The sequence below is a fragment of the Mycolicibacterium sarraceniae genome, from assembly GCF_010731875.1.
In the GTDB taxonomy this organism is placed as follows: domain Bacteria; phylum Actinomycetota; class Actinomycetes; order Mycobacteriales; family Mycobacteriaceae; genus Mycobacterium; species Mycobacterium sarraceniae.
Genome location: NZ_AP022595.1, coordinates 844285 through 955592, shown reverse-complemented (window position 1 = coordinate 955592; position 111308 = coordinate 844285). Strand labels below are relative to the sequence as shown.

The 111308-nt window shown below is 66.1% G+C and carries 116 protein-coding genes, 5 tRNA genes and 9 pseudogenes (2 of these 130 only partly in view); 70 read left to right on the top strand and 60 right to left on the bottom strand.

Going from position 1 to position 111308, the window contains the following annotated elements:
* On the top strand, positions 1–967 hold the 3' portion of the coding sequence (locus G6N13_RS05015; protein WP_163695055.1) for an ammonium transporter. The gene continues 335 nt to the left of window position 1, outside the view; 967 of the gene's 1302 nt are visible here — the last part of the coding sequence; the start codon falls outside the window, past its left edge; it ends in the stop codon at positions 965–967.
* 10 nt (positions 968–977) lie between these two features.
* Positions 978–1289, top strand: a complete 312-nt coding sequence (locus G6N13_RS24280) for a GAP family protein (protein WP_179965082.1) — start codon at positions 978–980, stop codon at positions 1287–1289.
* Between the two features lie 145 nt (positions 1290–1434).
* On the opposite strand, the gene G6N13_RS05005 is transcribed toward G6N13_RS24280, so the two are convergent.
* Positions 1435–2727, bottom strand: a complete 1293-nt coding sequence (locus G6N13_RS05005; protein WP_163695054.1) for a cadherin-like domain-containing protein — start codon at positions 2725–2727, stop codon at positions 1435–1437.
* On the opposite strand from G6N13_RS05005, the gene G6N13_RS05000 reads away from it, so the two are divergent.
* Entirely contained in the window at positions 2708–3220 is a 513-nt protein-coding gene (locus G6N13_RS05000; RefSeq protein ID WP_163695053.1) for a hypothetical protein, read from the top strand. The genes G6N13_RS05005 and G6N13_RS05000 overlap by 20 nt on opposite strands.
* A 505-nt stretch (positions 3221–3725) precedes the next feature.
* Here G6N13_RS05000 and G6N13_RS04995 read toward each other — a convergent pair.
* Positions 3726–3797: transfer RNA gene (locus G6N13_RS04995), tRNA-Thr, on the bottom strand.
* A gap of 45 nt (positions 3798–3842) precedes the next feature.
* On the bottom strand, positions 3843–4589 hold the full coding sequence (locus G6N13_RS04990) for a hypothetical protein (RefSeq protein ID WP_163695052.1): 747 nt from the start codon (positions 4587–4589) through the stop codon (positions 3843–3845).
* A gap of 128 nt (positions 4590–4717) precedes the next feature.
* Here G6N13_RS04990 and phoP point away from each other — a divergent pair, with 128 nt between their 5' ends.
* Together phoP and G6N13_RS04980 are read left to right on the top strand one after the other, a co-directional pair.
* Positions 4718–5437: a two-component system response regulator PhoP gene (gene phoP / locus G6N13_RS04985; RefSeq protein ID WP_163695051.1), complete on the top strand. Its 720-nt coding sequence runs from the start codon at positions 4718–4720 to the stop codon at positions 5435–5437.
* A gap of 38 nt (positions 5438–5475) precedes the next feature.
* The gene (locus G6N13_RS04980) at positions 5476–6912 is read left to right on the top strand and encodes a sensor histidine kinase (protein WP_163695050.1); all 1437 of its coding nucleotides are present in this window, start codon (positions 5476–5478) and stop codon (positions 6910–6912) included.
* On the opposite strand, the gene G6N13_RS04975 is transcribed toward G6N13_RS04980, so the two are convergent.
* Positions 6905–7309 (bottom strand): HIT family protein, encoded by a 405-nt coding sequence (locus G6N13_RS04975; RefSeq protein ID WP_163695049.1) that lies wholly within the window; start codon positions 7307–7309, stop codon positions 6905–6907. The two genes, G6N13_RS04980 and G6N13_RS04975, sit on opposite strands and share 8 nt — an antisense overlap.
* Positions 7310–7417: 108 nt before the next feature.
* Between G6N13_RS04975 and G6N13_RS04970 the strand changes: the two genes are divergently transcribed.
* Complete coding sequence (locus G6N13_RS04970) at positions 7418–8638, top strand: bifunctional glycosyltransferase family 2/GtrA family protein (RefSeq protein ID WP_163695048.1); 1221 nt, start codon at positions 7418–7420, stop codon at positions 8636–8638.
* Between the two features lie 4 nt (positions 8639–8642).
* Entirely contained in the window at positions 8643–10607 is a 1965-nt protein-coding gene (locus tag G6N13_RS04965; protein WP_163695047.1) for an ArnT family glycosyltransferase, read from the top strand.
* 1 nt (position 10608) lies between these two features.
* Here G6N13_RS04965 and G6N13_RS04960 read toward each other — a convergent pair whose 3' ends face one another.
* The 9 genes from G6N13_RS04960 to G6N13_RS04920 form a co-directional block, all read right to left on the bottom strand.
* Positions 10609–11478: an SDR family NAD(P)-dependent oxidoreductase gene (locus G6N13_RS04960; protein WP_163695046.1), complete on the bottom strand. Its 870-nt coding sequence runs from the start codon at positions 11476–11478 to the stop codon at positions 10609–10611.
* The gene (locus G6N13_RS04955) at positions 11471–11902 is read right to left on the bottom strand and encodes a nuclear transport factor 2 family protein (protein WP_163695045.1); all 432 of its coding nucleotides are present in this window, start codon (positions 11900–11902) and stop codon (positions 11471–11473) included. Before G6N13_RS04955 ends, G6N13_RS04960 begins: the two co-directional genes overlap by 8 nt.
* A gap of 331 nt (positions 11903–12233) precedes the next feature.
* Positions 12234–13361: an NDMA-dependent alcohol dehydrogenase gene (locus tag G6N13_RS04950; protein WP_163695044.1), complete on the bottom strand. Its 1128-nt coding sequence runs from the start codon at positions 13359–13361 to the stop codon at positions 12234–12236.
* 171 nt (positions 13362–13532) lie between these two features.
* Positions 13533–14072 carry a nuclear transport factor 2 family protein gene (locus G6N13_RS04945; protein WP_163695043.1) on the bottom strand — a complete coding sequence of 180 codons (540 nt, stop codon included), beginning with the start codon at positions 14070–14072 and terminating at the stop codon, positions 13533–13535.
* A gap of 20 nt (positions 14073–14092) precedes the next feature.
* Positions 14093–14296, bottom strand: coding sequence for a ferredoxin (locus G6N13_RS04940; RefSeq protein ID WP_163695042.1), 204 nt, complete (start codon positions 14294–14296; stop codon positions 14093–14095).
* Positions 14297–14301: 5 nt separating this feature from the next.
* Positions 14302–15669, bottom strand: coding sequence for a lanosterol 14-alpha demethylase (locus G6N13_RS04935; protein ID WP_163695041.1), 1368 nt, complete (start codon positions 15667–15669; stop codon positions 14302–14304).
* On the bottom strand, positions 15666–16490 hold the full coding sequence (locus G6N13_RS04930; RefSeq protein ID WP_163695040.1) for an SDR family oxidoreductase: 825 nt from the start codon (positions 16488–16490) through the stop codon (positions 15666–15668). The genes G6N13_RS04935 and G6N13_RS04930 overlap by 4 nt, the downstream gene beginning before the upstream one ends.
* A gap of 14 nt (positions 16491–16504) precedes the next feature.
* Positions 16505–17719, bottom strand: a complete 1215-nt coding sequence (locus G6N13_RS04925) for a cytochrome P450 (RefSeq protein WP_163695039.1) — start codon at positions 17717–17719, stop codon at positions 16505–16507.
* Positions 17716–18309 (bottom strand): TetR family transcriptional regulator, encoded by a 594-nt coding sequence (locus G6N13_RS04920; RefSeq protein WP_163695038.1) that lies wholly within the window; start codon positions 18307–18309, stop codon positions 17716–17718. The genes G6N13_RS04925 and G6N13_RS04920 overlap by 4 nt, the downstream gene beginning before the upstream one ends.
* Positions 18310–18484: 175 nt before the next feature.
* Here G6N13_RS04920 and G6N13_RS04915 point away from each other — a divergent pair, with 175 nt between their 5' ends.
* The 6 genes and pseudogenes from G6N13_RS04915 (at position 18485) to G6N13_RS04895 (ending at position 22967) form a co-directional block, all read left to right on the top strand.
* Positions 18485–19951 carry an aldehyde dehydrogenase gene (locus tag G6N13_RS04915; RefSeq protein ID WP_163701722.1) on the top strand — a complete coding sequence of 489 codons (1467 nt, stop codon included), beginning with the start codon at positions 18485–18487 and terminating at the stop codon, positions 19949–19951.
* Between the two features lie 33 nt (positions 19952–19984).
* The gene (locus G6N13_RS04910) at positions 19985–20737 is read left to right on the top strand and encodes an SDR family oxidoreductase (protein ID WP_163695037.1); all 753 of its coding nucleotides are present in this window, start codon (positions 19985–19987) and stop codon (positions 20735–20737) included.
* Entirely contained in the window at positions 20734–21582 is an 849-nt protein-coding gene (locus G6N13_RS04905) for an NAD(P)-dependent oxidoreductase (protein WP_163695036.1), read from the top strand. The genes G6N13_RS04910 and G6N13_RS04905 overlap by 4 nt, the downstream gene beginning before the upstream one ends.
* 2 nt (positions 21583–21584) lie before the next feature.
* A complete protein-coding gene (locus tag G6N13_RS04900) occupies positions 21585–22022 on the top strand; it encodes a carboxymuconolactone decarboxylase family protein (protein ID WP_163695035.1) in 438 nt (145 codons plus the stop codon).
* Between the two features lie 68 nt (positions 22023–22090).
* A pseudogene (locus G6N13_RS24880) lies at positions 22091–22256 on the top strand (IS701 family transposase); the annotation flags it as partial.
* A 426-nt stretch (positions 22257–22682) separates the two neighbouring features.
* Positions 22683–22967 carry a hypothetical protein gene (locus G6N13_RS04895; RefSeq protein ID WP_163695034.1) on the top strand — a complete coding sequence of 95 codons (285 nt, stop codon included), beginning with the start codon at positions 22683–22685 and terminating at the stop codon, positions 22965–22967.
* On the opposite strand, the gene G6N13_RS04890 is transcribed toward G6N13_RS04895, so the two are convergent.
* From G6N13_RS04890 to G6N13_RS04880, 3 genes are read right to left on the bottom strand one after another with little or no spacing between them, the layout of a single operon-like run.
* Entirely contained in the window at positions 22964–23587 is a 624-nt protein-coding gene (locus tag G6N13_RS04890; RefSeq protein WP_163695033.1) for a TetR/AcrR family transcriptional regulator, read from the bottom strand. The two genes, G6N13_RS04895 and G6N13_RS04890, sit on opposite strands and share 4 nt — an antisense overlap.
* A gap of 3 nt (positions 23588–23590) precedes the next feature.
* The gene (locus G6N13_RS04885; protein WP_163695032.1) at positions 23591–23944 is read right to left on the bottom strand and encodes a hypothetical protein; all 354 of its coding nucleotides are present in this window, start codon (positions 23942–23944) and stop codon (positions 23591–23593) included.
* A 28-nt stretch (positions 23945–23972) separates the two neighbouring features.
* Entirely contained in the window at positions 23973–25199 is a 1227-nt protein-coding gene (locus G6N13_RS04880; RefSeq protein ID WP_163701720.1) for a cytochrome P450, read from the bottom strand.
* 326 nt (positions 25200–25525) lie between these two features.
* On the opposite strand from G6N13_RS04880, the gene purD reads away from it, so the two are divergent.
* Positions 25526–26797, top strand: a complete 1272-nt coding sequence (purD, locus tag G6N13_RS04875; RefSeq protein ID WP_163695031.1) for a phosphoribosylamine--glycine ligase — start codon at positions 25526–25528, stop codon at positions 26795–26797.
* A 39-nt stretch (positions 26798–26836) separates the two neighbouring features.
* Here purD and G6N13_RS26085 read toward each other — a convergent pair.
* Both G6N13_RS26085 and G6N13_RS04870 read right to left on the bottom strand, forming a co-directional pair.
* A pseudogene (locus G6N13_RS26085) lies at positions 26837–26972 on the bottom strand (cytochrome P450); the annotation flags it as partial.
* 20 nt (positions 26973–26992) lie between these two features.
* On the bottom strand, positions 26993–27907 hold the full coding sequence (locus G6N13_RS04870) for an alpha/beta hydrolase (RefSeq protein WP_163695030.1): 915 nt from the start codon (positions 27905–27907) through the stop codon (positions 26993–26995).
* A gap of 90 nt (positions 27908–27997) precedes the next feature.
* On the opposite strand from G6N13_RS04870, the gene G6N13_RS04865 reads away from it, so the two are divergent.
* On the top strand, positions 27998–28627 hold the full coding sequence (locus G6N13_RS04865) for a TetR/AcrR family transcriptional regulator (RefSeq protein ID WP_163701716.1): 630 nt from the start codon (positions 27998–28000) through the stop codon (positions 28625–28627).
* Between the two features lie 18 nt (positions 28628–28645).
* Positions 28646–29644: an SDR family NAD(P)-dependent oxidoreductase gene (locus G6N13_RS04860; RefSeq protein ID WP_163695029.1), complete on the top strand. Its 999-nt coding sequence runs from the start codon at positions 28646–28648 to the stop codon at positions 29642–29644.
* Here the strand turns inward: G6N13_RS04860 and relZ are convergent.
* Positions 29641–31359: a bifunctional ribonuclease/(p)ppGpp synthase gene (gene relZ, locus G6N13_RS04855; RefSeq protein ID WP_163695028.1), complete on the bottom strand. Its 1719-nt coding sequence runs from the start codon at positions 31357–31359 to the stop codon at positions 29641–29643. The genes G6N13_RS04860 and relZ overlap by 4 nt on opposite strands.
* Positions 31360–31399: 40 nt before the next feature.
* Here relZ and purB point away from each other — a divergent pair, with 40 nt between their 5' ends.
* Positions 31400–32818 carry an adenylosuccinate lyase gene (gene purB, locus G6N13_RS04850; RefSeq protein WP_163695027.1) on the top strand — a complete coding sequence of 473 codons (1419 nt, stop codon included), beginning with the start codon at positions 31400–31402 and terminating at the stop codon, positions 32816–32818.
* Positions 32819–32824: 6 nt separating this feature from the next.
* Here purB and G6N13_RS04845 read toward each other — a convergent pair whose 3' ends face one another.
* Together G6N13_RS04845 and G6N13_RS04840 are read right to left on the bottom strand one after the other, a co-directional pair.
* Positions 32825–33646: a mycofactocin-coupled SDR family oxidoreductase gene (locus G6N13_RS04845; RefSeq protein ID WP_163701713.1), complete on the bottom strand. Its 822-nt coding sequence runs from the start codon at positions 33644–33646 to the stop codon at positions 32825–32827.
* A 349-nt stretch (positions 33647–33995) separates the two neighbouring features.
* A complete protein-coding gene (locus G6N13_RS04840; RefSeq protein WP_163695026.1) occupies positions 33996–34634 on the bottom strand; it encodes a hypothetical protein in 639 nt (212 codons plus the stop codon).
* A 51-nt stretch (positions 34635–34685) separates the two neighbouring features.
* Between G6N13_RS04840 and G6N13_RS04835 the strand changes: the two genes are divergently transcribed.
* The 4 genes from G6N13_RS04835 (at position 34686) to G6N13_RS04820 (ending at position 38936) form a co-directional block, all read left to right on the top strand.
* Positions 34686–35579 carry a phosphoribosylaminoimidazolesuccinocarboxamide synthase gene (locus G6N13_RS04835; RefSeq protein WP_163695025.1) on the top strand — a complete coding sequence of 298 codons (894 nt, stop codon included), beginning with the start codon at positions 34686–34688 and terminating at the stop codon, positions 35577–35579.
* On the top strand, positions 35576–37663 hold the full coding sequence (locus G6N13_RS04830) for a S9 family peptidase (RefSeq protein ID WP_235677936.1): 2088 nt from the start codon (positions 35576–35578) through the stop codon (positions 37661–37663). Before G6N13_RS04835 ends, G6N13_RS04830 begins: the two co-directional genes overlap by 4 nt.
* 10 nt (positions 37664–37673) lie before the next feature.
* Entirely contained in the window at positions 37674–38162 is a 489-nt protein-coding gene (locus G6N13_RS04825; protein WP_163695024.1) for a glutathione peroxidase, read from the top strand.
* 69 nt (positions 38163–38231) lie between these two features.
* Positions 38232–38936 (top strand): DUF2334 domain-containing protein, encoded by a 705-nt coding sequence (locus tag G6N13_RS04820; RefSeq protein WP_163695023.1) that lies wholly within the window; start codon positions 38232–38234, stop codon positions 38934–38936.
* A 14-nt stretch (positions 38937–38950) separates the two neighbouring features.
* Here G6N13_RS04820 and G6N13_RS04815 read toward each other — a convergent pair whose 3' ends face one another.
* Positions 38951–39751, bottom strand: coding sequence for an SDR family oxidoreductase (locus G6N13_RS04815; RefSeq protein WP_163695022.1), 801 nt, complete (start codon positions 39749–39751; stop codon positions 38951–38953).
* A 163-nt stretch (positions 39752–39914) separates the two neighbouring features.
* A complete protein-coding gene (locus G6N13_RS04810; protein ID WP_163695021.1) occupies positions 39915–40553 on the bottom strand; it encodes an MBL fold metallo-hydrolase in 639 nt (212 codons plus the stop codon).
* A gap of 36 nt (positions 40554–40589) precedes the next feature.
* Here G6N13_RS04810 and G6N13_RS04805 point away from each other — a divergent pair, with 36 nt between their 5' ends.
* From G6N13_RS04805 to purQ, 3 genes are read left to right on the top strand one after another with little or no spacing between them, the layout of a single operon-like run.
* Positions 40590–41243 (top strand): ATPase, encoded by a 654-nt coding sequence (locus G6N13_RS04805; protein ID WP_163695020.1) that lies wholly within the window; start codon positions 40590–40592, stop codon positions 41241–41243.
* Between the two features lie 52 nt (positions 41244–41295).
* Positions 41296–41535, top strand: coding sequence for a phosphoribosylformylglycinamidine synthase subunit PurS (gene purS, locus G6N13_RS04800; protein WP_163695019.1), 240 nt, complete (start codon positions 41296–41298; stop codon positions 41533–41535).
* Positions 41532–42212: a phosphoribosylformylglycinamidine synthase subunit PurQ gene (gene purQ, locus G6N13_RS04795; protein ID WP_163695018.1), complete on the top strand. Its 681-nt coding sequence runs from the start codon at positions 41532–41534 to the stop codon at positions 42210–42212. The genes purS and purQ overlap by 4 nt, the downstream gene beginning before the upstream one ends.
* Before the next feature lie 14 nt (positions 42213–42226).
* On the opposite strand, the gene G6N13_RS04790 is transcribed toward purQ, so the two are convergent.
* Together G6N13_RS04790 and G6N13_RS04785 are read right to left on the bottom strand one after the other, a co-directional pair.
* Positions 42227–43024: a family 1 encapsulin nanocompartment shell protein gene (locus G6N13_RS04790; protein ID WP_163695017.1), complete on the bottom strand. Its 798-nt coding sequence runs from the start codon at positions 43022–43024 to the stop codon at positions 42227–42229.
* Positions 43024–44046: a Dyp-type peroxidase gene (locus G6N13_RS04785; RefSeq protein WP_163695016.1), complete on the bottom strand. Its 1023-nt coding sequence runs from the start codon at positions 44044–44046 to the stop codon at positions 43024–43026. The genes G6N13_RS04790 and G6N13_RS04785 overlap by 1 nt, the downstream gene beginning before the upstream one ends.
* A 42-nt stretch (positions 44047–44088) precedes the next feature.
* On the opposite strand from G6N13_RS04785, the gene G6N13_RS04780 reads away from it, so the two are divergent.
* From G6N13_RS04780 to purF, 8 genes and pseudogenes are all read left to right on the top strand, one after another.
* On the top strand, positions 44089–45360 hold the full coding sequence (locus G6N13_RS04780) for a M18 family aminopeptidase (RefSeq protein WP_163695015.1): 1272 nt from the start codon (positions 44089–44091) through the stop codon (positions 45358–45360).
* Between the two features lie 341 nt (positions 45361–45701).
* Positions 45702–46007 (top strand): cytochrome P450, encoded by a 306-nt coding sequence (locus G6N13_RS24875; protein WP_235677935.1) that lies wholly within the window; start codon positions 45702–45704, stop codon positions 46005–46007.
* Between the two features lie 16 nt (positions 46008–46023).
* Positions 46024–47253: a cation:proton antiporter gene (locus tag G6N13_RS04770; protein WP_163695014.1), complete on the top strand. Its 1230-nt coding sequence runs from the start codon at positions 46024–46026 to the stop codon at positions 47251–47253.
* A gap of 10 nt (positions 47254–47263) precedes the next feature.
* Positions 47264–49573, top strand: coding sequence for a phosphoribosylformylglycinamidine synthase subunit PurL (gene purL, locus G6N13_RS04765; protein WP_163695013.1), 2310 nt, complete (start codon positions 47264–47266; stop codon positions 49571–49573).
* Positions 49574–49654: 81 nt separating this feature from the next.
* Positions 49655–49912 (top strand): annotated as a pseudogene (locus G6N13_RS04760) (alpha/beta-hydrolase family protein); the annotation flags it as partial.
* A gap of 26 nt (positions 49913–49938) precedes the next feature.
* Complete coding sequence (locus G6N13_RS04755) at positions 49939–50463, top strand: Rv0804 family intramembrane glutamic endopeptidase (protein WP_235677934.1); 525 nt, start codon at positions 49939–49941, stop codon at positions 50461–50463.
* Positions 50464–50681: 218 nt separating this feature from the next.
* Positions 50682–51074 carry a sterol carrier family protein gene (locus G6N13_RS04745; protein ID WP_163695011.1) on the top strand — a complete coding sequence of 131 codons (393 nt, stop codon included), beginning with the start codon at positions 50682–50684 and terminating at the stop codon, positions 51072–51074.
* A gap of 93 nt (positions 51075–51167) precedes the next feature.
* A complete protein-coding gene (gene purF / locus G6N13_RS04740) occupies positions 51168–52697 on the top strand; it encodes an amidophosphoribosyltransferase (protein WP_407663872.1) in 1530 nt (509 codons plus the stop codon).
* 27 nt (positions 52698–52724) lie between these two features.
* On the opposite strand, the pseudogene G6N13_RS04735 reads toward purF, so the two are convergent.
* Positions 52725–53705, bottom strand: a pseudogene (locus tag G6N13_RS04735) (NAD(P)H-binding protein); the annotation flags it as partial.
* Positions 53706–53722: 17 nt separating this feature from the next.
* Positions 53723–54157, bottom strand: a complete 435-nt coding sequence (locus tag G6N13_RS04730; protein WP_163695009.1) for a cupin domain-containing protein — start codon at positions 54155–54157, stop codon at positions 53723–53725.
* A gap of 29 nt (positions 54158–54186) precedes the next feature.
* Here G6N13_RS04730 and G6N13_RS04725 point away from each other — a divergent pair, with 29 nt between their 5' ends.
* Together G6N13_RS04725 and purM are read left to right on the top strand one after the other, a co-directional pair.
* Positions 54187–54435, top strand: coding sequence for a DUF2461 family protein (locus tag G6N13_RS04725; RefSeq protein ID WP_235677932.1), 249 nt, complete (start codon positions 54187–54189; stop codon positions 54433–54435).
* Positions 54436–54482: 47 nt separating this feature from the next.
* Positions 54483–55553, top strand: coding sequence for a phosphoribosylformylglycinamidine cyclo-ligase (gene purM / locus G6N13_RS04720; protein WP_163695007.1), 1071 nt, complete (start codon positions 54483–54485; stop codon positions 55551–55553).
* A gap of 15 nt (positions 55554–55568) precedes the next feature.
* Here the strand turns inward: purM and G6N13_RS04715 are convergent, their stop codons facing one another.
* Together G6N13_RS04715 and ygfZ are read right to left on the bottom strand one after the other, a co-directional pair.
* Positions 55569–55754, bottom strand: a complete 186-nt coding sequence (locus G6N13_RS04715) for a DUF3073 domain-containing protein (RefSeq protein ID WP_163695006.1) — start codon at positions 55752–55754, stop codon at positions 55569–55571.
* 138 nt (positions 55755–55892) lie between these two features.
* On the bottom strand, positions 55893–56984 hold the full coding sequence (ygfZ, locus tag G6N13_RS04710; RefSeq protein ID WP_163695005.1) for a CAF17-like 4Fe-4S cluster assembly/insertion protein YgfZ: 1092 nt from the start codon (positions 56982–56984) through the stop codon (positions 55893–55895).
* A gap of 40 nt (positions 56985–57024) precedes the next feature.
* Between ygfZ and G6N13_RS04705 the strand changes: the two genes are divergently transcribed.
* From G6N13_RS04705 to G6N13_RS24440, 3 genes are all read left to right on the top strand, one after another.
* Positions 57025–57903 carry an aminodeoxychorismate lyase gene (locus G6N13_RS04705; protein WP_163695004.1) on the top strand — a complete coding sequence of 293 codons (879 nt, stop codon included), beginning with the start codon at positions 57025–57027 and terminating at the stop codon, positions 57901–57903.
* Positions 57904–58099: 196 nt separating this feature from the next.
* Positions 58100–58270, top strand: coding sequence for a hypothetical protein (locus G6N13_RS04700; protein WP_197746825.1), 171 nt, complete (start codon positions 58100–58102; stop codon positions 58268–58270).
* Between the two features lie 159 nt (positions 58271–58429).
* Positions 58430–58678, top strand: coding sequence for an ABC transporter permease family protein (locus G6N13_RS24440; protein WP_197746824.1), 249 nt, complete (start codon positions 58430–58432; stop codon positions 58676–58678).
* A 274-nt stretch (positions 58679–58952) separates the two neighbouring features.
* Here the strand turns inward: G6N13_RS24440 and G6N13_RS04690 are convergent, their stop codons facing one another.
* From G6N13_RS04690 to lmeA, 8 genes are all read right to left on the bottom strand, one after another.
* The gene (locus G6N13_RS04690; protein ID WP_163695003.1) at positions 58953–59267 is read right to left on the bottom strand and encodes a hypothetical protein; all 315 of its coding nucleotides are present in this window, start codon (positions 59265–59267) and stop codon (positions 58953–58955) included.
* Positions 59267–59914: a heme-binding beta-barrel domain-containing protein gene (locus tag G6N13_RS04685; protein ID WP_163695002.1), complete on the bottom strand. Its 648-nt coding sequence runs from the start codon at positions 59912–59914 to the stop codon at positions 59267–59269. The genes G6N13_RS04690 and G6N13_RS04685 overlap by 1 nt, the downstream gene beginning before the upstream one ends.
* Before the next feature lie 153 nt (positions 59915–60067).
* Complete coding sequence (locus tag G6N13_RS04680) at positions 60068–60370, bottom strand: DUF1416 domain-containing protein (protein WP_163695001.1); 303 nt, start codon at positions 60368–60370, stop codon at positions 60068–60070.
* A gap of 2 nt (positions 60371–60372) precedes the next feature.
* Positions 60373–61206, bottom strand: coding sequence for a sulfurtransferase (locus G6N13_RS04675; protein ID WP_163695000.1), 834 nt, complete (start codon positions 61204–61206; stop codon positions 60373–60375).
* Between the two features lie 33 nt (positions 61207–61239).
* A complete protein-coding gene (locus tag G6N13_RS04670; RefSeq protein ID WP_163694999.1) occupies positions 61240–61713 on the bottom strand; it encodes a DUF4395 domain-containing protein in 474 nt (157 codons plus the stop codon).
* Between the two features lie 89 nt (positions 61714–61802).
* On the bottom strand, positions 61803–61904 hold the full coding sequence (locus G6N13_RS26080; protein WP_407663871.1) for an Ms5788A family Cys-rich leader peptide: 102 nt from the start codon (positions 61902–61904) through the stop codon (positions 61803–61805).
* 20 nt (positions 61905–61924) lie between these two features.
* A complete protein-coding gene (locus tag G6N13_RS04665) occupies positions 61925–62341 on the bottom strand; it encodes a thioredoxin family protein (protein ID WP_163694998.1) in 417 nt (138 codons plus the stop codon).
* Positions 62338–63168 carry a mannan chain length control protein LmeA gene (gene lmeA, locus G6N13_RS04660; RefSeq protein ID WP_163694997.1) on the bottom strand — a complete coding sequence of 277 codons (831 nt, stop codon included), beginning with the start codon at positions 63166–63168 and terminating at the stop codon, positions 62338–62340. Before lmeA ends, G6N13_RS04665 begins: the two co-directional genes overlap by 4 nt.
* 176 nt (positions 63169–63344) lie before the next feature.
* Here lmeA and G6N13_RS04655 point away from each other — a divergent pair, with 176 nt between their 5' ends.
* The 6 genes from G6N13_RS04655 (at position 63345) to pstB (ending at position 69204) form a co-directional block, all read left to right on the top strand.
* Positions 63345–64151 (top strand): winged helix-turn-helix transcriptional regulator, encoded by an 807-nt coding sequence (locus tag G6N13_RS04655; RefSeq protein WP_163701701.1) that lies wholly within the window; start codon positions 63345–63347, stop codon positions 64149–64151.
* Positions 64148–65116: a mycothiol synthase gene (gene mshD / locus G6N13_RS04650; RefSeq protein ID WP_163694996.1), complete on the top strand. Its 969-nt coding sequence runs from the start codon at positions 64148–64150 to the stop codon at positions 65114–65116. Before G6N13_RS04655 ends, mshD begins: the two co-directional genes overlap by 4 nt.
* Before the next feature lie 151 nt (positions 65117–65267).
* A complete protein-coding gene (gene pstS / locus G6N13_RS04645; protein ID WP_179965079.1) occupies positions 65268–66392 on the top strand; it encodes a phosphate ABC transporter substrate-binding protein PstS in 1125 nt (374 codons plus the stop codon).
* A gap of 33 nt (positions 66393–66425) precedes the next feature.
* The gene (gene pstC, locus G6N13_RS04640; protein ID WP_163694995.1) at positions 66426–67493 is read left to right on the top strand and encodes a phosphate ABC transporter permease subunit PstC; all 1068 of its coding nucleotides are present in this window, start codon (positions 66426–66428) and stop codon (positions 67491–67493) included.
* A complete protein-coding gene (pstA, locus tag G6N13_RS04635) occupies positions 67490–68404 on the top strand; it encodes a phosphate ABC transporter permease PstA (protein WP_163694994.1) in 915 nt (304 codons plus the stop codon). Before pstC ends, pstA begins: the two co-directional genes overlap by 4 nt.
* Before the next feature lie 23 nt (positions 68405–68427).
* Positions 68428–69204: a phosphate ABC transporter ATP-binding protein PstB gene (gene pstB / locus G6N13_RS04630; protein WP_163694993.1), complete on the top strand. Its 777-nt coding sequence runs from the start codon at positions 68428–68430 to the stop codon at positions 69202–69204.
* 75 nt (positions 69205–69279) lie between these two features.
* Here pstB and phoU read toward each other — a convergent pair whose 3' ends face one another.
* From phoU to G6N13_RS04610, 4 genes are all read right to left on the bottom strand, one after another.
* Positions 69280–69945 carry a phosphate signaling complex protein PhoU gene (gene phoU, locus G6N13_RS04625; RefSeq protein ID WP_163694992.1) on the bottom strand — a complete coding sequence of 222 codons (666 nt, stop codon included), beginning with the start codon at positions 69943–69945 and terminating at the stop codon, positions 69280–69282.
* 92 nt (positions 69946–70037) lie between these two features.
* Positions 70038–72056: an LCP family protein gene (locus G6N13_RS04620; RefSeq protein ID WP_163694991.1), complete on the bottom strand. Its 2019-nt coding sequence runs from the start codon at positions 72054–72056 to the stop codon at positions 70038–70040.
* Between the two features lie 218 nt (positions 72057–72274).
* A complete protein-coding gene (dusB, locus tag G6N13_RS04615; RefSeq protein ID WP_163701695.1) occupies positions 72275–73408 on the bottom strand; it encodes a tRNA dihydrouridine synthase DusB in 1134 nt (377 codons plus the stop codon).
* A 26-nt stretch (positions 73409–73434) separates the two neighbouring features.
* Positions 73435–74430: an acyl-ACP desaturase gene (locus G6N13_RS04610; protein WP_163694990.1), complete on the bottom strand. Its 996-nt coding sequence runs from the start codon at positions 74428–74430 to the stop codon at positions 73435–73437.
* Between the two features lie 543 nt (positions 74431–74973).
* On the opposite strand from G6N13_RS04610, the gene G6N13_RS24870 reads away from it, so the two are divergent.
* The gene (locus G6N13_RS24870) at positions 74974–75180 is read left to right on the top strand and encodes a hypothetical protein (protein WP_235677930.1); all 207 of its coding nucleotides are present in this window, start codon (positions 74974–74976) and stop codon (positions 75178–75180) included.
* Here G6N13_RS24870 and G6N13_RS04600 read toward each other — a convergent pair.
* On the bottom strand, positions 75162–75758 hold the full coding sequence (locus G6N13_RS04600; protein ID WP_163694989.1) for a TetR/AcrR family transcriptional regulator: 597 nt from the start codon (positions 75756–75758) through the stop codon (positions 75162–75164). The genes G6N13_RS24870 and G6N13_RS04600 overlap by 19 nt on opposite strands.
* A 70-nt stretch (positions 75759–75828) precedes the next feature.
* Here G6N13_RS04600 and G6N13_RS04595 point away from each other — a divergent pair, with 70 nt between their 5' ends.
* Positions 75829–76851, top strand: coding sequence for an oxygenase MpaB family protein (locus tag G6N13_RS04595; RefSeq protein WP_163694988.1), 1023 nt, complete (start codon positions 75829–75831; stop codon positions 76849–76851).
* Between the two features lie 345 nt (positions 76852–77196).
* Here G6N13_RS04595 and G6N13_RS04590 read toward each other — a convergent pair whose 3' ends face one another.
* From G6N13_RS04590 to G6N13_RS04580, 3 genes are all read right to left on the bottom strand, one after another.
* The gene (locus G6N13_RS04590; protein WP_163694987.1) at positions 77197–78690 is read right to left on the bottom strand and encodes a sugar transferase; all 1494 of its coding nucleotides are present in this window, start codon (positions 78688–78690) and stop codon (positions 77197–77199) included.
* Positions 78691–78790: 100 nt separating this feature from the next.
* Complete coding sequence (locus tag G6N13_RS04585; protein ID WP_163694986.1) at positions 78791–79438, bottom strand: GAF domain-containing protein; 648 nt, start codon at positions 79436–79438, stop codon at positions 78791–78793.
* 82 nt (positions 79439–79520) lie between these two features.
* Positions 79521–79593 (bottom strand) — tRNA-Lys (locus G6N13_RS04580).
* Between the two features lie 122 nt (positions 79594–79715).
* Between G6N13_RS04580 and G6N13_RS04575 the strand changes: the two genes are divergently transcribed.
* The 3 genes from G6N13_RS04575 to G6N13_RS04565 all read left to right on the top strand — a co-directional run bounded on the left by G6N13_RS04575 (position 79716) and on the right by G6N13_RS04565 (position 80026).
* Positions 79716–79788, top strand: a tRNA-Glu gene (locus tag G6N13_RS04575).
* 46 nt (positions 79789–79834) lie between these two features.
* Positions 79835–79911 (top strand) — tRNA-Asp (locus tag G6N13_RS04570).
* Positions 79912–79952: 41 nt separating this feature from the next.
* Positions 79953–80026 (top strand) — tRNA-Phe (locus G6N13_RS04565).
* Positions 80027–80302: 276 nt separating this feature from the next.
* Here G6N13_RS04565 and G6N13_RS04560 read toward each other — a convergent pair.
* The 5 genes from G6N13_RS04560 to G6N13_RS04540 form a co-directional block, all read right to left on the bottom strand.
* Complete coding sequence (locus G6N13_RS04560) at positions 80303–80470, bottom strand: hypothetical protein (RefSeq protein WP_235677929.1); 168 nt, start codon at positions 80468–80470, stop codon at positions 80303–80305.
* A 51-nt stretch (positions 80471–80521) separates the two neighbouring features.
* Complete coding sequence (locus G6N13_RS04555; protein WP_235677928.1) at positions 80522–82732, bottom strand: DEAD/DEAH box helicase; 2211 nt, start codon at positions 82730–82732, stop codon at positions 80522–80524.
* Between the two features lie 193 nt (positions 82733–82925).
* Positions 82926–83438 (bottom strand): GNAT family N-acetyltransferase, encoded by a 513-nt coding sequence (locus G6N13_RS04550; protein WP_163694984.1) that lies wholly within the window; start codon positions 83436–83438, stop codon positions 82926–82928.
* Between the two features lie 3 nt (positions 83439–83441).
* On the bottom strand, positions 83442–83663 hold the full coding sequence (locus G6N13_RS04545; RefSeq protein WP_235677927.1) for a type II toxin -antitoxin system TacA 1-like antitoxin: 222 nt from the start codon (positions 83661–83663) through the stop codon (positions 83442–83444).
* A gap of 202 nt (positions 83664–83865) precedes the next feature.
* The gene (locus G6N13_RS04540) at positions 83866–85077 is read right to left on the bottom strand and encodes a Fic family protein (protein ID WP_407663870.1); all 1212 of its coding nucleotides are present in this window, start codon (positions 85075–85077) and stop codon (positions 83866–83868) included.
* 320 nt (positions 85078–85397) lie between these two features.
* Between G6N13_RS04540 and G6N13_RS04535 the strand changes: the two genes are divergently transcribed.
* From G6N13_RS04535 to G6N13_RS04525, 3 genes are read left to right on the top strand one after another with little or no spacing between them, the layout of a single operon-like run.
* Positions 85398–85766, top strand: coding sequence for an SDR family NAD(P)-dependent oxidoreductase (locus G6N13_RS04535; protein ID WP_322789300.1), 369 nt, complete (start codon positions 85398–85400; stop codon positions 85764–85766).
* On the top strand, positions 85687–85959 hold the full coding sequence (locus tag G6N13_RS04530) for an SDR family oxidoreductase (RefSeq protein ID WP_163694274.1): 273 nt from the start codon (positions 85687–85689) through the stop codon (positions 85957–85959). Before G6N13_RS04535 ends, G6N13_RS04530 begins: the two co-directional genes overlap by 80 nt.
* Complete coding sequence (locus tag G6N13_RS04525; protein ID WP_163694982.1) at positions 85956–87029, top strand: phosphotransferase family protein; 1074 nt, start codon at positions 85956–85958, stop codon at positions 87027–87029. Before G6N13_RS04530 ends, G6N13_RS04525 begins: the two co-directional genes overlap by 4 nt.
* A 91-nt stretch (positions 87030–87120) precedes the next feature.
* Here the strand turns inward: G6N13_RS04525 and G6N13_RS04520 are convergent, their stop codons facing one another.
* Positions 87121–87942, bottom strand: coding sequence for a mycofactocin-coupled SDR family oxidoreductase (locus G6N13_RS04520; RefSeq protein WP_163694981.1), 822 nt, complete (start codon positions 87940–87942; stop codon positions 87121–87123).
* Entirely contained in the window at positions 87939–89102 is a 1164-nt protein-coding gene (locus tag G6N13_RS04515; protein ID WP_163701690.1) for an acyl-CoA dehydrogenase family protein, read from the bottom strand. The genes G6N13_RS04520 and G6N13_RS04515 overlap by 4 nt, the downstream gene beginning before the upstream one ends.
* A 106-nt stretch (positions 89103–89208) precedes the next feature.
* Here G6N13_RS04515 and fabG point away from each other — a divergent pair, with 106 nt between their 5' ends.
* Genes fabG through G6N13_RS04495 form a run of 4 tightly spaced genes read left to right on the top strand, consistent with a single transcriptional unit; the run spans position 89209 to position 93041 of the window.
* Entirely contained in the window at positions 89209–89949 is a 741-nt protein-coding gene (fabG, locus tag G6N13_RS04510) for a 3-oxoacyl-ACP reductase FabG (protein ID WP_163694980.1), read from the top strand.
* The gene (locus G6N13_RS04505) at positions 89946–91163 is read left to right on the top strand and encodes an acetyl-CoA C-acetyltransferase (RefSeq protein WP_163694979.1); all 1218 of its coding nucleotides are present in this window, start codon (positions 89946–89948) and stop codon (positions 91161–91163) included. Before fabG ends, G6N13_RS04505 begins: the two co-directional genes overlap by 4 nt.
* Positions 91160–92353 carry an acyl-CoA dehydrogenase family protein gene (locus G6N13_RS04500; protein WP_163694978.1) on the top strand — a complete coding sequence of 398 codons (1194 nt, stop codon included), beginning with the start codon at positions 91160–91162 and terminating at the stop codon, positions 92351–92353. Before G6N13_RS04505 ends, G6N13_RS04500 begins: the two co-directional genes overlap by 4 nt.
* Position 92354: 1 nt before the next feature.
* Entirely contained in the window at positions 92355–93041 is a 687-nt protein-coding gene (locus G6N13_RS04495; protein WP_163694977.1) for a GntR family transcriptional regulator, read from the top strand.
* Here G6N13_RS04495 and G6N13_RS04490 read toward each other — a convergent pair.
* Positions 93026–93643 carry a maleylpyruvate isomerase N-terminal domain-containing protein gene (locus tag G6N13_RS04490; protein WP_163694976.1) on the bottom strand — a complete coding sequence of 206 codons (618 nt, stop codon included), beginning with the start codon at positions 93641–93643 and terminating at the stop codon, positions 93026–93028. The two genes, G6N13_RS04495 and G6N13_RS04490, sit on opposite strands and share 16 nt — an antisense overlap.
* Positions 93644–93885: 242 nt before the next feature.
* Between G6N13_RS04490 and G6N13_RS04485 the strand changes: the two genes are divergently transcribed.
* On the top strand, positions 93886–95061 hold the full coding sequence (locus G6N13_RS04485; RefSeq protein WP_163694975.1) for a thiolase family protein: 1176 nt from the start codon (positions 93886–93888) through the stop codon (positions 95059–95061).
* 22 nt (positions 95062–95083) lie between these two features.
* Here G6N13_RS04485 and G6N13_RS04480 read toward each other — a convergent pair whose 3' ends face one another.
* Positions 95084–95821, bottom strand: coding sequence for a TetR/AcrR family transcriptional regulator (locus tag G6N13_RS04480; RefSeq protein ID WP_163694974.1), 738 nt, complete (start codon positions 95819–95821; stop codon positions 95084–95086).
* A gap of 160 nt (positions 95822–95981) precedes the next feature.
* Between G6N13_RS04480 and G6N13_RS24865 the strand changes: the two are divergent.
* Both G6N13_RS24865 and G6N13_RS04475 read left to right on the top strand, forming a co-directional pair.
* A pseudogene (locus tag G6N13_RS24865) lies at positions 95982–96146 on the top strand (crotonase/enoyl-CoA hydratase family protein); the annotation flags it as partial.
* Positions 96145–96303: pseudogene (locus G6N13_RS04475) on the top strand (alpha/beta hydrolase); the annotation flags it as partial. The pseudogenes G6N13_RS24865 and G6N13_RS04475, both read left to right, overlap by 2 nt.
* Here G6N13_RS04475 and G6N13_RS04470 read toward each other — a convergent pair.
* The gene (locus tag G6N13_RS04470; protein ID WP_170310434.1) at positions 96291–96899 is read right to left on the bottom strand and encodes a TetR/AcrR family transcriptional regulator; all 609 of its coding nucleotides are present in this window, start codon (positions 96897–96899) and stop codon (positions 96291–96293) included. The pseudogene G6N13_RS04475 and the gene G6N13_RS04470 sit on opposite strands and share 13 nt — an antisense overlap.
* Before the next feature lie 640 nt (positions 96900–97539).
* Here G6N13_RS04470 and G6N13_RS04460 point away from each other — a divergent pair.
* Positions 97540–97854: a nuclear transport factor 2 family protein gene (locus tag G6N13_RS04460; RefSeq protein ID WP_163694973.1), complete on the top strand. Its 315-nt coding sequence runs from the start codon at positions 97540–97542 to the stop codon at positions 97852–97854.
* Positions 97818–98906 (top strand): TIGR03857 family LLM class F420-dependent oxidoreductase, encoded by a 1089-nt coding sequence (locus G6N13_RS04455; RefSeq protein WP_407663906.1) that lies wholly within the window; start codon positions 97818–97820, stop codon positions 98904–98906. The genes G6N13_RS04460 and G6N13_RS04455 overlap by 37 nt, the downstream gene beginning before the upstream one ends.
* On the opposite strand, the pseudogene G6N13_RS04450 reads toward G6N13_RS04455, so the two are convergent.
* Positions 98896–100307: pseudogene (locus tag G6N13_RS04450) on the bottom strand (acyl-CoA carboxylase subunit beta). The gene G6N13_RS04455 and the pseudogene G6N13_RS04450 sit on opposite strands and share 11 nt — an antisense overlap.
* Positions 100308–100368: 61 nt before the next feature.
* Here G6N13_RS04450 and G6N13_RS04445 point away from each other — a divergent pair.
* Positions 100369–101397 carry an LLM class F420-dependent oxidoreductase gene (locus G6N13_RS04445; RefSeq protein WP_163694971.1) on the top strand — a complete coding sequence of 343 codons (1029 nt, stop codon included), beginning with the start codon at positions 100369–100371 and terminating at the stop codon, positions 101395–101397.
* 100 nt (positions 101398–101497) lie between these two features.
* Positions 101498–102737 (top strand): annotated as a pseudogene (locus G6N13_RS04440) (13E12 repeat family protein).
* 36 nt (positions 102738–102773) lie between these two features.
* Here the strand turns inward: G6N13_RS04440 and G6N13_RS24535 are convergent.
* Positions 102774–102977 (bottom strand): integrase core domain-containing protein, encoded by a 204-nt coding sequence (locus G6N13_RS24535; RefSeq protein ID WP_220096770.1) that lies wholly within the window; start codon positions 102975–102977, stop codon positions 102774–102776.
* A 93-nt stretch (positions 102978–103070) separates the two neighbouring features.
* Positions 103071–103559 carry a DUF2834 domain-containing protein gene (locus tag G6N13_RS04435; RefSeq protein ID WP_163694970.1) on the bottom strand — a complete coding sequence of 163 codons (489 nt, stop codon included), beginning with the start codon at positions 103557–103559 and terminating at the stop codon, positions 103071–103073.
* 74 nt (positions 103560–103633) lie between these two features.
* Between G6N13_RS04435 and G6N13_RS04430 the strand changes: the two genes are divergently transcribed.
* The 6 genes and pseudogenes from G6N13_RS04430 (at position 103634) to G6N13_RS04405 (ending at position 107381) form a co-directional block, all read left to right on the top strand.
* Positions 103634–104233, top strand: coding sequence for a TetR/AcrR family transcriptional regulator (locus tag G6N13_RS04430; protein WP_163694969.1), 600 nt, complete (start codon positions 103634–103636; stop codon positions 104231–104233).
* A 26-nt stretch (positions 104234–104259) separates the two neighbouring features.
* Entirely contained in the window at positions 104260–104652 is a 393-nt protein-coding gene (locus G6N13_RS04425) for a nuclear transport factor 2 family protein (protein WP_163694968.1), read from the top strand.
* 236 nt (positions 104653–104888) lie between these two features.
* Complete coding sequence (locus G6N13_RS04420) at positions 104889–105263, top strand: MlaD family protein (protein WP_235677925.1); 375 nt, start codon at positions 104889–104891, stop codon at positions 105261–105263.
* A gap of 76 nt (positions 105264–105339) precedes the next feature.
* Positions 105340–105797, top strand: a pseudogene (locus G6N13_RS04415) (MCE family protein); the annotation flags it as partial.
* 46 nt (positions 105798–105843) lie between these two features.
* Positions 105844–106287, top strand: a complete 444-nt coding sequence (locus G6N13_RS04410) for an SRPBCC family protein (RefSeq protein WP_163694967.1) — start codon at positions 105844–105846, stop codon at positions 106285–106287.
* A gap of 14 nt (positions 106288–106301) precedes the next feature.
* Complete coding sequence (locus G6N13_RS04405; protein WP_163694966.1) at positions 106302–107381, top strand: CaiB/BaiF CoA transferase family protein; 1080 nt, start codon at positions 106302–106304, stop codon at positions 107379–107381.
* 208 nt (positions 107382–107589) lie between these two features.
* On the opposite strand, the gene G6N13_RS04400 is transcribed toward G6N13_RS04405, so the two are convergent.
* Positions 107590–108777: a pyridoxal phosphate-dependent aminotransferase gene (locus tag G6N13_RS04400; protein ID WP_163694965.1), complete on the bottom strand. Its 1188-nt coding sequence runs from the start codon at positions 108775–108777 to the stop codon at positions 107590–107592.
* 89 nt (positions 108778–108866) lie between these two features.
* Positions 108867–109034 carry a hypothetical protein gene (locus tag G6N13_RS04395; protein WP_163694964.1) on the bottom strand — a complete coding sequence of 56 codons (168 nt, stop codon included), beginning with the start codon at positions 109032–109034 and terminating at the stop codon, positions 108867–108869.
* Positions 109035–109162: 128 nt separating this feature from the next.
* Here G6N13_RS04395 and G6N13_RS04390 point away from each other — a divergent pair, with 128 nt between their 5' ends.
* Both G6N13_RS04390 and G6N13_RS04385 read left to right on the top strand, forming a co-directional pair.
* Positions 109163–110374, top strand: a complete 1212-nt coding sequence (locus G6N13_RS04390) for an acetyl-CoA C-acetyltransferase (RefSeq protein WP_163694963.1) — start codon at positions 109163–109165, stop codon at positions 110372–110374.
* A 4-nt stretch (positions 110375–110378) separates the two neighbouring features.
* Positions 110379–111308 carry the start of a 3-hydroxyacyl-CoA dehydrogenase NAD-binding domain-containing protein gene (locus G6N13_RS04385; protein WP_163694962.1) on the top strand. 1215 nt of this gene lie beyond the right edge of the window, so the window shows 930 of its 2145 coding nt (coding positions 1–930); its start codon is at positions 110379–110381; its stop codon lies off the right edge, out of view.

Sequence of the window (111308 nt, the reverse complement as noted above, 5' to 3'; positions counted from 1 at the left end):
CGCCCTGATCAGCGGTGCGATCGCTGACCGGGCTAAGTTCGCCGCGTGGATGATCTTCGTGCCCATCTGGTCCATCGTGGTGTATGCCGTTGTGGCCCACTGGGTTTGGGCGCCAGGTGGCTGGTTGTTCAAGCTCGGCGTGCTGGACTATGCCGGGGGGCTGGTCGTTGAAATCGTGTCCGGGGCCTCCGCCCTGGCCCTGGCTCTGGTGCTGGGGCCGCGCATCGGATTCAAGGTCGACGCGATGCGTCCGCACAACCTGCCCTTCGTGTTACTGGGTGTCGGGCTGCTGTGGTTCGGCTGGTTCGGTTTCAACGCCGGATCCGCGCTGGCCGCCAACGGTACTGCGGCGGCCATCTTCCTCAACACGTTGGTGGCGGGCTGCCTGGGCATGCTGGGCTGGCTGTCCGTCGAGCAGATCCGCGACGGGCGTCCGACCACGTTCGGTGCTGCCTCCGGCGTGGTCGCCGGCCTGGTCGCCATCACCCCCTCTTGCGGCACGGTGAACACCCTCGGCGCCGCGGTGGTCGGGCTCGCCGCGGGCATTGTGTGTTCCTTCGCGATCGGGCTGAAGTTCCGGTTCGGCTATGACGATTCACTCGACGTGGTCGGGGTGCACTTCGTCGGCGGCGTGGTCGGCGTGCTGCTGATCGGTTTCCTGGCCACCGCGGTAATGACCGGCGGACCGGAGGGGCTGTTCTACGGCGGCGGGTTTGCTCAGCTGGGCAAGCAGGCCCTGGCGATGGTCGTGGTCGCGGCCTACGCCTTCATCATGTCGTTCGCTTTGGCCAAATTGATCGACCGCACGATCGGTTTCCGGCTCAGTCCGGAGGATGAGACCGCGGGGGTGGACTTCACCCAGCACGCCGAATCCGCATATGCCGAGGGAGTTCACGGGCACCAGCCGCTGCGACGGCCGTTGTTCGGTGATCAGCGCCCGCGGCCCGACACCTCCGACGAGGAGTGACTTGGCGTCGGTGTCCGCGGAGCTGATTCCACTGGCGCTGGTGGTCGCCCTCTCGCCGGTGTCGGTCTTGCCCGCGCTGTTGTTGGTGCTGTACTCCACACGGCCCCGAGTGGCCGGCGTGTCGTTCGCGGCCGGCTGGGTTGTCGGCCTGGCGGGGTCGATGACGGCGCTGCCGGTGCTCGCTCATGTCGTGGCGGCCAAGCGCCTTGACCACCTGCTGGACCGGTTGCGGTCCTGGATCCAGCGTCGCCAGGCTGAGATCAGTGCGGTGGCGTTGGTGGTCATCGGTGCGGTACTGATCCTGACCGCGGTTGGCGATTAGGGCGCCAGATATGCCACCGGCAATCGCTCGGTCCCGGTTTCTCGTCAGATCGCACTGACTGCCGGCTGTGCGGCAATTGTTGCCGCCGCGGGCCTTCAACCAGAACCAGAACGCCGCTGACGGCATCCTGCCCCAGCAGTAAGAACTAGCGGGCTACCGCCGCCTTCCGGCGGCGGTACAGCACCATCGCGATGAGTAGGACTGCGGCGCCGGTGGATTGCGACACCATGGTGTAGCCAAGATCCTTCATGATGGCGATCTCAATGGGGCTGAGTACCCGGACACCGCGGCCGGTGTCGGATGCGGCGTTCATCAGCTTTTCTATGGAGCCGGTGAAGAAATCGTCGTCCAGGTGTGACATCGAGCTGCCCGACTCCCACGGATTCGGGGTGTAGAGCGGCACCGGCTTGTTGTTGTTCGCCCCATACGCATACGAGCCCGGACCGCCGAAGTACAGTCCGCCGTTTCCGCCGGTCAGATTCGGGTTGTAGGCGGTGCTGAAGGTGGTGCCGTCGAACACCGAGGCACCGTCCTGGTTCACGATGTTCTTGTCGAACTTGGTCCAGGTCGGCACGGTGTTGTTGCCGGCGCTGTCGATGACGGAGATGAAGCCGAATGTGTGCATCAACTCGTGCAGGGCGGTGGACTGGAAGTCGTAACTCCCGCCGGGCACGGTTTCCCCGTAGCCCCAGCCGTAGCCGAAGTTCCAGTCGATCGTGCCGTCGGCGGCCGACCCGTTGGAGTCGACGCCGGTCAAGATCTTGTGCTGGACCACGGTGTCGTAGAAGTCGGCTCCATCGCCGGTCAGATCACTGCCGGCTGACGCCAGCGTCCCGCCCATCAGCGAGTACTGGCCGGTGACCTTATAGGTGATATCGACGTCGTGTGTCGGCTCGAAATAGCTCGACAGGTAGATGGCGGTTGCCGCCAGCTCGGCCCGCGCCGCGCTGGACCAGAACTGCGACCCATCGCCATAGGTGAAAGTGAACGTGATGTGCTTGGCGTCGCCCTCGGGGTCTTGATAGACCGCGCCGGCGCCGTAGCTGCTGGTCCCCCGGAACCAATTGAGCAGGTTGATATGCGGCCCGGTGTCGGTCGCCGAGACGACGAACGAATCGACGATGTCACCTTGTGTGTCGGCATCGGGCGTGTACGTGTACGTGCCGTTGGGGTTGAGGACGACCGTGCCGTAGTGCGCCTGCTGGGTGATCTTGTAGACCAGGTGGTCGCCCTCGGGATCAGTCGCCCCGATGTCGCCGGTGATCGGCCCCGTCGATTGCTCAGGAGTGATCTGCACCGGTTTGACCGTGGGGGCCTCGTTGAAGAACGTCCGCCGGACCAGGAGCGACGCCCCGGCGAAGGAATTCTGGATGGCGTTCAGCAGAGCGGTGACCGGATCGGCATTGGCGGAGGCGGACTTGCCAGCGGTCGCCTTCACCGCCGTGATCTGGGCTGTGTTGGTGGCCGCCACCGGGGTGCTGGTCGTGTTCTCGGTCGACGACTGTGTGGCCGTCTGCTCATCGGCGGGCGTGCTGTCGGCGGCCGCCTTGTTCGACGTGATCGTCGTGCCGGCAGTCCGTCGGGCACTCACCTCGGGCCGATGCGTCGAACCGAGGCTTGAGGCTGTTGACGATGCTGCGGCCGCTAGCGAGTCCGATGCCGTCGACGGCGCGACGGTCTTCTTCGAAGAGGTCGACTTGCTGGTGGTGCCGTCCGCCGCCGCTGTCGCCGCCGCCGAAGACGGGGCCTTCGGGCCACGAGCGGGGTTGCTCGTGGCCTTCTTCGACGATCCGGTGTTCGACGTTGCCGAACTACCCGAATTCGAGGACGAACTGTGGTCGGCGTCGTCGGCGCTGGCAACTGCGACGACCGGGCCGGCCAGTGACAATCCCAGTGCGAGCGCAGCGATACCTGCCCTTGCACCACGTTGAACGTTCGCCATTAACGCACCACCTTCGCGCAGTTCCGAATTGCCGGTGAAGTTGGCGAACTTCAGGCAAACTCCCCGCTCGAGGCGTCAAACCGGTGATGCGGCCGGACGCCCGTTTGCTGTCTCAGCGAATCTTAAGCTTATTCGGGCCTCAGAGGGAATGGTTACGGGCGAAGTGAGCGTGATAGTCACCCCGGGCAAGCAGATCGGGCAACCGGCTGTTCGGGCAGAGTAGTGGTCCCGGTGCGATTTCGGCCGCCTGACTTCGCCCGGTCGAGCGCCAGGGACGTCGGCGGGCTCACCGGCACGGTGACAGCCAGCTGCCGACATACAGGGCCAAGAATCGCCGAACTGGCCGCCACTACCGCAGGCAACGTCACGCCGACCGCTAATCCTGTTAAAGATTGTTTGCTGGAAAGACGGCCTAGACTGTGGTAACCCGGATGGCGTCAGGTGATTGGAGTCTTAAACTAGCCCTTTACCTGCGTGTATAGCCCAGAATAGCGAGCCCCCTATCGGGATTGAACCGATGGCCTACATATTACAAGTATGTTGCTCTACCACTGAGCTAAGGAGGCATTGGTCGGCACTGAAGGTCCGACACGTCTAACAGACTAGCGAAGTTATTGCTCGTCGTCGTCGATGACCAACCGGTCGCTGCGCACGCGTTCGGAGCTGACGGGACGTGGGGCGGTGTATCCGCGTCGGCGGCCCGGGATCGGAATCCGGTCAGCAATATTGCTCAGCGGGTTGACCACCAGGCTCAGCGTGGTGACGGCCTCGCGCAGGGTGTCGATCGTCGGCGCCAGCGCCTCCAGCCCCGGGGCCAGACGATTCAACGTGTCGGCGACATCGGCCAGCTGCTCCAGCGGGCCGTTGCGCGCGGTCAGCTTCTCGACCAGGCCACCCTCGGCCAGCAGTCGGTCGGCCAGCCCGTCCTCGCCCAGAATCCGCTCGATCAGCCCGCCCTCGTCGAGCAGCTGATCGACCAGCCCACCCGGCGCCAACGCACGTTCCAGGCCGCCACCTTCGGCGGTCAACCGGTCCAAAACCCCATCCGGGGCGGTCACCCGGTCGATCAGCCCGCCCGGGCGCATCAGCCGATCCAGCGGACCACCGGGAGTCAGTGCCCGTCCCAAGGGGGCGTCGTCGTCCAGCAACTGTGCCAGCTTGTTCGCCCGCGCAATGGTGTCTTCCAGGCCGAACATCTGGGCCACCGAGTTCGGCGACGCCGACATCCCAGTCTCGCCCAGGGTCCGTTTGGTCAGGTCAATGCCCGCTTTGGCGACATCGAGCCCCGCCTCGGCCGCGGCCAGTCCCATCCGTACCGGTGTGGTGGCCATCTCAACCAGGGTTTTCGCCAAATCCATCGCACAAGTGTAAGAGCGAGGGAAGTTTGTGACCGGTGGTATCGGTTATCTCGGACGAACGTCAACTCACAGCAATCTCACAGTGCTCCGGCAGCCTTGTTTCAACAATGTGAGAGGAAATTGTCAGCATGGCCGCACCAGTCACAACTGAAGCAAAACCAGAGGCACGGGTCCTCGTCGTGGACGACGAGACCAATATTGTCGAACTGTTGTCCGTGAGTCTGAAGTTTCAGGGATTCGAGGTACACACCGCCTCAAGTGGGCCAGCAGCCCTGGACCGGGCCCGTGAGGTGCGTCCCGACGCGGTGATCCTCGACGTGATGATGCCCGGTATGGACGGGTTCGGGGTGCTGCGCCGGCTGCGCGCCGACGGTATCGACGCGCCCGCGCTGTTCCTCACTGCCCGCGACAGCCTGCAGGACAAGATCGCCGGCCTCACCCTCGGCGGCGACGATTACGTCACCAAGCCCTTCAGCCTCGAAGAGGTCGTCGCCCGCCTGCGCGTCATCCTGCGCCGCGCAGGCAAGGGCGTCGAAGAGCCGCGCAACTCCCGCCTGAGCTTCGCCGACATCGAGCTCGACGAGGACACCCACGAGGTGTGGAAAGCCGGCGAACCAGTCTCGCTCTCGCCGACCGAATTCACCCTGCTGCGCTATTTCGTCATCAACGCCGGCACTGTGCTCAGCAAGCCCAAGATCCTCGACCACGTCTGGCGCTACGACTTCGGCGGCGACGTCAACGTCGTCGAGTCCTACGTTTCCTACCTGCGCCGCAAGATCGACACCGGCGAGAAGCGTCTCCTGCACACCCTGCGCGGTGTCGGATACGTGCTGCGGGAGCCGCGGTAATCCGGCGTGGCGCGCCGAACGGCGCGGACAATAGAGAGATGCCCACGCCCCACCATCGAGCGCTGCCGCTGAGAGTTGGCCTGGTGGCTGCCATGCTGCTGCTCGTGGGCTGCGGATTGCTCGCCTCCGGGATCGCCGTCACCTCGACGTTGCAGCACGACCTCGTCAACCGGGCCGACCAGACTCTGCTGGACGCCTCGCGCGGCTGGGCGCAGGCCCCGCGCCGGATGCCGCCACCCGACGAGGGCCCCAACCCGGCTCGCCCGCCGTCCAACTTCTACGTCCGCGGTGTCGACGCCGACGGCCACATCTGGATGGCGGTCAACGACCGTGACGCCGAACCCGCTCTTCCCGACGACAACGACGTGGGCTCCGCGCCGGTGACCGTCGGTTCGCTGGACCACTCCAACGTCCAATGGCGCGCGGTGTCGGTGCAGGGGCCCAACGGCGAACTGACCACCGTCGCCATCGACATGTCCGACATCCAGTCCACCGTGCGCGGCCTGGCCTGGTCGCAGGTCGCTATCGGCACCGCCGTCCTGGTGATCCTCGGCGTCGCCGGGTACTGGGTGGTGCACCGCAGCCTGCGCCCCTTGGTCGAAGTCGAGAAAACCGCCGCCGCTATCGCCGCCGGGCAGCTCGATCGCCGTGTGCCGGAACGGGATCCGCGCACCGAGGTCGGTCGGCTGTCACTGGCCCTGAACGGCATGCTCGCCCAGATCCAGAGTGCGATGGCGTCCTCGGGGGAGTCCGCCGACGCGGCGCGCACATCGGAGGAACGGATGCGGCGGTTCATCACCGACGCCAGCCACGAGTTGCGCACCCCGTTGACCACGATCCGCGGATTCGCCGAGCTCTACCGGCAGGGGGCGGCCCGCGACGTCGAGATGTTGATGTCGCGCATTGAAAGCGAATCGCGGCGGATGGGCCTGCTGGTCGATGATCTGCTGCTCCTGGCCCGCCTCGACGCGCAACGCCCACTCGAGCAGCGCCGCGTCGACCTACTGCTACTGGCCACCGACGCCGTGCACGACGCCCAGTCCATCGCCCCGAAGCGCACCATCACCATGGAGGTGTTCGACGGCCCCGGCACTCCCGAAGTCCTCGGCGACGAGCCGCGGCTACGCCAGGTGCTGGGCAATCTGATGGCCAATGCCCTGCAGCACACGCCGGAGACGGCAGGGATCGCGGTTCGGGTGGGGACCGCGGCCGACGATGCGGTGATCGAGGTCGTCGACGAAGGACCGGGTATGACGCCCGACGACGCGCAGCGGGTGTTCGAGCGGTTCTACCGAACCGACTCCTCCCGCGCTCGCACCAGTGGCGGCACCGGGCTGGGCCTGTCGATCGTGGACTCGCTGGTATGGGCCCACGGCGGGCGGGTCACCGTGCGGACCGCGCCAGGGCAGGGCTGCTGTTTCTCGGTCAGCCTGCCGCGCATCGCGGACGTGCCGGCCCCGGTCCCGTCTAACTGAGGTCAGCCAGCGCAGCCTTGATCTTGGCCTGCGCGTCATCCAGTGCTGCCGGTGACGGATTGCGGTCGACGTTGGCGAAACCGAAGTCGGCGAGGTTGCGCGCGGGGAATACATGCACGTGCAAGTGCGGCACCTCGAGCCCGGCGATGATCAGGCCGGAACGCTCCGCGCCGAACGCCGCGCACACCGCCTTGCCGATCCGCTGCGAGACGGCCATCACCTTGTTGAACACGTCCGGCTCGACGTTTTGCCAGTTGTCGACCTCGGCGCGCGGTACCACCAGGGTGTGCCCGGGGGTCATCGGCTCGATCGTCAGGAATGCGACGACCTCGTCGTCCTCGTAGACGAATCGGCCCGGCAGTTCACGGTTGATGATCTTGGTGAAGACGGAGGCCATGTCGCCAAGCATATGAGTAGCGCGCGGGGGTTGGTTATGGAGCTGCCTCGCAGCAATCTGCCAGATCCGGCCCAGTGTGACGGCAGCTTGACCCGTGACTATGGTCCCATGACCGACACCCTGCCGGCCGAGCAACGCACTGCTCCGATCGGCCTCGGGGGTCGCTACATTCTGGACATCGTCATCCCGGTGTACAACGAGGAACACGACCTCCCGGGCTGCGTACGCCGCCTCCACCAGTTCCTGCGCGACGAAGTGCCCTACCGCGCGCGAATCCTGGTGGCCGACAACGCAAGTACCGACAGCACCCTGGGGGTTGCCGAGCAGCTCAGCGAGGAACTCTCCGACGTCGAGGTGCTCCACCTCGACGCAAAGGGTCGCGGCGGAGCGCTGGCCACCGCGTGGTCGTCCTCGCCCGCCGACGTGGTGGCCTATATGGACGTCGACCTTTCCACCCATCTCTCGGCGCTGATGCCCTTGGTTGCTCCGTTGGTGTCTGGGCATTCCGATATCGCCATCGGGTCGCGACTGGCTCCCTCCTCGCGGGTAGTGCGTCCGATCAAGCGTGAGGTGGTGTCCCGCGGCTACAACCTGCTGCTGCGCGGATTCCTCGGGGCCCGGTTTTCCGACGCCCAATGCGGTTTCAAAGCGGTTCGCGCCGATGTCGCCCGCCAGCTGCTGCCGCTGATTGTCGACACCGGCTGGTTCTTCGACACCGAGCTGCTCGTGCTGGCCGAGAAGGCCGGCCTGCGCATCCACGAGGTGCCGGTCGACTGGATCGACGATCCCGACTCACGGGTCGACATCGTGGCTACCGCGATCGGAGACCTCAAAGGCTGCTGGCGGGTGGGCCGGGCGCTGACCACCGGCGCCCTGCCGCTACGCGACCTTCAGACGGCACTTGGCCGTGAACCACTGGTGCCCGGCGTGCCGCGCGGCATGGTCGGCCAGATGGTGCGCTTCGGCCTGATCGGCATCGCCAGCACCATCGCCTTTGCGCTGCTCTATCTTTGGCTGCACCCCATGCTCGGCGCGCAGGCCGCCAACTTGACGGCGCTGCTGCTGACCGCACTCGCCAACACCGCCGCCAACCGGGCCTTCACCTTCGGCATCCGTGGTCGGGCCGGCGCCGCCCGCCACCACATCCACGGCCTGCTGGTGTTCACCTTCGGACTGGCCATCACCAGCGGCTCGCTCTACCTGCTGCACCGTTTCGATCCGAGCGTCGGCAAAGGTGTCGAACTCTCGGTTCTGGTCGTGGCCAACCTTGTCGCCACCCTCGTGCGCTTCATTGCGCTGCGGCGGGTGTTCGGCGCCTCCACCCGCTGACGCGATGACCGTCACGGTCGGCCCGCCGATAATCGTTACAGCCGAGGCTGTTCCGCGGGCTGCAAGACGGGTGGTTCACCGCTGGGCATTACTGGCGCTGCTGACGGCGACGGGGGTGCTCTACCTCTGGGCCCTGGACCGTTCGGGCTGGGCGAACGCCTTCTACTCGGCCGCGGCACAGGCTGGGGCGCAGTCCTGGAAAGCGTTCCTGTTCGGTTCGTCGGATGCTGCCAACTCGATCACCGTCGACAAACCCCCACTGTCGCTGTGGCTTCCGTCGCTGGCAATCCGGATGTTCGGCCTCAACTCGTGGAGCATCCTGGCGCCCCAGGCTCTGATCGGGATCGGTTCTGTGGCACTGCTGTGGGACGCCGTGCGCCGGCCGTTCGGCGAGACTGCCGCACTGATCGCGGGTGCGGTTCTGGCGCTTACCCCGGTAGCCGTCGCGATCTTCCGGTTCAACAATCCCGACGCGCTGTTGGTGCTGTTGATGATTGCCGCGGTGTGGGCGCTACTACGGGCGCTCGACGACGGGCGCTCACGCTGGCTGCTGGCCTGTGGTGCCTGCCTGGGGCTGGGGTATCTGACCAAGCAGCTCGAGGTGGCGCTGGTGATTCCGGCTCTGGCCATCACCTATCTGCTGGCCGGGCCCCGGTCGCTGCTCGCCCGGGCCGGCCAGCTGGTGCTCGGACTCGGCGCCGCGGTGGTCTCGGCGGGCTGGTGGGTGCTGTTGGTCCAGTTGTGGCCGGCGAGCACTCGGCCGTGGATCGGTGGTACGCAGACCAATTCGATTCTGGAACTGACGATGCGGTATAACGGCATCGGCCGGCTCAACGGCGACGAACCGGGCAGCACCGGTTCGCCTGGCTTCATCTCACCGGTCCACCCGGGCGGCCGGACGTCGGCACATCCGTGGGGCCAGCCCGGTATCGGCCGGCTGTTCGAACCAGAGCAGATCGGTGACATCGGCTGGCTGCTACCGGCCGCACTGGTGTTGGCGATCGCGCTGCTCGCGTGGTGGGCCCGCGCCCCGCGGGATGACCGGCGGCGGGCTTCCTTCCTAGTCTGGGCCATCTGGCTGCTCACCACCGCGCTGGTCTTCAGCTTCATGGCGGGAATCTTCCACGCCTATTACACGGTGGCTCTGGCCCCGCCGGTCGCGGCGGTGATCGGGATCGGCGTGGCGGTGTGCTGGCGGGAACGTGAAAGAGGCTGGGCCAAGGGTACATTGGCGGCAGCCGCGGTGCTGACCGCGGCAACGTCGGTGCTCGTCCTGCGGCATGTACCCGACTACTATCCGTGGCTGCGGTGGGCTGTCCCGATCGGCGCGGTCGTACTGCTGGCCGCAGTGGCCGTCCGGATGCCGACGCCGATGATCGTCGCGGTCGCCGCGCTGGTGGCTCTCGGCGGCCCGGCTGCCTACAGCGTCACGACGGTGGTGCGCGGGAACGTCGGCGCGATGCCGATCGCCGGACCGGTTCCCCGTGTCGTGACCGCGATGACCAAGGGTGTCGGGCCGGTCCAGCGAGCCAAGATCACCGTGGCCACCGGTCCCGGATTCCTGCTGCCGACCGGATCTCCCGGCGCTGGAGTGCATCTGGTGGGGTGCACGCTGCTGGACTCGGGTGTGCCCGACCGCCAATTGGTCGACCTGCTCGACGCCGATGCCCAGCGGTACACCTGGGTGGCCGCCACGGTCGGATCGGTCTGTGCGGCCGGCTACCAACTCGCCAGTGGTTATCCGGTAATGCCGGTCGGTGGCTTTAACGGCACCGACCCGTCGCCGGCACCCGGTGCCTTCCTACGGCTGGTGTTGTCCAAGCGGATTCACTACTTCATCGTCACCAACCCGATCCACGAGGGCCAGTGGGGACACCTGGACACCAATGCGCTGATCCAGCAATGGGTCCAGCGCAACTTCACCCCCGAGCGGGTCGGCAGGGTGATGATCTACGACCTGACGGCCTAGCTCAGGCGAGCATCGCCGCGACCTCGTCGACCGACCAAGGCGGGCTCTCGTTGTGATCCCGGTAGGCGATGAAACCGGGGGAGGGCCGGTCGAAGCGGCCGACGAAACCGCCTGCGGCGATGAAGATCTGACCGGTGATCTTGCTGGCGAGGTCACTGACCAGGTAGGCGTACATCGGGGCGACGTATTCCGGAGCCGGTGCGTCGAGGGCGCCTTGCGCACTGACCTCGTCGAGCATGCCGCGCCGCCGCAGCTCAGCGATGTGTTCCTCGTAATCGGGCCCGCTGGAGAGCCGGGTCTTGGCACCTGGACAAACCACATTCGCCCGCACCCCGTGCTCGGCCAATTCCGCCGCGATGGCCATCGTCAACCCGTTCACCGCACCTTTGCCCGCTGGGTATCCGGTGCCACCGTAATCACCAAGGAACGCAAAGGAACTGGTGTTGACGATCGCGCCGCGGCCCCTGGCCACCATTCTGGGCGCGGCCGCGCGGCAGGTCGCGAATGTGGTGCCCAGGTGGACATCGAGGAGATCGCGAAATTCGGTGGGTGTGACACTCAGGATCGACGACCCCGCCGGCTCGGGCGCCCCCGCACAGTTGACCAGCGCGTCGACGGCACCGAACTCCTTCTCGCACAGCACGATCAGGTCCTCGGCGACCGCCTCATCGGCAGCCGAACCGGCATGGGGGACGGCACGGCCGCCGGCATCGGCGATGGCGGACACCGTGGCGTGAACGGCCGCTGCGTCTCGGCCGTTCACCACCACACCCGCGCCGAGCTCAGCCAGCAGCGCGGACACGGCACCACCGATACCCCGTGAGCCGCCGACGACTACCGCGCCGAAGCCGGCTAGCGGCTGGTCACTCACCCTCGGCGGAGGCCTGGCTGAACTGCATGCCGTCCATGTTCCAGTAGCCGCGCATGTTGACGATCAGGCCGGCGTCGTTGACGTGGTAGGTGAACACCCCGCGCACCGTGCTGGTCAGGCCGCCCTCGAACTGGCTGCGTAGCACCAGGATATGGGCCACTTCGTTCGGGGAGCTGGACGGGAACGTCTCTTCGCACGTGACCCGAAGATTGTTGACCGAGATGTTGGCGTCGTAGAAGTCGGCGACGGCCGCCTTGCCCCGCACACCGTTGCCGTCGGGGTTGGTGATGGCCGGCCCGATCGGGTCTTCGATGACGACGTCGTCGGCCATCAGGGCCAGCCAGCCTTCCCGGTTGTGCGACATCACGCACTTCCAGGAGGCCTGCGAAGCGGCCAGCGCCGGGGTCAGTTCGGTAGTGGTCATAATCCCTCTCCTTGTCATCAGACACTGCAGGCAGCGCGAGCGTCATCTTCGGTGGCCTTGCGGATGAGCCCCACTCCGGTCCATGTGCTCCGTCCGGCGTTTGAGACCGACTGCTGGGGCGATCGTGCGACCCGTCTCCAGTACGGTGACGAATCGTTGGTCTCCATCGGAGACATCACGAACCTGTTGCGCAATTCCATCCGGCCGATCCGGCCGGGGCGCAACAGGTTCGGGAAGGCAGTCATGGGTGGCGTTTCATGAATTCCGGGCCGTGCCCGCGCCATAGGGCAAGGCGGGCACGGCCCGGAAGGTCCGTGAGGGACCGCGCAGGTCAGCGGTCCTCGTCGGTGTAGCGGATGACGCCGCGGATGTTGCGGCCCTCGAGCATGTCCTTGTAGCCGTCGTTGATCTGCTCGAGCTTGTACTGCCGGGTGACCATATCGTCGAGGTTGAGCTTGCCCGCCTTGTACATCCCCAACAGCTGCGGGATGTCGAAGTGTGGGTTGCCGCCACCGAAGACGGTGCCCTGCAGATTCTTCTGCATCAGGGTGAGCATCGCCAGATTGATCGTGGCCTCGTTGTCCATGATGCTGCCCATCGCGGTCAGCACGCAGGTGCCGCCCTTGGCCGTGATGCCGAGGTAGCTGTCGACATCCTTGCCGTGCAGCTCGCCGACCGTGACAATGACCTTGCGGGCCATGAGTCCCCAGGTGACCTCCGCGATATCGGCGGCGGCCGCCTCGATATCGGGGTAGACGTGGGTGGCGCCGAACTTCAGCGCCTGGTCGCGCTTCCACTCCACCGGGTCGATGGCGAAGACGTAGCGGGCGCCCGCGTTGACCGCACCCTGCAGCGCGGACATACCGACACCGCCGATGCCGACGATTGCCACATCCTCACCGGGACGGACATCGCCGCTGCGGACCGCTGAGCCGTAGCCCGTGGTGACACCGCAGCCCACCAGGCAGGCCACCTCGAACGGGATGGACTTGTCGATCTTCACGACCGAGCTCTTGTGGACGACCATGTAGGGCGAGAACGTGCCCAGCAGTGTCATCGGGAAGACGGGCTGACCCTTGGCGGTGATGCGGTGGGTGCCGTCGGAGACGGCCTGCCCACCGAGCAGCCCGGCGCCCAGATCGCAGAGGTTGCGCATACCGGCCTGACAGGACAGACATGCACCGCAGGACGGGATGAAGGACAGTACGACGTGATCGCCAGGCTCGAGACCCTCAACACCCGGTCCGACCTCGGTGACGACGCCGGCGCCTTCGTGCCCGCCGAGCACCGGGAAACCGAACATCGGGATGCCGCCGGTGACCAGGTGATGGTCCGAGTGACACATGCCCGAAGCTTCCATCTGGATTTTGACTTCGTCTTTGACCGGGTCGCCGATCTCGATCTCTTCGATCGACCACGGCTGGTTGAACTCCCAAATGAGAGCACCTTTTGTCTTCACAGCGAACCTCCACTCGCGAAACCCGACCCCGGTCTCCTCCAGGGCGGCCGGCTGTACCGGATGGTCAATCTAGGCCAAAATTAGAACGTGTTCCTGCTCCGGTGACCATTATGACCTCCGTCACCTTCTGCGTCGCCGCCGGGGGCCTACTAGTTGACGCGCGTCGAGTAGTCACCAGATCTGAACGGGGGCTTCACCGAGGGGGTAGTAACCGGGCAGCTTCTCGCCCGCGACGCTGCGCTCGATGCGCTTTTGCATGGTCGGGGTGAGGTCACCGGAGGAGATGAGCTTGACGAACGCCTTCTGCACGTGGCCGAAGTCGAAGAAGTCCCGCTGCCATTCGATCAACAGATCGTCGTTCAAGCGGAACCAGCTGCCGCCGATGCCGTAGATCTCGTCGCTGGTCCCGTCGGACTTGTGGGCGATCTGCTTCCAGAAGCCCACGATCTCGTTCTGCTTCTCGTCGACCAGCACCTTCTGGTACTCGTAGACCCAGTTCTCCAGGCCTTCCATCTCCAGGCCGAGCGCGACATCGCGGATCTGATCCTTGCCGACGCACATGACGTCTTCCTTGGGCCCGATGTTCCAGCCGTAGGTGGCGTCCTCGGTGTAGAACTCCGCCAGGTTCTTCCAGTCGCCTGCCTTCTCGCTGTCCTTGTTGGCCTGCAGCCAGCGCTGGACCCAGTCGTCGAGTTGTTCGCGTGACGCCATTGTCTATTCCTTCTCTAGGGTTACTTCTCGATGATGGATAGGGCTCTCGTGGGACACATCTCGATCGCGCGCTCCACGTCGTCGCGCATCTCGTCGGGTGGTTGCGCATCGACGATTTCCACGACGCCGCGCTTGGGCACCGTGAAGACGTCGGGCGCCTCCAGTTCACACATGGCGTGCCCCTGGCAGAGGTCATCGTCGAGCTCGATGCGGTAGCAGCCCACCGGAATTACGCTTTCACGCGCTTGCGATAGCGGACTTTTGCCGGGCGGGCCAACTGGACAACCATCTTGGAGTGGTCGTTCTGATAGGTCTGGGCGGGCTGAGCCATCTCGAACTCGTACTCGCGCAACAGGACCGAGAAGATCGCCTTGATCTGCATCTGCGCGAACGCCGCGCCGACGCAGCGGTGCTTACCGGCGCCGAACGGAATCCAGGTCCACCGGTTCACGATATCGGCCTGTTCCGGCTTGTTGTAGCGATCGGGGTTGAACGCGTCGGGGTCTGGAAAGTCCTCCGGGATGCGGTTGGAGATCGCCGGCGAGGCTGCGACGAAATCGCCTTTGTGAATCGGGTAGCCCTGCACCTCGAACTCGTCCTGCGCGACGCGCATCAGGATGATCAGCGGTGGATGCAGGCGCAGCGTCTCCTTGACGACGTTGTCCAGTTTCGGAATCTGGCGCAGTGCATGGAAGCTCACCTCCTGGCCGTCGGCGTAGAGCTCGTCGAGCTCGCCGCGCACCTCGGCGTAGGTGCCCGGGTGGCGGATCAGCTCGATCAGCGTCCACGCCGAGGTTCCCGAACTCGTGTGGTGCCCGGCGAACATCAAAGAGATGAACATGCCGGTGACCTCGTTGGCGCTGAAGCGCGGATTGCCCTCTTCATCGCGGATCGAGACCAGCACGTCGAGTAGGTCGCGGTCCTCCTTGCCCTTGGGTGGGTTGGCGATCCGGCCGTCCATGATCTCCTGCACCAGCGCAACAAGTTTCACGCGCGACTCGTCGCGGATGCGGAAGCTCTCGATGTCGAGATAAGGGTCGACGTAGCAGAGGGGGTCGGTCCCGCGCTCGAGATCGTGGTAGTACTCGGCGAACCGACGGTCGAGCTGCTCACGGAACTTGAGCCCGATCAGGCACGCGGTCGAGGTGTAGATCGTCAGTTCAGAGAAGAAGTCCAGCAGCTCGATCTCGCCTTCATCACCCCAATCGGCAACGATCTTTTTGACCTCGTTCTCGATGGTGGCTGCGTGGCCCTTCATCTGTTCGCCGCGCAGTGCGGTGTTGTGCAGCATCTCTGCACGGCGCTCGGGATCGGCGTCGAACACCACGCCCTCGCCGAAGATCGGCGTCATGAAGGGGTAGGCCTCGGCCTGGTTCAGCTCGGCGTCGCTGGAGCGGAAGAAGAACTCGTTGGCCTCGGCGCCCGACAGCATGACGACCGGCTTGTCGACAAGCTGAAACCAGCCGACATCCCCGCACTCGTCGCGAGTGCGTTTCATCAAGCCGATCGGATCGGTGCGGAATTCCTCGAGGTGGCCGTGCTCCTCCTCTCCACCGGAGACGCGCGTGACCACCTTGGTGGCTGCTGGGTTCGTCATGCGGGCATTCCTTCCTCGCCAAGGGTGAGCTTCTGACGAGATGTGTTGCCGGCCAAGGGAGCTTCGGGCTGGAGCTCCATATTCGCGATGAAGCTGCCGCGGGGGGTTTCCGCCACAAATGTGATGGCGCGCGCGAGGTCGGCGGCGCGCATGAAGTAGTCATGTCGCGCTTGGCCCCACTTGGCCCAGTCGTCGAGTGCAGGTCCGATGAGTTCGGCGGGCAGGCTCCAGCCCATCGAGGTCTTGGTCGGGCCGGGATGGACGATCGAGGCGCGCACCCCGGTGCCTTCCAGTTCCATCTGGTAGTTGGTCACCATCGACACCAGGGCGGCCTTGGCCGCACCGTAGGCGCCCATGTGGGGCCGTGGTCGCAGCGACACGTCAGATCCCACGAAGATCAGGTCGCCGCGCTGGCGTTGGAGCATGCCCGGCAGGACCGCGGAAGCCACCCGGTAGGCGCCGACCAGATGGATCTGGATCTGGGACTCGAACTCGTCGATGCTGATTGAGTCGAGCTTGCCGAAGTACGTGTCACCCGCACCGGCCACCAACACCTCGATCTCGCCGAGTTCGGAAGTGGTCTGCTCCACGGCGGCCTTCACCGAGTCGGGGTCGGTGACGTCGAGGTGCACCGCGATGGCCTCGCCACCGTCGGCACGGATCTTCCCGACGATCTCCTGCAGCTTGTCCACCCGACGAGCACCGAGCGCGACGGGAAAACCGTTGGCGGCGAGCTTGATCGCGGTGGCTTCACCGATCCCGGACGACGCACCGGCAACCAGCGCGGGCCTGCGGTCGGGGAGGGGAGCGAAACGTGGCATGTGACTAGATCCTTCTAGCGAGGCTGCACTGTGATGGGCAGGTGGGCGAAACCACGGACGTTGCTGGAGTGGACGCGAACCGAGTTGGCCTCGTCCACTTCATAGCCGCGGATACGTGTGAACAACTCTTCCAAGGCCACTCGCGCCTCCATACGGGCCAAGTGAGCGCCGAGGCAGAAGTGTGCGCCGCTGCCGAAGCTCTGGAGCTTGGCGCCGATATCGCGTCCGATGAGGTAGTCATCGGGCCTCTCGAAGACGCGCTCGTCGCGGTGGGCTGATCCGGGCAGGAGCAGGACCACGTCACCGTCGGGAATGACAGTGTCGTACAAAGTCAGATCGCCGGCGACGGTGCGAGCCAGGATTTGGCTCGAGGTGTCGTAGCGCAGGGTCTCTTCGACCCACAGCGGCACCCGGGACAGGTCGGTGTAGACGCCGGCCAGCTGGTCGGGGTTCTTGTGTCCCCAAAATGCGGCGTTGGCAAGCAGTTTGGTAGTGGTCTCGTTACCGGCGATGACCATCAGGAACATGAACCCGAGGACCTCGTCGTCGGTCAGCCGGTCGCCGTCGATCTCGGCGTCCAGGAGGGCCGTCGTGAGATCGTCGGCGGGGGTCTTGCGCCGCTCCTCCACCATCGCCTGGTAGTAGACGATCAGGTTGAGCGACGCTTCGACGGCCTCCGGTGGCACATCGGTGACACCTTCATCGCGGTGCATCACGCCATCGGCCCAGGCCCGGACCTGAGCGCGGTCGGGTTGGGGCACTCCCATGAGTTCGGAGATGACATCCATCGGCAGCTTGCCCGCGAACTCGTCGACATAGTCCACGATTTCACCGGCGGCGGCCTTCTCGAGCATAGTGTCGAGGTGCTTGACGGCGATCTCGGTGACCCGGGGTTCCAGCTCACGAATCCGCCTCGGGGTGAACCCTTTTGAGACCAGGGTCCGCAGGCGCAGATGCGACGGGTCGTCCATGGCCAGAAAGGACATCGTTTTAGACGCGTGCGGACCGCGGGATGCCGGATCCAGGGAGACACCGAATTTATTGGACAGCGTTGTGCTGTTGCGGAAACCCTGCAAGACATCCTGATGGCGGGACAGCGCCCAGAACTTCAGCTCCTCGTTGTGATACAGCGGGGCTTCGTCGCGCAGCCGCTTGTAGTACGGGTACGGATCCTCGTGGAAGTCGTAGTTGTAGGGATCCAGCATCACGTCTGGACTCTGTACCGTCATTCGTTCTCTCCCAGGATAAGTCCCGCGACATAACCGATTCGGTCGGCGACCTGGCGGTAGCTCATCGCGCCGGTACCGGCGTGCACGAGCGCGCCGTAGTACGTCATCTCCAGTGCGGACACGATCTGCGGATCCGCGTCCGGCCCCAGCGCCGATCTGATCCGTTTGTGAATCTCAGCGCCGATGCGATCGCGTGCCGGGTGTACCCCGGCGTCGTTGCTCAATACCGCGGTGGTGCAGGCCGCGGCGAACTCCGGCTCGTCGGCGATCACCAAGGCCAGGCTCCGCAGTGACTTCTCGACGCGGTGCAGCCGGCTGTCGTTGACGTCGGTGAAATACGGGACCTGGCGCATCAGGTCTAGGTAGACCTCGGCGATCAGGTGGTTCTTCGAGGAGAAATAGGTGTACGCCGTCGCCGGCGCCACCTTCGCGCGGGCCGCCACCGCCCGCACCGTCAGATCGGCGTACGACGTTTCGCGCAGCATCTCCAGACCGGCCCGCAGCACCTTGCGGAAGGTCTCTTCCTGGCGGCGATTGCGCGGCGTGCCCTCACCACCCGGGGTGACGGCTAGCGCAGTATCGCTGGACACATGTCCAAGTTATCGGAATGATGCCCACATAGGCAAGCGATCTCAGGTAATTAGCATGTCAGCAACCTGTTCTGGTCGGCTTCTGCGCAGAGCCTTGCACCATGGGCGCGTCTGCGGCTATGGTGCGAAAGACGGATTCTCGGACACGTGTCCAATGAAGCAGACGGGAGTCGGGATGGCGATTGCGGCCGACCGGAACAGTGACCTCTTCATCGACGGGAAGCTGGTGCCCGGTGGCAACGGCAGGTACCCGACGATCAACCCGGCGACTGAGGAGATTCTGGGCACGGCCGCCGACGCCAATGCCGAGGACATGAGCCGGGCGGTCGATGCCGCCCGTCGCGCGTTCGACACCACCGACTGGTCCACCAACACCGAACTTCGGGTGCGTTCCATCCGGCAGCTGCGCGATGCGATGAAGGCCAACGTGGAAGAACTCCGCGAGATGACCATCGCTGAGGTGGGCGCCCCCCGCATGCTGACCTCGGCCGCCCAGCTCGAAGGGCCGGTCGAAGACCTGTCCTTCTGTGCCGACACCGCTGAGAACTATTCCTGGCGGCAAGATCTCGGCGTCGCATCGCCGATGGGCATCAAGACCGAGCGAACCATCTCCCGGGAGGCGGTCGGTGTCGTCGGCGCCATCACCCCGTGGAACTTTCCGCATCAGATCAACCTCGCCAAGCTGGGCCCCGCCCTGGCGGCGGGCAACACCATCGTCCTCAAGCCCGCACCCGATACCCCATGGTGCGCAGCGGTTCTCGGTGAACTGATTGCTGAATACACCGATATCCCGCCCGGCGTGGTCAATATCGTCACGTCCAACGACCACTCGGTCGGGGCGCTGCTGTCCAGCGACCCGCGGATCGACATGGTGTCGTTCACCGGTTCCACCAACACTGGCCGTGCGGTGATGGCTGCCGGCGCGGCCACCATCAAGAAGGTCTTCCTCGAGCTCGGTGGCAAGTCGGCATTCCTGGTGCTCGATGACGCCGATCTGGCCGGCGCCTGCTCGATGGCGGCGTTCACCGCCTCGATGCACGCCGGGCAGGGCTGCGCGATCACCACCCGCCTGGTGGTGCCGCGGGCGCGTTACGACGAAGCGGTCGAGGCCGCCGCGGCGACCATGGCCGGGCTCAAGCCAGGTGACCCGACCAGTCCCAAAACCATCTGCGGGCCCGTCATTTCCGAGCGTCAACGCGATCGGGTGCAGTCCTACCTCGACTTGGCGATCGATGAGGGTGGCCGGTTCGCCTGCGGCGGCGGCCGGCCGGCCGACCGTGACACCGGGTATTTCATCGAGCCGACCGTGATCGCCGGCTTGGACAACAGTGCTCGGGTGTCACGCGAAGAGATCTTCGGTCCGGTGCTGACCGTCATCGCCCACGACGGCGACGACGACGCGATCCGCATCGCCAACGATTCGCCGTACGGGTTGTCAGGCACCGTGTTCAGCAGCGATAACGATCGCGCGCAGGGTGTCGCGAACCGGTTGCGGGTTGGCACCGTCAACGTCAACGGCGGGGTGTGGTACTCCGCGGACGTTCCGTTCGGCGGCTACAAGCAGTCCGGCATCGGCTCTGAGATGGGGGTCGCCGGCTTCGAGGAATACCTGGAACTGAAAGTCATTGCCACGGCTGTCTAGATGTGGCCCTTCCTACAGAAGGAGTGAACGAGCATGGGACAGTTCGACAATAAGGTCGCCATCATCACCGGCGCGGGCGGCGGCATCGGCCAGGCCTACGCCGAGGCCATCGCCCGTGAGGGCGCGGCCGTGGTGGTCGCCGATATCAACATCGAAGGCGCACAGAAGGTCGTCGACGGTATCAAGGGTGAAGGCGGCATCGCGCTCGCGCTGCCGGTCGACGTCAGTGATCCGGTGTCGGCCAAAGCCATGGCCGATCAGACGCTCGCCGAGTTCGGCGGTATCGATTACCTGGTCAACAACGCCGCCATCTTCGGCGGGATGAAGCTCGACTTCCTGATCACGGTGGACTGGGACTACTACAAGAAGTTCATGAGCGTGAACCTCGACGGCGCGCTGGTGTGTACCCGAGCGGTCTACCGCAAGATGGCCAAGCGCGGCGGCGGCGCGATCATCAACCAATCGTCCACGGCGGCATGGCTGTACTCGAACTTCTATGGCCTGGCCAAGGCCGGGGTGAACAGCCTCACCCAGCAGCTGGCGACCGAACTCGGCGGCCAGAACATCCGGATCAACGCCATCGCGCCCGGTCCGATCAACACCGAGGCCAACCGCACGACCACGCCGCAGGAAATGGTGGCCGATATCATCAAGGGAATTCCCCTGTCGCGCATGGGTGAAGTCGACGATCTAGTCGGCATGTGCCTGTTCCTGCTGTCGGATCAGGCGAAGTGGATCACCGGGCAGATCTTCAATGTCGACGGCGGACAGATCTTCCGTTCATGAGCGATATCAAGGTTGGCTACATCGGGCTGGGAAACCAGGGTGCGCCGATGGCCAAGCGGCTCGTGGAGTGGCCCGGCGGCCTCATCGTGTTCGATGTGCGGACCGAGGCCATGATGCCGCTGGCCGAACTCGGCGCCACGCTGGCTGACAGCGTCGCCGATGTCGCAGTGGCCGATGTCATCGAAGTGACCGTGCTCAACGACGCGCAGGTCCGCGATGTGGTGAGCGAGCTCGCCGAGCACGCCAAGCCGGGAACGGTCATCGCGATCCATTCCACCATCGAGCCTGGCACCGCGGCCGAGCTGGCTGAGCAGTTGCAGCCCAAGGGTATTCGCATTGTCGATGCCCCGGTCAGTGGCGGCGCCGGTGCCGCCGACAAGGGTGAGCTGGCCGTGATGGTCGGCGCCGATGACGACGCCTACGAGTTGGTCAAGCCGGTGTTCAAGCAGTGGGCATCGCTGGTGGTGCGTGCCGGCGAGCCCGGTGCCGGGACTCGGATGAAGATCGCTCGGAACATGTTGACGTTCATCGGTTTTACCGCGGCGACTGAGGCGTCCAGGCTCGCCGAGGCGGCCGGTATCGACCTGCAGAAGCTGGGCCGCGTGGTGCGGCACAGCGACGCGCAGAGTGGTGGGCCCGGTGCGATCATGGTCCGCGACGACACCAAACCCCTGACGCCCGAGCACTTCGTCTACAACATGTTCATCCACACCCGCGGGCTGGCCGAGAAGGATCTGAAGCTGGCTCTCGCTCTCGGCGAAGCCAACGGTGTGGACCTGCCGTTGGCCGAGATCGCATTACGCGACCTGGCCGCCGGGCTCGGTGTCCCCAACACGAAGGAGTGACGATGGACGAGTTACGCCGCAAGGGCCTTGAGAAGATGAACGAGGTCTACGGCTGGGAGATGCCCGACTCGCCGGGTGACTACTTCGCGCTGACCGCCGACCACCTGTTCGGCACCATCTGGACGCGACCCGGATTGACCATGCGGGACAAGCGCATCATGACGCTGACTGTCGTCACCGCGCTCGGCATTTCCGATCTGGCCGAGATCCAGGCCAACGCCGCCCTGCACAACGAAGAGCTCACCGCCGAGGAGCTCAAGGAGATGGCGATCTTCCTGACGCACTACCTCGGCTTCCCGTTGGGCTCGAAACTGGACGGGGCGGTCACCAAGGTCGCGGCCAAGCGCAAGAAGGCTGCCGAGGCAGGTCAGAGCGAGGACAAGAAGGCCAACGTCAACGACGCGCTCAAGATGCACAGCGGCCGGAAGCTCGAGGACTAGCCGCGCTCGCACGGGGTTTCGTCATGGCCTGGGATATGTGCTGGCGATGGCGGCCAACCGGCGCGTCCCCACCCTGGTGCCGCTGGACCACCCTGGCCATGCTTGCCCACGCCTTCCTGGCCGTGGCAACCGCCTTCGAACGCCATCGCCACCCTGCTGGCCTGGTCACGATGGCGACGACGACACCAATACCGAGCCCGACAATGCCACTACCGACGACGCCAGAATCAATGATCCCGATCTACGGCTGCAGTACTAGCCGCACTGCCGGCTGGCCGACGACGGCGAACTCCATCTGCTCTCGGTCGCTGAGATCGATGAGCAGCGTCACCGCACGGCACCGTGGGGTAGGACCGTGCTGCGGTGTGGGGCACACCCGTCGTGCTCCCAGTAGCCGATGTAGCTGATGTGCTGTGACAACGGCGGTCGCGGATGGTGCAGGAAGGGACCTGACTCCGAGCGCACGCCAGCCAGCGTATTGCCGTCGATGACGGGGCGCGCTTAATAACAAAGAGGTCCGTAAGACAACGGTAAGGAAACGGCCAGATCGCAAACGGTTATCGCGTCGTGTCACAAATGTGACATTTGTGCACCAGTGTTACCAAAGTGAAATCGAGCGCCGCGGGCCTCGATCCAAGGGCAGGAGTGGCAATGACTACTATGACCGCATACGAATCGTGGACTGCCGACTCGTGGACTGCCCCGACCATGCTCAGCCTGTGGGCGGAGCCAGCGCCCAAGCAGGCCAGGATCGTTCGTCAGGTGTCGCAGTGGGTCAAGGTCGTCGACACGACGGTCATCGTGCTCTGCCCGCCGGTGGTATCGGTCTGCGCGATCTTCGCCGCGATGATGTGGCCCGGCCTCGTCATGGCCGACCACGTCGGTCACGCGGCGACGTCCGCGCCGATCAATGTCCAGGTGCAGGACGGCGTGCCCGCTCCCTAATCGCTTGTGCGCGTTGACGGGTGATCGACACTGAACAAGGCCGCGCCCACCCAGCGGCGCAGATACCGGCGCAACTCGGCACCGTGCCGCGGCGGCCGGCCCGGGTCCACCATGAAGGACTGCACGATCCGCAGCAGGTGCTCACCGAGTTCGTCGAGATCGCTATCGCTGAATCCTCTTGCGGCCCAGTCGACATCGAATCGGCGAAGCAGCGAGCCGGCGAACGCCAGCGCGACATCCGAGGTGACCTCGGCGCTGAATGCGCCGACGCGTTCCGGCCCGAGTAACAGACCCATATGTTTATCGTTCGGCAGCGATTCCACCGCTGCGGCAATCCCTTCGGTGACCGCCTCGGCCGGGTCGGTGATACCGGAAAGGTGCGCGGCCATCCGGTCGAGGAATCCGGTTGCGGACGCCATCGCCGCGGCCTGCAGTAGCGCGTCGGTGCTGGGGAAGTAGCGATACACCGTCTGGCGGGTCACCCCGAGGGTGCGGGCGACGTCGGCGATGCTCAGATCCGCCCCGCGGGCATCGATGGCCTTATTCGCCGCGGCCAGAATCCGCGCAACCGCTTCTTCGTCGGTGGCCGGCGCCGATCCCGACCAGCCGTGGGTCCGCACGATCTACCCGCCCACTGCCGCCGAGAAGGCGACCCAGTCGACGACCAGCATGGCCAGGCACATCCCGAACGTGTCGAGGGTGAACGGCCAGGCCCGTTTCCGCCCGACCAACGCGATGATGCTGGTGACGATGCCGAGTACACCCACCAGTGCGACGATGCCCACCGCGCTCAGCACCGAGGTGACGGCCCCCTCGACACTGCACGTCGCGGGCGGACAGTGATCCAGGAACGCCAGCATGAACAGGCCGAGAAAGGCCGCGCCCGCGCCCACTAACACCGTCAGCACCATCAGGATGATCGAGATCGCCACGTCTGCCACCGACCGCGGCGGCGTGGCAGGCGGCGGGTGACCCATAACCCGGGATGCTATCGATGCCCCTGCGCTAGTGGTAGGCGACAGGCAGTTGTTTGACCCCGTTGATCCAGCCCGAGCGCAGGCGCACGGGCTCGCCGAGCTTGCTGATGTCGGGGATCTGGTTGGCGATCTCGTTGAAGATCAGCTTGATCTCCATACGCGCGAGGTTGGCACCGATGCAGAAGTGTGCCCCGTTGCCGCCGAACCCGAGGTGCGGGTTGGGGTCACGCAAGATATTGAACTGGAACGGGTTGTTGAAGACTTCCTCGTCGTAGTTCGCCGAGCTGTAGAACAGCCCCGCCCGCTGGCCCTCGCGGATCGTGACTCCGCCGATTTCGGTATCGCGCGTCGCGGTCCGCTGGAAGCAGTGCACCGGAGTGGCCCAGCGGACGATCTCGTCGGCCGTGGTCTCCGGCCGCTCGCGCTTGAAAAGCTCCCACTGGTCGGGGTTCTCGAAGAAGGCGTTCATGCCGTGGGTCATGGCGTTGCGGGTGGTTTCGTTGCCGGCCACCGCGAGCAGGATCACGAAGAATGCGAACTCGACCTCCGAGAGCGACTCCCCGTCCAAATCGGCCTGCACCAGCTTGGTGATGATGTCGTCGGCCGGACACTGGCGGCGCTGCTCGGCCATCGTGTACGCGTAACCCATCAGCTCGGCGTTGGCCACCGTCGGGTCTTCATCGAAGTCCGGGTCGTCGGAGTTCATGATGCTGTTGGTCCAGTGAAAGAGCTTCTGCCGGTCCGATTCTGGGACTCCCAATAGGTCGGCGATCGCCAGCAGTGGCAGCTGCATCGCGATGTCGTCAACGAATTCCCCAGTGTCTTTCTCGGCGGCCGCGGCCACGATGTCGCGGGCGGCGTCGGCCAGCTTCTCCTCCAGCTTGGACACGGCGCGCGGGGTGAACAGGCGCGAGACCAGCTTGCGCAGCCGGGTGTGCTCGGGTGCGTCGTGGTTGATCAGCAGCGCCTTGGTGATCTCCACCTGGTCTTTGGTCATGTCGTCGGCGAACCGCATCACCACGCCTTTGGCGTTCGTCGACCACAGGTCGCCGTCGCGGGAGATGTCGCGGATATCGCGGTGCTTGCTGATCACCCAGTACCCGCCGTCGTCGAAGACCGAGGGGGCCTCGTTCCACCACACCGGCGCGGTCTTGCGTAACTGCGCCAGCTGGGCGACAGGCATGCCCTCTTTGAGCAGGTCGGGGTCGGCGAAGTCGAAGCCCGCTCCGAACGGGCACACGCCTGCGGTGGTCATATCTACCTCGCTGTTCATGTGATGTAGCGCACCTTGCAGAAGACCATACACCTTGGGGCTAAGTGTATGCCCGATGGTGCCGACCATCGAGACCATTGCCGACGAAGACTCGGTCACCCGCTGATCGACTGCCGCGGCTACGGACTGGGCGCGCAGGCGATGACGGGCGGCAGCCCGCATGAACCGCTGCTGACCACATGAACCGCTGCTGACCGTGGCCTGATCGCCGCGACGCTGACCGCCGCAGCTGCGCGCGGTGAACTCCCGCCGCTAAGGCGGCTCGTCGATACCTGGTAGCGGGGGGTCGGGCGATAGGGTGTGAACCTGTGCGCGTCCTCGTGATCGGATCCGGTGCCCGCGAACATGCCCTGTTGCTGGGCCTGCGCAAAGATACCTGCGTCGACTTTCTTGCCGTCGCGCCCGGTAACGCCGGCACCTCGGCGGTCGCTGAGCAGCACGACGTCGACGTGACTTCCGCGGAAGCGGTCACCGCACTGGCGCGAAAGCTGGTGATCGACCTCGTGATCATCGGCCCCGAAGTGCCGCTAGTGCTCGGGGTGGCCGATGCTGTGCGCGCCGCAGGCATCGCCTGCTTCGGCCCGTCGAAGGACGCCGCCCGGATCGAAGGCTCCAAGGCGTTCGCCAAGGACGTGATGGCCGCGGCCGGTGTGCGCACCGCGGGCAGCGAAACCGTCGACAACCCCGCTCACCTGGATGCCGCGCTGGATCGTTTCGGCCCGGCCACCGGCCAACCCGCCTGGGTGGTCAAGGATGACGGGCTGGCCGCAGGCAAGGGCGTGGTGGTGACCGCTGACCGTGACGCGGCCCGCGCGCATGCCGCTTCGCTGTTGGACTCCGGGCATCCGGTGCTCCTGGAGTCCTTCCTCGATGGGCCCGAGGTGTCGCTGTTCTGTCTGGTCGACGGCGCGACCGTGGTCCCGCTGCTGCCCGCCCAGGACTTCAAGCGCGTCGGTGACAACGACGCTGGGCCCAATACCGGGGGTATGGGCGCGTATTCACCGCTGCCGTGGTTGACCGCCGAGGCGACCGCCGCGATGGTCAGCAGTGTCGTCGAACCCGTTGCTGCCGAACTGGTTCGCCGCGGCTCCCCGTTTTCCGGTCTGCTGTATGCGGGGCTGGCCATGACCTCCACCGGCCCCGCGGTGGTCGAATTCAACTGCCGGTTCGGTGACCCTGAGACGCAGGCGGTGCTCGCGCTGCTGGAATCCCCGCTGGGCCAGCTGTTGCACGCCACGTCAACCGGAACGCTGGCCGACTTCGCTGCGCTGCAGTGGGCCGACGGGTACGCGGTCACCGTCGTGGTGGCCGCGGAGAACTATCCCGGACGCCCCCGGGTCGGCGACGTGATCACCGGCTCGGAAGCCGCCGGCGTGCTGCACGCCGGGACCGCGCGCCGTAACGACGGTGCCGTCATCTCCTCAGGCGGGCGGGTGCTCTCGGTCGTCGGCACCGGCACCGACCTGGTGGCCGCGCGCGAAGACGCCTACCGGACAGTGTCTTCGATTCGCTTGCCCGGCAGTCATTTCCGCACCGATATCGCGTTGGCGGCGGCCGAGGGGCGGATCACGCCAGCTTGACGGGCAACCGCTTCACACCGTGAATGACGTTGCTGTGCAGGCCCTGGCCAGGTTGGTGCCGAGGCGGAAATGCGGCCCGCCCCCCACCAAACCCGAAGTGCGGGTTGGGCGACCGAGTGATGTCGAACTCGCCCTGGCGGTCGAACACCGTCTCGTCGCGGTTGGCCGAACAGAAACGTCGCTCTCAGTGCGGGCTCAACCCACCAAGTACGGCGCCATCCAGGTCAGCTCGCCCGGCAGTTGCGAGCTCCAATAGCTGCCGTCGTGCCCACCCGGTGCGAAACCGCCGGCGGGCGGATGCGGCAGCTGTGCGATGAACTCTTTGGTCGCCGAATAGAACGGATCGCTGGTGCCGCAGTCGATCCGGATCGGGATCGACGCGAGCGCCGGAAGGCCGAAGACACTGTTGGCCGCAAAGTCGTCGGGACCGTCGAACGCACCGGGCGCTGCCGCGCCGGACGACAGCCACAGTGCCGGGCTGACCGCGGTGATCGCCGCGGTGCGGGCCGGACCGAGCCGGGCGCCCAGCAGCAGCGCCCCATAGCCGCCCATCGACCACCCGAGGAAGGCGACCCGCGAGGTGTCCAGCCCTTGACCGCCGAGCATCGGGATCAGCTCATCGAGAACCATGGCCCCGGAATCCTCGCCGGATGCGCGCTTGTGCCAGTAGCTACCGCCGCCGTCGACGGCGACGACAGCGAACGGCGGCAGTCCGGCCGCGACAGCCTGGGCCAGGCCCTGCTCGACTCCGCCCGCCATCACGCCCGCCGCATCCTGGCCCTTGCCGTGCAGGGCGATGACCGGTCGCAGCGGCGCGGTCTGTCCGGGCGGGCGGGCGATGGCCCAATTCGTGGTGACCCCGCCGCGCGCGGCGGACACGAACGAGCCGGTGACCATCGTGGGGGCGAGGGCGCCCGACGGGGCGGGCTCCAGCGGGGCGGGCGGTAGCAACGGGGTACCGACGCCGGCCATCGTGATGTGGGGACCGGCCGGATGCGCGGTGGACATCAGCACCCGACCAGCAGCGAAGGCACCCGCGGCGCCGGCTACGCCTCCGGCGCTGAGTCGCAGAACAGCGCGACGGCTCAGGTTCGCCATTCGGTCCATCATGCCAGCGCGGGGAGATCAGCCTAGTGCCAGGTCAAAGCGACGGTAATGATTCGGTTAAAGAGCGATGTCGGCTCGACGCTGCTGGCAGCATTGCTGAACGTGACGGCAGCAATGACTCCCAAGGGGGAACGACGACGGTATGCGCTGATCAGCGCTGCCGCCGAGCTGCTGCGGGAAGCCGGATTCGAGGCCGTGCGCCATCGTGCGGTGGCGCGTCGCGCGGGTCTGCCGTTGGCGTCGACCACCTATTACTTCTCCTCGCTCGACGATCTGGTCCACAAGGCCGTCGAATACATCTGCGCCGTCGAAACCGCCCAGCTGCGGGCCCGGGTCGACGCGTTACCGCGCCGGCGACGCGGTGCCGAGGCGATCGCTGACGTGCTGGTCGACTTGTTGGTCGGTGACGCGGACGGCGAGGCGAGCAGTGAACAGCTGATCGCCCGCTACGAGCGCTATATCGCCTGCGCCCGCCAGCCTGCGTCGAGGGAAATTCAACGCCGGTTGCTGCAGCAGCGGGTGGATGCCGTGGTGGAGGCGGTCGCGCGTTCGGGCCGCAATATGCGGGTCGGTCTGGTGACCGCACTCGTCAACGCCGTCGACGGCGCGGTCGTCTCGGCGTTGGTCAGCGACGAGGACGGGCCGCGTGAGCTGGCCAGGACCACGCTGATGGAGGTGATCGACGTGTTGGCGCCGATCGACGAGCGCACCATCCGGGTGTAAGCGATTACGTTCTTAGGCATGGATTTCTCCGGGCTCGCCCGGCCGGCCGTGGAACTTCTGGACGGCGTCATGGACCGGGCGTTGATTGTCGGCTACACCAAGATCGGGTCGGGATTGCGCCGGCGCTGGTGGGCCGCCGACGCCGGGCCGAGAGCGCTGGTGGGCAAGCGGGTGCTGATCACCGGCGCGACCGCGGGCATCGGCCTGGCCATGGCGCAGTCCTTTGCCGGACTCGGCGCAACCGTGCACCTGCTGGGCCGCAACACCGACAAGGTGGATCGCGCGTCGGCGATGATTCGGGACTCGGTCGCCGACGCCCACGTGGTGGCCGAAGTCTGCGACGTCTCCGACCTCGACGTTGTGCGCGAATGGACGGCCGACTTCGCCAATCGGGTGCCGGCCTTGAACGGATTGGTGCACAACGCCGGACTGATGCCCAAGGACCGCATTCTCACGCGTGAGGGCCACGAGGTGCAGCTGGCCACCCATGTCCTCGGGCCGCATCTGATCACCGAGCGGCTGCTGCCGCTGCTGCGGGCGGCGGGCGGGGCCTCGGTGGTGTTCGTGTCCTCCGGCGGCATGTACGGCGCGCCGCTGGTGGTCGACGATCTGGAGTTTCGGCGCGGCTACAGCGGAGTGCGGGCCTACGCCCGCACCAAGAAGATGCAAGTGGTGCTGGCGGATTCGTGGGCGCGCAGGCTGGCCGGAACCGACATCCGGGTGGAGAGCATGCATCCCGGCTGGGTCGACACCCCCGGGGTCGCGGAGTACTTGCCGCGCTTTCGCGCTGTCACCCGGCCGCTGCTGCGCGATGTGGCCGACGGCGCCGACACCGCGGTGTGGCTGGTGGCTACCCGGCCGGAATCCAAGCCGGGGCACTTCTGGCATGACCGCAGCCAGCGGCCGACGACGTTCGGCTGGCAGCGTCACGAGAACCCGGTCAAGGTGCGCCGGTTCCTCGAACAGGTCAGCCGGCTGACGGGGACCTCGCAAGCCTGGCCGGGCCTGCGCGCCTAATCGGGATCGGGCTGCAACCGGCGGAGCCGGTTCTGCAGCAAGGCAGCCCGGTGCGCGTTGCCCGACAGCCCGACGTAGCGCTCGGTGAACGCCGCCAGCAAGGCATCGTCCAAGCGACGCACCGCACCCGCCGGGAAGCGGTAATCCATTTTCTCGTTGACGGCGTCGGTGTCGAGGTTGGTCAGCAGCTCCTCGAGCGCGTCCAGGGTCAGGATGCCCAGTTCGCCGAGCAGGTCGGACATCCACGCGTAGTGCTCCGTGCGGGACCAGCCGGCCTCGGGAAAGCGGTGCCCCAGGTAGGTGGCCAGCACAGGCGTCGCGATACCGGCGTCGGTGACGGGCGGGTTGCGGTCGTCGGCCATCGACGCTCGCAAGCGGTCCCGGATTTCGGTGAACTCCCGGTCGGCCAATTCGAGCAGGCCGGCCGCCAGCGTGAACCGGCGGTCGAGCTCGGGTGCGTCCTGCGCCGGGACGGTGCCCTTGTAGCGGATGTCGTGTTCGAACTCCGCCCACGCGTGCTGCAGGACGGTGCGCACCTGCACTGACGCCGGCTGTGTCGCACCGTCGAGCGCGACCAGCAGGTGCCGGCTCGCGTACCCCCACCGGCCTTCGCGCGCGGTCACCTGGCCCATGTCGAGGTCGGCCAGGACCTCGAATTCCTGCGACAGCACGGTGCCGACCGCGGTGACGTCCTCGCGCAGGTAAGTGATGACCCGGACGCCGATCTGGTCGGTGATCTGGGTCGAGGGGTCGGTGTAGAGACGCTGGCCGTTGCTGCTGCGGTCCGCCTTGGCCGCGAACGATGCGACGCTCTTGGTGCGGGCCGTGACGCTGAGGTAGTTGATGCCCGCGTCGTCGAGCAGGCGCTTCACCAGGGCGAGGTAGTGCTCGGTGGTGGCCTTCAGGGCTGGCCGCTGCTCGGCGTAGCGGGCGACGGCGTCGCTGACCACACCGGGCGTCGGCTCGGGCGGCGTCGGGGTCAGGTCCCCCGGCAGCGTCGGCGTCACGATGTAGCCGGTCTCGAAGTCGCCGTAGGTCGTCACCGATGAGGGCCGCCGCGTCGCATACAGCCCGACGTAGGCGCACACCACCGCGTCGATCGGATCCTCGGCGCGGCGCAGTTCGCTCTTACGTTGCGCGCCCTCGACAGCCCGGCGCATTTCACCCCATTCCGGGTGATCGCTGACCCGAAGGGGCACCGAGGACTGGGCGAGTCGTTCGATCTCGTCGATCAGCCGCAGCAGTTCGGTACGCAGTTGGGTGAAGTCGCGGCCCGGTTTGTTCTTGTACTTCAGTGTGCGGCCGAGCCTGAACAGCGCGACCGTGGCCGGATGCGGGTAGACCTCGATAGCCCGCCGGGAGGCCCGCGAATGCGGGTTCATATCCAGACCGAGCGCTTCGGCGATCCGGGCGCCGCGCGGGGTGCCGGAGAATTCGGGCTTGCCCGTGTTCGATGGATGCGCGCCGGCCTGGAACTTGGCGAAGTCTCGGTTCAATTCGGTTTCGCAACCGCGTTGGCCCGTCGGATTCGTCACGATGAGGGGAGCGTCGATGGCGACCAGGCAGGGCCCGTCGACGTAGGGCCGTACGTGCTCGAGGACGCTCGAATCATCTTGCGCGGTGGCGATGTGAACGAGTCGGCCGTCGGCGTCGAGCACCGCGACTCCGGTTGGTTTGCGCTCACCCCAGGCCAGGTCCAGGCCGACAAAGTGCATCCGTCTACCTTGCCGTACCCGAGCCGTAAGCTGATGCGTTGTGACAATCCCTAATGTCCTGGCCGGCCGGTATGCCAGCGCGGAGATGGTCGCGATCTGGTCGCCCGAAGCCAAGATCGTCGCCGAACGCAAGTTGTGGCTCGCGGTATTGCGCGCCCAGAAAGAACTCGGTGTCAACGTCCCTGACGGTGTGCTCGAGGACTACGAGCGGGTGTCGGAGAACGTCGACCTGGCCTCGATCGCCGCGCGGGAGCGCGTCACCCGCCACGACGTCAAGGCCCGCATCGAGGAATTCAACGCGCTGGCCGGCCACGAACACGTGCACAAGGGTATGACCAGCCGCGACCTCACCGAGAACGTCGAACAGCTGCAGATCCGCCGGTCGCTGCAATTGGTGCACGCCCACGGTGTGGCCGTGGTGGCCCGGCTGGCCGAGAGCGCGGTCCTCTACCGCGACGTGGTGATGGCCGGGCGCAGCCACAACGTCGCGGCCCAGGCCACCACGTTGGGCAAGCGGTTCGCGTCGGCCGCCGAGGAAACGCTGACCGCGTTGACGCGGGTGGCCGAACTGATCGAGCGCTACCCGCTGCGTGGCATCAAGGGGCCGATGGGCACCGCCCAGGACATGCTCGACCTGTTCGGCGGCGACGCCGACCGGCTGGCCGAGCTGGAGCGCCGGGTCGCCGAATTCCTGGGTTTCACCGCCGTTTTCACCAGTGTCGGGCAGGTGTACCCGCGCTCGCTGGACCATGACGTGGTCTCCGCGCTGGTTCAGCTGGGCGCCGGCCCGTCGTCGTTCGCCCATACCGTGCGGTTGATGGCCGGCCACGAACTGGTGACCGAAGGGTTCGCGCCGGGGCAGGTGGGTTCCTCGGCGATGCCGCACAAGATGAACACCCGCAGCTGCGAGCGGGTCAACGGGCTGCAGGTGGTGTTGCGCGGCTACGGGTCGATGGCCGCGGAATTGGCTGGCGCGCAATGGAATGAGGGCGACGTCTTCTGCTCGGTGGTGCGCCGGGTGGCGCTGCCGGACGCGTTCTTCGCCGTCGACGGGCAGATCGAGACGTTCCTGACGGTGCTCGACGAGTTCGGGGCCTACCCCGCGGTGATCCAGCGTGAGTTGGATCGCTACCTGCCGTTCCTGGCCACCACCAAGGTGCTGATCGCCGCGGTGCGGGCCGGTGTTGGTCGGGAGACCGCGCACGAGGTGATCAAGGAACACGCGGTGGCCGTTGCGCTGGCGATGCGCGAAAAGGGTTTGGAGCCAGATCTTCTGGACCGGCTGGCTGCCGACGAGCGGCTGCCGCTGGACCGGGTCGCGTTGGATGCCGCGCTGGCCGATAAGCAGGCCTTCAGCGGGGCGGCGGCAAGTCAGGTCGATCAGGTGGTCGCCGCGGTGCAGGAACTGGTCAGCGCCTACCCCGACGCTGCCAAATACACGCCGGGCGCGATTCTCTGAGTTCGCTCACATCACGGCGTGACCGGCGTCGACCGGGAGTGCCACGCCGGTGATGTAGCGCGCCTTCGGGCCGGCCAGGAACACCACGACGTTGGTGACATCCTCGGATTCGACCCACGGGACCGGCAGGAGGTTGCCCGACAGTGCGGCCCCGTTGGCGTTCTCCTGAAACGTCCGCAGGGTGTGGTCATTGAGTATCATCGGTGTGCCGACCCCGCTGGGGTGCACGGTATTGACCCGAATGTTGTGCTGGGCATAGGCATTGGCCGCTGATCGCATCAGTCCGACCACCCCGTGCTTGGCCGCGGCGTAGGCGAACATCGCCGCACTGCCGTCGCCACCCTTGCCGACCAGACCCTGCGCGGAGCTGGTCAAGATGATGGAACCACCACGCCCCTTGCGGATGATCGACGGCACCGTGGCCGCGATCGTGTGCCACACGCCGGCGAGGTTCGTGTCGACGATATCGCGGTACAGCTGTTGATCGAGCGGATCTTTGAGGCCGATCGCGACCACTCCGGCGTTGGCGACGACGATGTCGATCTCGCCGAGCGCGTCGACACCGGCCTGTACGCCGGGCTGCAGGGCGTCGAGGTCGCGGACGTCGGCGATCACCGGTACGACGCGACGGCCGTGGGCCTCGATCAGCCGGACGGTCTCATCGAGGTCGTCTTTGGTGGCCAGCGGATAGGGGATCGAGTCGATATCGGCGCAGCGGTCGATCGCGATAATGTCGGCACCCTCGGCGGCCAGCGCCACGGCGTGGCTGCGGCCCTGCCCGCGGGCCGCGCCGGTGATTACTGCGACGGTGTCGACGAGCTCTGCCACGACGCGGACTCTAACCGATCCGATCAGCGAGCCGATAGAAACGGCGGGCATTGCCGCGTCGGGGTCGGCGACGTCGATGCGGCCGAAGCCGGCGCGGCTCAATGCCGAAATGTCGTCGTCGCCGGTGTCGACGGGGATCTGCGTGACACCCCCGAAGCCCGGAACCAATTGCGGCGAAACAGCCAGCGCAGCAACCACGCTGGCTTCTACGCATCCGACAGCTCGACCTACTCGGGGTGCACATCCCAGCTCATCGCCGTCGCGGGATGGTCGGTGAGATGGGTTCCCACCCGCGGGCCTTCGACGGCAGGAAGATACGCCCGCGCGGCGTTCCTGCGCTCAGCGCTCGTCAGCGCGCCGAAGGCCGCCAGGCCCGGGGGAGCCCGACGCCCGCCGAGCGCAGTTCGAGAGCGGCCAGCCCGCGGATCGCGTACGGGTCTTCGCGCCGCCACGCGCCGACCGGGTCGAAGCTCACCTCGGTGAGCCTGCGCAAGGGACGGTTGGCCAGTGCGCGCAGCGCCAACAGCTGTTCACCGGCCGGCGTGCGGGCCAGCATGATGACCGTCCACTTGCGCCGGAAGAACCGGATGCGCAGGAACAGCCACGGCATCCCGATGGCCAGAATCGGTGGGGCGGCCACCGCGACACCCAGCAGCACAGCCAGCCAGGAGGCCGTGGTGTCGAGGTTGTCGCCGGCGCCGGCCAGATCCAGCGCGTACTCGCTGGCCGCGCGCAATGGTTTGGAGACCGTGTCCCCGACCAGCGGGATCTTGTGCGCGCTGTCGCCGGCGGAGTGCAGATTGTCGGAGATGCCGGTCGCGCCATCCTTGACCTGGCGGCCCACCTCGGCGATCGTCGCGACCGCGGAATGCACCGCGAGCCCGACAAGCACCCAGACCGTAATCCACGACGCGACCAGCAGGTCGCTGAACACCTGCGCGATGAGCCGGCCGGGGGTGGTCGCATAGGGCAGGAACCGCGATCTCATCGCTTGATCCCAGCACAGTCACGCCCCGTGAGCGGCCGATAGGCTGACGCGATGCGCCCTGCTCTGAGCGACTATCAACATCTGGCCAGCGGCAAAGTCCGCGAGATCTACCGCATCGACAACGAGCACCTGCTGTTCGTCGCCAGCGACCGGATCTCGGCCTACGACTACATCCTGGACAGTCTGATCCCCGACAAGGGTCGCATCCTCACCGCGATGAGCGTGTTCTTCTTCGACTACATCGACGCCCCCAACCACCTGGCCGGCCCGCCCGACGACCCCCGCATCCCCGACGAGGTGCTGGGCCGCGCCCTGGTGGTGCGCCGGCTGGAGATGGTGCCGATCGAGTGCGTGGCCCGTGGCTACCTCACCGGTTCGGGCCTGCTGGACTACCAGCGCGACGGCACCGTGTGCGGTATCGCGCTGCCCCCGGGGCTGGTCGAAGCCAGCAAGTTCGACGAGCCGCTGTTCACCCCGGCGAGCAAGGCCGAGCTGGGCGAACACGACGAGAACATCACATTCGACAAGGCCATCGAACTCGTCGGCGCCGTGCGCGCCAACCAACTCCGCGAACGCACCCTGCAGATCTACATCCAGGCCGCCGACCACGCGTGGGCGAAGGGCGTCATCATCGCCGATACCAAGTTCGAGTTCGGTGTCGATGCCGACGACCGGGTGGTGCTGGCCGACGAAGTCTTCACCCCGGACTCGTCCCGGTACTGGCCCGCCGACAGCTATCGGCAGGGGGTGGTGCAGCCCAGCTACGACAAGCAGTTCGTTCGCAATTGGCTCACCGGGCCCGAATCAGGCTGGGACCGTCACGGTTCGGCCCCGCCACCGCCGTTGCCCGACGATATCGTCGAAGCGACCCGTGCCCGTTATATCGAAGCCTACGAACGCATTTCAGGTTTGTCGTTCGCCGACTGGATCGGACCCAACCCGTGACTGCTCCCATCGCCAAGCGGGTCGACACCGAACGTGTCTTCCATGACGATGTCTTCGTCGATCCCTACGAGTGGTTGCGTGAAAAGTCCGACCCGGAGGTCATCGGCTACCTGGAAGCCGAGAACACCTACGCCGACGAGACCACCGCACACCTGGAGCCGTTGCGGCAGAAGATCTTCGACGAGATCAAAGCCCGCACCAAGGAAACCGATATGTCGATTCCGACTCGGCGCGGTGACTGGTGGTATTACGGGCGCAGTTTCCAAGGCAAGCAATACAGCGCCCATTGCCGCGCCCCGATCGCCGGCGCCGACGACTGGGACCCGCCGGTATTCGATGAGAACACCAACGTCCCCGGTGAACAGGTGCTCCTCGACGAGAACATCGAGGCCGACGGCCACGACTTCTTCTCACTCGGCGCGAGCAGCGTGAGCCTGGACGGCAATCTGCTGGCGTACTCCGTCGATGTCGTCGGCGACGAACGGTACACCCTGCGGTTCAAAGACTTACGCACCGGTGAGCGCATCGGAGATGAGATCATCGGAATATCGTCCGGGGTGACGTGGGCCGCCGACAACGCCACGGTGTACTACACGACGGTCGACGAGGCGTGGCGCCCGGACACCGTCTGGCGCCATCGGCTCGGCTCAGATCAGCCCGACGAGCAGGTGTTCCATGAGTCCGACGAACGGTTCTGGATCGGGATTGGCCGCACCCGCAGTAACAAGTACGTGATCATCGCCGCCGGCTCCGCGATCACCTCGCAGGTCTGGTTCGGCGATGCCGATGACCCGAACACCGGATTCACCAGCGTGCTTCCGCGCCGCGACGGTATCGAGTACTCGGTGGATCACGCCGTCGTCGGCGGTGCGGACAAGTTCCTCATCCTGCATAACGACGGTGCGGTCAACTTCACTCTTGTCGAGGCGCCGGTCGCCGATCCAGGAGACCAGCGCACCTTGATTCCCGCGCGCGACGATGTGCGCCTCGACGGTGTCGATATATTCGCCGACCACCTGGTGGTCAGCTACCGTAGGGAAGCACTGCCGCGAATCCAATTGTGGCCCATCACTGCCGATGGCTATGGCGCGCCCGAGGAGATCGCCTTCGACTCGGAGCTGTCGTCGTCGGGGATGGCCGGCAACCCAAACTGGTCAACACCCAAGCTACGGGTGGGCACCACCTCGTTCGTCACCCCGCTGCGCATCTACGATCTCGACCTGGCCACCGGCGAGCGCACGCTGCTGCGCGAGCAGCCGGTGCTGGGCGGCTACCGCCGAGAGGACTACGTCGAGCGCCGGGATTGGGCCGTCGCCGAGGACGGCACCCGCGTGCCGATCTCCGTCATCTACAAAGCGGGTATCGAATTCCCGGCTCCCGCATTGTTGTACGGCTACGGCGCCTACGAGTCGTCGGAGGACCCCCGCTTCTCGGTGGCGAGGCTGTCCCTGCTTGACCGGGGAATGGTCTTCGCGATCGCCCACGTCCGCGGTGGTGGTGAGATGGGGCGGCTGTGGTACGAACATGGCAAGCTGCTGGAGAAGCGGAACACCTTCACTGACTTCATCGCGGCAGCACAGCATCTCGTCGACTCCGGATTGACCCGACCAGAGAATCTGGTGGCTCTGGGCGGGAGTGCCGGCGGCCTGCTGATGGGGGCCGTCGCGAACCTGGCGCCGCACCTGTTCGCCGGAATCCTCGCGCAGGTGCCCTTCGTGGATCCGCTGACCACGATCCTGGATCCGTCGTTGCCGCTGACGGTGACGGAGTGGGACGAGTGGGGAAACCCCTTGGAGAACAAGGATGTCTACTTCTACATGAAGTCGTATTCGCCGTACGAGAACGTCGAAGCCAAGCAGTATCCGGCGATCCTGGCGATGACGTCGCTCAACGACACCCGGGTTCTCTACGTCGAGCCCGCGAAGTGGGTTGCCGCACTTCGACACACCAAGACCGACGCGCATCCGGTACTGCTGAAGACTCAGATGGCCGCCGGCCACGGTGGGATCAGCGGCCGCTACGAGCGCTGGAAGGAAACCGCTTTCCAGTACTCGTGGCTGCTGTCCACCGCGGGTGCTTGCTAGGGTCAGCCGCATGAGTCTGACCGATATCCCGCTCACCACGCTCGCCGGCGCACCCACCTCGCTGGCCGACTACGCCGACCGCGCGGTCCTTTTGGTCAACGTTGCCTCCAAATGCGGCCTCACCCCGCAGTACGAGGCGATGGAGAAACTTGCCCGCGACTATGCCGACCGCGGGCTGACCGTGATCGGCGTGCCGTGTAACCAGTTCATGGGGCAGGAGCCGGGATCGGCGGAGGAGATCCAGACCTTCTGCTCGACCACCTACGGGGTGACGTTCCCGCTGCTGGCCAAGACCGATGTCAACGGGCCGGGCCGGCACCCGCTCTACGCCGAGCTCACCGCATTCGCAGACGGCGAGGGCAAAGCCGGTGACATCCAGTGGAACTTCGAGAAGTTCGTGATCGCACCGGGTGGCTCGGTGGTCAACCGGTTCCGCCCGCAAACCACACCGGATGCCCCCGAAGTGGTGGCGGCGATCGAGGCGGTCCTGCCGGGCTGAACCCGGATGGACGCCTGACATCTTGATGTCAGACACCGTACGGACATCTGAAATTGCCACACTGCAACTGTGGCTGGACAACTCATCGTGTCGGTGTCCGGCATCAGTGACCGCACGTGCGGCGACGTCACCGAGTTCTGCAGGGCACTCGACGCCCGCAACGTTGCGCTGTCGCTGCTGGTCGCACCGCGGCAAAAGAATGGCTACCGGCTGGAATCCGACCCGCGCACCATCGACTGGCTGACCCGCCGGCGCGCCGAAGGGGATGCGGTAGTGCTGCACGGCTTCGACGCCGCGGCCACTAAGCAGCGGCGCGGCGAGTTCGCCGCGCTGCCTGCGCACGAAGCGAACCTGCGGCTGATGGGAGCCGACCGAGTGCTCGAACACGTCGGCCTGCGCACCCGGCTGTTCGCTGCTCCGGGTTGGACAGTCTCGTCGGGCACCGCGCTCGCGCTGCCGCGCAACGGCTTCCGCCTGCTGGTCGATCTGCACGGGATCACCGATCTGGTGACCGGCGAGACTGTGCGCGCACGGGTGGTCGGCATCGGCGAAGGTTTCGTCACCGAACCATGGTGGTGTCGCACGCTGGTGCTCTCCGCGGAACGCACCGCACGCCGTGGTGGAATCGTCCGATTGGCCGTCACTGCAAAACAATTGGGCAAGGTCGGGCCTCGTCAGGCCATGCTCGACGCGATCGATCTGGCCCTCATGCACGGCTGCGTGCCGACGGTGTACCGCTGGGGATCAGCGGTACCCGCCACCTCCGCAGCCTGACTAATGGCCCCTGACTATCGCCCTGAGCCACTCGCCGTCGTCGCCATCCCGCCGTCGACCGGGATGATCGCCCCGTTCACGTAGGCCCCGGCGCGACTGGCCAAGAAGACCGCGATGCCGGCCATATCGTCGTCGCGGCCGATCCGCCGCAGCGGCGACGAGGCGGCGATCGCATCACCGAAGGCGTCCAGCGTGGCGGCCATCATCTTCGACTGGAACGGCCCCGGTGCCACGGCGTTCACCGTGATGTGTTGCGGCCCAAGCTCTTTAGCCAGGACCCGGGTGATCTGGTGCAGGGCGGCCTTGCTGGCCGAGTAGGAGTAGGTGTTCATGACCGGGACGTGGATCCCGTCGATGCTGCCGATATTGATCACCCGTGCGGGGTCGTCCTGGGTGCCGGCCTTGCGCAACGCTCCCACCAATTCCTGGACCACCCAGAACGGCGATTTCACGTTCAGGTCGAGCACCTTGTCCCACGCCGAGGCCGGAAACGACTCCAGCGGTTCGCCCCACGTCGCGCCGGCGTTGTTGACCAGGATGTGCATCTCATCGGTGCCGGCAAGCACCTCGGCCGCCAGCCGTCTGCACTCCTCCTGCCTGGACAGATCCGCCGGAATGGCCCGTACTGTCCCGAACGCCGACAGCTCCGCAACGGCCTGCTCGCACTTGTCGGCCTTGCGGGAGCTGATGATCACGCTGGCACCGGCCTGCAGCAGCCCGCGCGCGATCATCACGCCGATGCCACTGCTCCCACCGGTGACCAGCGCGGTCTTGCCGGCCAGGCCGAACAGGTTCTCGAGATCGGTTGCGCTCACTGGTTTCTCCTTGGGGTGTCTATTCCGGCGGTTGGTCGAGTAGGTGTCGGCGTTGGGCCTCCTGCTGCGCGCGCTCGACGGTCGCCGGACAGGGTTGCCCGTGTCGGCGCACCCGCCAGTTTTCGAACATCAGCTGATCAATTCGCCTGTCTGCCTTGCGAGCTCAGAACCGGAACGAGTTTTCCTCCGGCAACACCCGGAAGTCGGTGTCGGTCATCTCGGTGAGCCGACCGTAATAGATGCCACGCGCCTCCGGAGCCACTATGCCCTGATGAATCGGGACCGCATGCGCCGGTGCCACCGCCCGCAGGTAGTCGACCGCCTCGGAGATCCGCATCCATGGTGCGGCCGCCGGAGCGGCCAGCACGTCCACCGGCTCGTCGGGCACGAACAACGCATCGCCGGGATGCATGAGCCGGGCGGGATGGTCGTCATCGCCGACCAGATACGAGATGTTGTCGATCACCGGGATCTCCGGATGGATGACGGCGTGCCGCCCGCCGACCCCGCGGATCGTCAGGCCGGCGACGCTCACCGAGTCGCCGACGTGCACGGCGCGCCACGGTTCACCGAGCTCGGCTGCGGTAGCCGGATCGGCGTAGAGCACCGCGTTCGGGTTGGCCTCGACCAGTGCGGGCAGCCGTTCCCGGTCAGCATGGTCGGCGTGTTGGTGGGTGATCAGGATGGCCGACAGGCCGGTGACACCCTCGAAACCGTGGGAGAAACTTCCCGGATCGAACAACAGCGTGGCTCCGTCGAACTCGGCGAGAAGGCACGAATGCCCGAAATGCGTCAGTTCCATGTCTACGATTGTGCGCGCGTGGGGAGGCGGCGAAACGTGCGGTTGGCTATCGCGGTGGTGCTGGTGGCCTGCGGGCTTGCCATCGCACCGCCCGCTGCCGCCGACCCCGACACCTGCCCGCCCAACTGCGACCGCATCCCGGACGCCGCGTGGATTGCGCCGTGGGCGATACCGCTCAATGCCCGCTACACCTGGCCGCGCCTGGCCGGCGTCGCGGTGACTGCCACCGCGCCGCGGTTCCGTTTCGAAGAACTGTGCGGCACCCCGCCGGTCGCCGAGGATCCGCGTGCCTACGCCGTCGCCGAACGGGCCACGGTGATCAACCCGGACGGCCAGTGGCAGCTGCAGGCGACGGTGATGCACTGGCGCGGAGAGACCTGGCGCGGGGGTGAGCTCGCCGACGACGTCTTTCACCGTGCTGTGGCCGCGCTGCGGTCCTGCCAACGCACCAATCCAACGGCCTCGCCCTCGCTGACTGTCGACCAGCAGGACCGGATGGCCGCGGTGATCAGCGGACCGGTGATCCTGCGCCAGTATCTGATGACCAACGCAGCCAACAGCTCCGTGACCGAGTTGGCGCTGTGGTCGACCGCACCACCACTGACCGCATGGCCGATGGCCAGCGACGAGACCCTGCTCGATGCGCTCGGCGCGCCCTTGTGCACCGCCTACATCGGGTCATGCCGGTGAGCCGCCGGTAGAGTTACCACCGCAACATTCCCCGACGTCAGCAGGAGAGCCCGTGGCCCGTGTGGTGGTCAACGTGATGCCCAAAGCCGAGATTCTCGACCCCCAGGGTCAGGCCATCGTCGGCACCCTGGGCCGGCTGGGACACGCCGGCGTCTCGGATGTCCGGCAGGGCAAACGATTTGAACTCGAAGTCGACGATTCGATCAGTGATTCCGAACTCGCCGAGATCGCCGAGTCGCTGCTGGCGAACACGGTGATCGAGGACTGGTCCGTCACCCGGGAGCAGGCGTGAGCGCACGGATCGGGGTCATCACCTTCCCCGGCACGCTCGATGACGTCGACGCCGCCCGCGCGGTTCGGCTGGCCGGCGCCGAGGAGGTCAGCCTCTGGCATGGTGACGCCGACCTCAAAGGCGTCGACGCCGTCGTCGTGCCGGGTGGTTTCTCCTACGGCGATTACCTGCGCTGCGGTGCGATCGCGAAGTTCGCACCCGTCATGGGTGAGGTCATCACCGCGGCCAACGCCGGTCTGCCGGTGCTGGGCATCTGCAACGGATTCCAGGTGTTGTGCGAGGCCGGGCTGCTGCCGGGTGCGCTGACCCGCAACGCCGGTCTGCACTTCATCTGCCGCGACGTCTGGCTGACGGTGGACTCCATCACCAGCGCGTGGACCTCGCGCTACGAGTCGGGCGCCGAGCTGTTGGTGCCGCTGAAGTCCGGTGAGGGCCGCTATGTGGCCAGCGAAGCCGTGCTCGACGAACTCGAGGGCGAAGGCCGGGTGGTCTTTCGCTACGCCGACAACCCCAACGGCTCGATGCGCGATATCGCCGGAGTCAGCTCGGCCAACGGCCGCGTCGTCGGGCTGATGCCGCACCCCGAACACGCCACCGAAGCGCTGACCGGCCCGTCGGACGACGGGCTCGGCCTGTTCCTCTCCGCGCTCGACGCGGTACTGGCCGCCTCCCCATAAGTGCGGCTGCAGTACTAGGTGGTCAGTGCGACCGACGCCTCGGCGGTGTAGCAGAGGAACGTCAGCGTCTCCTGCAGGTACAGCTGCACGGTGTCGGCATCATGGTTCAGGTAACCGATCGCGACATCGGTGCCCAGCTGAAGATCGAAATCGCCGCCACGAGTGCTCAGCAGGAACGCGCCGTCGATCGCGGGCGCCCAGATGATCTCGCCATCCACGAGTCGGTTGAGGTGCTCGCGGATCGGATAGCCGTGCTCGGTGGTCTCACTGACCTTCGTGTAGGCGTCCGCCGACAGCAGCACCGAATACGGACCGTCCACACCGGCCAGCCGCAGCTCGGAGAGCGCCTGCGCGAAGACGTCGGGGTACTCGCGGGCGTCCTCAGGCAGCGCCAGCGCCGGGTTGGAGCTGCAGCTGCGGATGCCATCGATCGACGCCGCTGAGTAACCTTCGAAAATCGCGCGATCCTCGATGAACGCCAGCTTCTTGGCGGCGTCCTTCACCGGATCCCAGTCGGAGTCCTGCGCACCGCGCTCCACATCGTCGATCGCGATGCGCGACACCGTGAACGGCACCCGCAGCCGCACCAGCGGCTTGGCCTCCCGAAGATGAGCCACCACGCCGTCCGCCGGGGCGGGCACGTCGCGCAGATGGCCGGTGCTGATCGCCGCCGTCACCGGCCCGCCCGGCTCGCTCACATCGACAACGCGGCGGCCGGCGATGTGTCGCTTGAAGGTCCGGGTGGCCTCCAATTCGATTTCATGCCAAGCTGATTCGGTGATCGGGGCAAGCTCGCGGTAAAGGTTGTTCATCAGGGCTGTCCTTTCAGGCTGCCAATCGCCAGTGAACCGTCGGAGGTGGTGGCGGATGCCGGGGGAGCTGCCGCGATCTCGCCGAAGTCCGGCAAGGGCGGGGGATCGTCGAGGAAATCGGCGACCGGGGTGAAGAACAGTGCGCCGGTGAGCGCCGTGGAGAAATCGAGGATGCGGTCCGTGTTGCCCGGCGGGTCGCCGATGAACATGTTCTCCAGCATCTTCTCGGTCACATCGGGGGAACGCGAATAACCGATGTAATAAGTCCCGGACTCGCCGGCGCCGATCTCGCCGAACGGCATATTGGCCCGGACGATCTTGCGCTCGTTGCCGTCGGCGTCCTCGATGACGTTCAGCGCGATATGGGAGTTGGACGGTTTCACATCATCAGCCATCTCGATGTCCTCGAGTTTGCTGCGGCCGATCACGCGCTCCTGCTCGGTCACCGACAGTGACTCCCACGACGCCATGTCGTGGACGTACTTCTGGATGTGCACATAGCAGCCGCCGGTGAAATCCGGATCCTCGTCGCCGATCTCGGTGGCGCTGACCGCTACCGGGCCGTCCGGATTCTCGGTGCCGTCGACGAAGCCCAGCAGATCGCGGTTGTCGAAGAACTTGAAGCCGTGCACCTCGTCGACGATGGTGATCGCGCCGGCCATGGCTTTGGCCACCCTGCTGCCCAGCTCGAAACAGACGTCGAGCACCTCGGCACGGATGTGGAACAACAGATCACCCGGCGTCGAGGGGGCGTGGTGACGGGCACCGGTCAACTCGACGAAGGGGTGCAGGTCCTTGGGGCGTGGCCCCGCGAACAACCGATCCCAGGCGTCGGACCCGATCGAGGTGACCATCGACAGGTGCTTGGACGGATCACGAAATCCGATCGCCCGCGTCAGACCCGAGAGGTCAGCCAAGGCGTCATGCACCACCGCCTCACCGCCGTCATTGATGGTCGCCACCAAAAAAATGGCAGCCGGTGTCAGGGGCGCCAGCACCGGTTGCGGCTGTGGAGGAGGCACCGCTAAACCCTAACCAATCCGATGTCGGCGATGATGGTGAACATGTCCACAGGTGCCAGCGCTCGCGGGTTGTGTGAGTTCATCGACGCGTCGCCGTCGCCGTTCCACGTCTGTCACACCGTCGCCGGGCGGCTGCGCGCCGCCGGCTACACCGAGCTGGCCGAAACCGCTCGGTGGCCGGACGGGGCCGGTCGGTACTACACGGTGCGGGCCGGCTCGCTGGTCGCGTGGCGGAGCGCCGACCCTGGCAGCCCCTTTCGCATCGTCGGCGGCCACACCGACAGCCCCAACCTGCGGGTCAAGCAGCATCCGGACCGGGTGGTGGCCGGCTGGCGGGTCGTGGCGCTGGAGCCCTATGGCGGGGCGTGGCTGAACTCCTGGCTGGACCGCGATCTCGGGATCAGCGGCCGGTTGTCGGTGCGTGACTCCGACGCCGTCGGTGGCGTATCGCACCGGTTGGTACGGATCGACGAGCCGATCCTGCGGGTACCGCAGCTGGCGATCCACCTCGCCGAGGACCGGGCGGCCGTCAAGCTCGACCCCCAGCGTCACGTCAATGCGGTATGGGGGCTCGGTGCCGAGCCCCGGTCATTCCTCGGCTACGCCGCCGAATGGGCCGGGGTGCCCGCGGCCGATCTGCTGTCCGCCGACCTGATGACCCACGATCTGACCCCTGCAGCGCTCACCGGTGGCGACGGCCAGTTCGTCAGCGCCCCCAGGCTGGACAACCAGGGCACCTGCTACGCCGGGCTGGAGGCGTTCCTGGCCGCCGAACCACGGGCATACCTGCCGGTGCTGGCGTTGTTCGATCACGAGGAGGTCGGCTCGACGTCGGATCATGGTGCCCAGTCGGATCTGCTGCTGACCACGCTGGAACGTATCGTCCTTTCCGCGGGGGGAGACCGGGAGGATTTCCTGCGCCTGCTGACCGCGTCGATGGTGGCGTCCGGCGATATGGCCCACGCGACGCACCCCAATTATCCCGACCGCCACGAACCCGGACACCTGATCGCCGTCAACGGCGGGCCGGTACTCAAGGTGCAGCCGAACCTGCGCTACGCCACCGACGGCCGCACGGCCGCCGCATTCGAGCTGGCCTGCCGGCAGGCCGGAGTGCCACTGCAGCGCTACGAACACCGCGCCGACCTGCCGTGCGGCTCGACGATCGGCCCGATGACATCGGCACGCACCGGTATCCCCACCGTGGACGTCGGCGCGGCCCAGCTGGCCATGCATTCGGCTCGTGAACTGATGGGCGCCGACGACATCGTCGCGTATGCGGCTGCGCTGCAGGCATTTCTGTCACCCGCCTAAGCCGCCCCGTTCACCAGCCGGACGCTTTGCGGACGGTCGCCAAACGCCGCCGCCTATCATCCGCCCGGTGCCGACAACCACGTTGCCGCCAGGTCCGCCGATCCCTCGGGCCGTTCAGTCCGCGTTGGCCGCCTATGAGGCAATCGTCGAACGTGAGGCCATCGCGGAATTCGAATCCTGGCCCCAGGAGCGCACTTTCGCGGCTCTACCCGCGATGCTGCGGATTACCCCGAACGTCATCCTGCGGACGGTGTTCGGGGCGGACGGCGAGGAGTCCGGCCGCCTGCGGGAAATACTCCCCCCCGGCCACCCAACTCGGGTCGAAACTGGCACTCATCTCTGTGCCGCAATGGGATTGGGGGCACCTGAGCCCGTGGGGCCGGTTCGATCAGTACCGCCGCGAATACGACCGGATCGCCGACGAGCTGATCCGCTGGTGCACCGCCGGCCACGAGACGACTGCCACCACGCTGGCCTGGGCCGTGGAGCGGCATCCGGCGCTGCATCGGTGCCGCGTTCGTGTCCAGGGAGATGCGGGTGGCGCCGCGGACTCTGCTGCGGGACTGCGCGATCAGGCCGTCGAGAGCGCCGGGCAAAGGTGCGCTGTTGCGCGCCACGGCCCGGACGCGCGCATAACACTTCGGTGAGGGATGATGCATACCCGTGGTGCAGTCCCTTATCGCGCTCTCGGTGGTCCTGGCGATCTGGTCTTTGCTCGCCCGCCCGATGCAACGGGGCCGGATCACTGCGCCGATCCTGCTGGTCGTGGTCGGGGCGGGCATCGAATACGGCACCTATAACGCCGTCGCCGACACCCTGAATACCCAGGTCGCCCAGCATCTCGCTGAGCTGATCCTGGCTGTGCTGGTCTTCGTCGACGCCACCGATGTGCGCGGCGGTCTGTTGGGCCGGGATCCCCGCTCGGCGCTGCGGCTGCTGAGCATCGCGCTTCCGCTGAGCATCGGACTGGCGTTCGTGCTGGGGTACTGGCTGTTGCCGGGTGTCACCTGGCCGGTGGCCCTGGTTCTCGCCTGCATCGTGGTGCCGACCGACTTCGCGCCCGCATCCCGAATACTGCGCGACGCACGGATTCCCGAGCGAGTGCGCGACCTGCTCAACGTCGAGGCGGGATTCAAGGACGGCATCATCGCTCCGGTACTTGTCTTCGCGCTGGCGCTGGCCTCGGGGCCCGAAGACGCCGAACCGCCGATGGACGCGTTCGCCACGGCGGTCCCCGAGGTCGGCATCGCCCTCGTCGTTGGCCCCCTCGTCGGATGGGTACTCGGCAAGCTGGCCAACACCGCCGAACGGCGCAACCTGATGACTGACCAATCCAAACGGATCATCTTCGTCGCCGCCCCGCTGCTCTCCTACTCGCTGAGCGTCGGTCTCGGCGGCAACGGGTTCGTATCCGCGTTCCTCTGCGGGATGGCACTCAACTATGTGCGCCGGGCGCAGGGCAACCGGCGGGAGCTGGAACTCATCGACGACGTCGCTGTGTTGCTGACCGCCTTCATGTGGTTCGTGGTGGCCGGCATCGGCGTCATCGCGCTGATGTCGGGCGGCATCACGTGGGGCATGGTCGGCTATACCGTGCTGGCCGTTTGCGTCGTCCGGCTGATTCCGGTGCTGCTCGGGCTGCTCGGATCGCGGCTGGACTGGCGGGAGCGGTTGCTCGTCGGCTGGCTGGGGCCACGGGGGACCACCTCGATCGTGTTCGGTCTGCTGGCATTCAACGTGCTCGAGGGCGACGTCGAGAAGACGGCGTTGTTGATCATGGTGCTGGTGGTGCTGAGCAGCGTGCTGGTGCACGGCCTCAGCGCGTCCTACGTCGCCCACGTCTTTGCGCGTTCCACTGTGCGACGGCGGGGCAGCGCGGCGCCGCGCCACTAGACTGTTCTGCGTGACATCTGGGCTCACTGGAGCTGTCGACAGCGTCGACCATGCGACGACCACCCCCGAGCACCCGCAGCCGTACCGCGAACTCGGCCTCAAAGACGACGAATATCAGCGGATCCGGGACATCCTCGGCCGCAGGCCCACCGACGCCGAACTCGCGATGTACTCGGTGATGTGGAGCGAACACTGCTCCTACAAATCCTCCAAGGTGCACCTGCGGTACTTCGGCGAGACCACCACCGACGAGATGCGCAAGTCGATGCTGGCCGGGATTGGCGAGAACGCGGGCGTGGTCGACATCGGTGACGGCTGGGCGGTGACGTTCAAGGTTGAGTCGCACAACCACCCGTCCTATGTCGAGCCGTATCAGGGCGCGGCCACCGGGGTGGGCGGCATCGTCCGCGACATCATGGCGATGGGCGCGCGCCCGGTGGCGGTCATGGACCAGCTGCGCTTCGGTGCGGCCGACGCCCCCGACACCCGCCGCGTGCTCGACGGCGTGGTCCGCGGCATCGGCGGCTACGGCAACTCCCTGGGTCTGCCCAATATCGGCGGCGAGACGATCTTCGATCCGTCCTACGCCGGCAACCCTCTGGTCAACGCACTGTGCGTCGGGGTGCTGCGCAAGGAGGACCTGCATCTGGCGTTCGCCTCCGGAACTGGGAACAAGATCATCCTGTTCGGCGCACGCACCGGGCTCGACGGGATCGGCGGGGTGTCGGTGCTGGCATCGGACACCTTCGGCGGGGATGAGGGCTCCGGTCCCGGCCGCAAGAAGCTGCCCAGTGTTCAGGTCGGCGACCCGTTCATGGAGAAGGTGCTCATCGAGTGCTGTCTCGAGCTGTACGCCGCCGGGCTGGTGATCGGCATCCAGGACCTCGGTGGCGCCGGATTGTCCTGTGCCACTTCGGAGTTAGCGTCCGCCGGTGACGGCGGGATGGCCATCGAACTGGACAGGGTGCCCCAGCGCGCGGCCAACATGACCCCGGCGGAGATCCTGTCCAGCGAATCGCAGGAGCGCATGTGCGCGGTGGTGGCCCCGGAGAACGTCGACGCGTTCCTGGCCGTTTGCCGCAAGTGGGAGGTGCTGGCGACGGTGATCGGTGAGGTCACCGATGGTGACCGGCTCCAGATCACCTGGCACGGCGAGACCGTCGTCGATGTGCCGCCCCGTACCGTCGCGCACGAAGGACCGGTCTATGAGCGGCCGGTGGCCCGCCCGGACTGGCAGGACGCGCTGATCGCCGACACCTCAGCCGCATTGCCGCGCCCGGTGACCGGCGACGAGCTGCGCGCGACTCTGCTAGCGCTGGTTGGCAGTCCACATCTATGCAGCCGCGCCTTCATCACCGAGCAGTACGACCGCTACGTGCGTGGCAACACCGTGCTCGCCGAGCACGCGGACGGCGGCGTGCTGCGCATTGACGAAACCACCGGTCGCGGTATCGCGTTGTCCACCGACGCCTCGGGGCGCTACACCCAGCTCGACCCGTACACCGGCGCACAGCTGGCGCTGGCCGAGGCCTATCGCAATGTCGCGGTCACCGGCGCCACCCCGATCGCGGTGACCAACTGCCTGAACTTCGGCTCGCCCGAGGATCCCGGCGTGATGTGGCAGTTCTCGCAGGCCGTCCGCGGCCTCGCGGATGGCTGTGTGGCCCTGGGTATTCCGGTCACCGGCGGCAACGTCAGCTTCTACAACCAGACCGGCGCGACGGCCATTCTCCCGACGCCGGTGGTGGGCGTGCTCGGTGTGATCGACGATGTCAGCCGGCGCATCCCCACCGGGCTGGGCAACGAGCCGGGGGAGACGCTGTTCCTGCTCGGTGAGACCCGCGACGAGTTCGACGGCTCGGTCTGGGCTCAGGTCACCGGTGACCACCTCGGCGGTGTGCCGCCGAGGGTGGACCTGACTCGGGAGAAGCTGCTGGCCGAAGTACTGGCCGCGGCCTCGCGGGACGGACTGGCCTCCGCGGCGCACGACCTGAGCGAAGGCGGCCTTATCCAAGCGGTGGTAGAGGCGGCCCTGGCGGGTGAAACCGGTTGCCGCATCGTGCTTCCCGAAGGGTTTGCGGAAGACGGAGGCCCGTTCACGTTCCTGTTCTCCGAATCGGCGGGGCGCGTGCTCGTGGCCGTGCCACGCACCGAGGAGAGCCGCTTCGCGGCCATGTGCGACGCCCGCGGGCTGCCGGCCACCCGGATCGGGGTGTCCGACCCAGGATCGGATTCCGTTGAGGTGCAAGGCTTATTCACGGTGACGCTGGAAGAGTTGCGGACCACCTCGGAGAAAGTGCTGCCCGGGCTTTTCGGATGACCAGCGCGGCCGACGACGTCACCGGTGAGGCGCAGTCCCCGCCCGAACCGCGGCGTTGCATCGATCGGCGCCAGCGTGCTGATCCTGGTGGCCATGCAGTACTCGTATCTGCCGAGCTGGATTTCGTTTCTTGCCGACCAGGAGAAGTCGGCCGAGATGGCCGGCGATGTCACCAGCGCGCAGGCCTCGCCTATCGGACATGGCCACAACTATGGGGACAGCCAGCTCGACGGCTGGGTCGCCGTCGCCGCACCGGACGGCTGGACGCCTGCGGACACCGAACGGATCCGCCGCGCGCTGGAAAAGCTCAGTGCGGCTGGCGGTCCGGAATTCCAATGATTACCAAGGATTCCGGGGCGCCGGGCGTGCGTGCAATCGTCAGTACCGCGGTGGCGGCCGCTGTCGGTGCTCCGTTGGGCCTGCGGCCGCCGCAGCTGTGGGCGGGACTGCGGACCGGCGCGGTGGCCGTCGGGGTGGTGGCCTCGACCGTCGCGGCATTGACCGCCGTACCGCGGGTTCGTGCCGGGATGACGGCCCGCCGCATCCCCGCGGATCCGGTCCGTTGGCTGGCGTTGGAGATTCCGATCGCCACGGCCTGGACGGAAGAGATGCTGTTTCGGGGCGCGCTTCAGGCCGTCGCCGTGCGAGCGGTCGGGCCGACCGTCGGCCCGCTGGTGCAGGCCGCCGCCTTCGGGCTCTGGCACATCCCCGACGCTAGGAGGGTCGGCGATCCGGTGCTCGGCACCGTGTTGGTGACGGGGGTGGCGGGCTGGGTATTCGGTTGGCTGGCCAAGCGGTCGGGGAGTGTGATTGCTCCGGTGCTGGCGCATATGGCGTTCAACGAGTCCGCCGCATTGGCGGCGCTGGCCCTGCAGCGGCGTCGATCCTGAAACTGATGATGCGTTTCGGGTGATCCGGATGATCCCGTCGCCGTCGGCCGCTTCGGCCTGTTCGGCAGGGTGCCGTCCGGCTGGCTGGTCGCCAGCCTGCCGAGATCCGCCGAGTTCAGGTAGTCGATTTCGTGCGGTGTGAAGCACATCGGCCCGCGCTAGGATCTCAAGTTCGGTTGACGTCAAGGCTCATGGCGGTGGATTGCCATACTCGACCTATGCCCGCCCGCAGTAGCGCTGACCCTGCGGCCACTGTGGCCGCTGTGACCGCCGTGGCGTCCTGGCTGCGTGATGAGAGCGCCGCCGCCCCCGACCGCACTGCGATCGCGGTGGCGGTCCGGCTGACCGCGCGCACCCTGGCCGCGCTGGCGCCCGGCGCGAGTGTGGAGGTTCGCATCCCACCTTTTGTTGCGGTGCAATGCATCTCCGGTCCCCGGCACACCCGAGGTACGCCACCCAACGTGGTCGAGACCGATCCGCGGACGTGGCTTCTGGTGGTGACGGGCCTCCTCGAGATGGACGACGCGGCCGGCCGCGGGATCCTGCGGCTCTCAGGATCGCGGGCCGGTGAGATCTCAGCATGGCTTCCCCTAGTGACAATCGCCGAGTAGGCGGCCCGACACTCGGGGTTCAGTTCCGCGTTTCCCTCTGATGCCCGTAAACTGGCTGACGTCACCGAACCCCGCCAGGGAGCAGCCCATATCGTGACCGAAGAAGTCGAAAACCCACCTGCGGAAGAATGCGGCGTCTTCGGAGTCTGGGCTCCGGGCGAAGATGTTGCGAAACTCACTTACTACGGTCTCTATGCCTTGCAACACAGGGGCCAGGAGGCGGCCGGTATCGCCGTCGGCGACGGATCGCAGGTCCTGGTCTTCAAGGATCTGGGCCTGGTCAGCCAGGTGTTCGACGAGCAGACGCTGGCCGCGATGGAAGGCCATGTCGCTATCGGGCACTGCCGCTACTCGACGACCGGCTCGACCACCTGGGAGAACGCCCAGCCGGTTTTCCGCAACACCGCGGCGGGCACCGGAGTGGCGCTGGGTCACAACGGAAATCTGGTCAACACCACCGAATTGGCGGCGCGCGCCCGCGAGGCGGGGCTGATCAACCCGAACATGCCGGGTGCGGCGAGCACCGACTCCGACATCCTCGGCGCCCTGTTGGCCCACGGCGCGGCGGACTCCAGCATCGAGCAGGCCGCTCTGGCGCTGCTGCCCACGGTGCGCGGCGCCTTCTGCCTGACCTTCATGGACGAAACCACGCTGTACGCCGCCCGCGACCCGTACGGGGTGCGCCCGCTGTCGCTGGGCCGGCTGGACCGCGGCTGGGTGGTGGCGTCGGAAACGGCCGCGCTCGACATCGTCGGCGCATCCTTCGTCCGCGATATCGAACCCGGTGAGCTGCTGGCCATCGACGCCGACGGCGTCCGCTCCACCCGCTTCGCCAACCCGACCCCCAAGGGCTGCATCTTCGAGTACGTCTATCTGGCCCGGCCCGACAGCACGCTCGTTGGCCGCTCGGTGCACGCGACCCGCGTCGACATTGGACGCCGGCTGGCCCGGGAGAAGCCCGTCGAGGCTGACCTGGTGATCGGGGTACCGGAATCCGGCACTCCCGCCGCCGTCGGGTACGCGCAGGAATCCGGCATCCCGTTCGGCCAGGGCCTGATGAAGAACGCCTACGTCGGGCGCACGTTCATCCAGCCGTCGCAAACGATTCGGCAGCTGGGTATTCGACTCAAGCTCAACCCGCTCAAAGAGGTGATCCGCGGTAAGCGCCTCATCGTCGTCGACGACTCGATCGTGCGCGGCAACACCCAGCGAGCCCTGATCCGGATGCTGCGGGAGGCCGGTGCCCTCGAGGTGCACGTGCGCATTGCCTCACCGCCGGTGAAGTGGCCCTGCTTCTACGGAATTGACTTCGCCACCCCCGCCGAACTCATCGCCAACGCGGTGGACAACGAGGACGAGATGCTCGAGGCGGTGCGCCACGCGATCGGCGCGGACTCGCTGAGCTATATCTCGCAGCAGGGCATGATCGCGGCGACCGAACAGCCGCCAACCCGGCTGTGCTGCGCCTGCTTCGACGGCAAGTACCCGATCGAGCTGCCGGGCGAGGCTTCGCTCGGTAAGAACGTCGTCGAGCACATGCTGGCCACCGCCGCGCGTACCGGCCTACCGATTCAGCCGGTGCAAGCCGACAACGCCAACGTCTCGGCGCTCAGTCGACCCTGACGTTCACCGTCGCGGCGGCCGCGAGGGTCCGGCCCAGTCTGGATCGCTGGGTAGCAGCGCGGCATCGCTGGTGTCCCAACTGCGCTGGAATCCGTTGCTGGCCAATGCTTCCGAGACAGCTCGCCGGTACGGCGTGAGGCCCGTGGCGGGTGGCTTGATGATCGTGTCGATATCGTCGTTGGCCATCACCGCATCACAGTGCAACGACTCTACGAGCGGCCGAGCCAATCCGGACGGAATCGGCGTCACCAGACCCACCCAGAGCGACGCGATCCGTGGGGTCAGCACTGGCAGGACCAGGATGCGTCGCCTGGCCAGCCCCGCGACCTCGGCGTAGATCTGCATCATGTCGCCGTATTCCAGGACGTCCGGCCCGCCCACGTCCCAGGTCCGCGATGTCGGCACCGTCGCGGTCGCGGCGGCGGCCAAGTAGTGCAGCACGTCGGAGATCGCGATCGGCTGGATCTTGTTGTGCACCCACTTCGGCGTCGTCATCACCGGCAGCCGGTTGGTGAGGTGACGGACCATCTCGAACGACGCCGAGCCCGAGCCCACCACGACGCCGGCCTGCAACACGACTGTTTCGATACCCGATGCGATCAGGATGTCCCCCACTGCGGCGCGGGACGTGAGATGCGTTGACAATGCCGCGTTCTCGGGGTGCAGGCCGCTGAGGTAGACCAAGCGCCGGACTCCGGCCTGCCGGGCGGCGGAGACCACGTTTTGCGCGGCCCGACGCTCTTCTGCGGCGAAATCCCGCGACGTGCCCATCGAATGCACCAGGTAATAGACGACGTCGACGCCGGTGAACGCGTCAGTGAGCGAGTCGGCGTCGCTGAGATCGCCGCGGGCCACCTCGATCCGGTCGCGCCAGGGCACATCCGCCAGCTTGTCCGGCGTGCGCGCCAGCGCACGTACCGCGACATCATCGTCGAGTAGGCGGGGCACTAGACGGCCACCGATGTATCCGGTTGCGCCGGTCACGAGGCACCGCGTTCGCTGCGTCATAGGTAAAGGATTGCCCGTTATTGGAAAGGGCAACCCGGATTGGGCATATCCACGGCCAGCGGGCTGCCGGCCGGGTCGATGTAGAGCACCCACATCACCAGCGGGGTGGCCCCTTCGTTGCGCCCCTCGTGCACGTAGCCCGTCCCGCTGCGCTCGGTGATGGCGTCACCCGGGTTGTAGACGCCGTCGACGGAACAGTCACCCTCGTAATGGGTCAGCGTGCCTTCTTTGATCACCCCGAACACCTGCCCGGGGTGATAGTGCCAGCCGGTGGTTCCGCCGGGCGCGATGGTGATCTCGCGGCTGATGTAGTCCTTGCCGTTGAGAGTGGCCTGCGACATGACGATGCCGTTGACGCCCTCGGCCGGGGTGGCCGCGGCCGAACCCGGCACCAGCATTATCGTGCCCAGCGCGATGGGGACGGCCACTCGTGAGTATCGCAACGGTGTCATGGGGCCTCACGGTGTCACAGAATGTCCCCATGGGGTTTCGCGGCTGGCCGATCGAGGCCGTCGAGTTCCACGAGGGCCTGGCGGCCGATAACTCCACGGCCTACTGGAGCGAGCACAGCGGCGTCTATGACCGCCAGGTCAAGGGGCCGATGGAGGAGCTGCTGGCTGAACTGGCCGACGAGTTCGGGACGGACAGGCTGTTCGGGCCCCACCGCGACGCGGCCGCGCTGACCCGGCACACAGGCATACGTCAATGGCTGTCCCGCCACGTCTGCTGACGACGGCGCGTTTCGGCGGCGGTCGGGGACCGGTAACCTTAGGCGCGATGACGGATCGCGAGGAAGACCACCACATTTCCTACGCATCGGCCGGCGTGGACATCGAGGCCGGTGACCGTGCGGTCGAGCTGTTCAAGCCGCTGGCGAAGCGGGCCACCAGGCCCGAGGTGCGTGGCGGGCTTGGCGGGTTCGCCGGGCTGTTTGCACTGCGTAGTGGCTATCGGGAGCCGCTGCTGGCCGCGTCGACCGATGGTGTCGGGACGAAGTTGGCCGTGGCCCAGGCGATGGACAAGCACGACACCGTCGGCCTTGACCTGGTCGCGATGGTCGTCGACGACCTCGTGGTTTGCGGTGCCGAGCCGCTGTTCTTGCAGGACTACATCGCTGTCGGGCGCACCGTCCCGGAGCGGGTTGCCGCGATCGTCGCCGGCATCGCCGAGGGTTGCGTGGCGGCCGGGTGCGCGCTGCTGGGCGGGGAGACCGCCGAACACCCAGGGCTGATGGAACCCGACCACTACGACATCTCCGCGACCGGCATCGGGGTCGTTGAGGCCGACGATGTACTGGGACCCGAGCGGGTGCGCCCAGGCGATGTGATCATCGCGATGGGTTCCTCGGGCCTGCACTCCAACGGCTATTCGCTGGCCCGCAAGGTTCTCCTCGACATCGATCGGATGAACCTGGCCGGACACGTCGAGGAGTTCGGCCGCACCCTCGGTGAAGAACTGCTCGAACCGACTCGCATCTATGCCAAGGACTGTCTGGCGCTGGCGGCCGAGACGCAGGTCCGCACCTTCTGCCACGTCACCGGAGGCGGGCTGGCAGGCAACCTAGAGCGCGTTGTGCCGCACGGACTGGTCGCCGAGCTCGACCGCGGGACGTGGACGCCGGCGCCAGTGTTCGCGATGATCCAGCAGCGCGGACGGATCGACCGCGTCGAGATGGAGAAAACGTTCAACATGGGCATCGGCATGGTCGCCGTCGTCGCGCCGGAGGACACCGACCGCGCGCTGGCGATTCTGACTGCACGCCATCTGAGTTGCTGGACATTGGGCATTATCACTAAGGGTAAGGACGGCCCACGAGCCAAGCTCGTGGGACAACACCCACGGTTTTAGTGCAGAGGTGGCGGCTCAGGGCCGCCAGTCGTCCTCATCTGCCCACGAGTCGTCGATCAACCCATTCTCTGACTTTTCGGGTTCGCTCCCGCCCGAGCCTGCCAACTCCTTACGGAGCCGATCGACATCGATCTGCGGAGAGCTGTATTTCAGCTCCCGAGCAACCTTGGTCTGCTTTGCCTTAGCCCGGCCGCGGCCCATTGGGGGAACCCCCTCGCGCAATAACGGAGCGGCCCGGGATCCAGGCGGCTCCGATCTGTGTATTGGTTATTGTCCTGCCAACACCTTACCGTGCCCGACAGCGATGTGCTGGCAGGCCCGTTCACCCGTGGGTGAACGTCACAGCGCGCCGCGGCGCAGCCGCTCCACCGCCAGCCGCCCCGCGCCCACCGCGTCGGTTGGCGGCACTGAATCCGGGTCGATCTCGGCGGCCACCTCATGCTCGCCGCCCGTGGTCAGAGCGGTTTCGGCCGGAATGCCCCGCTTCACCAGAGCCAGGGCGATCGGGCCGAGGTCGACGTGATCGACGACGGTCCCGAGCCGTCCGACGACACGCCCACCGGCCAGCAGGGGGTCGCCGGTGACGGGTCGGTCCCCAGAACCGTCGAGGTGGACCAGAACCAGCATCCGGGGCGGCTTTCCCAAGTTGTGGACGCGAGCGACCGTCTCCTGGCCGCGATAGCAGCCCTTGTCGAGATGCACAGCTCCTTGCCCGGGCCCGCCGATCCAGCCGACCTCATGGGGAATGGTCCGGTCGTCGGTGTCCACACCGAGCCGAGGTCGCTGCGCAGCGACTCGATGAGCCTCGTAGGCCCACACGCCGGCGCGCCGTACCCCGGCGGACTCCAGCCGGGACAGCCAGTCGGCGACGCCGGCGCGCGGGACCACCAGGTCGAGTTCGATCTGGCCTCGTTCGGTGGGCATCCGGCGTAGGAAGCCGCCACCCTCAACGGGCACGGCTTCCGATTCGGCGGGCAGTTCTTTCAGCCCCAGCGTCGCCAGCACGGCGGACTCGGGCAAGCCAGGGCCCAGTAGCGAGAGCACGGCAAGGTCAGCGGCCGCGGGCGCGACGTCGGCCCAGAACACCATCTTGCGCAGGTACGCCAGCAGCGGCTCGCCCCGCGACTCCTCGGTGTCGAGATAGGTGATCCCGCCCAGCTCGGTCTGAACCCAGTGATCCTCGACGCGGCCCTGCCCGTCGAGGCTGAGGTTCTCGGTGGACGTGCCGTCCGGCTGCTCGCTGACGTGTTGGCTCGAGAGGGAATGCAGCCAGCTGCGCCGGTCGGCCCCGGTCAGCTTGATGACCGCGCGGTTGGATCGGTCCACCACGACGGCATCGAGGGTGGCGGAACGTTGTTCGCCCAGCGGATCGCCGTAATGCCAGACCGCGCCGGCATCGGGGGAATTGTCAGGGGTGCGGACGGCTGACACACATCAACTCTACGTGTGACTGCCAGTACGCTTTTGCACCATGTCTGGCCCATCAGCGCTCGTCACGCTCGACGGCGAGGTGCATGATCCGAGCCGGCCCCTGTTATTCGCCGACGACCTGGCCGCCGTGCGCGGCGACGGCGTGTTCGAGACGCTGCTGGTGCGCGACGGCCACGCCTGCCTGGTCGAATCCCACCTGTACCGGTTGGTCCAGTCGGCCAAAACGATGGATCTGCCCGAACCGGACCTGCCGGCCTGGCACCACGCCATCGGTATCGCGCTCGGACAGTGGAATTCTGCGACCGCCGGCGAGGGCGCGCTGCGACTGGTCTACAGCCGTGGCCGCGAGAGCAACCCGGCTCCGACCGCGTACCTGACGGTCAATCCCCTGCCCGAGCGGGTCGCCATCACTCGCCGCGAGGGAATCGCCGCCGTGGTTCTCAGCCGGGGGCTTAGCACCAATGCGGCCGACGCCATGCCCTGGCTGGTCGCCGGCGCCAAGACGTTGTCGTACGCGGTCAATATGGCCGCGCTGCGCCATGGCACCGCACAGGGAGCCGGGGACGTGATCTTCGTCAGCTCCGACGGATATCTGCTCGAAGGCCCGCGGTCCACGGTGGTGATCGCCGCCGATGACGGGTCCGGCGGGACCTGCTTTCTCACCCCGCCGCCGTGGTACCCGATCCTGCGCGGAACCACCCAGCAAGCTCTGTTCCAGGTTGCCAGGGACAAGGGCTACGACTGCGACTTCCGCGCGCTACGACCATCGGATCTACTTACCGCCCAGGGGGTTTGGCTGGTCTCCAGTATCACCCTGGCAGCCCGGGTGCACACGCTGGACGGTCAACCGTTGCCGCCGACCCGGCTGGCCGCCGAGGTCGCCGCGCTGGTCGACGCCGCGATCGTCTGCGATCGCTGAACGCGACGCGCGATGCGCAGTGTCAGCGTGGCGCTTGCGAATCGCAACAACGTTCACAGCTAACGATCAGGAAAGACTCTGCACTGGCCGCGTAACCTTCGTGAGTAGTGTTGGCTGCCGTCGAGTCATCTGGGGGAGCGCATGGAACTCGTTGTCCCTGTGGCAAAGGGGATCGCCTCCTACGTACCGGGTCTCTATGCTCTGCGTTCCCGTCGGCGACACGTCGAGGCGGTCAGTCCTGGACAAGGGCGGCGCGTTGACGTCGTGCGTGTCGGGTGCGGTTGACGCCCTGCGCTCCGATGGCACGCTGGCCAAGCTGCAACAGCAGTGGCTGGCTGAAGCCGGCAACGCGCCGGTCCTCAAGTGACCGCCCTGGCCGCCGAACGCCTCGCCACCGGTTATGTCGACCTGTTCCGCGGGCTGCCGCTGATCATCTGCCTATACCTCGTCGGGTGCGGACTACCGGGACTGCGGCTGTCGGGCGTCCCGAACAACCCGGTGCTGCTGGGCGGCTTGGCGCTGGTGCTTGGTCTATTCGGCGTATGTCGCCGAGGTGTTCCGCGCCGGCATCGAGTCGGTGCATCCGTCGCAACAGGCGAATGTTGGCCTGGGGCTGAACTATCAACGGACCATGCGGCTGGTGGTGCTGCCCCAGGCGGCACGCCGGGTTACCTCGGCACTGCTCAAGGATTTTGTTGCGCTGCAAAAGGATTGCGGCCTGATCTCGGTTCTGGGTGCTGTCGACGCGGTGCGCGCGGCCTTGCGCCAGGGCTGACGCCTATCCCGACGAGCTGTCCGGCGGCCAGCAGCACCAGCGCGCTGGATCCTGAGCTCGTAGGGGAGGTGCGCGAGCTTGTCGGCGAACTGGCCGTCGCCGGGCGGACCATCGAATCAGGCACTGCTGAACTGCGGCCGAAGGAGCCGTCACGATGGCAGCGGCCGCGCCCGCGATGAGGATCACCGATTTCACCCTGATGACCCGAGGGTACGAGCCCTCCCGCTAAAGATGTTCGACCACAACACATCTCATGCGAAAGCCGTGCTGACGCTCAGCTCGCGGGCCCCGGCTCCAGCGGCGAGCACGCTTTCCGGGCCTGATCCCAGACACCGGGGTCGACGCCGGCCGGCGGTCCCAGCACGGCGGGGCCCGCCGAGTCGGGCACACCGTGTTCGTGCAGGCACTGCCCCAGCGATCCATGCTCGCCCGGGTTGACGCTGGTGGTGGCGCTCGTCGTGGTCGGCGTGCCACCGGTGGTGCTGGGCGCGGGGCTGATCACCGTCGGCTGCGACGGGGTTGGGGCCGGTGCGCAGGCGGCGAGAATAGCGGTGGTCGCCGTGGCGACCCCGAAGGCGAGGCGGCGCATCAGCCGACGTGTCGCGTCAGCCGCGCGGACAGATGAGGAACCAGGCCGCCGTCGGCGTCGACCCGCTCCTCGACGTAGGCCAGGTCACCGCCCTCGACGATCCCGTAGAGCCGCTTGGCGCCGCCGACCAGCACACCGGACTTACTGCGTGCCAGCGCGTCGGTCACCAGCTCCCAGGACGACTGGGTGAGCGGTTGGCCGTAGAACAATTCGACGTAGCCGGCGGAATGGGCCAGCAGCAGCTCGATGGCCTGCGATTCGCTCGGGTCGGCGGGGTCGGTGTCGAACCGCCAGAAGCCGGTCTCCCGCAGCCCAGGGGAGTGATAGTCGCCGCTCTCGTCGAGGCGCCAGGACCGAGCGTCCCAGTTGAGGTAGTCCCCGCCGTCGTGCGAGACGACGATCTGCTGACCGAAGCGGTAGTCGCCGTCCGGTCCGCGGCCTTCGCCTTCGCCGCGCCAGACGCCGACCAGTGGTAGGAGGGCCAGCAGTGCATCGTGCAGATTGGCGCCCAGGCGCAGATTGGCGGTGTCCGCCGGAAGCGGCAGGTCATCGAAGACCGGAATGTTCCGGCCGGCCGTCTCCTTGGCCCGTTCGACCGCCGCGGCGACCGCGCGATCACCGCTGCCGGCGATCTCCTCGGAACTCACGACTCGTCGGTGATCAGCCGGTAGAGCGCATACAACGCGAACCAGGTGATCACGACGACCGCTGCGACCAGGAGGATCTCGAAGAAAAGAACCACGTTCGTCAGTCTATCCGGGGCTCGGGCGGACTGGCCGCCCGAGCCACCTCATCCCTCGTCAGGCGACCTTGATGTCGACCTCGTGGATGCCGGCACCGGACGGCGCCACGGTGGCATCGCCGTTGCCGACCTTGGACAGCGCACGCACGGTCCAGGTACCCGGCGCGGCGAAGAACCGGAAATCGCCGGTCGCCGAGGCCACCACCTCAGCGGTGAACTCGTCACTGGCGTCCAGCAGGCGCACGAATGCACCCGCCACCGTCTGTCCGGAGTCGTCGACGACGCGCCCCGTGATCACGGTCTCCTTCTCCAGGTCGACACCGGCAGGCAGGGTCTGTCCTTGTTTAGGTGCAGAGCACATGATCAGCTTCCCAACTCGATCGGGGCCCCCACCAGGGAGCCGTATTCGGTCCAACTACCGTCGTAGTTCTTGACGTTCTTGTGCCCCAACAGTTCCTGCAGCACGAACCAGGTGTGCGAGGACCGCTCGCCGATGCGGCAGTAGGCGATGGTCAACTTTTCGCCGTCCAGGCCGGCGTCGGCGTAGAGCTTGGCGAGATCCTCGTCGGACTTGAAGGTGCCGTCCTCGTTGGCGGCCTTGCTCCACGGCACACTGATGGCGGTGGGGATGTGGCCGGCACGCTGGCTCTGCTCCTGCGGCAGGTGCGCGGGGGCGAGGATCTTGCCGGAGAACTCGTCGGGGGAGCGGACGTCGACCAGGTTCTTCTCGCCGATCGCAGCGATCACCTCGTCGCGGAACGCCCGGATGTCGTTATTGGGCGCCTTGGCCGAGTACGACGTGGCGGGACGCTCGGGCACGTCCGTCACCAGCGGGCGACCGTCGAGCTCCCACTTCTTGCGGCCGCCGTCGAGCAGCTTGACGTTCTCGTGGCCGTATAGCTTGAAGTACCAGTAGGCGTACGCGGCGAACCAGTTGTTGTTACCGCCGTACAGGATCACCGTGTCATCGTTGCTGATTCCCTTGTCGGACAACAACTTCGAAAACTGCTGCTGGTCGACGAAGTCACGCTTGACCTGATCCTGCAACTCGGTCTTCCAGTCCAGCCGGACGGCGCCGGCGATATGGCCGCCTTCGTAAGCCGAGGTGTCCTCATCGACCTCGACGAAGACGGTGTTCGGCGCGTCGAGATTGCTCTCGGCCCAGTCGGTGGAGACCAGGACGTCGGAGCGTGCCATGAAGTAGTTCCTTTCCGTTGCGTGTCGTAAGCGTCAGGTGGTGCTCGGAGCGGGACGCCGCCGGGCCACCAGTGGGTAGAGCTGGCAGCCGAGGCAGATGCCGAAGGCTGCGTTGAGGAAAGCGGCGAACAGAGCGAACGCAGTAGCGATGGTGCCGAGCGGCGGCACCCCGAACGCGAAGCCGGCGACGCCGACGACAGCGAATACCAAGCCGACCAGCTGAGCGAACTTCAAGGGCGGCACCGGCTCCCGCTCGGAGACCGGGCTCAGGCGCGGTGCCACCAGATTGGCGAAGATCAACCCGTACGGATGTTGACGCGGTCCGCGCACGGCTCCGAACGCGAACACGACAGCCTGCAGGGCGAGCAGTGCGGCGGCACCACCCGTGCTGAATCCCGAGATCGCCAGGACCGCGATCAGTACGGCGGTGGTGACCCACGCCGCGAAGCGGGGGCCGCGGACGTCTACTTGCGCGGGGGCGCCGATGGTAATGGTGTTGGTCGACATTTATGTACTCCTGTTGCTCATCGGGCTGGACGGAGGCAGGCCACCAACGGCCGCTCCAGAGTGGCGGCGCGAGAGATTGGCGCGGCAACTCAGCAGCTACAGCAACAACAGCAACAACCCGCGATGCGGCACAGATCGACTGCGCGACGCTTGGTGAGCGATAGCTCGAGACGGGCTGACACGCCAGACATGCTACCCAATGACCGGGGTCTCAGGCCAACAGAGGTTCGAGGGCCGAGCGCAGGTCAGCAGCCCTGGGAACCCCAGCTGTGCGGTATCGCTGCCGGCCCTGGGCATCGAAGATGAACGTCGTCGGCAATGACAGCACCGAAAGCCTGCGTGCGGCAGCTGGATTGGCATCCATATCGATCTCGACATGAGCTACCTCACTCATATCGGCGCAGACCTGGTCGACCACCCGTCGAACCCCCGCACAGGGTCCGCACCAGACTGCGCTGAAATGCACGATCGTGGGCCCGGTCGCCGAAAGGGCCAGGTCGCTGATGTCGATATCGGGTGATTCGGCCTCGCGCACGACTCCCGAACGCCGGTTGTGCAGCACGCCGGCCAGGCCGGCCACGGCCAGGGCGGCGGCGATGGCGACTATCGCGGTGAGGTACGGGGTCATGACTGGGTGAACCCGTCGAGGCGGACGGTTACTCCCTCGGTGATGCCCTCGATGATGATGTCCGATCCGCGGGCGCCCACAGTGGTTGGGTGCACCCCGAATGGGAGCTTCTGGCCTGGCAGGCTACCGCTGAATTCGGCCAGCACGGCGGCCTTCTTGTCGTCGGGTACCGGGCGGTCGGCTGTGCCGGGGCCGGTCTGCACGTCGGTGGCGGTGAAGACCAGGGTGGTCTGCTCGAGGCCGGCGGTCGACAGATCCACCGCGACGCTCACCGGCGTGTCGATGCCGGCTTTCGTCGGCGTTCCGGTGAACACCAGCCCCTTGCTGCCCGAGATGCCGGACTCGGTGGTGCCGCCGGTGGCGTCGTTGGTCTCCTTGGACGGGGCCTCGACCATCAGGTCTTTCATCCCCATGGACCGGCCCAGGTGGCCGGAGTCGATGATGATGCGGCTCTCCAGCTTGCCGACAGGCAGGTTCGCATCCGGTCTGATCAGCCACGACGCTTCCGTGAGGTCGATGTTGTGCAGGGTGGCTTCTAGCGAGGCACGGCCGACCACCGGATGGTCCACCCCGTTGGCCTTGATCTCGATCTCACTGAAATGGTGGCGGGCAGCCTGGCGGATGAACGGGAAGCCCAGGATGGCGACCGACGGATCGAATGAGAGTCCCGCGGCGGACCGCACGGTGCGGGCCAGCCGGTACTCGGCGTAGATCGTCGCCCCGAAATCTGCGCCGACGGCCCCGACCACCACGGTGATCGCCGTGGCGGCCAGGGTGATCAGCAGCTTTCGCACCTGCACATTCTGGCTCACGGCCGTCGCCGGCATACCGCCGCGCCACCCCTTGGCGGCGGGGGCGAATCCGCCAGATCGGCTAAATAGCAGGTAGGGGGTTAAAGTTATGTGACCCATGGTCGGGTAACGGCCATATGTCGCCCATGAGTCTGGTGGGTCAACGCGACGACGCTGTCGACGATTGAGTATCCAGGGCATTGGAGAGTCTGTTGGACCTGCTACTTCTCACAGTCGACCCGCACCCGGAATCGGTGCTGCCGTCGCTGGCGTTGTTGGCGCACACTGTGCGGTCCGCGCCCACCGAGGTGTCGACACTGCTAGAAGCCAGCACCGCGGATGTGGCGATCGTCGACGCACGTACCGACCTGGCCGCCGCGCGTGGCCTCTGCCGTCTGCTGGGGACCACCGGCACGTCGGTGCCCGTGGTGGCCGTCGTCAATGAAGGCGGTCTGGTGGCCGTCAATGTGGACTGGGGTCTCGACGAGATTCTGCTGCCCAGCACCGGCCCCGCCGAGATCGATGCGCGGCTGCGCCTGCTCGTCGGCCGCCGCGGTGGCATGGCCAGCCAGGAGAGCGCGGGCAAGGTCAGCCTCGGTGAATTGGTCATCGACGAGGGCACCTACACCGCGCGGCTGCGTGGCCGCCCCCTGGACCTGACCTATAAAGAGTTCGAGCTCCTGAAATACCTCGCACAGCACGCCGGCCGGGTTTTCACCCGTGCGCAGTTGCTGCAGGAGGTGTGGGGTTACGACTTCTTCGGCGGCACCCGCACCGTCGACGTGCACGTGCGGCGGTTGCGCGCCAAACTCGGCCCAGAATACGAATCGCTGATCGGTACAGTCCGCAACGTCGGCTACAAGGCGGTGCGCCCAGCCCGGGGACGTCCCGCCGCGGCAGAGCCCGAATACACCGAGGACGACGAGGACGGCGTCGACGACGGCGAGGACGTCATCTCGGAGCCGGTCGGAAATACGGTGCGGTCAGGGTCGATGTCCCACCCGCTTCGCAGTCAGTGACCGCCCCGCACTGGCACGACGCCCTGTCCCGGGCCGAACAGGAGCAGGTGCGCGCCCTCATCGCAGCGGCCACCGGCGCCGATGGCGTCGCTCCGGTGGGCGAGCAGGTACTGCGGGAGTTGCCGCGGCAGACCACCAGGCATCTGGTGGCCGACGACGGCGAGGCGATTGTGGGTTATCTCAATCTGGCGCCGGGGCGCGACGGTGCCGATGCCATGGGTGAGCTCGTCGTCGATCCGCGGGCGCGTCGTCGCGGTATCGGGACGGGGCTGCTTCGGGCGGCCATTGGTGAGGCCGGTGGCGCCGTGCGGTTCTGGGCGCACGGCACTCTGCCGGCGGCGCGCGCGGTGGCCGATGGGCTCGGGCTGGCCGTGGTTCGGGAACTGATGCAGATGCGCCGGAGCCTGTACGACGTGCCGGCCCTGGTCGTGCCCGACGGCATCACCATTCGCACCTACCAGGGCACCTCTGACGATGCGGAATTGTTGCGGGTCAATAACGCCGCTTTCGCCTGGCATCCCGAACAGGGCGGTTGGGAGCAGGCCGAGATCGACGAACGGAGCGGCGAGTCCTGGTTCGATCCCGAGGGCTTGTTCCTTGCCTGTGATGACAATAGCGACGCTCTGCTGGGATTTCACTGGACGAAGGTGCCCGCCGGCCGGCAAGGCCTCGGTGAGGTCTACGTCGTCGGTGTGGACCCCGCCGCGCAGGGGCGCGGGTTGGGCCGGGCGCTGACCGTCGTGGGTTTACACCACCTGGCCGCACGGCTGATCTCCCAGGATCAGCCCGATGCCAATCCCGGGTCGCTGCGCTCCGGCTCTCCGGAAGTGATGCTCTACGTTGAGGCCGATAACACCGCGGCCGTCAAAACCTACGAGCGGCTGGGATTTGCTGTGTCGAATGTCGACACCGCCTATTCACCCACATTGCCGGCGAATATTAAGACAGATGTCACTCACAGCTAGTTAGCGACATTCCGCAACGCGGCGTTCATCAACCTGTTCACCCTCCATTCATATTCCGGGCGGGTTCCGTCCACCCCCACCGCCTAACTTCCCGGGTGATGCATGCGCTCCTACTGGGGCGAACAGGGCAACACTGGAGAAAGTGGGATAGGTGAATCTGAACAGGTTTGGCAAGGCGTTCTTCGTGACCGTGTCAGCAACGGCCATCACCGGCCTGACGCTCACCGCCTGCGGTAGCGACAACAACTCCGGTTCGTCGTCGACGAACGCATCCGGCTCGTCCAGTGCGGCGACCGACTGCGGCGGCAAGAACGCCCTGACCGCCGAAGGCTCGACCGCGCAGCAGAACGCCATTGCGGTGTTCAACCAGGTGTGGGGCCAGAAGTGTCCGGGCAAGAACCTTTCCTACAACCCGACCGGCTCGGGCGCGGGTGTCACCCAGTTCATCGCCGGCCAGGTCGACTTTGCCGGCTCCGACTCGGCGCTGTCCAAGGACCAGACCGACCCCGCCGCCAAGCGTTGTGGTGGAAACCCGGCGTGGAACTTGCCGCTGGTCTTCGGCCCGGTTGCGCTGGGCTACAACCTGCCCGGTGTCGACAATCTCGTGGTCAACGCCGACGTGCTCGCCAAGATCTTCACCGGTGCCATCACCAACTGGAACGACCCCGCGATCGCCGCGCTGAACAGCGGCGCCTCGCTGCCCGACCAGAAGATCACCCCGATCTACCGCTCGGATTCCTCGGGCACCACCGACAACTTCCAGAAGTACCTGGGCGCTGCCGCTCCGCAGACCTGGACCAAGGGTGCGGGCAAGGAGTTCCAGGGCGGCGCGGGTGAGGGCGCGCAGAAGACCGCCGGTGTCGTGCAGGCTGTGCAGGCCACCCCGGGCGCGATCGGCTACGTCGAGAAGGGCTTCGCCGACCAGGCCAAGCTGACCGTCGCCCAGATCGACAACGGTGGTGGACCGGTCGCGCTGACCGATGACACCACCAAGGCCGCGATCGACTCCGCGAAGATCTCGGGTACCGGAAACGATCTGGTCCTGGACCTGAACGCGCTGTACTCCACCAAGGCCGCCGGCGCCTACCCGTTGATGCTGGCGACCTATGAGATCGTGTGCTCCAAGGGCTATCCCGCCGATACCTCGGCAGCGGTCAGGTCGTTCCTGACCGTGGCCGCCAACGACGGTCAGGCCGGGCTTCCGGCTGCCGGTTACGTCCCGCTGCCGGACTCGTTCAAGCAGCGACTGCTGACCGCCGTCAAAGCAATTCAGTAACAGCGCTGGCGAGGCAGGTCGATTGCGGTGACGATGGAGAGATCAGTGAGCGATGGGGTGAATGTGACCCAAGATGTGCCGGGACCTAATCCAGTGAGTGCTGGCTCCGGAGAAGTCGTGGCCGCAGCTTTCCCGGAGAAGCCCTCAATCCCGACGAACCCGTCCGGAAACGCCAAAGTGCGTATCGGTGACCGGATTTTCCGCGGGCTCTCGGAGGGTTCCGGTGTTCTCGTCATCGCGCTGATCGCCGCGATCGGCCTGTTCCTCGTCTGGCGTGCGGTGCCGGCGTTGGGGCGTAACGACGCGAATTTCTTCACCTACGGCGGTAACTGGGTCACCACCGACACCGCCCATATGAAGTTCGGCATCCTGGATCTGCTGCAGGTGACGGTGTTCGTCTCCCTGTTCGCCCTGATCCTGGCAATGCCGGTCGCGTTGGGTATCGCAGTTTTCTTGACGCAGTACGCCCCGCGCCGGGTGTCCGGGCCGCTGGGTTACATGGTGGATCTACTGGCCGCGGTGCCGTCGATCATCTACGGCGTCTGGGGCCTGTACGTGCTGGCTCCGGTGCTCAAGCCGCTCGCGCTGTGGCTCAATGCCAACCTCAGCTGGATTTTCCTGTTCGACACCGGCAATGCGTCGGTGGCCGGCGGCGGCACCATCTTCACCGCCGGGATCGTGCTGGCGGTGATGATCCTGCCGATCATCACCGCCGTCAGCCGCGAGGTGTTCGTCCAGACGCCGCGGGGCCAGATCGAGGCGGCGCTGGCACTGGGCGCCACCCGCTGGGAAGTGGTCAGGACCACGGTGCTGCCGTTCGGGCTGTCCGGCTACATCAGCGGTGCGATGCTCGGCCTGGGCCGCGCCCTCGGTGAGACGATCGCGCTGTTGATCATCCTGCGCGGCACGCAGAAAGCGTTCGGCTGGTCGCTGTTCGACGCCGGCTACACCTTTGCCAGCAAGATCGCCTCGGCCGCTTCGGAATTCAACGACCAGTACAAGGCGGGGGCCTACATTGCCGCCGGCCTGGTGCTGTTCATCCTGACGTTCGTGGTCAACTCGGCGGCCCGCGCCGCGGTGGCCGGAAGGGGTGCCCGATGACCTCGACTCTGGACAAGCCGGTCAAGGTGCCCACCTTCCAGGCGGTCAGCCTGCGCCGCAAGATCACCAACAACACCGCCACCGTTCTGGTGACGCTGTCGGTGGCTGTCGCCGTGGTACCCCTGATCTGGGTGCTGTACTCGGTGATCACCAAGGGTCTGGGCACCGTCCTGGACAGCACCTGGTGGATGAATTCGCAGGCCGGAATGACGGCCTTCGCGGACGGCGGCGGCGTGTACCACGCGCTGGTCGGCACTGTGCTGCAAGGACTTTTCTGCGCGATCATCTCGATCCCGGTCGGCGTGTTCGTCGGCATCTACCTGGTGGAGTACGGCGGCGGCACCCGGCTGGGCAAGCTCACCACGTTCATGGTGGACATCCTCACCGGTGTGCCCTCGATCGTCGCGGCGCTGTTCATCTACGCCCTGTGGGTCGCGACCCTGGGCTTCCAGCGATCCGGGTTCGCGGTATCGCTGGCCCTGGTGCTGCTGATGATCCCGGTGATCGTGCGCTCCACCGAGGAGATGCTGCGGATCGTGCCGATGGATCTGCGCGAGGCCAGCTACGCACTCGGCGTGCCGAAGTGGAAAACCATTGCCCGCATTGTGATTCCGACGGCGTTGTCGGGCATCGTCACCGGCATCATGCTGGCACTGGCCCGCGTCATGGGTGAGACGGCGCCGCTGCTGATCCTGGTCGGGTATTCGCAGGCGATGAACTTCGATATGTTCAACGGCTTCATGGGCTCATTGCCCGGCATGATGTACGACCAGACTTCGGCCGGCGCGGGCGCCAATCCCGTTCCGACCGATCGGCTCTGGGGTGCGGCACTGACCTTGATCGTGCTCATCGCGGTCCTCAATGTCGGCGCCCGCTTTGTCGCCAAATTCTTTGCCCCCAAGAAGGTCTAAGCAGGTTTAGGAGAGTACTGACGATGGCCAAGCGGCTTGATCTCAAAGACGTAAACATCTACTACGGCAGCTTCCACGCGGTCTCCGATGTGTCGCTTGCGGTGCCCCCGCGCAACGTGACCGCGTTCATCGGTCCGTCGGGCTGCGGCAAGTCCACCGTGCTGCGCACGCTCAACCGCATGCATGAAGTCATCCCGGGCGCGCGGGTCGAGGGCTCGGTCTTGCTCGACGGCGAGGACATCTACGGCTCCGGGGTCGACCCGGTGGGTGTGCGCAAGACCATCGGTATGGTTTTCCAGCGGCCTAACCCGTTCCCCACCATGTCGATTCGCGACAATGTGGTCGCCGGCCTGAAGCTGCAGGGTGTGCGCAACAAGAAGGTGCTCGACGAGACCGCCGAGCGCTCGCTGAAGGGTGCCAACCTCTGGAACGAGGTCAAGGACCGTCTCGAGAAGCCCGGCGGTGGTCTCTCCGGCGGTCAGCAACAGCGTCTGTGCATCGCTCGCGCGATCGCCGTGCAGCCCGACGTCCTGCTGATGGACGAGCCCTGTTCAGCGCTGGACCCCATTTCCACGCTGGCCATCGAGGATCTGATCGGCGAACTCAAGCAGGAGTTCACGATCGTCATCGTCACGCACAACATGCAGCAGGCCGCCCGCGTCAGCGATCAGACGGCGTTCTTCAACCTGGAGGCCACCGGTAGGCCGGGCCAGTTGGTTGAGATCGACGACACCGAAAAAATCTTCTCCAACCCGAGTCAGAAGGCCACCGAGGACTACATCTCCGGGCGATTCGGCTAGTCCGAAAGCAACGAAAACCCGGTATCCCTTTGGGATACCGGGTTTTTCAGGCTGAGGGTAGGCCCCTCAGTACCTTTAGCAGGTCGGGATTTCCTCTTCTTCGGGCAGCCGGCCGGTGACCTGGAAGATCACCCGCCGGGAGATCTCCACGGCGTGGTCGGCGAAGCGCTCGTAGAACCGGCCCAGCAGGGTCACGTCCACCGCCGCGGCTACACCGTGCTTCCACTCGCGATCCATCAGCACGGTGAACAGGTGCCGGTGCAGATCGTCCATCGCGTCGTCTTCCTCGCGGATGCGACGAGCCTTTTCCGGATCCCGGGACAGCAGAACTTCGCGAGCACTGTTACCCAATTCCACTGCGACACGGCCCATTTCGGCGAAGTAGCCGTTCACTTCCTCGGGCAGTGCGTGCTGTGGGTGGCGACGGCGCGAGATCTTGGCGACGTGCAGGGCCAGCGCGCCCATGCGTTCGACATCGGCGACGATCTGAATGGAACTGACAATGGCCCGCAGGTCGCCGGCCACCGGTGCCTGCAGCGCGAGCAGCACGAACGCCGCTTCCTCTGCGCGGGCGCTGGCCGTGGAGATCTGGTCGTGGTCGGTGATGACTTGCTCGGCAAGCACGAGGTCGGCCTGCAGCAGCGACTGGGTCGCCCGTTCCATCGCGAGTCCGGCCAGCCGACACATGTCGGCCAATTGATTGGTGAGAGCATCGAGTTGCTCGTGGTACGCAGTGCGCATGGCTTCACCCTACTTTCCGCAGCCTGCCCAGTCTGCCGAGCCGGGGTGAACGAATGGTGAATGAAAGCAAACGCGCGCCATGCCTGGGCGGATTACTCGCAGGTGACGTCCGCGGCGTTGGTGACCGTGAGATCTTCCGGCAGCTGGGTGGGGGTGCTCTTGGAGTTGTGGCTCACATGGACGCTGACGCTCGATCCGCTCGGCGGCGGTGTTCCCACAGCGCTGAAGTCAGGTCCGAGCACTACCTGAATGGTGTTCTCCGGACCGTCAACTCTCTCCATCTGCGCGGCAGGGAATGCGGCTGCGACGGTGGCGGCGGCCTGCTCGTTGCCCGCCGAGAACATGACGGTCGTCGTGTTGACCGCCTCGCCGGTGTAGTTGTCGGGGTCCAGCACATGAAAACCGTGTTCGCGCAACGCCGCGGTGGCGGTGGCGCCCAACCCGTCCTGGCCGGTGGAATTGGAGACCTGCACGCTGATGTCGTGCGGATCGGTCGTCACCGCATTGACCAACTCGGTCTGAGTGGTGCCGGCCGGCACCTCGACGGTGCTCGGCTTGGCGGCCTGAAGTGTCTTTTGCCCCGCGGTCATCGGGCTGATCGTCGCGTTGGTGTCGTTCTCACCCGGCAACGGATCATCGTTGATGATCGCGTCGAACAATCTCCGAATGTCCTCGGTGCGCGGTTGCTCATTGCCGTCGGCGTCGGTCACTCCGGTGGTGGGGACGGTGACGAAGGTGATCCGGCCGGCGTTGACGCCCTGCAATGACTGGCCAAGGTCGACGAGATCCTTCGTCCGGACGTTGTCCACGTAGGTGTCGTCGATGAACATATTCACCACGTTGTTGAGCTTGCTCAGGCTGAACAGCGTGTCCTTGGAGATGATCGACCGCAGCAGCGAGGACAAGAACAGCTGCTGGCGCTTGATCCGGCCGTAGTCACCGTTGACCTCGGTGGTGACCTGGCGGGCGCGGACGTAGTTCAGCGCGGTGTGCCCGTCCAGCGTCTGGTGCCCGGCGCTGGCCAGCACCGTGCCCAGCTCGTAGTCCGACAGCGGGGTGGTGCTGCAGACGTCGACGCCGCCCACGGCGTCGACCATCTTCGAGAATCCGGCGAAGTCGACCGCCATGAAGCGGTTGATCGACAGGCCCGACAACTTTTGGATGACCTTTACCAGGCATTTCGGTCCGCCGTAGGCGTAGGCCGAGTTGAGCTTCGTTTCGGTGTAGCGGTAGTCGTCGCTCTTCTCGCCGGTGTACTTGTTGAGCACCGGGCCGTACTTGCCGCTGTCGGGATCCCAGGCCTGGCAGTAGGCCGGGGTGATGGCGAGGTCGCGGGGGAAGGACACGACGACGACGCGCTTGCGGTCGGCCGGAACATTGACCAGCATCACGGTGTCCGACCGGGCGCCGTCGGCGTCCGCAGTGGTGCCGGCACCGATCTCCCCGTTGGCGCCGGTGCGGCTGTCGACCCCGACGATCAGGAAGTTCTCGTCGCCGAACTGCGCGTTGGGGTCGACGATGTCGCGTGAGTCGAGATCCAGCGCCGCGACGTTGCGCAGCAGTCCGTTCTTGGTGGACTGCCACTGCCAGGCGCCCCCGGTCAGAACGAGCGCTGACACCGCGAAGATCGCCGCTGCGGACCGGCCGGCCACGAGGACAGGCTTGCGCGTCTTGGTCCGCTTTTTCTTGGTGCTCGTCGGCGCAGGCGTCGCGGACGGGTTGGGGTCGGCCGTGAGCGGCCCGCTGACCCGGTTGAGGGCCTCGAGGTCGGGCACTTCGGCGGCGTAGGCGGCGCTGACCACCGGGATGGGCACGGTGAGGTCGGTGGAATCGTCCGCGAGATCTTCATCGAGCGGTGGGGCTTCGGCGCGGTGGCGGGTGGGCTCCGCGGCGGGGGTGGCCCCAGAGAGCTTGGCGATCAGGTCCGCCACGGTCACACCCTCGGTGTGATTACCGCTCGTCGGGGGCGTGTCGGCTGCCCGGCGGGGGGTGATCGGTTGGGCGCGCTCCCACGGCTCGACGCCGGCGGCCGGTCGCGGTGTGTGGGTCTCCCGCTCGCCCTCGTCAGGGCTGCGGTGCTGGCCGGGCGTGGCGTTGCCGCCATCACTCATGTTCCAGTCGCCTCCGACTCTGGTTCGGTCTTGCGGCTCGATGGGCCTGCAAATCCGGTCCGGCCGGGCACCGATGCGCGGCCGTGTCAACGGTCCTATGTCTTGTAGCAGTATTGGGTGGGGGTCCGCCACTTCAGTGGCCTACACGACAAGACCATCAGCGTACTGAGACAACCCCGCCGGCCGCTAGCTCGCCCAGATGTCGAGACCGTCTCGGTTCAGCCGCCGGAGTTCATCACATCGGCTCCGGCCGGCACGGTGCAGTCATCCGGATCGTCGAGCCAGCCCTCGGGCAGCGTGACGGACGACGCGGATCCCTGACGTCCGCGCGGCCCTGTCGCCGCGTCCGGGAACGGCACGTCCCGATCGAGGCGGCCGAGCAGCATGTCTAGCTCAGAAAGCGTCTTGACCAGTGCCAACGCCCGCCTGATGTCGGCGCCGGCGGGAAACCCGTGCAGGTACCAGGCGACGTGCTTGCGGATGTCACGCATGCCCTTGTCTTCGCCGAAGTGGTCGGCCAGTAGCGCGCCGTGACGCCGGACGATGTCGGTGACTTCACCCAAGGTCGGCGGGGTCGGGGTGGGGGAGCCGGTGAATGCCGCGGAGAGTTCGGCGAACAGCCACGGCCGACCCAGGCAGCCGCGGCCGATGACGACTCCGTCACACCCCGTCGCCGCCATCATCGCCAGGGCATCGCTGGCCTCGAAGATATCGCCATTTCCGAGCACCGGGATCGTGGTCACCGCCTCCTTGAGGAGCCCGATCTGCTCCCAGTCGGCGGTGCCTGAATAGCGCTGGGCCGCGGTTCTGGCGTGCAACGCGACCGCGGCGGCGCCTTCCTGTTCAGCGATCCGGCCGGCATCGAGGTGCGTGCGGTGGGCGTCGTCGATCCCGATCCGGAACTTCACCGTCACTGGAACCGAGCTGCCTTCGGTGGCGCGGACGGCTGCGGCCACGATCTGGCCGAAAAGGCGGCGCTTGTAGGGCAGGGCCGCCCCGCCGCCGCGGCGGGTGACCTTGGGCACCGGGCAGCCGAAGTTCATGTCGATATGGTCGGCGAGGTCCTCGGTGACGATCATCCGGACGGCCTCGTAGGTGGTGGCCGGGTCCACGGTGTACAGCTGTAGCGAGCGCGGTGATTCCTGCGGCGCGAACGTTGTCATATGCATGGTCACGGGATGACGTTCGACGAGTGCGCGGGCCGTCACCATCTCGCAGACGTAGAGGCCCGATACGGTTCCGATACGTTGCTCTTCGAGCTCGCGGCACAGGGTGCGGAAGGCGACGTTGGTGACGCCGGCCATGGGTGCCAAGACAACCGGGCTGCGAAGGGCGAAGGGCCCGATCCGCAGCCCGGAGGCAGTCTGGGTGGGTTCGCCTATGTCGCCGCCCCTGCCAGTGCCTTGGCGCTGCGCTTCTCGGCGAGCTTCGCGTCGCGGTCCAGCTTGCGGACCTTCGCTTCCTCGAATTTGTCGCAGGTCTCTTCGAGTTCCTTGATCAGCTCGGCCAGATCGTCGCGCAGCCGTGCGGCTTCGCCGGTGAAATCGTTGCGCTCGAAGATGCGCCACTTCTTCAGCACCGGCATCACGACGTCGTCGAGGTGGATGCGCGGGTCGTACACGCCGCCCATGGCGATGATGACGGCCTTGCGCCGGAAGTCCGGCACGGTGTAGCCGGGCATCTTGAAGTTGCGCAGCACCCGGTGTAGCGATGTCATCGCCTGGTTGGGTGCGATATCGAAACCGGCCTCACTGACGTCGCGATAGAAGATCATGTGCAGGTTCTCGTCGTTGGAGATCCTGGCCAGCAGTTGCTCGGCGACCGGATCACTGCAGGCCTTGCCGGTGTTGCGGTGCGACACCCGGGTGGCGAGCTCCTGGAAGCTGACGTACATCACCGAGTCGAACAGGCTGTCGGCGAACATATCGCCCTGCTGGTTCTGGCCGGGGGAGAAGCCGCGGGTCATCTGCTCCACGCGCAGCTCTTCCAGCTCGACCGGATCGCAGTTGCGGGTCACCACGAGGTAGTCGCGGATCGCGATGCCGTGCCGGTTCTCCTCAGCCGTCCACCGGTTGACCCAGTAGCCCCAGGCACCGTCCATGGAGAAGTTCATCGCGATCTCGCGGTGATACGAGGGCAGGTTGTCCTCGGTCAGGAGATTCTGCACCATCGCCGTGCGGGCGACTTCGGACAGCTTGGACTGCTCGGGATCCCAGTCCTGGCCGCCGAGGGCGTAGTAGTTCTTGCCCTCCGACCACGGGATGTAATCGTGGGGGTTCCAGTCCTTGGCCATCGTGAGGTGGCGATTGATGAGCTTCTCCGCCACCGGCTCCAGCTGGCGCAGGAGATCAAGATCGGTCAGGTCTTGCGACATGAACCCTCCAGTTATCTGTTCCTAGTGGTTGCACTCAATATATCTGTGTATCCCGGTGACATTCAAGCTCCTGACTTGGCATGTCGCCGCAGTCTGCACCAGCTTGCGGTAAAACATCGCTGACCTGGCCCGATCGCGACGAGACCGGGATCGTGGGCCGTGGTGGCCGTGGTGGCCGTGGTGGCCGTGGTGGCCGTGGTGGCCGTGATTGCGCGGCACTGCGCACTCGCAGGAGCGACAGTACTATTTGCGCACTGATTGCCACCAGCATTTAGTACCCAAACGCACAGGTAAAGCACATGTCCGGCGGTCGTGAGACGTGGACAAGCATGTCGCCATTGGCACTGCCGCTGTTGGTGCCGCTGCGGCGTTGGCGGTGGTCGGTTCTGGTATCGCCTCGGCGACCAACGAATACGCGGGGCAGACGTACGCGGACGCCTCGCAGGCGATCAGTGGTGCGGGCCAGTCGGCCACTATCGCGACCCGGGTTGGCAGCTTCCTGCCGACTTCCTCGATTCCAGCGGTAGCAACCCCGGCAGACGGGTGCTGCTGTACCTGAACTGCAACAACACGTTCGCGACTGCCGGTGGGCCAGGCAACTCGATCGGCAGCCCGGAAGGCCGTGCCGTCCGCGCCACCTACGAGCAGAAGCTCGCCGACGCTCAGGCCAAAGCGCAGCAGAGCGAGTCTGCTGAACTCGAGCAGACCGGCAACGTGCCCGGCGAGGCGGGTCAGGTCGCCGGCGGATAACTCGGCGCGCGACTGAGGAGCAGTTCGACGCAGTAGTCGATGAACTGCTCGCGAGAGGCCGGCAATCTGCCGTCCAAGTAGGCGGTGAACAGGGCGGTCAGCGCACCGATCAGGCCGGTGGCCATCATCTTCTGCAGTACCGGATCGCTGACGGTGATCAGTTTGCTTTGCAGCAGTTCGATGAAACTCGGCATCCATTCCGCCCCGGAGTGGATCAGCACGGGTTCCACCTCTGGCGCCAGCAGCAGCACGCGCCCGCGCACCGGATCGTCGACCATGAGGGCCACGAACCTCTCGACCGCCTCGCGTGGCGTACCTGCCGACATCAGCGCCGTCATCGCGCGATTGCAGACGTCGTCGTAAACGGCGCGCACGAACTCGTCCCGGTCGGAGAAGCTTTCGTAGAAGTACCGTTCGGTTAGACCGGCATGCCGGCAGACCGCCCGTACCGTCAGCGCCGGGCCACCCGCGCTGCCGAGCAGGGTCACCCCGGCGGCGATCAGCTCGTCCCGGCGCAGCGCCTGACGGTCCGGCAGGGGGACGCCCGCCCAGCGGCCCCGTCGTTGACCCGACGTCACATCGCTCCTAAGCTCGTGATGACAACGCGTGTAGTCAGAGTGCCTCGCGCGCCAGTGGGAAGGCCATCAGTTGAGACAAGATACGTCTGACGTGTCCCCAGTCACCAGCGAGGGCGCGGCGGCGGCTGCCGGTTGCCCGGTGACTGGATCTTACGACGCCCCGCCCGATGTGCTCGGGCCTGACTCATTGACGTGGAAATACTTCGGCGACTGGCGGGGGCTGCTGCAGGGGCCATGGGCCGGCTCGATGCAGAACATGCATCCTCAGCTCGGTGCGGCGGTCGAGGAGCACTCGATTTTTTTCATGGAGCGCCTGCCGCGGCTGCTGCGTTCGCTGTACCCGATCGGCGGCGTGGTGTTCGACGGCGACCGGGCGCCGATGACGGGCGCCGCGGTGCGCGACTATCACATTCCGATCAAAGGTGTTGATGCTCAAGGGCGTCGCTACAGCGCACTGAATCCAGACGTCTTTTATTGGGCACACTCAACGTTCTTCATGGGCACCGTGTTGACCGCGGAGTACTTCGGGGACGGTCTCACCGAAGACCAGAAGCGCCAGCTGTTCGACGAGCATGTCACCTGGTATCGGATGTACGGCATGAGCATGCGGCCGGTCCCCGGTAGCTGGGAGGAATTCCAGGTCTACTGGGACCACATGTGTCGCAATGTGCTGGAGAACAACCACGCCACCCGTGAGGTCCTCGATCTGTCCACGATGCCGAAACATCCTTCGCTGCAATGGATTCCGGATTTCGTCTGGTCGGCCTACCTCAAGGTGCTCGGGCCGTTCGCCGTGTGGGTGACGGTCGGCCTGTACAACGAGCCGGTGCGCGATCTGATGGGATACACGTGGTCCCCACGCGACGAGCGGCTACACCGGTTGTTCGGCCGGTCGGTCAACCTGGCATTCAAGCTACTGCCCAAACGGCGGCGGATGCATCCGCGCGCCCGCGCCGGCTGGGATCGGGCCACCGGCAGAATTGCCGCCGACGCGGCGTTGGTGCACACCCCTGCCCGAAATCTGCCGCCAGCTGGCGAGCGCGACAAGGGAATTCATTATCTGGGAGCCTGCCCGGTCCAGCGCTCGCCGTAGGCCTCAGAGTCTCTGAGCGCACATGCTGTGGGCGGGCTCAGTCCAGCCGGTCCGGCGCTATGACGTAGACGTCAAATACTTTGCGGGGCAGTCAAACTCCAGCACATCACCGCATACGAAGCCGCGAAAGCGATGTCGTCGATGTCCTGTTCGCTGCCACCCATTCGCCGGACTTGCTCGGCGATCGCGTAACGAATGACGGCGGTTGATGTGACAGCGGGGTGACTCATGTGTACTCCTGTGGCGCGTGTGAATCGGGACACCACCGCTCCCCGCTGCGTTAGCTGTCTTGTACCCGCACCGGGTGTTTTTCACACGCCAGCTAACCGCGTTGTTGTCGAGGTTTTATTCGGTGCGGCGAAGGACGGCCGGCACGGTCAGCGCCAGGATCTTGATGTCGAGCGCGAGCGACCAGTTCTCGATGTAGTAGTTATCCCATTCGGCGCGATCGGCGATCGATGTCTGTCCCCGCAAGCCGTGCACCTGGGCCCAGCCCGTGACACCGGCTTGCACTCGATGACGCTCGCCGTAGCGCTGGATTTGGGCCTCGAACAGCTCCACGAATTCCGGGCGCTCCGGTCGCGGACCGACCAGGCTCATCTCACCGCGCAGGACGTTGATGAACTGCGGAAGTTCGTCCAACGACGTGGCGCGCAAGATCTTGCCGATCTTGGTGCGTCGATCGATGCCTTCGACGCCGCCGGGCGCGGCGTCGGTCTTGAGCTGGAACGCGGTATCGGATGCTTGGGTCGCCCGCATCGAGCGGAACTTGAGGCATTCGAAGACCCGTCCGTCACGGCCCACCCGCGGCTGGCTGAAGAAGATCGGTCCCGGCGAGCTGAGTTTCACGAGCACCACCAGAGTCAGGAACATCGGCGAGATCAGCAGCAGCAGGAAGGCGGCCATCACCCGGTCGAAGATATGTTTGACGGCAAACTGCCATCCCCGGGGATCGGTTTGCGGCAACGCAAGCAAGGGTGTACCACCGACATGCTCGATCCGCGCGCGCTCGCCGATCGTGTCGAACATGCGCGGCACCACCCACACCCGCAGCCCGTTCTGATGGGCTGCCCGCACCACGTGGGTCAGCACCTGATCCTGAGTGCGTGAGAAAGCGATGACGACATTCTGGGCACTGGTCTGCCGGATCGCCTTGTCGATGTTCTCCGGATGCCCCAGATAGGGAAGATTGGGCCTAGGGTAGCCCGGCTGGCCGAACCACGGTTCGGCATCGACGATGCCGACCGGCTCCAAGCCGTATTCCGGGAATTCCTTGAGGCGGCTGATGATGTGGCCGGCCACGCGACCGTTGCCCACGATCAGGGTCGGCTCCTGGGGATGGTGATTGCGTCGCAAGCTACGCTTTATCACCACCCGGACGAGCCGCGCCACTGGCATGAGAACCGCTGCGCAGATCCAGATCTTGAGCACGGCGGCACCTGGGCGACCGGCTTCGTTCGTGATCGTCAAGCCGCTGAGCAAGAACATCGTCGCGATCGCGACGGTCGCCTCGATCGGTCCGATCTCGTCGAGGAATTCCCGTTTCAGACGGCGTCGGTAAACCCCACGTATGGACAGCATGAAGATCACGACCGGCACGTACAGGATGGCCAACGACAGGTCGGGAGGGTAGTCCGGGGTCGACATCGCCCACCGCACCCCGATCACGGTCGCCAGTGAGACGGACAGCACGTCGATGGCAACCGTGATGGTGGTGCTCAATGGGTGGGTGCGGACCCGCTCGGCAAACGTCTTCCGGCGTGTTGGGGGCGTGCCGGTGCCTACCGGCGACGCCGGCGACGCCGGCGAATTCTCGACGCGAAGAACCCGTATTGCCATGATCCGCTCACATCACCCACTGAATCACAAGGCGGACGCCAGCCGATTTTGCTACCCGTCGAGTCATGTGTCCCCCCTGCGCGGCGAACATTGACAGAGTTCATGCACCGTGTGGATCGGCGAGATCGTTGAGGATCTGGATCTGGATCTGGGCACTGGACCAGTGCCGCGGGCGAGTGTCCCACGTGCACAACGTGCCAGCCACATATTCCTTGCTGTCGATCAACGGGACCCCCGCGTCCGCCAGCACTGCGCCGCTCACCACCGCGGGATGATCCCAGAGCATCGGATGGGCCCCGGTGCCGTCGACCACCAGCGCCTCCCGGCTGGCTACGGTGAATTTGCAGATCGACATCGCGAGCGGCGCGACTCGGGGCATCGCCTCGTCGCTCGTGTTGGACCCCGCCAGGACCTGCCGGTCGGGGTACACGACGGACACTGCCGCCATCGGGGTCCCCAAAGCCTCGGCGACCAAGACCGCGACGCGATCGAGAGTCGGGTTCCTGGTTTCGTCGAAACGGCCGAGGCGCTCCAGGGACTCCAGGCGTTCAGGATCGGAGACCGCGTCGTCGACGATGGCGTCGACGGCACTCTGCTCGCCAGAGAGTTGGTCCACGACGGCGCGCACGGTGTGGTCGTGATCAGGCCCGGCCAACCGGGCGATCACGTGACGGCCGGTGGCTCGGTCGACGCCGCGGCGCGGACCGTGCCCAGCGCTGCCCGCGGGCTGCGGCACCGTGTCATTCATGCGGTCCACGATAGGTCACCCCCAGTAACGACGGGCGATCTCGGAAAGGCCTCTCCCCTGGCCTCTTCCTTTGCCTATGCGGTGCCCCCACCAGGGCTCGAACCTGGGACCTGCGGATTAAAAGTCCGTAGCTCTACCGACTGAGCTATAGGGGCGCGACGCACACAATACTGCCTCGCGTGTGGCCGCCCGGTTTTGGGATTGAGCCTGCCGTGCCCTAAGCTAACGACGCTCTAACGTGCACTCGTTGTGAGTACCCCGGAGTGATTCGGTTCAGGCCCCCATCGTCTAGTGGCCTAGGACGCCGCCCTTTCACGGCGGTAGCACGGGTTCGAATCCCGTTGGGGGTACTCGTGACGACGTTAAGTCGGAGCGAGCAGTAACGCAGGAAAGCAAGGCCCTGTGGCGCAGTTGGTTAGCGCGCCGCCCTGTCACGGCGGAGGTCGCGGGTTCGAGTCCCGTCAGGGTCGCCATGTATGTGGTGAGGCACTTAGGTTAGGACACAGTGCCTTCCGGCCAGGTAGCTCAGTTGGTACGAGCGTCCGCCTGAAAAGCGGAAGGTCGCCGGTTCGATCCCGGCCCTGGCCACTTCTAGAACCACCTGGTAACAAGTGGTTTACCCGAACGAGGTAAATCTGCCCATGTCATCTGCGCATGCAGGCTGAGTGAACCTCGCGCGTGTTCGCGCTATTAAGGTATTCCGTTGCCAACGGAACCGACTCTTAACCCGAACGGTTCAGTCGCATAAGCCTGCACTGGCGACGTGGTGCCGTGGAAGCTACGACGCCGTTTGCCGTGCACGGATATCGGTGAGGTCCTACGCGGTGCCATACACGTGGGCGACTTTTCAGACGCCGCGGACGGTCAACGCTTACGTTTCACCTCGGTGAGTAACTCGGCGACCTCGTCGGCGTCGGCATCCGCGAACTCCGCCGAGCTTTCGGAGATGAACCGGTTGCGCCGGGCGTGAAGGTCTTCGCGGTAGGCAAGGACATCGGCAAGCCGCAGCTTGCGTCGGATCACACCGGGCACGACGCACACTTGCGCAGCGCTTGTCCGATCGTCAAGGGCGGTGCTGCGGTTCTATCGGCTGATCTTGCGCGGGTCGGGGAAGCCCATGTGGAGGTAGCCGGGTGCTCTTTTCTTCAGCGATGAGGCTATGACGGGGGTGTTTGCGTCGTGGTAGTCGTGCACGGTTGCCGTGCTCTTCGAGGGATGGGGACGGGTGATGCGACCGACGTATTGCACGAGGCGGTTCTTGAAGGTGATCGGCGCAGCCAGGAACAGTGTGTCGAGGGCGGGGCAGTCGAAGCCTTCCCCGATGAATGAACTGGTGCCGACGATCAGGAGTGGATCCGACTCGGGCGTGTGGTTGGCAAGTTGGTCGGTGATCTGGCGGCGCTCCCCTGCCTTCATTCCGCCGCTGAGGACGGTCACGGACTTTCCTGCGGCTCGAAGCCGGCCGGTGATGGCGTTGAGGTGTTCGACCCAGGTAGTGAGCACCAGGATGTTGGCCCCGGTTTGGGAGGCGCTGAGGACGTCGTCGACGATCTGGTCGAGCCGTAGTTGATCGGCGACGAGGGCTCGGTAGATTTCGGCCATTCCACCGGGCGCGGAGGGGTCAGCGTCGCCTCGGTACTGGAATTCGGTCGGATGCAGGTGCAGTACCGGGTGGGGCGTCATCAAGTCGGAACCGTCGACCGGGAGTTGTCCCGTGGTGGGCTGGTCGATGGCCACGTGGTGGGATCCGAGTTGGTGATAAATCAGGTCTTCGAGCCCGTCGCGACGCTCTGGGGTGGCGGTCAGGCCGAGCCAGTACCGCGCGGCTACCCGGCTCAGGACGCCGAAGAATGCGCTAGCTGCCACGTGGTGGCATTCGTCCACGATGACGAATCCGTAGTCGGCGGTGATGTCTTCAACATTATCGCGGCGTACGAGTGTTGGCAGTAAGGCGATGTCGAGGATGCCCGTGGTCTTCGATCGCCCACCTCCGATTTGACCGCACTTGAAACCGAGGTGGCTGCTGATCCGGTCGCGCCATTGATCGGCCAGCGCTTTGCGGTCAACGAGGACGAGGGTCGAGGTGGACCGCGATTCGATTGCGGCGCAGGCGATGACCGTCTTGCCGGCGCCCGGTGGTGCGATCAGGACGCTGGTGTCCTGTTCGAGGAGTTGGTGCAGTGCGGTGGTCTGAACGGTGCGCAAAGGCGTGCTGCAGGTGAACGCGTGGGGTTGACCGAGGATGCGTTTGTCGTCGACGTGAAGCGTGCTGTCGGCCGATTCAACGAGTTCGGTCAGTAGAGGACGAAGACCGCGGGGCAGGACGAGATCACCGTCAGTGGTTTCGTCGTAACTGTGGAGGAACCGTGGAGTGTCCCAGGTGCTGCGGCGCGCGCGTTGGCGCGCGTCGAATTCAGGGTTGCGTATCGATGCGGCGTGTTTGACGGCTGAGATCATCGCTGGGCCAAGATCGTTGGCGGTCAGGGTGACTCGTGAAGTGAACTCTGCGCGCACGATTGCCGCCGGCCGCGGGATGATCCGCGACGACGTCGGTAACTGCAGACGCCGGACGTTGTGGCCGATCTGCGGGTCGGGAAGCTGGCGGGCCAGCGCGGTCACGTCTTTGGTGGATAATCGGGCGATGCTTGACAGGTAGGCCCACTGATCCTCGAATGGCTCCAAGGTGGCGGGATCGAGGAAGACGGTAGTGCCGTGTTGACGGCGCTTCCCGTTCATCGGTGCGGCGATCAGATTGCCCACCCCACGCCCAGCATGCACGTCCTGAGATGGGAACAAGCGGTCGTAGCTACTCAGATGCATGCTGCCACGCAGGCGAAACGCCTCGGCCAGCAGACTCGTGGCGACGTCGCGGGCGGCCGACGCTGAAATCGCATGAGCGAAGAAGATCCAGACGTGAGCTCCGCGCCCGGATTGCGACACCTCCAATGCAGCCGGAATCCCATAGGAGCGAGCCGCTTTCATGTATGCGAGCGCGTCGAGCATCGCGGCTTCCTTGTCGAAGTCCGCCGCGACCCACCAGCAGGTGTCGTCATCGCCGAGCGGATACAGGCCGACATGCGCCTCGCCCCGCAGGTGGGCATCGATGACCTCCGGAGTCAGGGGGAGGTAGGGCGCATCGGCTCGATTCATGCCCTTGCGCCAATAGCCTTTGATCGCCGGACTCCATCCCGAGCGCCCATCGCGTCGGTTCTCCCAGCGCAGTGCGTAAACATCAGTACGACAACGGAAGAGATCGACAAAGAACCGCACCTTCTCGGCCGAGCTGGAACCCATTGTTACCGGTGAAGCTGGCGCTCCCGTGAGCGTCGCCTGGTCACTGGCGGCCGCACGTGCCTGTTCCTCGCTCAGCTGCAGGAGACGGCGCAAACGCGCATTGTCGCTCCGCAGCGCGTCCAACTCGCCAGGGAAACCCTCGACCCCGCTAACGATCAACTCCTTCGTGCAGCACATTCTTCGGCAGAGGGGTTCACTCCCGCCAGCATTGCCCGAGCGCTTTCGCCGCTGTGGACACCTTCATGACCAGGCGACGCTCGCGATTCCCGACGGAAGTGAAGTGGTAGTGCTCGTAGAAAGATTGTGCCTCGTCGTCTATGGCATCGACGACGATGAGCCGGCCACCACCGATTTCCGACGCGGCGACGGCTTTGCCGAGCGCGTCGAGGAGCAGTTGCTCGCCGTATCGCTGACCCCGAAGTGACGTGTCGATCGCGAGTCGGGCAATCACATAGCCAGGTATGCGGGAATGGCCGCCGGCCACGGATCCCGCTATGCCGTCGTCGTTGCGTATTACTTCGGCAGGGCAGATGGCGAAATAGGCGCTGACGTTCCGTTCCCCGAGCGGGGTCCACGCGTAGACGTGCGCGACCCCGCTGCTGTCGGCGCGACGGGCCTGAGTGATGAGCCAGGCATCTAGCGACTCCTTACCGCAGTCGAACCCTTCGAGGCTGTGATGGTCGCTGAGTCGCGCCGACTCGAACATTGGTCACTGCCTTGTGAAGACGGCTGGTTTGCGCGCGGCTGCCGCCAGCCGCGGCACCGCGTCGGCGGCATCGAGGGAGGCCATCAGGACATCGAATTGCTCGGGCTCCATGACTGTCACCAGCTCTTGGCGCAGGATATCTTCGGCGCGTTGCATTGCAGCTTTCCGCACGAACTCCGAGGTCTGCTCGTGGACGAGGCTGGCGGCACGCTGGATGCGGTCCATGGTGGCTTCCTCCGCGCGAAACTCGATTCGCCTTGATTTGACTGCCACAGCTGGACCTCCTTCCTTCGATCTCCTGCATGGCTTTCTACTGCGTCACTGTTCGGCGGACGTACGTACGTGGCTAGGCGGAATTGGAACTGCCCCGTCTCATCGTCGAACAGACCAGCAGTTCGGCACGGTAAAGAGGCTGATATCAGGTGGCTCACATCGCAAGGGTGCGGCGTCCTGCGCGCTCGGCGAATGCATCAAGGGCGCTGAGGATTTCAGGTGCGCGCCAGGCGCGGTTACGGGTGCGGTCGGTGAACTCGACGATCACGCCTGCCTCGACCAGAGGGTCGACGTATCTGCGGGCGTTGCCGGTGGTGATTCCGAGTTCGCGCTGAAGCGTCAGGGCGTTGAACACGGGTTGTCGGACAAGGAGATCCGCGACGCGGTGAACGGCGGAGTCCCGGCGTGCCGTGATTTGTTCGTTCCAACGTTCGCGGGTCTTCCGGAGGTCGCCGACGAGGTGACGGCCGTTGACGACGGCGAGGATCGCCGCGGATGAGAGTTGTTCGACGATGGGTGCGGGATCTCCGTCTCGGTAGGAACCGAGTGCTTGGAAGTAGGCGCCGGTGTTGGAGAGAAGGCCCGCGGAGACTGGAACGGTGATCTGACGGGTGAGCCGCTTGTTTCGCAGCATCGCCTGCACCAGCGCGCGCCCGGTGCGGCCGTTGCCGTCAGTGAACGGGTGGACCGTCTCGAACTGGGCATGAGCGATCGCGATCTGGGGCAGCGTGGGCACATCGGTGCGCCGTGCGTACGCGAGTAAGTCGGCGATGGCGGGCTGAACCCGTTCGTGGTGAGGCGCGATGAAGTCGGCGCCGCGGGGGCCGAACGCGCCGCCGCCGATCCAGACCTGCTCGGTTCGCCACCGGCCCGCCGTGGACGGTCGGATCGCGTGCATCAGTGCCGCGTGCATGGCAAGGATCGCGTGCTCCTCGAGTTCGTCGGCCAGTGCGATGGCGGCCTTCATCGCCTCGGTATTGGCGACGATCAGCGTGGCGTTGCGGCGGCCGTCGCCGCCGCCGCCGAGAGCTTCAGCCTCGGCGATGGCGCGCGCGGAGGCGGTGAGGTTCTCGATGTGGGAGCTCGCCGCGGACTCCGATCGCAGCAGCACCGACGCGAAGGGGGCGATCTCTTGACCAAGTTCGGCGTCGAAGCGCGCGATTTCTCGACTGGCTTCGTCGGCGTTGGCAAGCACGTTGGCTGGTAGGTCAGCCTCGAGGTCCGCGATCGCCGCGGGGATCGCGGCGTCGTACTCGCCGGCTTGGCGTTGCGCCGCGCGCAGATCGGCCAGCCCATAGCCGGCCTCCGTCGAAGCGGGCCACGTCAATCTCTCGTGACCGATGGCCGTGCCGGGAAGTGACGCCACAATCGGATGATAGCATCACTTAGGGTCATAAGTGATGCCATTAAACGTATAGGCATCATATGTGCAGCTCACACACACCCTGACCCGAATTAGATCACCGTGTCTGAAAGAGCGTGCCGCCACCTAGCGGAAGGTCGCTGGTTCGATCCCGGCCCTGGCCACTCAAGTCTGCTTCCGGCTTCCGGCGGGCTGTTTCCTTTCACTCGACCACCGCCTGTTGACCTACTACAACTCTTGCCGTATGCACCGTTAGCTCGACATGAGCGGGCCGCACGAGCGTCCACCGGAGGCCGGATGTCGGAAAAGCAGCGCAACGAGCGGTGGTCATCGGCGGCGCATCAGCGATCGGCTGGGCGGTGGCCCAAGGACTGGCCGCCGGCGGGCGGCAGGTCACCATCGCCGACCGCAACGCCGACGGAGCGACCGAGCGCGCAGCCGATCTCGGCGCACCACATGACGCGGCCAGAGTGGACATGGCCGACGAAGCCAGCGTCGCCGCGCTCTTCGAGCGCACCCGGCCGTTCGACATCGTCGTGAACACCGCCGGAATCGACGGCTTCGGTCGCATCACCGAACAACCCGTCGAGGACTTCCGGGCCATCATCGACTGTGGACACCCCGATCCTCGACAAGGGCTGGCTCGGCGATTTCAACGGCCACGAGTTCTATCGGTTGGGCCAGCGCAGTGAGACGTTCTATAGCCCTGATCAGCTGGCCGCCGATACGCTGCGGGCGATCGAACGCAACAAGGCCCTCCTGGTCGCACCGCGTCAGGCCCGTATGGCATGGCTTTTCGCTCGCCTGGTGCCCGGCTTGCTCAACCGGATGGCTGAGCGGTTCGTGAACCAACAACGCACCGACAGAAGGCAACCGACACCATGAGCGCCGCGACCGCGATTCCCCGCTACCCGTCTGATGTCACCGGCGCCTGGCTGGCCGGGATCCTCAGCCGCCCCGGCGCACCCGTCGAGGTGGAGACCGTGGAGGTGACGCCGGTGGGCACGGGCCAGACGGGCGCCACCTTCCGCATCAAGGCCACCTACGCCACCCCCGCTGACGATCTGCCCGCCAGCTTCATCCTGAAACTGCCCGCCGGCGACGACGCGGTGCGAGACCGGGTGACGCTCGGCTACCGCAGCGAGTGCGCGTTCTACCAGTCCGTCGCCGAGGCGGTGACGATCCCGATTCCGCAGTGCTTCCACGTCGATATCGCCGACGAGGGAGCCAGTTATGCACTACTGCTCGCCGACCAGGCGCCGGCTGTCCAGGGCGACCAGATCGCCGGCTGCGACCTGCCCGAGGCTCGCCTTGCGGTGCGGGCACTGGCCGGCCTGCATGGTCCGACGTGGTGTGACCAACGTTGGCAGACCTTCCCCGGGTTGGTGATGACGGTCATCGGTGAGGACGCTATCCGCGGTCTCGGTGACATCGCCAAGATGGCCGCCGGCATCACGGTCGAGAAACTCGGCGAGCGGCTGAACCCCGAGGACGCCGAAACACTTTTTGCAGCAATGGATCTGGTGACGCCATGGCTGCTGAACGCGCCGGAGCGCTTCGCCCTGCTGCACGGCGACTACCGCCTGGACAACCTGCTCTTCGACGGTGAGCGGGTCAGCGTGGTCGATTGGCAGACCCTGGGGGTTGGGCTGGCCGGCCGCGACCTGGCGTACTTCACCGGGACAAGCCTGGAACCGGGCTTGCGGGCCAGGGCCGAAAAGGGCCTCGTTGCCGAGTATCACCGCGCGCTGATCGACACCGGGGTGAGTGACTACGACGTGGAAACTTGCTGGCATGACTACCTTCTGGGGATGATCCAGGTGCCGCTGATCTCCGCGCTGGGCTGTGCGTTCGCGGTTGAAACCGAACGCGGTGACGACATGATGGCCGCGATGCTGCGCCGGGGCTGCGCAGCCATCCGCGATCTGGGCACACTCGAGCTGATTACAAGCTAGCCCTATCACCACAGTCGCCCCCTGGCCAGACTTCGAAGTGGTCGCACGGGTAAGGCCGCGGCCGATCAGGCGGCCTTCCTTACCAGAACCTTTAGTACTTCGTCGAGCCCTGATCCACTGAAATCGCCTCAGCGGTAATCAGTTTCGCATCGTCGCTGGCCAGGAAGCACACCGCGTCGGCGATGTCTTCCGGCTCGGCGATGTAAATCGGCAGGAACGGCAGCATCATGTTGCTCAGCGCCGGGTTGGTTTCCATCGCCTTGCCGAGTTCTGCCACCATGTCGCCGGTACCCATATCGGTGTTGACCGGTCCGGGGTGCACGCTGTTCACCCTGATGTTGTGCTTGCCGAGTTCGGCGGCGAATGCCCTGGCCATGCCCGTGACCGCATGCTTGCTGGTGGTGTAGTGCACCATGAACGGCTGCAGCTTGATACCGGCCGCCGAGCTGATCAGGATGATCGATCCTCCGCGACCGGCCTCGACCATTGATGGTGCACCGGCCATCACGGTGTTCCACGTCCCAGTCACGTTGACATCCATGACATCCCGAAAGGCTTCTTGGGTGATCTCGTCCCACGGCGCCGGCGACGTGATACCCGCGTTCGCGACGATGATGTCCAGCCGGCCGAGCTTGGCGACGCCCTCGGCGACGACATCCTTGAGGCCGTCGAGATCGCGGGTGTCGACCACCGCCGACACGATCGTGCGGCCGGATTCCTCGACCAGGCGCACGGTCTCGGCCAGATCCTCGGGAGTGGCCGGGTTGTACGGAACGCACTCCGGCAGCATGCCTGCGATGTCGACGGCGATGATGTCGGCACCTTCGCCGGCCATCTTCACCGCATGCGCGCGGCCTTGGCCGCGAGCGGCTCCGGTGATGAATGCGACCTTGCCGCTGAGCTTTCCTGTCATGCTTTTCGCTGCGCTTCCTTGACTAGTCCGCCGCCGATGATGAGGCGCTGAATCTCGCTGGTGCCTTCGTACAGTCGCAGCAGACGGACCTCGCGATAGATCCGCTCGACCGGCACACCCCGCATATAGCCTGCGCCGCCGTGCACCTGGACCGCGAGATCGGCGACGTTGCCCGCCATTTCGGTGCAGAACAGCTTCGCCACCGACGGTGCGATCCTGCGGTCTTCGTTGTCGACCCACTTACGTGCCGCGTCGCGCACCAGTGCGCGCCCGGCCATGACTCCGGTCTGCTGGTCGGCCAGCATCGCCTGAACCAGCTGGAAATTGCCGATCGGGGTGCCGCCCTGCGTCGCGGTGGCGGCGTAGCTGACCGACTCCTCCAGCGCGCGTTGGGCGGAGCCCACCGCGAGCGCTGCGATGTGGATGCGCCCGCGGGCCAGCGAGGTCATCGCCGCCCGGTAGCCGATGTCCTCGCTGCCGCCGATGAGCGTGTCGTCGCCGACCCGCACATCGGTGAAATTCACATCCGAGGTCCAGGCGCCCTCCTGGCCCATCTTGGTGTCCTTGACCCCGATCTCGACGCCGGCCGTGTCCGCGGGCACCAGGAAAACCGCGATTCCCGCGCCATTGGCGTCTGCGGGCCGGGTGCGGGCGAACACGATGAACAGGTTGGCCACCGGTGCGTTGGTGATGTACTGCTTGCGCCCGTTGATCACCCAACTCTTCCCATCCCGAACGGCTTTCGTCTTCAGGCCGGACGGATTGGAGCCGGCTCCCGGCTCGGTCAGCGCGAACGACGCGACCACCTCGCCGGAGGCGATCGGTTCCAGCCAACGTGCCTTCTGCTCGTCGGTGCCGAAACCGACCAGCACCTGGCCGGCGATGCCGTTGTTGGTGCCGAACATCGAGCGCAGTGCCAAGCTCGTGTAGCCCAGTTCCATCGCCAGCTCGACGTCTTGGGCGATGTGGAGGCCCAGCCCGCCCCACTCCTGGGGGATCGCGTAGCCGAACAGGCCCATCTTCTTGGCCTGATCGCGCAGATCGTCGGGCACCTTGTCCTCGGCGAGGATCTCGGTTTCTCGCGGCACCACGGCCGACCGCACGAACTGGCGGGTTGAAGCGAGGATTTCGCGGAAGTCGTCGTCGCTGACTTCGGACATCGGGCCGGACATCAGGCTCCTTGGGTCGGGGGCACTGGCTCGGGCGATCATATATGAAATATGATGTTGCGGATTCGGGGATCCGTCGAAGGAAGAGGGAGATCAGATGTCGTTGCTGGCTGGCCAGACCGCGGTCATCACCGGTGGAGCGCAGGGGCTCGGCTTTGCCATCGCCGAGCAGTTCATCGCCGAAGGCGCCCGTGTGGTGCTCGGTGACCTCAACCTCGACGCGACGCAGGAAGCCGTCGACAAACTCGGCGGCGCGGATGTTGCGCGGGCGGTCATGTGCAATGTCACCACCTACGCCGATGTCGACGCGCTGGTTGACGCCGCCATCGAGCAGTTCGGCAGTTTCGACATCATGGTGAACAACGCCGGGATCACCCGCGACGCCACCCTGCGCAAGATGACCGAGGACGAGTTCGACCAGGTCATCTCGGTGCATTTGAAGGGCACCTGGAACGGTCTGAAGAAGGCGTCGTCAGTTATGCGCGAGCAGAAGCACGGCGCGATCGTGAACATGTCCTCGATTTCCGGCAAGGTCGGCATGATCGGGCAGACCAACTACTCGGCGGCCAAGGCCGGCATCGTCGGCATGACCAAAGCCGCCTCCAAGGAACTGGCGCATCTGGGTGTGCGGGTCAACGCCATTCAGCCCGGACTGATCCGTTCGGCCATGACGGAGGCTATGCCGCAACGTATTTGGGATTCGAAGGTAGCTGAGGTGCCGATGGGCCGTGCCGGTGAGCCCTCGGAGGTCGCCAAGGTGGCGTTGTTCCTGGCCTCCGACCTGTCGTCGTACATGACCGGTACGGTCCTCGAGGTCACCGGCGGACGGCACCTGTGACGCGCACGGCCGTCATCTGCGAGCCGGTCCGCACGCCGATCGGGCGCTACGGCGGCATGTTCGCGTCGCTGACGGCCGTCGACCTCGGGGTGGCCGCGCTGACGGGTCTGCTGGCACGCACCGGGGTCGCCCCCGACGCCGTCGAAGACGTGATCCTCGGGCATTGCTATCCCAACAGCGAGGCACCGGCGATCGGCCGGGTGGTGGCACTCGACGCCGGCCTGCCGGTGACGGTGCCCGGCATGCAGGTCGACCGGCGCTGTGGCTCGGGTCTGCAGGCTGTCATCCAGGCGTGTCTGCAAGTCGCTTCGGGCGACAACGATCTCGTCGTCGCCGGTGGTGCGGAAAGCATGAGCAACGTCGCGTTCTACTCGACCGATATGCGCTGGGGTGGCGGACGGACCGGAGTGCAGGTCCACGACGGCCTGGCCCGCGGCCGGACCACCGCCGGTGGCAAGCACTATCCGGTACCGGGCGGCATGCTGGAGACCGCCGAGAACCTGCGCCGCGAGTACGGCATCTCCCGCCAGGCGCAGGACGAGCTGGCGGTGGCCTCCCATCAGCGGGCGGTCACCGCGCAGAAAGACGGCATCCTCGCCGACGAGATCATCCCCGTCACGGTCGCGACCCGCCGCGGCGAGGATGTGATCGACACCGACGAGCACCCCAGGGCCGACACCACCCTCGACTCGCTGGGCAAGCTCAAACCCGTTCTTGTCAAGCAAGATCCGGAGGCCACCGTCACCGCGGGTAACTCCAGCGGGCAGAACGACGCCGCCTCCATGTGCATCGTGACCACGCCGGAACGGGCCGCTGAACTGGGCCTGACCCCGCTGGTGCGGCTGGTCTCCTGGGGCTCGGCCGGAGTCGGGCCCGAGGTGATGGGCATCGGGCCGGTACCCGCCACCGAGGTCGCCCTGGGCAAGGCCGGATTGAGCTTGGCCGATATCGATCTCATCGAGCTCAACGAGGCGTTCGCCGCGCAGGCCTTGGCCGTCATGCGGGCATGGGGTTTCACCGATACCGACCACCAGCGCACCAATGTCCACGGTTCGGGAATCTCGCTCGGCCACCCCGTGGGAGCCACCGGCGGACGGATGTTGGCCACGCTCGCCCGCGAGCTGCACCGGCGGGAGGCCCGCTACGGGCTGGAGACAATGTGCATCGGCGGCGGCCAAGGGCTGGCCGCGGTGTTCGAAAGGGTGACCCTATGACACGACTGGCCCAGACTCTCGGCCTGACCGAGATACAGACCGAAATCGTCTCCACCGTTCGACAATTCGTCGACAAAGAGATCATTCCCAACGCGCAGGAACTCGAGCATTCCGACACCTATCCGCAGGCCATTGTCGACCAGATGCGGGAGATGGGGCTCTTCGGCCTGATGGTGCCCGAGGAGTACGGCGGGTTGGGGGAGTCACTGCTCACCTATGCGCTGTGCGTCGAGGAACTCGCCCGCGGCTGGATGAGCATCTCTGGGGTGATCAACACCCACTTCATCGTCGCGTACATGATCCGCCAGCACGGCACCGACGAACAGAAGCAGCGGTACCTGCCCCGGATGGCCACCGGTGAGGTCAGGGGCGCGTTCTCGATGTCGGAGCCCGAGCTGGGTTCCGACGTCGCCGCGATCCGCACGAAGGCCAGGGACAACGGCAACGGCACGTACACCATCGACGGCCAGAAGATGTGGCTGACCAACGGCGGCAGCTCGACTCTGGTCGCCGCACTGGTGCGCACCGAGGAAGGTGCGGACAAGCCGCACCGCAACCTGACCGCTTTCCTGATCGAAAAGCCTTCGGGCTTCGGCGAAGTCGCTCCGGGCCTGACGATCCCCGGAAAGATCGACAAGCTCGGCTACAAGGGCATCGACACCACCGAACTGATCTTCGACGGGTACATCGCCAGCGCCGACGACGTCCTCGGTGCCAAACCGGGGCAGGGCTTCTTCCAGATGATGGACGGCGTCGAGGTCGGCCGGGTCAACGTGTCAGCCCGGGCCTGCGGGGTGGGCATCCGAGCCTTCGAGCTGGCGGTCCGATATGCCCAGCAGCGCAGCACGTTCGGCAAGCCGATCGCCGAGCATCAGGCCATCGCCTTCCAGCTGGCTGAGATGGCCACCAAAGTCGAAGCGGCACACCTGATGATGGTCAACGCCGCGCGGCTGAAGGACTCCGGCGAGCGCAACGACGTCGCCGCTGGGATGGCCAAGTACCTGGCCAGTGAGTTCTGCGCGGAGGTCACCCAGCAGAGCTTCCGCATCCACGGCGGATACGGGTATTCCAAGGAGTACGAGATCGAGCGGCTGATGCGCGACGCGCCGTTCCTGCTCATCGGTGAGGGCACCAGCGAGATTCAGAAGAACATCATCAGCAAGCGGCTGCTCGCCGACTACCGGATCTGACATGAGCGCGCCCGATTTCGCGCCACGCCCGCAGCTGGCCGAGGATGTCGCCCGGTTCGTGCGCACCCGGATCTTCAACGGCACCTACCCCGCCGGTGAGTACATCCGGCTGGACCAGCTGGCGGCCGAACTGGGCATCAGTGTCACTCCGGTCCGCGAAGCGTTGTTCGAGCTGCGCGGGGAAGGCCTGCTGGATCAGTTGCCGCGGCGCGGCTTCGTAGTGCTCCCGTTCACCGACCGCGATATCACCGACGTCTCGAACCTGCAGGCCTATGTCGGCGGTGAGCTGGCCGCCCGGGCGGCGCTGAACATCACCGACGGCCAACTGCGGGAGTTGTCGACGTTCCACGACGAACTGGTCGCCGCCTACGCCGCCGACGACGGTGACCGCGCGGTGCGACTCAACCACGAATTCCACCGCGCTATCAACGTCGCGGCCGACTCCGCGAAGCTGGCGCAGTTGATGTCCCAGATCACCCGGTATGCACCGGAATCGGTGTTCCCCACCATCGAGGGCTGGCCGGACAAGTCGGTGGCCGACCACAAGCGGATCTTGGCGGCGCTCAAGGCGCACGACGAGGAGCGGGCTAGGGCCGCGATGTCGCAGCACCTGTCGGCAGGGGCGGTGCCGCTGATCGAACACCTGGTGAAAAACGGTGTGGTGCAGCGCTTTCAGACGATGGAATAACCCGGTGGAAGCGGTCCGCGGCCGGTGAGGGCGCACATCAGCGTCTGACTGTCGCCGCGGCGCCGGGCGACCTCGACGGTGACGGCAAGGATGGCGTCGGCGACCTCGGGCGGCAGTGCTTCGGACACCCCGATCGCGCGGGCCAGATCGACGCTGTGTAGCCCGAGTTCGACGATGCGGGTGGGCAGATAGTCCGACAGCCGCATCCCGCCGGCGATGGTCTGGATGACGCGGTCGTCGGTGTCGAGCGCAACGGTCGCGCGATCCTGCAGTTCGCGGATGGCGTCGAGGGGATGATCGCCCAGCGTGAGCCCGGCCTGCACGGCCCGGGCGTCGATCTGGCCTGGGTCGGCGAGCAATCCGGCGATCGCGAGGTAATACTGCGCGGCATCGGCGATGTCCATTCGATCCGTCGGCCGCGCCGAGTATTCGACGATGGTGGTGAATGACCGGCCGATGTGGCCGACCAGCGTTCGCACCGACCACGTCCCGAGCGCCGGACTGTCCCAGCGGTCTAGGGGAACCTGTGCGACCACCGACACGGCGTGGTCACCGGCCCGGCGGTAAAGGGCGATGCGCTCGGCGAGGGTGTGGTCGTTCATCGCTAGGAAAGTTACGCCTGCCCGGTGGCGCGCCCAGGTGGACCAGTGGCCGCGACACCAGGATCGGGATGCCGGCCGACAGCGTGGTCATCGCCAAGGAGGCGTTCCGCCTGCGTGACGCGCATTTCCACGTGCCCGAACCGGACTGATCGGCCTTCGGTGGTCGCCGATACAATATCTGCTACTTTTGTAAAGTCGTCACAGAGTAACGCCGTAGAGCTACCGATTCCGAGGTGGAGAATATGCCCGAACCAGTCATTGTCGGCGCCGTCCGGACCGCGATCGGTCGTTCCTTCAAGGGGGCGCTGGTCAACACCCCGCCCGAGACGCTGATCACCACGGTGCTGCCCGAGATCGTCCGCCGCTCTGGGATCGACCCGGCTGACATTGATGACGTCATCTTTGCCGAATCCCATTACGGCGGTGGCGACCTCGCCCGCTACGCGGCCACAGCCAGCGGCCTTGAGCATGTCCCCGGCCAGTCGGTGAACCGGCACTGCGCCGGCAGCCTCACCGCCATCGGCAACGCGTCGGCTCAGATCGGTTCCGGTATGGAGCGCGCGCTGATCGCCGGCGGCGTGCAGTCACTGTCGATGACGCCGCTGACCAACTGGCGGATCCCCGGCCCAGAGCTCAAGTTCGAGGAGCGGTGGATGCCGCCGACTCACGTCGAGACGCCGGACGCTCCCGCCAAGGACATGTCGATCACCGTCGGGTGGAACACCGCACAGGCGGCGGGCATCAGCCGCGAGGAGATGGATGCCTGGGCCGTGCGGTCACACCAGCGTGCCGTGGCAGCTCAGGACGCGGGCAAGTTCCTCGACGAGATCATCCCGCTCAAGGTCGAGCAGTTCGACGGGTCGGTCGTAGACTTCAGCGTCGATGAGCACCCCCGCCGCGACACCACGGCCGAGAAGCTGGCCGGCCTCAAGGTCCTGCACCCGGAGATCGAGGGCTTCTCGATCACCGCGGGCAACAGCAGCGGTACCAATGACGCGTGCGCGGCGGTCGCCCTGACCGAACGCGATTACGCGTCGTCCAACGGGCTCGACGTTCTGGCCACGGTGAAGGCCTGGGGCGCGGTGGGCGTCGCCCCGCGCGATACAGGCCTGGGCGGGGTCCGGGTCATCGGCCGGGTGCTCGACCGGGCCGGACTCAAGCCGTCCGATGTGACGTTGTGGGAGATCAACGAGGCTTTCGCCGCGGTGCCGATCGCGGCCGTCAAGGAATACGGCATCGACGACGAGCTGGTGAACTTCTCCGGCAGCGGCTGCAGCCTGGGCCACCCGATCGCGGCATCCGGCGCCCGCATGATCACCACCCTGATCTACGAGCTACGCCGTCGCGGCGGCGGTATCGGTGTCGCGGCGATGTGCGCCGGTGGCGGCCAGGGCGGTGCCGTCGTCATCGAGGTCTAGTTCCTTTCGCCGAGGAGGTGACCTATCTCTTGCGGCGGGCCTTGGCGGCTGCGGGCTTCTTGCCCTCCTCGATCAGCGCAGCCGCGTGATCGAGGATGCACTCCAGCCCGAACTCGAAATTGCGCTCGTCGGCGGCACCGATCCGGTGCCCCTCGGCGCTCACCCGGGCCAGCAGCGGCGTGCTCTCGGCATTGCCGATGATCGCGTCTTCACGCTGGTGCGCATGCTCGTTGGCGGCCACGTTCTTCTCGTAAAGCCGTTGCAGGACAACCGAACCCCGCACATGCACGGACATCGCCGAGTAGGTGTCGAACGCGTTCTCGGTGGACAGCCCGGCCTCGACCAGGCTGGCGATCGCCTTCTCGACCTCGAACTCGCCGGCGCGCACGGCGCGCGGGGACAGTGCCGAGCGGATCAGGATCAGGTCGCACAGGATCGGACTCCCCAGGAAGGTCTTGCGCATCGCGCGTGCGTGATTGGCCAGGGTCTCCCGCCAGTCGGCGGCTTCGACGTAGGGCGTGGCGAACACGTACTCGCGCAGTGCCCGGTCGGTCATCGCGTTGAGTAGGTCGTCCTTCTTTCGGAAATACCAGTAGATGCTGGTGACACCGACGCCGAGATGCTTCCCCAGCAGCGGCATGCTCAGGTTGTCGATCGACACCTGTTCGGCGAGTTCGAAGGCACCGGCGATGATGTCGTCGGGATTGATCGACCCACGCTCGCGCCGGGGGCGCTTGGTGGCGGTCGCTGACTTTGCCACTGCAGGTCCACCTTCCTTTTGAAGAACCGGCGGTAGGAATTTACCGGTAGTTCCGCTGAGAACCGCGTCTCCGCTCAAGATCCGTCGGTCTCCAACCAGTACTGTAATGCCTATAGTAGGTGTTACCGATACCAGTACACCAAACGCGGAGGAGCACCGGGTGTCGGACGCAGTGTCGCGCGAACGCCAAGCCCGGATTCTGGTCATCACGATCAATCGGCCCGAGGCCCGTAATGCGGTGAATCTCGCTGTGAGCCAGGGACTTGCCGACGCTGTCGACGAGCTTGGCGAGCACCCCGATCTGACCGTCGGCGTGGTCACCGGCGGTGATCGACCCACTGACACTCGAGCCGTTGGCACCGGCGGAGCGCAGGCTGATCGTGGGCGCCTGGCACGACGGCGGGCACGTCGGGCACCTGTTCTCCGGTGCAGTGCAGGCGCAGATCGAACGGTTCCTGGGTGTGTTGACTCAGGCGCCGTAGTCGCGCACGATCCGCTCGCGGGCGTGCGCCAGCTCGGTGTCCAGGTCGAATCCGGCGGGAAGTGCGATCCACAGAAATGCGACGCCGAAGAACACCGCGGTGATATCGCTGACCGCCCGGTCGATGTCGATGCCACGGCGAACAGATCTGTCCCGCTGTCCTTTCCGTAAACCTTCCGCCACATTGGCGATTCCGCCGGTCAGCTGGTCGCTCACCGTCTGGCGCAGCGCGGAGGTTGTCTTCGTGGCCTCGAAGGTGGAGAAGAACATGGCGCGCAGCACGTCGGAGTCGTGGGCATACAGGTCGCGGGTGCGGTCGATGTGCGCGAGCACCTGATCCATGCCCGTCGCCGCCGGGTTCGGGTGCGGGTTGAAACGCCCGAGGTACTCCTGGAGGAAGTCATCCAGGATGGCTTCCTTGCCGCCGAAACGGGCGTGCACCATCGTGCGGCTATAGCCTGCTCGCCGCCCGATCTCGGCGGCTGTGGTTGCCTCCCAGCCCTTCTCGACGATCAGCTCGGCGGCTGCCTCGATGAGCCGCCGTCGAGACGCTTCGACCCGTTCGGGTTGGGTCAAACCGCGTTCGGGAGAAGGCACCCTTGCATATTAAACGCACGACAACTATCTTTCGAGCGTGACTTCAGCGACGGCAGCGGTGCCGTCTGGCATTGACGCAGTCGACGCGACCTGGCTCGCTGAGGCGCTGCGCACGACCGTCACCGACATCGCGGCCGAGCAGATCGCCGGGCTGTCACTCGAGCGGGCCGGACTCTGCATCGCGCAACTGGCTGGCCTGCGCCCCTGGTCCGTAGCGCCGCCGAAAACCGCTGTACTGCAGGTGGTTCCGAGCTTCGGTATGCCCGCGGTGCGCGATCTGCTGGTACCTGCCTTTGGGCCAGGCCGGGATATCTACCGGACGCATTCTCATCAGCCGGTTCCCGCGGCCGTCGCACGCTTCGCTGAGCAGTTCACCGAGCGTGTGGCCACCGCGCCGGCCGGACCGACCGAGAGGTCGATGCTGCTGCACGGCGATATCCGAGCCGACAACATGTTTTTCGACGGTGACCGGATGAAGGTGGCGGCACTACCGCCTGGCGGCAGGTTTCCTTATGGTGCTGCCGGTGATCACCTTGATCGGCTGGGATGCGCTGCCGTAGCGGTCGCGCGACCTGTGCCTGGCACTGACCGACCGGGCGGTCGCCACGATCGCCGATATCGACGCGCTGGAGTTGTTCCGATGAGCCGGACGGCGCATGAGGTCGTCGAGCTGTACAACCTGGTGGTGTGGAACGAGCGCGATATCGCACTTGCCGAGGAGTTGCTGGGCGACAGCGTGACTCGCCATGAGGCCGGCGAGGCGGTGGTGCTCACCCACGGCGAGGCCGTCAAGCGTGTGCACGAGCATCTAGAGATGTTCTCCGCTATCCGGTTCGACCTGACCCTGAAGGACGGGATGGAGACAACCGTCAGCAGCATCGAGATTTTCCGTATGGTCGACGGCAGGATCACCGAGGTCTGGAATTGTGGCTACAAACAAGGAGTTTGGGCGTGACGACTGATCGTGTGCTCGACGAGCTCGGCTACTACCTGCTGGCCGGAGCCGGCGGCGAGGGTCCTGCCACCCTGATGGAGGAGGCGCGCCGGGGTGAGGAGCTGGGCTTGGGCACCGGCTTCATCTCCGAACGCTGGAACGTCAAGGAGGCGTCCTCACTCGTCGGCGCAGCCCTTGCGGTGACCAGCCGGATGCAGATCGCTACGGCGGCAACCAATCACAACACTCGCCACCCGCTGATCACGGGGTCGTGGGCCACCACCATGCACCGCCTGTCGGGCGGGCGGTTCACGCTGGGGATCGGCCGCGGTATCGCGGCCATCTACGGGGCGTTCGGCATCCCGCCGGTGACCACCGCGCAGATGGAGGACTTCGCGCAGGTGATGCGGCGACTGTGGCACGGGGAGCTGATCTTCAACCACGATGGGCCGCTGGGGAAGTACTCGATCCTGTCCCTGGATCCGGACTTCAACGAGGACATCCGGCTGGCCATTGTGGCCTTTGGTCCTGAAACGCTCAAGCTCGGTGGGCGGGAGTACGACGACGTCATCCTGCACACCTACTTCACCCCGGAGACGCTGACACGCGCTGTCAAGACCGTCAAGGACGCCGCAGAGCAGGCCGGTCGTGACCCCGATAGCGTGCGGGTGTGGTCCTGCTTCGCGACGGTGGGAGACCACCTCCCCGAGGAACTGAGGCTGAAGAAAACCGTCGCGCGGCTGGCTACCTACCTGCAGGGATACGGCGATCTCCTGGTGAGCACGAACACGTGGGATCCCGCTGTGCTGGAACGCTTCCGCGCGGACACCGTGGTGCAGTCCATCGGCGGCGGTATCGACCACAAGGCGACCGCCGAGCAGATCGAGCATATCGCGACGCTGATCCCCGACGAGTGGCTGGAGCCGTCGGCCACCGGATCGGCTCAGCAATGCTCCGACCGGATCCGCAAGGAATTCGATTACGGCGCCGACGCGGTGATCTTGCACGGCGCCACCCCTGACGAACTGGAGCCGGTCGTCGCGGCCTACCGCGCGTCTGACACTAGGGCGTGATGACGGTCCGGCTCACCGGCTCGGCGACTTCTTGACGGTTGAAAACCCCGCGCTGCAGTGCGAGCATCAGCGCATTGCGGGTCTCTTCGGGTGAGATCAGCTCGTCGAAGCCGAGACGGCTCGCCGAGCGGTAGGAGGCCTCGAGTTCCCTATTCTTGAGGATTTCGGTGAGGTCCTCGTCGGCGTGCGAGGGGCGGCTCAGCGCGGCCGCGCTCATCGCCCCCATGGTGGCGCCTGGGTAGGCGAAGGTCGCCACCTGATTGTCGAAACCCAGCAGAGACACGTGACCATCGAGCCGAACCCGAACGCCTTGCGCAACGTGACATGGAGTTTCAGCGTGGTAGCCGCGGTCTGGGCGGCGAACATCCCTGCCCCGCTGCGCAGTACACCATTGCGCTCAGACTGACTGCCAGGGAGCATGCCCGGGTTATCGGCCAGAAAGACGACCGGCAGGTGGAAGGAATCGGCCACGGTGATGAAATGCGCGAGCGCGCAGATGATGGCCTGGCCGAACGTCGGCTGGACCTCCAGCCAGTCCGTGTCGTCGAACACGACGTCGAGAACAGCGCGCATGTCGTAGGTGTTGCGGTTGCCTCGGGAGACGATGTCGAGCAGTTCGGGGGTGGGGCGAAGCCCGACGTCCTCGTCGTACAGCCGGGTCGGGGGATATGACCATGCGCTGGAAGGGAAGTAGGACAGGTAGCGCCTGATAGCGTCGAGCACGCTCTCGTCGGTCTCGGCGTAGTTATGGATGACGCCACTGGATAGTGCGACGGTCGGTCCGCCCAGGTCTTCTTTCGAGATGTCTTCTCCAGTGGCCTCTTTCACTACCGGGGGTCCGGCCGTGAAGATTGCGCCCTAATGGCTCATGATGGAGAAATCGCAGATCGGAGCGACGAGCGCGCCGTGGCCGGCGGACGGGCCGAGGACAGCGGAGATCGTGGGAACCTTGCCGGAGCACTGTGCCTGGGCGATCAGTTCGGTGGGTGTGCGGCCGTAGTGCTCACCGCCTGCGGCACGGAAACCGGCCCCCTCCAGCAGCATCACCGACGGAATCTTGTCGCGCAGCGACAACTCGGCGAGCCGATTCCGCTTGGCGTTGCCGCCGGGGCCGATGCTGCCGGCCAGAGTGGTGAAGTCCTCCGCGCCGACCATCACCGGGGTTCCGTCGATACGGCCGGCACCCGCGACCAGGCCGTCGGCGGCGATTTCGCCACCGACCAGGGTGCCGAACTCCTGAAAGGTGCCCTCGTCGAGGAGGTGGTCGATGCGGCCGCGGGCGTCGAGCTTCCCCTTGCCGTGGTGCTTGGCGACGCGCTCTTCGCCACCCATCGCGTGGGAGTGCCTGCGACGGCGGCTCAGGTCGTGAAGGGTCTCCTGCCAGTCCTGCGCGTTGCTCATCGACTGTCCTAACCGTGGCGGCGTTGACCATACTGAAGTGCTTACTGTATGGTCTGTCACCATGGGTGCGGTGGGCGGTCTCAAGGTCGACCGCGGGGTAATCAGCCGGCTCGCCGAAGTCGCTGACGCGGCCCGTGAGGTCGAACGGCTCGGCTATGACGGGTGCTGGACCGCCGAGATCAGTCACGATCCGTTCCTGCCGCTCACGCTGGCCGCCGAGCACACCACCACGATCGAGCTGGGCACCAGCATCGCGGTGGCATTTGCCCGCAATCCGATGAACGTTGCCAACATCGGCTGGGATCTGCAGGACTATTCGCAGGGCCGGCTGCTGCTCGGGCTGGGCACTCAGATAAAGCCGCACATCGAGAAGCGGTTCAGCATGCCGTGGAGCCAGCCCGCCCGGCGGATGCGCGAGTTCGTCTTTGCCCTGCATGCCATTTGGGATTGCTGGCGAGACGGCGCCAAGCTCGGCTTCGACGGCGATTTCTACACCCACCGCCTGATGACACCGATGTTCGTGCCGGAGTTGCACCCCTATGGGTCGCCGAAGGTTGTGATCGCCGCCGTGGGCGAGTTGATGACCGAGGTGTGCGGCGAGGTCGCCGACGGACTGATCGCGCACGCCTTCACCACCAAGCGGTACTTCGACGAGGTGACGATCCCGGCGCTGCAGCGCGGGATGGCCAAGTCCGGGCGCTCGCGGGCCGATTTCCAGGTGATGGCACCGGTGTTCGTGGTCACCGGCGTGGACGAGGCGGAGATCGAGGCTGCGGCTGCGGCCAGTCGCAAGCAGATCGCCTTCTACGCGTCCACACCTGCGTATCGGAAGGTGTTGGAGCTACACGGCTGGGGAGATCTGCAGAGCGAGCTGCACCGGCTGTCGCTGGAAGGCCAATGGGATGCCATGGCCACAATGATCTCGGACGAAATTTTGGAGACATTCGCCGTTGTCGCCCCGCTTGACGGGTTGGCCGCGGCGCTGGGGGCGCGCTGCGACGGCATCATCGACCGGGTGATGGTCGGGCTGCCGTCGTCGGCGTCGGAGGACACCGTGCGCGCGTTCCTGGATGAGGTCCGCGGAGACTGAGTTCCGTTGTGGAGTGCGGCATTATCCCCAGCTTCGGGTACGTCCACAGCTTGCTGGTGGGTGCGGTTTTTGTCGGTGGTTCGCACTAGTGTTCGGAGGTATGAGTTCGGTTCTGGCGGCGCTGGATGCGCTCGACGCCGCAGTCGAACTTGTGAGTGCCGCTGACATCGAGGAGTTGGCCGCTCCGGAGCGGTTCGCGGTGTTGGAGTGGGTGGAAACGGCTCAGCGTCGGCTGACGGCGGTCTCTCATGCCGGGGTGGCGCGGTTGGAGCGGTTTGAGGGCTGCCCACCTATACCGATCATGCTGGCCGACGTGCTGCGGATCAGCCGCAAGGAGGCCAACCGGCGGATCCGCAACGCTGAACAACTCGCGCCGCGGACCACGCTGACGGGGGAACTGTTGCCGCCGGTGTTGCCCAAGACTGCGACGGCGTGGCACGACGGACTACTTGATGGCGAGCACCTGCGGGTGATTCAGAAGTTCTTCCGAGATCTCCCCGACCACGTCCCGCCAGTCGAGATCGAGAAGGCCGAGCAGTCCTCTTAGCCCAGCATGCGGTGAATCTGCGCCCGGATCAGCTGGAGAAACTCGCCCACCGGCTCGCACTGCATCTCAATCCCGATGGCACGTTTTCCGATGAGGACCGCGCCCGCAAACGCGGGTTTGTGTGGTGTGGGGGTCAACAGGTCGACGGGATGAGCGTCGGCCGGTTGATCGCCGACCCCGAACTACGCTCGGAACTCGACGCCTGGTTCGCCAAGTTCGCCGCCCCCGGCGTGGGCAACCCCGCCGACGATAACCCGACCGTCGCACCCTCGGATGAGGTCCAGGAGCGAGACCGGCGCAGCTGTGGGCAGCGTCAGCATGATGCGCTGACAGCATTGGTGCGTGGACGGCTCGGCGATCCGAAGTTCGGCCAGCACAACGGGCTACCCGTCACGGTCATCGCCACCGCCACTGTCCACGACCTGCAGAACAAGGCCGGGCATGCCGTCACCGCCGGGGGCACCTTGTTGCCGATCCCCGATCTGATCCGGATGGCCAGCCACGCCTACCTCTACCTCGCGTTGTTCGACGGGGTGAAGGGGCGAGCGTTATGGCTGGGGCGCGCCAAACGGAACGCCTGCGCCGATCAGCGAATCATCCTGCACGCCAAGGACCGCGGCTGGCCTGCCCACCCGACAACAACCTCGTCGAAACCGGCAGCTGGAACACCCGCACACTCGCCAGCGGCGACACCCAATGGATCCCACCACCCGGCCTACCCATGCTCACCGGCGGCGTCAACGACTACCACCACCCCGAACGTTTCCTTGATCCGAAGGGCGACGATCCGTAGTAAGGGTGAGGTTTACCCCGGATGGTGGACACGGGATCAGGCGGCTTGTGCCGTCTGAGTGTGGTGATTCTCGACGGTGACGGGGCTGATCATGCCGAGTTTCGAGTGCCGCCGTCGGCGGTTGTAGACCCGTTCGATCCAGTCGCCGACCGTGAGCCTAGCAGCACTCTGCGTGGGCCAGTGATACCGGCGGTCGAACTCCGATTTCCCTGTGCTCCAGAGGGATTGGGGACTGGGCATTGTCCCAGCGCAGCCCGGTTCGGCCCACCGATTGGGCGATGCCGTGGCGGCGGGCGAACCCGGCGAGCTACCGGGCGCTGCCGGCTACGTCGACTACCCGACGCTGGCGCCGACCGGCTGAGAAGCCTTCTCGTGCAGCCGCTGGCGTTCCACCGTCGCAAGGTAGAACGCCCAGGCGAACGCGAAACTGGTGAATAGGCTGGCGACGAAGAACAACCATGGCCGGCGAATCCCGCGCCGGTACCCGTCGATAATCGTGAACAACGGCAGGAGGATCACATTACCGATCGTGTAGTCCTGACTGGCTGATGCCGCGGCGGGGTTGTCGTAGCCCAGCGTGATGAACTGCCACCAGCTGCCCGCACCCGTGACGACATTGCCGCTGCCATCGGCGTACTGGTGCACGAACTGGATGTTGAAGTACCAGCCCAGCACGATCGATGCGAGACCCGCGACGTAGTAGACGATCTCCAAGGCGCTCACCGCGGGCCCGCTGGCGGGCCGCCGGAAGATCGAAGAATTGGATCCGATGATCCACGCGATGACAAGGACAGCCAGCACGGCATGAACAAGAAGCGTCATGACTCGGTAACTGTAGTGAAGATCGCCGCATGTTTTGTCAATTTTGACAATCCCTTGTGCGGTACGTTAACCGAGTGGTTCGGCCAGCTCAGACGGCTCGTAGCGAGCGCACCCGCGATGCGCTGAGGCGCGCCGCCCTGGTGCGCTTCCTCGCCCAGGGCGTCGAGGAGACCTCGGCCGAGCAGATCGCCGACGACGCCGGTGTCTCACTGCGCACCTTCTACCGGCACTTCACCTCCAAACACGATCTGCTGTTCGCCGACTACGACCTCGGCCTGGAGTGGTTCCGCGCGGCGCTGAACGCACGCTCGCCGGGGGAGTCGATCATCGAATCGGTGCAATCGGCCATCGACGCCTCCCCGTATGACCCCGAGGCCGTCGCCCAGATCGCCTCCCTGCGGGCCAAGGAGCTCGATCCCGGCCGCATCGTCCGGCACACCCGGCAGGTGGAGGCCGAATTCGCCGATGCGATCGCCGACCAGCTGTCGCAGAGCACCCCGCCGAACACCCCGAACGAGCGGCTGCGCGTCATCGTCACCGCCCGGTGTATCGCTGCAGCCGTCTTCGGTGCGATGGAGTTGTGGATGGTCGGCGAGGACAACTCCCTGGCCGAGCTGGCCCGGCTGTGCCGGACCGCGCTGGAGTCGCTGCGTGACGGGATCGTCGAAAGCTAGCAACCATTGCGTGGCATGCTGAGGCCATGCATGCATTTCGCGCTGCCGTCGAAGCCGGCGATTTCGATGCCCTGCCCGCGCTGTGTGCGGAAGACGTCGTCTTCCGCAGCCCCATCGCCCACAAGCCGTACCACGGCCGCGAGCAGATCGGCGTCATCCTGCGGGCGGTCTCGCGCGTGTTCGCCGATCTGACCTACATCAACGAGATCGGCGGTGAGGGCCAAGCCGATCACGCGCTGGTGTTCACGGCCAAGGTCGGCGACCTCGACATCAACGGCTGCGACTTCCTGCACGTCCGCGAAGACGGGCTCATCGACGAGTTCACCGTGATGCTGCGACCGCTCAAGGCCGTCACCGCATTCGCCGAGCGGATGGCGAAAGAGTTTGAGAAGGAATTGGCCGCGGCCGGATTAGCCTAAACGCCCCGGCGTGTGCTCCGCACTTCGGCCGCCGACCGTCTGAATGTAACCAAAGGTGTTGGGGCAAACTGCCGATACCTCGTAGTGACGACGGTGTCCGTGCAACCAGTTGCATTGACACCACCACCATCAGCGGCCTGGACACCTCCGAGTTGTCTTCGGCGCTCACCACGCTGGCCGACACCCTGAATGCCCGCGACGCCGCCGGTGCCCCCGATTGACGGAGGGAACTGACGATGTTCACCGGCCATGGCCGCGCGACTCAGATCGCCGCCGGGATGGCCCTGATGTTGACCCTCGTCGTCGCGATCGCCGTCATCGCCACCCCGTGGGGGCGTCACGTCGCGCGCAACACCCACGTCGCCTACTTCGACAACACCAACGGCCTCTACACCGGCGACGAGATCCGCATCCTCGGGGTCGCGGTCGGCACCGTGGACAAGGTCGAGCCGCAACCGAATTCGGCGAAGGTCACGTTCTCCGTCGACAGCCACTACCAGGTGCCCGCCGACGTCAAAGCGGCGATCCGCCGGTCCGACGCTGGCCGACGGGGCGAGCATCCCGATCGAGCGCACCGCGTTGCCGATCGAATGGGACTATCTGCGCCGTAACCGTTGAGCTGCCCACCTCAGGTGGGTTGTAAGGCCCAGGACCGTGCGTTCGCCGCCTGCTCAACACGGGCGGCCCGGCCCACTTCCGGTCCGGCAACAGCGCTCACCGTCGGACGTCGATTACCCGGAGCGCCCTGCGGGCGACCTGTACTGCCGGATCCCACAGGACTCCGATATGAATGTCCCTGGTGTGCGCAACATTCCGGGTGGGAACAATCCGGCCAAGCGCGCCCCCACCATCGAGATGTGCGAAAGCAACGAGAACTACGTACCGCTGGGCGACGGCTTCACATGAAAGGGCGACCCGAACGCGACGTTCTCCGGTCAAGGGGTGCCGCGGTACCCGCCGGGCGCCGACCCGCGGCTGCCACCGCCGCAGGGCACCGGTATCGCACCGCCGCCGGTGGCGTTCGTCCCGTACGACCCGGCCACCGGTGACTACGTCGGGCCGGACGGTAAGCGCTACACCCAGGGCGATCTGGCCACCCGGGGAACAAGACCTGGCAGTCGATGCTGGCCCCGCCGGGGCCGTAACGGTCAATATCTTCCCCGCGGCGGCCCGCCTCGCTATGGTCACGCCATGGCAACTAAAGATTCCCGCGAGGTCGTGATCGAGGCGAGCCCCGAGGAGATCCTCGCAGTGATCACCGACGTCGAGGCGACTCCGACCTGGTCGCCGCAGTACCAGAGCGCGGAAGTCCTGGAGGCCTACGCCGACGGCCGACCGCACAAGGTCAAAATGACGATCAAGGCGGCCGGGCTGACCGACGAGCAGATCGTCGAATACACCTATGGCGATAACGTGGTGAGCTGGACACTGCTCAAAGCCAGCCAATTACGTTCTCAGGACGGCAAATACACGCTGACCCCGGACGGTGATAAGACCAAGTTGCGCTTCGATCTGTCCATCGACCTTGCCGTGCCGTTGCCTGGGTTCGTCGTCAAGCGCGTCATCAAAGGGGCGTTGGAGACCGCCACCGACGGGTTGCGCAAGCAGGTGCTCACAGTTCAGAAGGGCGGCTGAGTTACCTTACGGCTGTGACGACTAACGGACCCCTGGCCGGGGTGAGAGTAATCGAGCTCGGCGGAATCGGGCCGGGCCCGCATGCCGGGATGATCCTGGCCGATCTGGGTGCCGACGTGGTTCGGGTTCGCCGCCCTGGCGGGTTGGCCATGCCTGCCGAGAATGTCGATCTCCTGCATCGCGGCAAGCGCGTCGTCGACATCGACGTGAAGTCCCAACCCGAAGTGCTGCTGGACCTGGCGGCCAAAGCCGATGTGCTGCTGGACTGCTTCCGGCCCGGCACCTGCGAGCGCCTCGGCATCGGACCCGACGACTGTGCGGCCGTCAACGCCCGGCTGATCTTCGCCCGCATCACCGGCTGGGGGCAGGACGGTCCGCTGGCGTCAACCGCTGGCCACGACATCAACTACCTGTCCCAGACCGGTGCGCTGAGCGCGATCGGATACCGAGATCGGCCGCCGGTCGCGCCATTGAACTTGGTCGCCGATTTCGGGGGTGGCTCGATGCTGGTGCTGCTCGGTATCGTGGCCGCGCTCTACGAGCGGGAGAAGTCCGGCCAGGGTCAGGTGATCGACGCCGCGATGGTCGACGGGGTCAGCATTCTGGCTCAGATGATGTGGACGATGAAGGCGACGGGTTCGCTCAAGGACCAGCGTGAGTCGTTCCTGCTCGATGGTGGCGCGCCGTACTACCGGACCTATGAGACCGCCGACGGCGGATACATGGCCGTCGGTGCGATCGAACCGCAGTTTTTCGCCCAGTTGCTGGCAGGGCTGCAACTCGCGGCCGATCAGGTACCCGACCAGTTCGACGTCGCTCGCTATCCGCAGATGCGGGAGCTGTTCACGACTGCCTTCGCCAGCAAGACCCGCGCCGAATGGACGGCGATCTTCGCCGGGACTGACGCGTGTGTGACGCCGGTGCTGAGCTGGGCTGAGGCTGCCTCAAATGAACATCTTTTGGCGCGCCGAACGGTCATCGATGTCGGCGGCGCCGAGCAGGCCGCGCCGGCGCCGCGGTTCTCCCGCAGCGTCGCCCGCACCGTCGGTCTACCGCCGCAGGGAACCACGCCGCTGACCGAGATCGGCTGGTAGTCGGCGAACTGAGCCACAGTCGACACAGCGCGACGATTCGGTGGTTCTGTTTGCTGGTCTGGCGGTTCGGGCATCACGCGAGATCGTGATCGACGCGGGCCGGCCCCGGCCGCGGGTGATTGCCGCCGGTCCGGTTCTGATCACCGACAACAAGGATGCCGGGCGTGCTGTCGCGGCCGAGACACTGGCGTTCTGCACCACCATCCCGTCATACCAGAACGTGATTGCCCGCGAAGGCGTCGCCCAGGCGCCGGATCGCTTCGTCGAGGGTGTCGTCACGTTTACAGAAAGCGAAGCGCACCAAATGATTCCACGATCCGAAATGCGCTGACGCCGGATCGCAGAACGCCGACATCGGGATGGCTGCCACCCCCGCTCGCTCCGGTAGCTCGGCGCAGAACGTGGTGCTGTCGGAGTACCCAAGTGGGCGGGGGTCGGCGCACAGGAAGTAGGTGCCGGCGCTGTCATGCACCCCGAAGCCCAACTCGGTCAATGCCCCCGCCAAACGATCACGCTTGGCCTGCAATGAATTTCGCAGCGCGTCGACCCATGCTTCCTCGAAGTTCAGCGCGTGGGCGACAGCCGGCTGGAACGGGGCGCCGCCCACGTAGCTGAGGTACTGCTTGGCCGCCCGCACGCCGGCGATCAGATCCGGCGCGCCGCAGGCCCAGCCGATCTTCCAGCCGGTGCAGTTGAACATCTTGGCCGCACTCGAGATCGTCACCGTCCGGTCCGCCATACCGGGGTAACTCGCCAACGGCAGATGCCGCTTGTCGTCAAAGACCAGATGCTCGTAGACCTCGTCGGTGATCACCAGCAGATCCGCTTCGACAGCCAGTGCCGCCAGGGCCCGCAGGTCGTGGTCGGAGAGCACCATCCCAGTCGGGTTGTGCGGCGAGTTGACGATCAGTGCCCTCGTCTTCGGCGTCATCGCGGCCCGAAGGGCACCGATGTCCAGGGTGAAACCGCGGCCGTTGGCCACTAGCGGCACCGCGACCCGCTGGCAGCCGGCCATTGCGATCACGGGGGAGTAGGAGTCGTAGAACGGCTCGATCAGCAGAATCTCCGAACCCGGTTCGACCAGACCGATCACGGCAGCCGCGATGGCCTCGGTGGCACCGACGGTGACCAGCACCTCGGACTCGGGGTCGTACTCCACGCCGTACCGCCGCGTGCGCTGGGCGGCGATGGCCTCGCGCAGCGGGGCGATGCCCAGCCCGGGCGGGTACTGGTTGACCCCCTCGGAGATCGCTTTCTGGGCCGCCTCGAGCATGCCGACCGGACCGTCCTCGTCAGGGAAGCCCTGGCCCAGGTTCACCGCGCCGATGCGCGCGGCGAGCGCCGACATCTCGGCGAAAATCGTCACCGCGTAGGGCTGCAGGCGTGCCACCGTCATAGCGCGCGAGCCTACCTATCGCGCAGATGGCACCTGAACGCTCTCGGGCAGTACCTCGGTGCCGGCCGCAAGGTCATCGCCTTCGTCAACTACGCGATCGTCGAGGACTCCAGCGACCAGCGAACCGCCGCCGACGAGGCGACCACGAAGCTCTCGATCCCCTCCTTCATGAAGGCCTGGGACACCTCCTTCATGAAGGCCTGGGACACCTCCTTCATGAAGGCCTGGGACACCTCGAACGATTCGATCATCGTCACCGCCCCGGCCTGACGCCGAACACCGCCCAACCGGATGGTTGGGCGGCCTTGCTAAGCTTCGCGTTCAGAGGACCACCGTCATACGGCGGGCCCGCAACCAATCTGAACAGGACTGGGAGAGAACGCACATGTCCGAAGAAGCCTTCATTTACGAGGCCATCCGCACCCCGCGCGGCAAGCAGCGCGGCGGGGCCCTCAACGAGGTCAAGCCGATCAACCTGGTCGTTGGCCTGATCGACGAGCTCCGCAGCCGCCACCCCGACCTGGACGAAACCCTGATCAGCGACGTCGTCCTCGGCGTCGTGTCCCCGGTTGGCGACCAGGGCGGCGATATCGCCCGCACCGCCGTGCTGGCCGCGGGCCTGCCCGACACCACCGGCGGCGTGCAGCTCAACCGCTTCTGCGCCTCCGGCCTCGAGGCCGTCAACACCGCCGCGCAGAAGGTGCGCTCCGGCTGGGACGACCTCGTGCTGGCCGGCGGCGTCGAATCCATGAGCCGCGTCCCCATGGGCTCCGACGGTGGTGCGATGTTCAGCGACGTCGTCGTGACGTATGACAACTACATTGCCCCGCAGGGCATCGGTGCCGATCTGATCGCCACCATCGAGGGCTTCTCCCGCGAGGACGTCGACGCCTACGCGGCCCGTTCGCAGGAGCGCGCCGCCGCTGCCTGGTCGGGCGGCTACTTCGCCAAATCTGTGGTGCCGGTCCGCGATCAGAACGGCCTGCTGATCCTCGACAACGACGAGCACATGCGCCCGGGTTCGACGGTGGAAAGCCTCGGCAAGCTGCGCACCGCGTTCGACGGTATCGGTTCGATGGGCGGCTTCGACGATGTGGCACTGCAGAAGTACCACTGGATCGAAAAGATCAATCACGTCCACACCGGCGGTAACAGCTCGGGCATCGTCGACGGCGCCGCGCTGGTGCTCGTCGGCTCCGAGAAAGCGGGAACCTCGCAGGGCCTGACCCCGCGGGCGCGGATCGTGGCGACCGCCACCAGCGGCGCCGACGCGACGATCATGCTGACCGGCCCCACTCCGGCCACCCGCAAGGTGCTGGACCGGGCCGGCCTGACGGTCGACGATATCGACCTGTTCGAACTCAACGAGGCCTTCGCCTCGGTGGTGCTGAAGTTCCAGAAGGATCTGAACATCCCCGACGAGAAGCTCAACGTCAACGGTGGCGCCATCGCGATGGGCCACCCGCTCGGCGCGACCGGCGCCATGATCCTAGGCACCATGGTCGACGAGCTGGAGCGCCGCAATGCGCGACGTGCACTCGTCACCCTGTGTATCGGCGGCGGCATGGGTGTCGCGACCATCATTGAGAGGGTTTAACAACATGGCAGAGAACACGATTCAGTGGGACAAGGATGCCGACGGCATCGTCACGCTGACCCTCGACGATCCGACCGGGTCGGCGAATGTGATGAACGAGCACTACACCGAGTCGATGAACAGGGCCGTAGAACGCCTTGTCGCCGAGAAAGATTCGATCACCGGCGTGGTCATCACCAGCGCGAAGAAAACCTTCTTCGCCGGCGGTGACCTCAAGTCGATGATCCACCTGGGGCCGGAGAACGCCGGCGAGGCCTTCAGCACGGTGGAAACCGTCAAGAAGGCGCTGCGCACCCTCGAGACGTTCGGTAGGCCCGTCGTCGCCGCCATCAACGGCGCCGCCCTCGGTGGCGGCCTGGAGATCGCGTTGGCCACCCACCACCGGATCGCGGCTGACGTCAAGGGCAGTGTCCTTGGCCTGCCCGAGGTTTCGCTGGGCCTGCTGCCCGGCGGTGGCGGCGTCACCCGCACTGTGCGCATGCTCGGTATTCAGAACGCGTTCATGACCGTGCTGAGCCAGGGCACCCGCTTCAAGCCGGCCAAGGCCAGGGAGATCGGTCTGGTCGACGAGTTGGTCGGCAGCATCGATGAGCTCGTCCCCGCAGCCAAGGCCTGGATCAAGGCCAATCCCGAGGCATTCGAACAGCCCTGGGACAAGAAGGGTTACAAGATGCCGGGCGGCACCCCGGCCAGCCCGGCACTCGCGGCCATCCTGCCGTCTTTCCCGGCACTGCTGCGCAAGCAGCTCAAGGGCGCGAATATGCCTGCGCCCAAGGCGATCCTGGCCGCAGCCATCGAGGGCGCGCAGGTCGACTTCGACACCGCCAGCCGGATCGAGAGCCGCTACTTCACCGAGCTGGTCACCGGCCAGGTCGCGAAGAACATGATCCAGGCGTTCTTCTTCGATATGCAGTTCATCAGCTCGGGCGGTTCG

What these genes read in the sequence shown, in the direction of transcription:
- G6N13_RS04840 (WP_163695026.1), bottom strand. Translation starts at nt 34,634, where the DNA reads ATGAGATCGCGGTTCCTGCCCTATGCGACCACCCCCGGCCGGCTCATC.
- G6N13_RS04610 (WP_163694990.1), bottom strand. Translation starts at nt 74,430, where the DNA reads ATGTCGCAAGACCTGACCGATCTTGATCTCCTGCGCCAGCTGGAGCCG.
- G6N13_RS04965 (WP_163695047.1), top strand. Translation starts at nt 8,643, where the DNA reads ATGACCGTCACGGTCGGCCCGCCGATAATCGTTACAGCCGAGGCTGTT.
- G6N13_RS04825 (WP_163695024.1), top strand. Translation starts at nt 37,674, where the DNA reads ATGAGTCTGACCGATATCCCGCTCACCACGCTCGCCGGCGCACCCACC.
- purM (WP_163695007.1), top strand. Translation starts at nt 54,483, where the DNA reads ATGACGGATCGCGAGGAAGACCACCACATTTCCTACGCATCGGCCGGC.
- G6N13_RS04425 (WP_163694968.1), top strand. Translation starts at nt 104,260, where the DNA reads ATGCATGCATTTCGCGCTGCCGTCGAAGCCGGCGATTTCGATGCCCTG.
- pstB (WP_163694993.1), top strand. Translation starts at nt 68,428, where the DNA reads ATGGCCAAGCGGCTTGATCTCAAAGACGTAAACATCTACTACGGCAGC.
- G6N13_RS04585 (WP_163694986.1), bottom strand. Translation starts at nt 79,438, where the DNA reads ATGAATGACACGGTGCCGCAGCCCGCGGGCAGCGCTGGGCACGGTCCG.
- G6N13_RS04945 (WP_163695043.1), bottom strand. Translation starts at nt 14,072, where the DNA reads ATGGCGTCACGCGAACAACTCGACGACTGGGTCCAGCGCTGGCTGCAG.
- G6N13_RS04860 (WP_163695029.1), top strand. Translation starts at nt 28,646, where the DNA reads ATGGATTTCTCCGGGCTCGCCCGGCCGGCCGTGGAACTTCTGGACGGC.
- G6N13_RS04445 (WP_163694971.1), top strand. Translation starts at nt 100,369, where the DNA reads ATGGGTGCGGTGGGCGGTCTCAAGGTCGACCGCGGGGTAATCAGCCGG.
- phoP (WP_163695051.1), top strand. Translation starts at nt 4,718, where the DNA reads ATGGCCGCACCAGTCACAACTGAAGCAAAACCAGAGGCACGGGTCCTC.
- G6N13_RS04990 (WP_163695052.1), bottom strand. Translation starts at nt 4,589, where the DNA reads ATGGATTTGGCGAAAACCCTGGTTGAGATGGCCACCACACCGGTACGG.
- G6N13_RS04435 (WP_163694970.1), bottom strand. Translation starts at nt 103,559, where the DNA reads ATGACGCTTCTTGTTCATGCCGTGCTGGCTGTCCTTGTCATCGCGTGG.
- G6N13_RS04810 (WP_163695021.1), bottom strand. Translation starts at nt 40,553, where the DNA reads ATGGAACTGACGCATTTCGGGCATTCGTGCCTTCTCGCCGAGTTCGAC.
- G6N13_RS04590 (WP_163694987.1), bottom strand. Translation starts at nt 78,690, where the DNA reads ATGGCAATACGGGTTCTTCGCGTCGAGAATTCGCCGGCGTCGCCGGCG.
- G6N13_RS04670 (WP_163694999.1), bottom strand. Translation starts at nt 61,713, where the DNA reads ATGTCGACCAACACCATTACCATCGGCGCCCCCGCGCAAGTAGACGTC.
- G6N13_RS04520 (WP_163694981.1), bottom strand. Translation starts at nt 87,942, where the DNA reads ATGACAGGAAAGCTCAGCGGCAAGGTCGCATTCATCACCGGAGCCGCT.
- G6N13_RS04490 (WP_163694976.1), bottom strand. Translation starts at nt 93,643, where the DNA reads ATGAACGACCACACCCTCGCCGAGCGCATCGCCCTTTACCGCCGGGCC.
- G6N13_RS04500 (WP_163694978.1), top strand. Translation starts at nt 91,160, where the DNA reads ATGACACGACTGGCCCAGACTCTCGGCCTGACCGAGATACAGACCGAA.
- G6N13_RS04545 (WP_235677927.1), bottom strand. Translation starts at nt 83,663, where the DNA reads ATGGACCGCATCCAGCGTGCCGCCAGCCTCGTCCACGAGCAGACCTCG.
- fabG (WP_163694980.1), top strand. Translation starts at nt 89,209, where the DNA reads ATGTCGTTGCTGGCTGGCCAGACCGCGGTCATCACCGGTGGAGCGCAG.
- G6N13_RS04885 (WP_163695032.1), bottom strand. Translation starts at nt 23,944, where the DNA reads ATGGGTCACCCGCCGCCTGCCACGCCGCCGCGGTCGGTGGCAGACGTG.
- G6N13_RS04910 (WP_163695037.1), top strand. Translation starts at nt 19,985, where the DNA reads ATGGGACAGTTCGACAATAAGGTCGCCATCATCACCGGCGCGGGCGGC.
- G6N13_RS04870 (WP_163695030.1), bottom strand. Translation starts at nt 27,907, where the DNA reads ATGATGGACCGAATGGCGAACCTGAGCCGTCGCGCTGTTCTGCGACTC.
- G6N13_RS26080 (WP_407663871.1), bottom strand. Translation starts at nt 61,904, where the DNA reads ATGTCTGGCGTGTCAGCCCGTCTCGAGCTATCGCTCACCAAGCGTCGC.
- G6N13_RS04525 (WP_163694982.1), top strand. Translation starts at nt 85,956, where the DNA reads ATGAGCGCCGCGACCGCGATTCCCCGCTACCCGTCTGATGTCACCGGC.
- G6N13_RS04690 (WP_163695003.1), bottom strand. Translation starts at nt 59,267, where the DNA reads ATGCGCCGCCTCGCCTTCGGGGTCGCCACGGCGACCACCGCTATTCTC.
- G6N13_RS04975 (WP_163695049.1), bottom strand. Translation starts at nt 7,309, where the DNA reads ATGGCCTCCGTCTTCACCAAGATCATCAACCGTGAACTGCCGGGCCGA.
- G6N13_RS04880 (WP_163701720.1), bottom strand. Translation starts at nt 25,199, where the DNA reads ATGACCACCGCAGGCGTGTGCCCGTTCGGAGCGGGCTTCGACTTCGCC.
- G6N13_RS04680 (WP_163695001.1), bottom strand. Translation starts at nt 60,370, where the DNA reads ATGTGCTCTGCACCTAAACAAGGACAGACCCTGCCTGCCGGTGTCGAC.
- G6N13_RS04485 (WP_163694975.1), top strand. Translation starts at nt 93,886, where the DNA reads ATGCCCGAACCAGTCATTGTCGGCGCCGTCCGGACCGCGATCGGTCGT.
- G6N13_RS04895 (WP_163695034.1), top strand. Translation starts at nt 22,683, where the DNA reads ATGACCGCATACGAATCGTGGACTGCCGACTCGTGGACTGCCCCGACC.
- G6N13_RS04550 (WP_163694984.1), bottom strand. Translation starts at nt 83,438, where the DNA reads ATGTTCGAGTCGGCGCGACTCAGCGACCATCACAGCCTCGAAGGGTTC.
- lmeA (WP_163694997.1), bottom strand. Translation starts at nt 63,168, where the DNA reads ATGCCGGCGACGGCCGTGAGCCAGAATGTGCAGGTGCGAAAGCTGCTG.
- G6N13_RS04390 (WP_163694963.1), top strand. Translation starts at nt 109,163, where the DNA reads ATGTCCGAAGAAGCCTTCATTTACGAGGCCATCCGCACCCCGCGCGGC.
- G6N13_RS04705 (WP_163695004.1), top strand. Translation starts at nt 57,025, where the DNA reads ATGTCTGGCCCATCAGCGCTCGTCACGCTCGACGGCGAGGTGCATGAT.
- G6N13_RS04980 (WP_163695050.1), top strand. Translation starts at nt 5,476, where the DNA reads ATGCCCACGCCCCACCATCGAGCGCTGCCGCTGAGAGTTGGCCTGGTG.
- G6N13_RS04495 (WP_163694977.1), top strand. Translation starts at nt 92,355, where the DNA reads ATGAGCGCGCCCGATTTCGCGCCACGCCCGCAGCTGGCCGAGGATGTC.
- G6N13_RS04420 (WP_235677925.1), top strand. Translation starts at nt 104,889, where the DNA reads ATGTTCACCGGCCATGGCCGCGCGACTCAGATCGCCGCCGGGATGGCC.
- G6N13_RS04935 (WP_163695041.1), bottom strand. Translation starts at nt 15,669, where the DNA reads ATGACGAACCCAGCAGCCACCAAGGTGGTCACGCGCGTCTCCGGTGGA.
- phoU (WP_163694992.1), bottom strand. Translation starts at nt 69,945, where the DNA reads ATGCGCACTGCGTACCACGAGCAACTCGATGCTCTCACCAATCAATTG.
- G6N13_RS04400 (WP_163694965.1), bottom strand. Translation starts at nt 108,777, where the DNA reads ATGACGGTGGCACGCCTGCAGCCCTACGCGGTGACGATTTTCGCCGAG.
- G6N13_RS04460 (WP_163694973.1), top strand. Translation starts at nt 97,540, where the DNA reads ATGAGCCGGACGGCGCATGAGGTCGTCGAGCTGTACAACCTGGTGGTG.
- G6N13_RS04900 (WP_163695035.1), top strand. Translation starts at nt 21,585, where the DNA reads ATGGACGAGTTACGCCGCAAGGGCCTTGAGAAGATGAACGAGGTCTAC.
- G6N13_RS04970 (WP_163695048.1), top strand. Translation starts at nt 7,418, where the DNA reads ATGACCGACACCCTGCCGGCCGAGCAACGCACTGCTCCGATCGGCCTC.
- pstA (WP_163694994.1), top strand. Translation starts at nt 67,490, where the DNA reads ATGACCTCGACTCTGGACAAGCCGGTCAAGGTGCCCACCTTCCAGGCG.
- G6N13_RS04780 (WP_163695015.1), top strand. Translation starts at nt 44,089, where the DNA reads ATGTCCACAGGTGCCAGCGCTCGCGGGTTGTGTGAGTTCATCGACGCG.
- G6N13_RS24535 (WP_220096770.1), bottom strand. Translation starts at nt 102,977, where the DNA reads ATGCCCAGTCCCCAATCCCTCTGGAGCACAGGGAAATCGGAGTTCGAC.
- G6N13_RS04725 (WP_235677932.1), top strand. Translation starts at nt 54,187, where the DNA reads ATGGGGTTTCGCGGCTGGCCGATCGAGGCCGTCGAGTTCCACGAGGGC.
- G6N13_RS04955 (WP_163695045.1), bottom strand. Translation starts at nt 11,902, where the DNA reads ATGACCACTACCGAACTGACCCCGGCGCTGGCCGCTTCGCAGGCCTCC.
- G6N13_RS04905 (WP_163695036.1), top strand. Translation starts at nt 20,734, where the DNA reads ATGAGCGATATCAAGGTTGGCTACATCGGGCTGGGAAACCAGGGTGCG.
- G6N13_RS04835 (WP_163695025.1), top strand. Translation starts at nt 34,686, where the DNA reads ATGCGCCCTGCTCTGAGCGACTATCAACATCTGGCCAGCGGCAAAGTC.
- G6N13_RS04730 (WP_163695009.1), bottom strand. Translation starts at nt 54,157, where the DNA reads ATGACACCGTTGCGATACTCACGAGTGGCCGTCCCCATCGCGCTGGGC.
- G6N13_RS04555 (WP_235677928.1), bottom strand. Translation starts at nt 82,732, where the DNA reads ATGGGTTCCAGCTCGGCCGAGAAGGTGCGGTTCTTTGTCGATCTCTTC.
- relZ (WP_163695028.1), bottom strand. Translation starts at nt 31,359, where the DNA reads ATGCACTTTGTCGGCCTGGACCTGGCCTGGGGTGAGCGCAAACCAACC.
- G6N13_RS04665 (WP_163694998.1), bottom strand. Translation starts at nt 62,341, where the DNA reads ATGACCCCGTACCTCACCGCGATAGTCGCCATCGCCGCCGCCCTGGCC.
- G6N13_RS04745 (WP_163695011.1), top strand. Translation starts at nt 50,682, where the DNA reads ATGCCCGCCCGCAGTAGCGCTGACCCTGCGGCCACTGTGGCCGCTGTG.
- G6N13_RS04925 (WP_163695039.1), bottom strand. Translation starts at nt 17,719, where the DNA reads ATGACGGTACAGAGTCCAGACGTGATGCTGGATCCCTACAACTACGAC.
- G6N13_RS04790 (WP_163695017.1), bottom strand. Translation starts at nt 43,024, where the DNA reads ATGAACAACCTTTACCGCGAGCTTGCCCCGATCACCGAATCAGCTTGG.
- G6N13_RS04915 (WP_163701722.1), top strand. Translation starts at nt 18,485, where the DNA reads ATGGCGATTGCGGCCGACCGGAACAGTGACCTCTTCATCGACGGGAAG.
- pstC (WP_163694995.1), top strand. Translation starts at nt 66,426, where the DNA reads ATGGAGAGATCAGTGAGCGATGGGGTGAATGTGACCCAAGATGTGCCG.
- G6N13_RS04515 (WP_163701690.1), bottom strand. Translation starts at nt 89,102, where the DNA reads ATGTCCGAAGTCAGCGACGACGACTTCCGCGAAATCCTCGCTTCAACC.
- G6N13_RS04715 (WP_163695006.1), bottom strand. Translation starts at nt 55,754, where the DNA reads ATGGGCCGCGGCCGGGCTAAGGCAAAGCAGACCAAGGTTGCTCGGGAG.
- G6N13_RS04700 (WP_197746825.1), top strand. Translation starts at nt 58,100, where the DNA reads ATGCTCTGCGTTCCCGTCGGCGACACGTCGAGGCGGTCAGTCCTGGAC.
- G6N13_RS04620 (WP_163694991.1), bottom strand. Translation starts at nt 72,056, where the DNA reads ATGAGTGATGGCGGCAACGCCACGCCCGGCCAGCACCGCAGCCCTGAC.
- G6N13_RS04410 (WP_163694967.1), top strand. Translation starts at nt 105,844, where the DNA reads ATGGCAACTAAAGATTCCCGCGAGGTCGTGATCGAGGCGAGCCCCGAG.
- G6N13_RS04930 (WP_163695040.1), bottom strand. Translation starts at nt 16,490, where the DNA reads ATGCCACGTTTCGCTCCCCTCCCCGACCGCAGGCCCGCGCTGGTTGCC.
- G6N13_RS04675 (WP_163695000.1), bottom strand. Translation starts at nt 61,206, where the DNA reads ATGGCACGCTCCGACGTCCTGGTCTCCACCGACTGGGCCGAGAGCAAT.